102 protein-coding genes (2 of these 102 running past the window's edge) are annotated in these 115,343 nt (G+C 66.5%); 56 read left to right on the top strand and 46 right to left on the bottom strand.

Features of this window, described 5'->3' with window-relative positions; genetic code table 11:
- On the top strand, positions 1 to 522 hold the final stretch of the coding sequence (locus KF887_01365) for a CRTAC1 family protein (protein QYK41822.1). The gene continues 1,038 nt to the left of window position 1, outside the view; 522 of the gene's 1,560 nt are visible here — the last part of the coding sequence; its start codon lies beyond the left edge, outside the window; it ends in the stop codon at positions 520 to 522.
- Positions 523 to 661: 139 nt separating this feature from the next.
- On the opposite strand, the gene ubiG is transcribed toward KF887_01365, so the two are convergent.
- Positions 662 to 1,405, bottom strand: a complete 744-nt coding sequence (ubiG, locus tag KF887_01360) for a bifunctional 2-polyprenyl-6-hydroxyphenol methylase/3-demethylubiquinol 3-O-methyltransferase UbiG (protein QYK41821.1) — start codon at positions 1,403 to 1,405, stop codon at positions 662 to 664.
- A gap of 61 nt (positions 1,406 to 1,466) precedes the next feature.
- Here ubiG and pip point away from each other — a divergent pair, with 61 nt between their 5' ends.
- The 9 genes from pip (at position 1,467) to KF887_01315 (ending at position 10,596) form a co-directional block, all read left to right on the top strand.
- Positions 1,467 to 2,435: a prolyl aminopeptidase gene (gene pip / locus KF887_01355; GenBank protein QYK41820.1), complete on the top strand. Its 969-nt coding sequence runs from the start codon at positions 1,467 to 1,469 to the stop codon at positions 2,433 to 2,435.
- An 88-nt stretch (positions 2,436 to 2,523) separates the two neighbouring features.
- Positions 2,524 to 3,210 (top strand): HAD family hydrolase, encoded by a 687-nt coding sequence (locus tag KF887_01350; GenBank protein QYK41819.1) that lies wholly within the window; start codon positions 2,524 to 2,526, stop codon positions 3,208 to 3,210.
- On the top strand, positions 3,207 to 4,157 hold the full coding sequence (locus tag KF887_01345) for a MarR family transcriptional regulator (GenBank protein QYK41818.1): 951 nt from the start codon (positions 3,207 to 3,209) through the stop codon (positions 4,155 to 4,157). The genes KF887_01350 and KF887_01345 overlap by 4 nt, the downstream gene beginning before the upstream one ends.
- Before the next feature lie 109 nt (positions 4,158 to 4,266).
- Complete coding sequence (locus tag KF887_01340) at positions 4,267 to 5,574, top strand: sugar ABC transporter substrate-binding protein (protein ID QYK41817.1); 1,308 nt, start codon at positions 4,267 to 4,269, stop codon at positions 5,572 to 5,574.
- Between the two features lie 71 nt (positions 5,575 to 5,645).
- On the top strand, positions 5,646 to 6,515 hold the full coding sequence (locus KF887_01335) for a sugar ABC transporter permease (GenBank protein QYK41816.1): 870 nt from the start codon (positions 5,646 to 5,648) through the stop codon (positions 6,513 to 6,515).
- A gap of 3 nt (positions 6,516 to 6,518) precedes the next feature.
- Positions 6,519 to 7,349: a carbohydrate ABC transporter permease gene (locus KF887_01330; protein ID QYK41815.1), complete on the top strand. Its 831-nt coding sequence runs from the start codon at positions 6,519 to 6,521 to the stop codon at positions 7,347 to 7,349.
- A 7-nt stretch (positions 7,350 to 7,356) separates the two neighbouring features.
- Entirely contained in the window at positions 7,357 to 8,352 is a 996-nt protein-coding gene (locus KF887_01325) for an ABC transporter ATP-binding protein (protein ID QYK41814.1), read from the top strand.
- Positions 8,352 to 9,122 carry an L-iditol 2-dehydrogenase gene (locus KF887_01320; protein ID QYK41813.1) on the top strand — a complete coding sequence of 257 codons (771 nt, stop codon included), beginning with the start codon at positions 8,352 to 8,354 and terminating at the stop codon, positions 9,120 to 9,122. The genes KF887_01325 and KF887_01320 overlap by 1 nt, the downstream gene beginning before the upstream one ends.
- 34 nt (positions 9,123 to 9,156) lie before the next feature.
- Positions 9,157 to 10,596: a mannitol dehydrogenase family protein gene (locus KF887_01315; protein ID QYK43384.1), complete on the top strand. Its 1,440-nt coding sequence runs from the start codon at positions 9,157 to 9,159 to the stop codon at positions 10,594 to 10,596.
- Positions 10,597 to 10,613: 17 nt separating this feature from the next.
- On the opposite strand, the gene KF887_01310 is transcribed toward KF887_01315, so the two are convergent.
- Positions 10,614 to 11,717 (bottom strand): substrate-binding domain-containing protein, encoded by a 1,104-nt coding sequence (locus KF887_01310; protein QYK41812.1) that lies wholly within the window; start codon positions 11,715 to 11,717, stop codon positions 10,614 to 10,616.
- Positions 11,718 to 12,013: 296 nt separating this feature from the next.
- Here KF887_01310 and KF887_01305 point away from each other — a divergent pair, with 296 nt between their 5' ends.
- From KF887_01305 to KF887_01275, 7 genes are all read left to right on the top strand, one after another.
- Complete coding sequence (locus KF887_01305; protein ID QYK41811.1) at positions 12,014 to 13,243, top strand: carbohydrate ABC transporter substrate-binding protein; 1,230 nt, start codon at positions 12,014 to 12,016, stop codon at positions 13,241 to 13,243.
- A gap of 135 nt (positions 13,244 to 13,378) precedes the next feature.
- Positions 13,379 to 14,206 (top strand): sugar ABC transporter permease, encoded by an 828-nt coding sequence (locus tag KF887_01300; protein ID QYK43383.1) that lies wholly within the window; start codon positions 13,379 to 13,381, stop codon positions 14,204 to 14,206.
- Complete coding sequence (locus tag KF887_01295) at positions 14,199 to 15,095, top strand: carbohydrate ABC transporter permease (protein QYK41810.1); 897 nt, start codon at positions 14,199 to 14,201, stop codon at positions 15,093 to 15,095. The genes KF887_01300 and KF887_01295 overlap by 8 nt, the downstream gene beginning before the upstream one ends.
- A 63-nt stretch (positions 15,096 to 15,158) precedes the next feature.
- Positions 15,159 to 16,169 (top strand): ABC transporter ATP-binding protein, encoded by a 1,011-nt coding sequence (locus tag KF887_01290; GenBank protein ID QYK43382.1) that lies wholly within the window; start codon positions 15,159 to 15,161, stop codon positions 16,167 to 16,169.
- 75 nt (positions 16,170 to 16,244) lie between these two features.
- A complete protein-coding gene (locus tag KF887_01285; protein QYK41809.1) occupies positions 16,245 to 16,994 on the top strand; it encodes a sugar phosphate isomerase/epimerase in 750 nt (249 codons plus the stop codon).
- Positions 16,995 to 16,996: 2 nt separating this feature from the next.
- A complete protein-coding gene (locus KF887_01280; protein ID QYK41808.1) occupies positions 16,997 to 18,118 on the top strand; it encodes a Gfo/Idh/MocA family oxidoreductase in 1,122 nt (373 codons plus the stop codon).
- Between the two features lie 169 nt (positions 18,119 to 18,287).
- The gene (locus tag KF887_01275; protein ID QYK41807.1) at positions 18,288 to 19,871 is read left to right on the top strand and encodes a glycoside hydrolase family 43 protein; all 1,584 of its coding nucleotides are present in this window, start codon (positions 18,288 to 18,290) and stop codon (positions 19,869 to 19,871) included.
- Positions 19,872 to 19,885: 14 nt separating this feature from the next.
- On the opposite strand, the gene KF887_01270 is transcribed toward KF887_01275, so the two are convergent.
- The 4 genes from KF887_01270 to KF887_01255 all read right to left on the bottom strand — a co-directional run bounded on the left by KF887_01270 (position 19,886) and on the right by KF887_01255 (position 22,696).
- Positions 19,886 to 20,578 (bottom strand): DUF899 family protein, encoded by a 693-nt coding sequence (locus KF887_01270; GenBank protein QYK41806.1) that lies wholly within the window; start codon positions 20,576 to 20,578, stop codon positions 19,886 to 19,888.
- Between the two features lie 158 nt (positions 20,579 to 20,736).
- Entirely contained in the window at positions 20,737 to 21,171 is a 435-nt protein-coding gene (locus tag KF887_01265) for a VOC family protein (GenBank protein QYK41805.1), read from the bottom strand.
- Between the two features lie 318 nt (positions 21,172 to 21,489).
- On the bottom strand, positions 21,490 to 21,681 hold the full coding sequence (locus tag KF887_01260) for a hypothetical protein (GenBank protein QYK41804.1): 192 nt from the start codon (positions 21,679 to 21,681) through the stop codon (positions 21,490 to 21,492).
- Between the two features lie 166 nt (positions 21,682 to 21,847).
- A complete protein-coding gene (locus KF887_01255; protein QYK41803.1) occupies positions 21,848 to 22,696 on the bottom strand; it encodes a universal stress protein in 849 nt (282 codons plus the stop codon).
- A gap of 227 nt (positions 22,697 to 22,923) precedes the next feature.
- Here KF887_01255 and ccoN point away from each other — a divergent pair, with 227 nt between their 5' ends.
- The 8 genes from ccoN (at position 22,924) to ccoS (ending at position 30,841) form a co-directional block, all read left to right on the top strand.
- Positions 22,924 to 24,525 (top strand): cytochrome-c oxidase, cbb3-type subunit I, encoded by a 1,602-nt coding sequence (gene ccoN, locus KF887_01250; protein ID QYK41802.1) that lies wholly within the window; start codon positions 22,924 to 22,926, stop codon positions 24,523 to 24,525.
- A 14-nt stretch (positions 24,526 to 24,539) separates the two neighbouring features.
- Positions 24,540 to 25,283 (top strand): cytochrome-c oxidase, cbb3-type subunit II, encoded by a 744-nt coding sequence (gene ccoO / locus KF887_01245; GenBank protein QYK41801.1) that lies wholly within the window; start codon positions 24,540 to 24,542, stop codon positions 25,281 to 25,283.
- A 9-nt stretch (positions 25,284 to 25,292) separates the two neighbouring features.
- Positions 25,293 to 25,484: a cbb3-type cytochrome c oxidase subunit 3 gene (locus KF887_01240; protein QYK41800.1), complete on the top strand. Its 192-nt coding sequence runs from the start codon at positions 25,293 to 25,295 to the stop codon at positions 25,482 to 25,484.
- Entirely contained in the window at positions 25,481 to 26,371 is an 891-nt protein-coding gene (ccoP, locus tag KF887_01235) for a cytochrome-c oxidase, cbb3-type subunit III (GenBank protein ID QYK41799.1), read from the top strand. The genes KF887_01240 and ccoP overlap by 4 nt, the downstream gene beginning before the upstream one ends.
- Before the next feature lie 215 nt (positions 26,372 to 26,586).
- Positions 26,587 to 28,020 (top strand): cytochrome c oxidase accessory protein CcoG, encoded by a 1,434-nt coding sequence (gene ccoG / locus KF887_01230; GenBank protein ID QYK41798.1) that lies wholly within the window; start codon positions 26,587 to 26,589, stop codon positions 28,018 to 28,020.
- A 1-nt stretch (position 28,021) separates the two neighbouring features.
- A complete protein-coding gene (locus KF887_01225) occupies positions 28,022 to 28,483 on the top strand; it encodes a FixH family protein (protein ID QYK41797.1) in 462 nt (153 codons plus the stop codon).
- A gap of 1 nt (position 28,484) precedes the next feature.
- Complete coding sequence (gene cadA, locus KF887_01220) at positions 28,485 to 30,683, top strand: cadmium-translocating P-type ATPase (protein ID QYK41796.1); 2,199 nt, start codon at positions 28,485 to 28,487, stop codon at positions 30,681 to 30,683.
- Entirely contained in the window at positions 30,683 to 30,841 is a 159-nt protein-coding gene (ccoS, locus tag KF887_01215; GenBank protein ID QYK41795.1) for a cbb3-type cytochrome oxidase assembly protein CcoS, read from the top strand. Before cadA ends, ccoS begins: the two co-directional genes overlap by 1 nt.
- A gap of 3 nt (positions 30,842 to 30,844) precedes the next feature.
- Here the strand turns inward: ccoS and KF887_01210 are convergent, their stop codons facing one another.
- The 9 genes from KF887_01210 to KF887_01170 all read right to left on the bottom strand — a co-directional run bounded on the left by KF887_01210 (position 30,845) and on the right by KF887_01170 (position 41,317).
- Positions 30,845 to 33,181 (bottom strand): aldehyde dehydrogenase family protein, encoded by a 2,337-nt coding sequence (locus KF887_01210; protein ID QYK41794.1) that lies wholly within the window; start codon positions 33,179 to 33,181, stop codon positions 30,845 to 30,847.
- Between the two features lie 81 nt (positions 33,182 to 33,262).
- The gene (gene deoC, locus KF887_01205) at positions 33,263 to 34,258 is read right to left on the bottom strand and encodes a deoxyribose-phosphate aldolase (protein QYK41793.1); all 996 of its coding nucleotides are present in this window, start codon (positions 34,256 to 34,258) and stop codon (positions 33,263 to 33,265) included.
- Positions 34,259 to 34,356: 98 nt separating this feature from the next.
- Entirely contained in the window at positions 34,357 to 34,749 is a 393-nt protein-coding gene (locus KF887_01200) for a Na+/H+ antiporter subunit G (GenBank protein QYK41792.1), read from the bottom strand.
- 10 nt (positions 34,750 to 34,759) lie between these two features.
- A complete protein-coding gene (locus KF887_01195) occupies positions 34,760 to 35,035 on the bottom strand; it encodes a K+/H+ antiporter subunit F (protein QYK41791.1) in 276 nt (91 codons plus the stop codon).
- Complete coding sequence (locus tag KF887_01190) at positions 35,032 to 35,523, bottom strand: Na+/H+ antiporter subunit E (GenBank protein QYK41790.1); 492 nt, start codon at positions 35,521 to 35,523, stop codon at positions 35,032 to 35,034. Before KF887_01190 ends, KF887_01195 begins: the two co-directional genes overlap by 4 nt.
- 1 nt (position 35,524) lies before the next feature.
- The gene (locus KF887_01185) at positions 35,525 to 37,039 is read right to left on the bottom strand and encodes a monovalent cation/H+ antiporter subunit D (GenBank protein ID QYK41789.1); all 1,515 of its coding nucleotides are present in this window, start codon (positions 37,037 to 37,039) and stop codon (positions 35,525 to 35,527) included.
- Positions 37,036 to 37,389 carry a Na+/H+ antiporter subunit C gene (locus tag KF887_01180; protein QYK41788.1) on the bottom strand — a complete coding sequence of 118 codons (354 nt, stop codon included), beginning with the start codon at positions 37,387 to 37,389 and terminating at the stop codon, positions 37,036 to 37,038. Before KF887_01180 ends, KF887_01185 begins: the two co-directional genes overlap by 4 nt.
- 1 nt (position 37,390) lies before the next feature.
- Positions 37,391 to 40,240, bottom strand: coding sequence for a monovalent cation/H+ antiporter subunit A (locus KF887_01175; GenBank protein ID QYK41787.1), 2,850 nt, complete (start codon positions 40,238 to 40,240; stop codon positions 37,391 to 37,393).
- A 156-nt stretch (positions 40,241 to 40,396) separates the two neighbouring features.
- Complete coding sequence (locus tag KF887_01170; GenBank protein ID QYK41786.1) at positions 40,397 to 41,317, bottom strand: DMT family transporter; 921 nt, start codon at positions 41,315 to 41,317, stop codon at positions 40,397 to 40,399.
- Between the two features lie 336 nt (positions 41,318 to 41,653).
- Here KF887_01170 and ade point away from each other — a divergent pair, with 336 nt between their 5' ends.
- Positions 41,654 to 43,357 (top strand): adenine deaminase, encoded by a 1,704-nt coding sequence (gene ade, locus KF887_01165; GenBank protein QYK41785.1) that lies wholly within the window; start codon positions 41,654 to 41,656, stop codon positions 43,355 to 43,357.
- 4 nt (positions 43,358 to 43,361) lie between these two features.
- Here the strand turns inward: ade and KF887_01160 are convergent, their stop codons facing one another.
- On the bottom strand, positions 43,362 to 43,784 hold the full coding sequence (locus KF887_01160) for a GNAT family N-acetyltransferase (GenBank protein ID QYK41784.1): 423 nt from the start codon (positions 43,782 to 43,784) through the stop codon (positions 43,362 to 43,364).
- Positions 43,781 to 44,929, bottom strand: a complete 1,149-nt coding sequence (gene dapE / locus KF887_01155; protein ID QYK41783.1) for a succinyl-diaminopimelate desuccinylase — start codon at positions 44,927 to 44,929, stop codon at positions 43,781 to 43,783. Before dapE ends, KF887_01160 begins: the two co-directional genes overlap by 4 nt.
- A 367-nt stretch (positions 44,930 to 45,296) precedes the next feature.
- On the opposite strand from dapE, the gene KF887_01150 reads away from it, so the two are divergent.
- Both KF887_01150 and KF887_01145 read left to right on the top strand, forming a co-directional pair.
- Positions 45,297 to 46,880: a Hint domain-containing protein gene (locus KF887_01150; protein QYK41782.1), complete on the top strand. Its 1,584-nt coding sequence runs from the start codon at positions 45,297 to 45,299 to the stop codon at positions 46,878 to 46,880.
- Positions 46,881 to 46,883: 3 nt separating this feature from the next.
- On the top strand, positions 46,884 to 47,882 hold the full coding sequence (locus KF887_01145) for a Hint domain-containing protein (protein ID QYK41781.1): 999 nt from the start codon (positions 46,884 to 46,886) through the stop codon (positions 47,880 to 47,882).
- Positions 47,883 to 47,888: 6 nt separating this feature from the next.
- On the opposite strand, the gene KF887_01140 is transcribed toward KF887_01145, so the two are convergent.
- Positions 47,889 to 48,221: a hypothetical protein gene (locus KF887_01140; protein QYK41780.1), complete on the bottom strand. Its 333-nt coding sequence runs from the start codon at positions 48,219 to 48,221 to the stop codon at positions 47,889 to 47,891.
- Between the two features lie 146 nt (positions 48,222 to 48,367).
- On the opposite strand from KF887_01140, the gene mtnA reads away from it, so the two are divergent.
- The 5 genes from mtnA to infB all read left to right on the top strand — a co-directional run bounded on the left by mtnA (position 48,368) and on the right by infB (position 55,031).
- Positions 48,368 to 49,459 carry an S-methyl-5-thioribose-1-phosphate isomerase gene (mtnA, locus tag KF887_01135; GenBank protein ID QYK41779.1) on the top strand — a complete coding sequence of 364 codons (1,092 nt, stop codon included), beginning with the start codon at positions 48,368 to 48,370 and terminating at the stop codon, positions 49,457 to 49,459.
- A 139-nt stretch (positions 49,460 to 49,598) separates the two neighbouring features.
- Positions 49,599 to 50,198, top strand: coding sequence for a ribosome maturation factor RimP (gene rimP, locus KF887_01130; GenBank protein ID QYK41778.1), 600 nt, complete (start codon positions 49,599 to 49,601; stop codon positions 50,196 to 50,198).
- A gap of 15 nt (positions 50,199 to 50,213) precedes the next feature.
- On the top strand, positions 50,214 to 51,821 hold the full coding sequence (gene nusA, locus KF887_01125) for a transcription termination/antitermination protein NusA (protein ID QYK41777.1): 1,608 nt from the start codon (positions 50,214 to 50,216) through the stop codon (positions 51,819 to 51,821).
- Positions 51,822 to 51,846: 25 nt separating this feature from the next.
- Positions 51,847 to 52,494 carry an RNA-binding protein gene (locus KF887_01120; protein QYK41776.1) on the top strand — a complete coding sequence of 216 codons (648 nt, stop codon included), beginning with the start codon at positions 51,847 to 51,849 and terminating at the stop codon, positions 52,492 to 52,494.
- Positions 52,491 to 55,031, top strand: a complete 2,541-nt coding sequence (infB, locus tag KF887_01115) for a translation initiation factor IF-2 (GenBank protein QYK41775.1) — start codon at positions 52,491 to 52,493, stop codon at positions 55,029 to 55,031. Before KF887_01120 ends, infB begins: the two co-directional genes overlap by 4 nt.
- Positions 55,032 to 55,356: 325 nt before the next feature.
- Here the strand turns inward: infB and KF887_01110 are convergent, their stop codons facing one another.
- The 3 genes from KF887_01110 to KF887_01100 are packed head-to-tail and all read right to left on the bottom strand — an operon-like array spanning position 55,357 to position 57,944.
- Entirely contained in the window at positions 55,357 to 55,755 is a 399-nt protein-coding gene (locus KF887_01110) for a (deoxy)nucleoside triphosphate pyrophosphohydrolase (GenBank protein QYK41774.1), read from the bottom strand.
- Between the two features lies 1 nt (position 55,756).
- On the bottom strand, positions 55,757 to 57,082 hold the full coding sequence (gene argJ, locus KF887_01105; GenBank protein ID QYK41773.1) for a bifunctional glutamate N-acetyltransferase/amino-acid acetyltransferase ArgJ: 1,326 nt from the start codon (positions 57,080 to 57,082) through the stop codon (positions 55,757 to 55,759).
- A 22-nt stretch (positions 57,083 to 57,104) separates the two neighbouring features.
- Positions 57,105 to 57,944 carry a peptidylprolyl isomerase gene (locus KF887_01100; GenBank protein ID QYK41772.1) on the bottom strand — a complete coding sequence of 280 codons (840 nt, stop codon included), beginning with the start codon at positions 57,942 to 57,944 and terminating at the stop codon, positions 57,105 to 57,107.
- A 211-nt stretch (positions 57,945 to 58,155) separates the two neighbouring features.
- Between KF887_01100 and secA the strand changes: the two genes are divergently transcribed.
- The 3 genes from secA to KF887_01085 all read left to right on the top strand — a co-directional run bounded on the left by secA (position 58,156) and on the right by KF887_01085 (position 63,821).
- Complete coding sequence (secA, locus tag KF887_01095; protein QYK41771.1) at positions 58,156 to 60,867, top strand: preprotein translocase subunit SecA; 2,712 nt, start codon at positions 58,156 to 58,158, stop codon at positions 60,865 to 60,867.
- 119 nt (positions 60,868 to 60,986) lie between these two features.
- The gene (locus tag KF887_01090; protein QYK41770.1) at positions 60,987 to 62,240 is read left to right on the top strand and encodes a hypothetical protein; all 1,254 of its coding nucleotides are present in this window, start codon (positions 60,987 to 60,989) and stop codon (positions 62,238 to 62,240) included.
- Between the two features lie 33 nt (positions 62,241 to 62,273).
- The gene (locus KF887_01085; protein ID QYK41769.1) at positions 62,274 to 63,821 is read left to right on the top strand and encodes an OmpA family protein; all 1,548 of its coding nucleotides are present in this window, start codon (positions 62,274 to 62,276) and stop codon (positions 63,819 to 63,821) included.
- A 38-nt stretch (positions 63,822 to 63,859) separates the two neighbouring features.
- On the opposite strand, the gene radC is transcribed toward KF887_01085, so the two are convergent.
- From radC to KF887_01065, 4 genes are all read right to left on the bottom strand, one after another.
- Positions 63,860 to 64,636, bottom strand: a complete 777-nt coding sequence (gene radC, locus KF887_01080; GenBank protein ID QYK41768.1) for a DNA repair protein RadC — start codon at positions 64,634 to 64,636, stop codon at positions 63,860 to 63,862.
- Between the two features lie 36 nt (positions 64,637 to 64,672).
- Positions 64,673 to 65,911, bottom strand: a complete 1,239-nt coding sequence (locus KF887_01075) for a bifunctional folylpolyglutamate synthase/dihydrofolate synthase (protein QYK43381.1) — start codon at positions 65,909 to 65,911, stop codon at positions 64,673 to 64,675.
- A gap of 29 nt (positions 65,912 to 65,940) precedes the next feature.
- Positions 65,941 to 66,855 (bottom strand): acetyl-CoA carboxylase, carboxyltransferase subunit beta, encoded by a 915-nt coding sequence (accD, locus tag KF887_01070; protein ID QYK41767.1) that lies wholly within the window; start codon positions 66,853 to 66,855, stop codon positions 65,941 to 65,943.
- Positions 66,856 to 67,059: 204 nt separating this feature from the next.
- Positions 67,060 to 67,803 carry an SDR family oxidoreductase gene (locus KF887_01065; protein ID QYK41766.1) on the bottom strand — a complete coding sequence of 248 codons (744 nt, stop codon included), beginning with the start codon at positions 67,801 to 67,803 and terminating at the stop codon, positions 67,060 to 67,062.
- A gap of 97 nt (positions 67,804 to 67,900) precedes the next feature.
- Between KF887_01065 and KF887_01060 the strand changes: the two genes are divergently transcribed.
- The gene (locus KF887_01060; GenBank protein ID QYK41765.1) at positions 67,901 to 68,803 is read left to right on the top strand and encodes an AraC family transcriptional regulator; all 903 of its coding nucleotides are present in this window, start codon (positions 67,901 to 67,903) and stop codon (positions 68,801 to 68,803) included.
- 48 nt (positions 68,804 to 68,851) lie between these two features.
- On the opposite strand, the gene KF887_01055 is transcribed toward KF887_01060, so the two are convergent.
- The 6 genes from KF887_01055 to KF887_01030 all read right to left on the bottom strand — a co-directional run bounded on the left by KF887_01055 (position 68,852) and on the right by KF887_01030 (position 72,374).
- On the bottom strand, positions 68,852 to 69,142 hold the full coding sequence (locus tag KF887_01055) for a hypothetical protein (protein ID QYK41764.1): 291 nt from the start codon (positions 69,140 to 69,142) through the stop codon (positions 68,852 to 68,854).
- Between the two features lie 118 nt (positions 69,143 to 69,260).
- A complete protein-coding gene (locus KF887_01050; GenBank protein ID QYK41763.1) occupies positions 69,261 to 70,007 on the bottom strand; it encodes an NYN domain-containing protein in 747 nt (248 codons plus the stop codon).
- Between the two features lie 74 nt (positions 70,008 to 70,081).
- Positions 70,082 to 70,522 carry a molybdenum cofactor biosynthesis protein MoaE gene (locus tag KF887_01045; protein ID QYK41762.1) on the bottom strand — a complete coding sequence of 147 codons (441 nt, stop codon included), beginning with the start codon at positions 70,520 to 70,522 and terminating at the stop codon, positions 70,082 to 70,084.
- A 1-nt stretch (position 70,523) separates the two neighbouring features.
- Positions 70,524 to 70,769 carry a molybdopterin converting factor subunit 1 gene (gene moaD / locus KF887_01040; GenBank protein ID QYK43380.1) on the bottom strand — a complete coding sequence of 82 codons (246 nt, stop codon included), beginning with the start codon at positions 70,767 to 70,769 and terminating at the stop codon, positions 70,524 to 70,526.
- 2 nt (positions 70,770 to 70,771) lie between these two features.
- Positions 70,772 to 71,440: a CDP-diacylglycerol--glycerol-3-phosphate 3-phosphatidyltransferase gene (pgsA, locus tag KF887_01035; GenBank protein ID QYK41761.1), complete on the bottom strand. Its 669-nt coding sequence runs from the start codon at positions 71,438 to 71,440 to the stop codon at positions 70,772 to 70,774.
- 292 nt (positions 71,441 to 71,732) lie between these two features.
- Entirely contained in the window at positions 71,733 to 72,374 is a 642-nt protein-coding gene (locus KF887_01030) for a response regulator transcription factor (protein QYK41760.1), read from the bottom strand.
- A gap of 29 nt (positions 72,375 to 72,403) precedes the next feature.
- Here KF887_01030 and KF887_01025 point away from each other — a divergent pair, with 29 nt between their 5' ends.
- The 5 genes from KF887_01025 (at position 72,404) to KF887_01005 (ending at position 84,992) form a co-directional block, all read left to right on the top strand.
- Positions 72,404 to 74,389 (top strand): sensor histidine kinase, encoded by a 1,986-nt coding sequence (locus KF887_01025; GenBank protein QYK41759.1) that lies wholly within the window; start codon positions 72,404 to 72,406, stop codon positions 74,387 to 74,389.
- A gap of 96 nt (positions 74,390 to 74,485) precedes the next feature.
- Positions 74,486 to 79,474 carry a hypothetical protein gene (locus KF887_01020; protein QYK41758.1) on the top strand — a complete coding sequence of 1,663 codons (4,989 nt, stop codon included), beginning with the start codon at positions 74,486 to 74,488 and terminating at the stop codon, positions 79,472 to 79,474.
- Between the two features lie 157 nt (positions 79,475 to 79,631).
- A complete protein-coding gene (locus tag KF887_01015) occupies positions 79,632 to 80,222 on the top strand; it encodes a hypothetical protein (protein QYK41757.1) in 591 nt (196 codons plus the stop codon).
- Entirely contained in the window at positions 80,137 to 81,612 is a 1,476-nt protein-coding gene (locus tag KF887_01010) for a DNA polymerase Y family protein (protein QYK41756.1), read from the top strand. The genes KF887_01015 and KF887_01010 overlap by 86 nt, the downstream gene beginning before the upstream one ends.
- Positions 81,609 to 84,992: an error-prone DNA polymerase gene (locus KF887_01005; GenBank protein ID QYK41755.1), complete on the top strand. Its 3,384-nt coding sequence runs from the start codon at positions 81,609 to 81,611 to the stop codon at positions 84,990 to 84,992. Before KF887_01010 ends, KF887_01005 begins: the two co-directional genes overlap by 4 nt.
- Positions 84,993 to 85,273: 281 nt before the next feature.
- Here KF887_01005 and KF887_01000 read toward each other — a convergent pair whose 3' ends face one another.
- From KF887_01000 to KF887_00990, 3 genes are read right to left on the bottom strand one after another with little or no spacing between them, the layout of a single operon-like run.
- Positions 85,274 to 85,846: a DJ-1/PfpI family protein gene (locus KF887_01000; GenBank protein QYK41754.1), complete on the bottom strand. Its 573-nt coding sequence runs from the start codon at positions 85,844 to 85,846 to the stop codon at positions 85,274 to 85,276.
- Positions 85,847 to 85,849: 3 nt separating this feature from the next.
- On the bottom strand, positions 85,850 to 86,806 hold the full coding sequence (locus KF887_00995) for an SDR family oxidoreductase (protein ID QYK41753.1): 957 nt from the start codon (positions 86,804 to 86,806) through the stop codon (positions 85,850 to 85,852).
- Entirely contained in the window at positions 86,803 to 88,374 is a 1,572-nt protein-coding gene (locus tag KF887_00990; protein ID QYK41752.1) for an acyl CoA:acetate/3-ketoacid CoA transferase, read from the bottom strand. Before KF887_00990 ends, KF887_00995 begins: the two co-directional genes overlap by 4 nt.
- A gap of 138 nt (positions 88,375 to 88,512) precedes the next feature.
- Here KF887_00990 and KF887_00985 point away from each other — a divergent pair, with 138 nt between their 5' ends.
- The 11 genes from KF887_00985 to KF887_00935 all read left to right on the top strand — a co-directional run bounded on the left by KF887_00985 (position 88,513) and on the right by KF887_00935 (position 98,511).
- Complete coding sequence (locus tag KF887_00985; GenBank protein ID QYK41751.1) at positions 88,513 to 88,995, top strand: hypothetical protein; 483 nt, start codon at positions 88,513 to 88,515, stop codon at positions 88,993 to 88,995.
- A 2-nt stretch (positions 88,996 to 88,997) separates the two neighbouring features.
- Positions 88,998 to 89,705, top strand: coding sequence for a hypothetical protein (locus tag KF887_00980; GenBank protein QYK41750.1), 708 nt, complete (start codon positions 88,998 to 89,000; stop codon positions 89,703 to 89,705).
- Positions 89,702 to 90,541: a fumarylacetoacetate hydrolase family protein gene (locus KF887_00975; protein ID QYK41749.1), complete on the top strand. Its 840-nt coding sequence runs from the start codon at positions 89,702 to 89,704 to the stop codon at positions 90,539 to 90,541. The genes KF887_00980 and KF887_00975 overlap by 4 nt, the downstream gene beginning before the upstream one ends.
- 32 nt (positions 90,542 to 90,573) lie before the next feature.
- The gene (locus tag KF887_00970; GenBank protein QYK41748.1) at positions 90,574 to 91,641 is read left to right on the top strand and encodes a substrate-binding domain-containing protein; all 1,068 of its coding nucleotides are present in this window, start codon (positions 90,574 to 90,576) and stop codon (positions 91,639 to 91,641) included.
- A gap of 250 nt (positions 91,642 to 91,891) precedes the next feature.
- Positions 91,892 to 92,908 carry a tripartite tricarboxylate transporter substrate binding protein gene (locus KF887_00965; protein ID QYK41747.1) on the top strand — a complete coding sequence of 339 codons (1,017 nt, stop codon included), beginning with the start codon at positions 91,892 to 91,894 and terminating at the stop codon, positions 92,906 to 92,908.
- Positions 92,909 to 92,983: 75 nt separating this feature from the next.
- Positions 92,984 to 93,472, top strand: coding sequence for a tripartite tricarboxylate transporter TctB family protein (locus KF887_00960; GenBank protein QYK41746.1), 489 nt, complete (start codon positions 92,984 to 92,986; stop codon positions 93,470 to 93,472).
- Positions 93,473 to 93,483: 11 nt separating this feature from the next.
- Positions 93,484 to 95,001 carry a tripartite tricarboxylate transporter permease gene (locus KF887_00955; GenBank protein ID QYK41745.1) on the top strand — a complete coding sequence of 506 codons (1,518 nt, stop codon included), beginning with the start codon at positions 93,484 to 93,486 and terminating at the stop codon, positions 94,999 to 95,001.
- Between the two features lie 8 nt (positions 95,002 to 95,009).
- Positions 95,010 to 95,822: a hypothetical protein gene (locus tag KF887_00950; protein QYK41744.1), complete on the top strand. Its 813-nt coding sequence runs from the start codon at positions 95,010 to 95,012 to the stop codon at positions 95,820 to 95,822.
- A gap of 9 nt (positions 95,823 to 95,831) precedes the next feature.
- A complete protein-coding gene (locus KF887_00945; protein QYK41743.1) occupies positions 95,832 to 97,100 on the top strand; it encodes a four-carbon acid sugar kinase family protein in 1,269 nt (422 codons plus the stop codon).
- The gene (locus KF887_00940; GenBank protein ID QYK41742.1) at positions 97,097 to 97,750 is read left to right on the top strand and encodes an aldolase; all 654 of its coding nucleotides are present in this window, start codon (positions 97,097 to 97,099) and stop codon (positions 97,748 to 97,750) included. The genes KF887_00945 and KF887_00940 overlap by 4 nt, the downstream gene beginning before the upstream one ends.
- Positions 97,750 to 98,511: a TIM barrel protein gene (locus tag KF887_00935; protein ID QYK41741.1), complete on the top strand. Its 762-nt coding sequence runs from the start codon at positions 97,750 to 97,752 to the stop codon at positions 98,509 to 98,511. Before KF887_00940 ends, KF887_00935 begins: the two co-directional genes overlap by 1 nt.
- A 68-nt stretch (positions 98,512 to 98,579) precedes the next feature.
- Here KF887_00935 and KF887_00930 read toward each other — a convergent pair whose 3' ends face one another.
- Genes KF887_00930 through KF887_00920 form a run of 3 tightly spaced genes read right to left on the bottom strand, consistent with a single transcriptional unit; the run spans position 98,580 to position 101,138 of the window.
- On the bottom strand, positions 98,580 to 99,215 hold the full coding sequence (locus tag KF887_00930; GenBank protein QYK41740.1) for a dihydroxyacetone kinase subunit L: 636 nt from the start codon (positions 99,213 to 99,215) through the stop codon (positions 98,580 to 98,582).
- The gene (gene dhaK / locus KF887_00925; protein ID QYK41739.1) at positions 99,194 to 100,192 is read right to left on the bottom strand and encodes a dihydroxyacetone kinase subunit DhaK; all 999 of its coding nucleotides are present in this window, start codon (positions 100,190 to 100,192) and stop codon (positions 99,194 to 99,196) included. Before dhaK ends, KF887_00930 begins: the two co-directional genes overlap by 22 nt.
- Positions 100,193 to 100,214: 22 nt before the next feature.
- A complete protein-coding gene (locus tag KF887_00920; GenBank protein ID QYK41738.1) occupies positions 100,215 to 101,138 on the bottom strand; it encodes a dihydrodipicolinate synthase family protein in 924 nt (307 codons plus the stop codon).
- Between the two features lie 264 nt (positions 101,139 to 101,402).
- Between KF887_00920 and KF887_00915 the strand changes: the two genes are divergently transcribed.
- A complete protein-coding gene (locus KF887_00915; GenBank protein QYK41737.1) occupies positions 101,403 to 102,146 on the top strand; it encodes an IclR family transcriptional regulator in 744 nt (247 codons plus the stop codon).
- Here the strand turns inward: KF887_00915 and KF887_00910 are convergent.
- From KF887_00910 to KF887_00895, 4 genes are all read right to left on the bottom strand, one after another.
- Complete coding sequence (locus KF887_00910; GenBank protein QYK41736.1) at positions 102,143 to 103,750, bottom strand: FGGY-family carbohydrate kinase; 1,608 nt, start codon at positions 103,748 to 103,750, stop codon at positions 102,143 to 102,145. The two genes, KF887_00915 and KF887_00910, sit on opposite strands and share 4 nt — an antisense overlap.
- Positions 103,747 to 105,366, bottom strand: a complete 1,620-nt coding sequence (locus KF887_00905) for a fucose isomerase (protein ID QYK41735.1) — start codon at positions 105,364 to 105,366, stop codon at positions 103,747 to 103,749. The genes KF887_00910 and KF887_00905 overlap by 4 nt, the downstream gene beginning before the upstream one ends.
- A gap of 102 nt (positions 105,367 to 105,468) precedes the next feature.
- Positions 105,469 to 106,362: a dihydrodipicolinate synthase family protein gene (locus KF887_00900; protein ID QYK41734.1), complete on the bottom strand. Its 894-nt coding sequence runs from the start codon at positions 106,360 to 106,362 to the stop codon at positions 105,469 to 105,471.
- Positions 106,363 to 106,415: 53 nt separating this feature from the next.
- Positions 106,416 to 107,972, bottom strand: a complete 1,557-nt coding sequence (locus KF887_00895) for a malonate decarboxylase subunit alpha (GenBank protein ID QYK41733.1) — start codon at positions 107,970 to 107,972, stop codon at positions 106,416 to 106,418.
- Between the two features lie 300 nt (positions 107,973 to 108,272).
- On the opposite strand from KF887_00895, the gene KF887_00890 reads away from it, so the two are divergent.
- Both KF887_00890 and KF887_00885 read left to right on the top strand, forming a co-directional pair.
- Entirely contained in the window at positions 108,273 to 109,208 is a 936-nt protein-coding gene (locus KF887_00890; GenBank protein ID QYK41732.1) for a dihydrodipicolinate synthase family protein, read from the top strand.
- 35 nt (positions 109,209 to 109,243) lie between these two features.
- Positions 109,244 to 110,038, top strand: a complete 795-nt coding sequence (locus KF887_00885; GenBank protein ID QYK41731.1) for an enoyl-CoA hydratase/isomerase family protein — start codon at positions 109,244 to 109,246, stop codon at positions 110,036 to 110,038.
- On the opposite strand, the gene KF887_00880 is transcribed toward KF887_00885, so the two are convergent.
- The 5 genes in view from KF887_00880 to KF887_00860 are tightly spaced (at most 22 nt apart) and all read right to left on the bottom strand, a layout consistent with a single transcriptional unit that may run on beyond the window.
- Complete coding sequence (locus KF887_00880) at positions 110,025 to 110,819, bottom strand: adenine nucleotide alpha hydrolase (GenBank protein QYK41730.1); 795 nt, start codon at positions 110,817 to 110,819, stop codon at positions 110,025 to 110,027. The two genes, KF887_00885 and KF887_00880, sit on opposite strands and share 14 nt — an antisense overlap.
- A complete protein-coding gene (locus tag KF887_00875; GenBank protein QYK41729.1) occupies positions 110,812 to 112,014 on the bottom strand; it encodes a LarC family nickel insertion protein in 1,203 nt (400 codons plus the stop codon). Before KF887_00875 ends, KF887_00880 begins: the two co-directional genes overlap by 8 nt.
- An 18-nt stretch (positions 112,015 to 112,032) precedes the next feature.
- A complete protein-coding gene (locus tag KF887_00870) occupies positions 112,033 to 113,520 on the bottom strand; it encodes an aldehyde dehydrogenase family protein (protein ID QYK41728.1) in 1,488 nt (495 codons plus the stop codon).
- Between the two features lie 22 nt (positions 113,521 to 113,542).
- The gene (locus KF887_00865) at positions 113,543 to 115,285 is read right to left on the bottom strand and encodes a GMC family oxidoreductase N-terminal domain-containing protein (GenBank protein ID QYK43379.1); all 1,743 of its coding nucleotides are present in this window, start codon (positions 115,283 to 115,285) and stop codon (positions 113,543 to 113,545) included.
- Positions 115,278 to 115,343, bottom strand: the final stretch of a protein-coding gene (locus KF887_00860) for a Gfo/Idh/MocA family oxidoreductase (GenBank protein ID QYK41727.1). The gene runs 1,047 nt beyond the window's last position; the window shows 66 of its 1,113 coding nt (coding positions 1,048-1,113); its start codon lies off the right edge, out of view; its stop codon occupies positions 115,278 to 115,280. The genes KF887_00865 and KF887_00860 overlap by 8 nt, the downstream gene beginning before the upstream one ends.

Below are 115,343 nucleotides of genomic sequence, written 5' to 3'. Positions count from 1 at the left end.
GGCAATGTCTCGACCATGCCCGATTTTGCCAATGCCGATCCGAACAACCTGCTGATGCAGGGCGACAACGGCAGCTTCACCGAACGCAGCGCCGAGGCGGGCGTCGCTTCGCTCAGGACCGCGCGGGGTGGCGTGCTTGCGGATTTCGATCTGGATGGTCGGGTCGACATCCTGGCGGTGAACCGCTGGGAACCGCCCGAGATCTGGCGCAACACCACTGACGGTGCGGGCAACTGGCTGCAACTGCGGCTGGCCATGCCCGGCGCCAATCGCGACGGCATCGGCGCCTGGGTCGAGGTGCGGACCGGCGCCCGCACGCAACCGCGCGAGATCTTCGTGGGCGCGGGCCATGTGTCGGGCCATCTGGGCTGGGTGCATTTCGGGCTTGGCGCGGCGACCTCGGCCGAGGTGCGGGTGATCTGGCCCCATGCCGCGCCGGGCGACTGGCAGGCGGTGGCGGCCAACGGCTTCCTCACCCTCTCCCCGGGCGCCGCACCGCAGCCCTGGCAGCCGCCGCGCTGACCGACGGCCCGGGTCGCCCCGGCCGATTCGCGGTTGCGTCGCCGGGCGTTGCACCGCGCGCCCTGTCGGTACGGATGCCATACGCATGCCATACGCGGACCAGACGGATTCCAGACGCCGAAAACCCGTGGCGGGGCCCTCAGTCCTGCGGCCGCCCCTTCACGCTGGCGGTCACGTAATTCACCGAAAGATCCCGGTCCGACAGGCTCCACGACCAGCCCAAGGGATTGAAAACCATGCCTTTCCGGTCAACCGGCGTCAGTCCTGCCTTGCGGATCAGACCATACAGCTCGTCCGGGGTGATGAACTTCTTCCACTCATGCGTCCCCTTCGGCAGCCAGCGCATCACATGCTCGGCCCCGACGATCGCGAACAGATAGGATTTCGGGTTCCGGTTCAGCGTCGAGCAGATCATAAGCCCATGATCTTTCATCAATTCCTGGCACGCGGTCAGGTAGGCCAGAGGGTCGGCCACATGCTCGACCACCTCCATGTTCAGCACCACGTCGAACCGCTCGCCCGCTGCCGCCATGTCCTCGGCGGTGGTGTGGCGATAATCGATCGCCAGCCCCGACTGCTCGGCATGCAACTTCGCCACCGGAATGTTGCGCGCCGCCGCATCCGCCCCCACCACGTCGGCGCCCAGCCGCGCCATCGGTTCCGAAAGCAGTCCCCCGCCGCAGCCGATGTCGAGAATTCTCAATCCCTCAAAGGGCTTGGGCAGCCGAAGATCGCGTCCGAACTCGGCCGCGATCTGGGTCGTGATATAGTCCAGCCGGCAGGGGTTCAGCATGTGCAGCGGCTTGAACTTGCCCTGGGGGTTCCACCATTCGGCGGCCATCGCCTCGAATTTCGCCACTTCGGCGGGGTCGATCGTTGTCATCGCTGTCTCCGGTCTCAAAGCCCCGTGGCAGGGCCGCCACCTTGCGTTATATAGATCGGCGATGGATCACAGATCAGGCCAAAAGCGCGCATCCGAGTTCCTGTACCCGCCGGTCGATCCCTTCGACCAGCGCGTGATCGACATGGGCGATGATCACCGCATCTATGTGGAACAATGCGGCCACCCCCAAGGTGTGCCCGTTCTGGTACTGCACGGGGGTCCGGGCGGCGGCTGTTCGCCGTCGATGCGGCGCTATTTCGATCCCGGGCACTATCGCATCGTGCTGTTCGACCAGCGGGGCTGCGGCCGGTCGCGCCCGCATGCCAGCGTCGAGAACAACACCACCTGGCACCTTGTCCGCGACATCGAGGTGATCCGCAAGGCGCTGGGAATCGACCGTTTCATCGTGTTCGGCGGCAGCTGGGGCGCCACGCTCGCGCTGGTCTATGCCATCACCCATCCCGACCGGGTGCAGCATCTGGTGCTGCGGGGCGTGTTCCTGATGACGCAGGCAGAGCTGCGCTGGTTCTATGGCGGGGGGGCAGGCGCCTTCTTTCCCGACCTCTGGGCGCGCTTCGTGTCGCCGATCCCCGATGCGGAACGTGCCGACCTGATCGCGGCTTATGCAAAGCGCCTGTTCTCGGGCAGCATCATCGAGGAATCGCGCCATGCAAGGCTTTGGGCGAACTGGGAAAACGCGCTTGCCTCGATCCATTTCGACGGCTCGGTCTCGGAAGGGCCCAGCGAATATGCCCGCGCCTTTGCCCGTCTTGAAAACCACTATTTCACCCATGCGGGCTTCCTTGACGGCGATGACTGGATCATGCGCCACCGCAAGGCGATCGAGCATCTGCCCGCCCATATCGTGCAGGGCCGGTATGACATGATCTGCCCGCCCCGCGCGGCGCAGCGCCTGGCCGACGGCTGGCCTCGGGCCCGGCTGAACATCGTGCCGATGGCCGGGCATGCCCTGTCGGAACCGGGCATCAGCGAGGATCTGGTGCGCGTCATGGATGGCCTGCGCGTCTAGGGACGACCCGGTAACGCGCTGGAAACCGGTGACAGACAGGCTGCCGCCACGCTACCAAGGGCCGCGCGCTGCACGGGGAACACCGCATATGGCCGAAACGGCACCTCCGGTCACCCTGGTGATCTTTGACTGCGACGGTGTCCTGATCGACAGCGAGATCATCAGCGCGGGCATGCTGATCCAGGAACTTGCGCGTCTGGGCGTGGCGATCGACCTTGACTATGTGACGCGGCACTTCCTCGGGCGCAGCTATCCCACGGTGATGCAGCAGATCCGCACCGATTTTCATCTCGATCTTCCGCCGTCGTTCGAGGACGCCTATCGCCAGCGGCTGCTTGATGCCTTCCGCACCGATCTGAGGATCATGGACGGTGTCACCGACGTGATCCGGGCGCTTGCGGTGCCCTATTGCGTCGCAACCTCGTCCAGCACCGCACGGGCAGAAATGTCGCTGCATCTGGTGGGCCTTGGCGGTCTTGTCGGGCCGCGCCTGTTTACTGCCGGCCAGGTGGCGCGCGGCAAGCCCGCGCCGGACCTGTTCCTTCACGCCGCCGCCTGCTGCGATGCCGATCCTGCCACCTGCCTGGTGATCGAGGACAGTCTCAACGGCGTCCGGGCCGCGCGAGCGGCCGGCATGCAGGTGTGGCGGTTCACCGGCGGCAGCCATCTTGCGGGCCGCGACCTGGCCGAACCCGATGACGCAAAGGCGGATCGGCGCTTTGCATCCTTCGCGGAATTCTTCACACTCGCGCCGACCCTGCGGAGTGCCGGATGAACGTCTTCGAACCGGAAACCAGCGAGCTCGATCATGCGGCCCGGGCCGGGTGGCTGGCGCATTTCGGCGGGCTGACGCAAGACCAGATCGCGGCCGAGATGGGCGTTTCGCGGCAACGGGCGCAGCGGCTGGTCGCGCGCGCGATGGCCGAGGGGCTGATCCATGTCCGGCTGGAGCATCGCCTGTCATCCTGCCTGCGGCTCGAGGCCGAACTGGCGCGCCGCTTCGCCCTGCTGGAGGTGCGCGTGGCGCCCGGCCTCGGCGCGGGGTCGGACCCCGCGCGGGTCACGGCTGCCGTCGCGGCCGACGTGCTGGAACGCTATCTCGCCCGTCCCGAACCTCTGGTGATAGCCTTCGGCACCGGCCGGTCGCTTTCGGCCATGGCAGATGAGGTGGCGGCCCAGGATGCGTCGCGTCACCGGGTCGTGTCGCTGATCGGGAACATCGCGCCCGACGGTTCGGCCACGTTCTTCGATGTGATCCTGCGCATCGCCGCCCGCCTGCGCACGCCGCACTATCCCATGTCGGTGCCTGTGGTGATGGCCACGCCGCAGGAACGCGCGCTGTTCCACGCGCTGGCGCCGGTTCAGGCGGTGGTGCGGCTGGCGCAGTCGGCCGATGTCAGCTTCGTGGGCGTGGGCCAGATGGGCGATGACGCGCCGCTCTACAAGGATGGTTTCGTCACGCGCGAGGAACTGGCGGCGATGCAGACCGCCGGTGCCGCGGGCGAGATCGCGGGCTCGGTCTATGATTCCGCCGGCCGCTATATCGAGACGCCGCTGACGCATCGCATGGGCGGCGTGCGGATCGAACCCGGGCGCGCGGCGCCGGTGGTCGGCGTGGCTGCGGGGCTGGGAAAGCTGGCGGCGATCCGCGCGGCGCTGGCCGGTCGGCTGCTGAATGGTCTGGTGACCGACGAACCCACCGCGCAGGCGCTGCTCGGCTGATCCCTTCGCACAGAAACCGGGCACGGTGAAATAGCCGTTGACTTGTTGGCCGAGTCGGATGATCATTTGCCCACTAGGTGAGCATATGCTCACACCCAGGGAGGGATACATGACAATGACCGTAAGGGCGCTGCTTGGCGCCTCGGCCGTCTGCGCGCTTGCCGCCGCAGCCGGGGCCGAAACCATCACCGTCGCCACCGTGAACAACGGCGACATGATCCGCATGCAGGGCCTGATGGCCGAGTTCAACGCGGCGCACCCGGACATCACCGTCGACTGGGTGACGCTGGAAGAAAACGTCCTGCGCCAGCGTGTTACCACCGATATCGCCACGCGCGGCGGACAGTTCGACGTGCTGACCATCGGCACCTACGAGGTTCCGATCTGGGGCAACCTCGGCTGGCTCGTGCCGCTCGAATTCGACGCCGCCTATGACGTGGACGACCTGCTGCCCGCGATCCGCGGCGGCCTGACGGTCGACGGCAAGCTCTATGCCGCGCCGTTCTATGGCGAAAGCTCGATGGTCATGTATCGCGCCGATCTGATGGCCGCTGCCGGACTGACCATGCCCGATGCCCCCACCTGGGCCGACATCGCCACCGCGGCCGCCGCCATGACCGACAAGTCCAAGGAACAGTATGGCATCTGCCTGCGCGGCAAGGCCGGCTGGGGCGAGAACATGGCATTCCTGACCGCCATGTCCAACTCGTTCGGTGCCCGCTGGTTCGACGAGAACTGGAAGCCGCAGTTCGACGGCGACGCATGGAAGGCGACGCTTACCACCTATCTGGACCTGATGAACAACTACGGCCCCCCCGGCGCATCGAACAACGGGTTCAACGAGAACCTGGCGCTGTTCCAGCAGGGCAAGTGCGGCATGTGGATCGACGCCACCGTGGCTGCGTCCTTCGTGACGAACCCCAAGGAATCGACCGTCGCCGACAAGGTGGGCTTTGCGCTCGCGCCGGACAACGGACTTGGCAAGCGCGGCAACTGGCTCTGGGCCTGGAGCCTCGCGATCCCCGCCGGGTCGCAGAAGACCGAAGCGGCGCAGACCTTCATCGCCTGGGCGACGTCCAAGGACTATGCCAACCTCGTGGCATCCAAGGAAGGCTGGGCCAACGTGCCCCCGGGTACCCGCAGCTCGCTCTACGCGAACCCCGAGTACCAGAAGGTGCCCTTTGCCAAGATGACGCTGGACTCGATCAACACGGCTGACCCGAATGCGCCGACCGTCGATCCGGTGCCCTATGTCGGCGTGCAGTTCGCAGCGATCCCCGAGTTCCAGGGCATCGCGACCGACGTCGGCCAGCAGTTCTCGGCCGCCCTTGCAGGCTCGACCACCGCCGAGGCGGCCCTTGCCGCCGCGCAGGAGATCGCGGTGCGCGAGATGACGCGCGCAGGCTACATCAAGTAATCCTTCCCGAGCGACTGGGGGTCGGCAACTCCTGCCGACCCTCCCTTTCCCCTCAATCCGGAGGCGCTGCCATGGCAACCCGCCAGAGTCGCACGCTCGCCCGTCTGATGGTCTCGCCCGCCGTCGCACTGCTCCTGCTGTGGATGGTCGTGCCGCTGGGCATGACGCTATACTTCTCGACGATGCGCTACACGCTGCTGTCGGGGAACCGGGGCTGGACCGGATTCGACAACTATCAGTATTTCCTTACAAATCCGGCCTTCATCGCCGCGCTTGGCAATACCATGATCCTGGTGCTGGCCGTGCTGGCCATCACCGTGATCGGCGGCATCCTTCTGGCCCTGCTGCTCGACCAGCCGTTCTTCGGGCAGGGCGTGGTGCGGGTGATGGTGATCGCGCCGTTCTTCGTGATGCCCACCGTCTCGGCGCTGGTCTGGAAGAACATGTTCATGAACCCGAACAACGGCATGTTCGCGCATATCGCGCGCACCTTCGGGATGCAGCCCTATGATTTCTTCGCCGCGGCGCCGCTGGCCTCGATCATCGTCATCGTGGCCTGGCAATGGCTGCCCTTCGCAACGCTGATCCTTCTGACGGCGCTGCAAAGCCTTGACCGTGAGCAGCAGGAGGCGGCCGAGATGGATGGCGCCTCGTGGATCGCGCGGTTCTTCTATCTGACGGTGCCGCATCTGACGCGGGCGATCACGGTGGTGATCCTGATCCAGACGATCTTCCTGCTGTCGATCTTCGCCGAAATCCTTGTCACGACCAACGGCGGTCCCGGTACGGCCAGCACCAACCTGCCCTTCCTGGTCTATGCCCAGTCGCTTCTGAACTTCGACATCGGGGCGGGCGCCGCCGGCGGTGTCGTCGCGGTGATCCTGGCGAACATCGTTGCGATCTTCCTGATGCGGATGATCGGCAAGAACCTGGAGGCGTGACAGATGGCCCGCACCGCATCCCCCCGCCGCCGCCTGATCGTGACTGCCGCCGCCTGGTCGGTCGCCTTCGTGATCTTCCTGCCGATCCTGTGGACCTTCATCCTGTCCTTCAAGTCCGAGGGCGATGCGATCAAGGCGCCGCTGCAGGTGCTGACCTCGCACTGGTCGTTCGAAAGCTACGGCGAGGTCCAGCGGCGGTCGAACTATGCGCTGCATTTCTGGAACTCGGTCGTGCTGTCGGTCGGATCGACGCTGCTGGCCGTGATCATCGCCATCCCTGCGGCCTGGGCCATGGCCTTCGTGCCGGGGCGGCGAACGAAGGACCTGCTGATGTGGATGCTGTCCACCAAGATGATGCCGGCGGTGGGCGTTCTGGTACCGATGTACCTGATCTTCCGCGATCTGGGGCTTCTGGACAGCCGCATCGGCCTGGTGATCGTGCTGACGCTGATCAACCTGCCCATCGTGATCTGGATGCTCTACACCTATTTCAAGGAGATACCGGGCGAGATCCTGGAGGCCGCCCGCATGGACGGTGCGGGGCTGCGGTCCGAGATCCTGTATGTCCTGACACCGATGGCGATCCCTGGCATCGCCTCGACCGTGCTGCTGAACATCATCCTTGCCTGGAACGAGGCGTTCTGGACGCTGCAGCTGACCACCCGCAACGCCGCCCCCCTGACCCAGTTCATCGCCAGTTACTCAAGCCCCGAAGGGCTGTTCTACGCGAAACTCAGCGCGGCCAGCACCATGGCCATCGCCCCCATCCTGATCCTTGGCTGGTTCAGCCAGAAACAATTGGTCCGCGGCCTGACCTTCGGCGCGGTGAAGTGAGGCTATCATGGGCAAGATCACGCTGTCTCAAGTGCGCAAGTCCTTCGGCGAGGTGGATGTCATCCCCGGCATCGACCTGTCCATCGAGGATGGCGAGTTCGTCGTCTTCGTCGGCCCTTCGGGGTGCGGCAAGTCCACCCTTCTGCGGCTGATCGCGGGGCTGGAGGACACGACCTCGGGCACCATCGCCATCGACGGCCGGGATGCCACCGACCTGCCGCCCGCCAAGCGTGGGCTGGCGATGGTGTTCCAGTCCTATGCGCTTTACCCCCATATGACGGTGCGCAAGAACATCGCCTTTCCGCTGAAGATGGCAGGCGTCTCGGACGCCGAGCAGACCCGGAAGGTCGAGGCCGCGGCGAAGGTGCTGAACCTGGCACCCTATCTGGACCGGCGGCCGGGGCAGTTGTCGGGCGGGCAGCGGCAGCGGGTGGCGATCGGCCGGGCGATCGTGCGCGAACCGGCGGCCTTCCTGTTCGACGAACCGCTGTCGAACCTGGATGCCGCCCTTCGCGTGACGATGCGGCAGGAGATCACCGAGCTTCACCAGAGCCTCAAGACCACGATGATCTATGTCACGCACGACCAGGTCGAGGCGATGACCATGGCCGACAAGATCGTGGTGCTGCACGCCGGCCGGATCGAGCAGGTCGGCAGCCCGCTGGAACTGTACCGCAGCCCGAAGAACCTGTTCGTCGCAGGCTTCATCGGCAGCCCCAAGATGAACTTCATTACCGGGCCCGAGGCCGCGAAACACGGGGCTGCCACCATCGGCGTCCGCCCCGAACATCTCGACATCGGTGCCACAGGCACCTGGACAGGCACCGTGGGCCTGTCGGAGCACCTGGGCTCGGACACCTTCGTGAAGGTGATGGTGGACGGGATCGGCGCGATCAACGTGCGTGCCTCGGGCGAGGTGTCGGTCCATCACGGCGATCATGTCGGCCTGACCCCGCAACCCGGCAAGCTGCACCGCTTCGGACCTGACGGAGGTGCGATGTGATGCGTCTGTCAGGCAGACGCGCGCTGATCACCGGTGCCGCACGGGGGATCGGTCTGGCCTTCGCCCGGGCCTATCTGGCCGAGGGCGCCCAGGTCGCGCTTGCCGATGTAAACGAGGACGCCGTGCGGCAGGCGGCCGCGACCCTCGGCCCCGGCGCGCATGCCATAATGATGGACGTCACCGATCACGCCAGCATCGACGCGGGCGTTGGCGACGCGGTGGCCGCGATGGGCGGCCTCGACATCCTGGTCAACAATGCCGCGCTGTTCGATGCCGGACCGACGGTCGAGATCAGCCGCGCCACCTTTGACCGGCTGTTCGCCGTCAATGTCGCGGGCACGCTGTTTACCACACAGGCCGCCGCCAAAGTGATGATCGGTCAGGGGAATGGCGGCAAGATCATCAACATGGCCAGCCAGGCCGGTCGGCGGGGCGAGGCACTGGTCGCCGTCTACTGCGCGACCAAGGCGGCGGTGATCAGCCTGACGCAATCGATGGGGCTGGATCTGATCCGCCACCGGATCAACGTGAACGCCATCGCGCCGGGGGTGGTCGCGGGCGACCACTGGGACCATGTCGACGCCCTGTTCGCCCGGCACGAGGGCCGGGCGCCGGGCGAAAAGAAGCGGCTGGTGGGGGATGCCGTGCCCTTCGGCCGCATGGGCCGCGCGGATGACCTGACCGGCATGGCGGTGTTCCTTGCCACGCCCGAGGCCGACTACATCGTGGCGCAATGCTTCGGTGTCGACGGCGGAAACTGGATGGCCTGAGATGACGAAGATTTCCGACGCGACGCTTTCCGCCATGCCCGATGCGGTCGCGATTCCGGCCTATGACCGTGCCAGCCTGACGCCCGGGATCGTCCATATCGGATGCGGGAACTTTCATCGGGCGCACATGGCCGTCTATCTGGACGACCTGATGAACCGGGGCCTTGCGCGCGACTGGGCCATCCTGGGCGCAGGCGTGCGCGCGGGGGACGCCGCGATGCGCGATCTGCTGGCGGGCCAGGACTGGATGTCGAGCGTGATCGAGATGGCGCCCGGCGTCCGGCAGGCCCGGGTGATCGGGGCCATGACCGGCTTTGTCGCGGTAGAGGACGGCAACGCGGCGCTGATTGCCGCGATGGCCGACCCCGCGATCCGCATCGTATCGCTGACGGTCACCGAAGGCGGGTATTTCACCGATCCGGACACCGGCACCTTCAGCCCGGACCATGCCGATATCCGCCACGATGCAGACCATCCGACCAGCCCGCGCACAGCCTTTGGCGCCATCGTCGCCGCGCTGCGCCTTCGGCGGGACAGTGGTGCACCGCCGTTCACGGTGATGAGCTGCGACAACCTTCCGCACAACGGACAGGTCACGCGGGACGCCGTGACCGGGGTTGCCGGTCTGTCCGATCCGGCGCTGGCCGACTGGATCATGCGGAATGTTGCCTTTCCGAACAGCATGGTCGACCGCATCACGCCCGCTACCGGCCCGCGCGAGCGCGCCATGGCGGCGGCCCTGGGTATCGAGGATGCCGCCCCGGTAACCTGCGAGCCCTTCCGCCAATGGGTGATGGAGGATCACTTTCCCCAGGGTCGGCCACCGCTGGAACAGGCGGGGGTGACGTTTACCGACCGGGTCGATGCCTTCGAGGCGATGAAGATCCGCATCCTGAACGGGGGACATGCGATCCTGGCCTATCCGTCCGGCCTGCTCGGGTTCGAGCATGTCCACGAGGCGATGGCGACGCCCCGCATCCGGGCCTTTCTGGATGCGGTTCTGACCCGCGAGGTGGTGCCTGGCGTCTCGCCGGTCCCGGGTGTGAACCTGTGGGACTACAAGACCCTGATTCTCGACCGGTTCGCCAATCCCGAGGTGGCGGACACCGTGCGCAGGCTTTGCCTCGACGGATCGAACAGGCAGCCGAAGTTCATCGTGCCGTCGCTGCGCGATGCGCTGGCACAGGGGCGTGGCGCCGAGGGACTTGTCCTTCTGTCGGCCTTGTGGTGCCGCTATTGCGCGGGCGTGGACGAGGCAGGCCGGGCAATCGCGCCCAATGACCCCGACTGGGCGGCGCTGACCGAACGCGCCGCCGCCGCACGGCACGACCCCGGCGCCTGGCTGGCGATGTCGAAGGTCTATGGCGACCTCGGTCGCGATCCCCGCTTTGCCGAGGGATTTGCCCGCGCATTGGCCGACATCTGGGCGGACGGAACGGCCGCGGTGCTGGACCGGTACATCTCTGCGTCCTGAGGGGCCGCAGCGGTTGATCAGAAGCTGCTGTCTTCCGCAGTCTCTACCCGTGTCGGGACTTCAAGCCCCTGCGACCCGGGTGGAAACCGGCCATCGGCCGGGGCATCGGTGCCACGGCCACCACGGTCGCGCGCCTCGATCGCCTTGACCAGTGCCCGGGCAACAAAGCCGCCCGCGCGCCCGACATCCTCACGCACGACAAGGATGTCGCGCCGGAACCGGTGCAGGAACCCGATGGCTTCCTTCGCCACCAGGTCAAAGTCACGGCCTGTCACAAGGCCCGCGCGCTCGGCCCCGGCGATGGCGGCCATCGCAGCCACGGTCGAACCGACGAGAAAACCATCGGGCCGGGGCATCCTTTGCATCCGGTCCAGCACGGCCTCTTCGACGGCCTTGCCGGGCATGTCGGAAGTTATGCCCTCGGCGACTTCAAAGGTGACCCCCAGTTCCGCCGCCGCGTCGGAAAACCCCGCGATCATGTGACCGGCAAAGGTCTGTCCTCGCCGGGGCGGAATCAGCATCAACCGCCGGCGACGGCGCTCGACAAGCGCGGCAACGCCGATGCGGGCGTAGGCTTCGTTGTCGAAATCGAAAAAGGGGTGATCGATCCCCATGTCGGTGCGGCCATGCGTGGCGTAGGGAAAGCCGCGTTCCGCCATGTAGCGGATGCGCGGGTCGTCTGGCCGCGTCTGGTTCAGGATGATGCCGTCCGCGCTTTCCGTCTCGACGATGTAGCGGACCGGTTCCATCGGGTCCTGTTCGGGAAAGAACGGCGTGACGATCAGGTGATAGGCGGTCCCCCGCAGTGCCTCCGCAATCGAGTAGATCAGCCGCGAGGTATGGTTCATCACGTCGGGTTCGGCGGAAAGGACAAGGGCGATGACATTGGTCTTGCCGGTGCGCAGGCGCACGCCGGCGCGGTTCGGCCGATAGCCGAGCAGCCGTGCCGCCTCGCGCACGCGCTGCTTGGTGTCGCCCCCGATATCGGGCGCGTCCTTCAGCGCGCGGCTGACGGTGGCGATGGCGAGGCCCGTGGCCGCCGCCAGTGTCTTGAGCGTCGGACGCTCGGGCAGCGAATCGCTTGTCGGGCCGGAACCTGGATTGTCGGTGCGGTCGATCATGTGACGGCGTCCGATCTCGGGGCACCCGGCACCGATTCGGCGCGGCGCCGCGATGCTGCGACCGCGACACGATCATGGCGCCCGGCTTCCAGGAATGGATTGCAGGGAAGTATCTTGGGATGGTTTCCGCAGCGCGGCATCCGGGGATCCAGCAGGTTTGCTCCAGCCCATTCCGGGTGGGTTCTTGCCGCATAGAAACCCCGAGCGACAGTTCTCCACAAGCGAAAAGATGTCTTGATCGAGAAAACTATAACGTTATAGGAATCACTATAACGATTTAGAAACGGGAGGAACGCATGAGAACCCTGAAACTAGCTCCGGCGCTATTCGCGTCGGCGGCCCTGCCGAGCCTTGCCTTCGCCACGGATCTGGAGGTCACCCACTGGTGGACGTCGGGCGGCGAGGCTGCCGCTGTCGCCGAGTTTGCCAAGGCCTTCGACGCCTCGGGCCACAAATGGATCGATGGCGCGATCGCTGGCGGCGGCGGGACTGCGCGACCGATCATGATCAGCCGCATCACCGGCGGCGATCCGATGGGGGCGACCCAGTTCAACCACGGCCAGCAGGCACGTGAACTGGTCGAGGCGGGGCTCATGCTGGATCTTACCGACGTGGCAGAGCGCGACGGCTGGAAAGACTTCATCCATCCCGCCAGCCTGCTGGACAGCTGCACCTTGGACGGTCGGATCTATTGCGTTCCGGTCAACATCCACTCGCCCCAGTGGCTGTGGCTTTCGAACAAGGTTTACGAGGATCTCGGGCTTCCGGTGCCGACCAACTGGACAGAGTTCGTGGCCTCTGCCCCCGCCGTCGATGCCGCCGGCAAGATCCCGCTCGCCCTTGGCAACCAGCCGTGGCAGTCGAACCTGGCCGCGGGTGCCCTGCAGGTTGCCATCGGTGGCATCGACCTGTGGAAGAAGGTCAATGTGGAAAAGGACATGGAGGCCGCTGCCAGCCCCGAGTGGCTGGCGGTGTTCGAGGCAATCGAAGCCGCCCGCGGCATGGCCGCGAAATCCACCGTGCAGGACTGGAACCAGGCGACCAGCCTTGTCATCTCGGGCGAGGCGGCCGGTCAGATCATGGGCGACTGGGCGCAGGGCGAGTTCCAGATCGCCGGGCTCGTGGCGGGCAAGGACTATAGCTGCCTGCCGGGCATGGGCGTACACGAGGTGATTTCGACCGGCGGCGATGCGTTCTACTTTCCGAAGCTGAGCGACCCGGCTAAGGAAGAGGCGCAGAAGGCACTGGCATCCGTGATGGTCTCGGCCGACGCGCAGGTGGCATTCAACCTCAAGAAGGGCTCCTTGCCGATCCGGGGCGACGTGAACCTGGACGCCGCCAATGACTGCATGAAGAAGGGCCTGAAGATCCTGGCGGAAGGCGATATCCTGCCGTCGACAGATCAGGTCTGGACGGCAGATACGCAGAACCAGTTCAACGACCTGATGGTCGAGTTCTGGAAATCGCAGAGCATGTCGGCTGCGGACGCCCACGCGAAGTGGGTCGAGATCGCCCGCAACGACTGACGTGCGCCTCCCCGCGCGTCACCGGGGCGGCCCACGCAGGGCCGCCCCCATCCCACGGAGATCCCCCGCATGGCGAACGACCGCCGCCCCCCTGCGCTGCTGCGAAACCTGAACGGCAAGATCGCGGCGATACCGATGGTCCTGACGGCGTTGGTGGTGTTCGTCGGCGGAACGGTCTGGACCGTCGTGCATTCGTTCACCAATTCGCGCCTGCTGCCGCGGACCGACTTCGTGGGCCTGGACCAGTACAGGCGGTTGTGGACGACCAGTCGCTGGCTGGTGTCGATCGAGAACATCCTGATCTACGGAGCGCTCTCGCTGATCTTCACGCTGGTGATCGGTTTCCTGCTGGCGGTGCTGCTGGACCAGAAGATCCGGTATGAGGATACGTTCCGCACCATCCTTCTCTATCCCTTCGCCCTGTCATTCATCGTGACGGGCCTTGTGTGGCAATGGATCCTGAACCCGCAGTTCGGCATCCAGTCGGTTGTGCGCGGCATGGGGTGGGAGGGGTTCACCTTCGATCCGCTCTACAATGCGGACATCGTGATCTACGGCTTGCTGATCGCGGGGCTCTGGCAGGGCACCGGCTTTGTCATGTGCCTCATGCTCGCCGGCCTGCGCGGGATCGACGATGACATCTGGAAGGCTGCCCGGGTGGACGGGATTCCGAAATGGAAGACCTACCTGTTCATCGTGATCCCGATGATGCGGCCAGTCTTTGTGACCACGCTGGTCATCATCGCGAGCGGTATCGTGAAGCTCTATGATCTTGTCGTCGCACAGACGAGCGGCGGACCGGGGAACGCCTCGGAGGTGCCTGCAAAATACGTCTATGACTACATGTTCCTTGCGCAGAACCTCGGGCAGGGCTTTGCCGCCTCGACCATGATGCTGCTGTCGGTGCTTATCGTGCTGATCCCATGGGCCTATCTGGAGTTCGGGGGCAAGAAGCATGGCTGACCTCGACCCTGATGGCCCTCGTGGTGCCCGCCCAAGGCGGCGCCTGTCGCGCCGCAACATCATTCTCTATGGCACGCTGATCCTTGTATCGGTCTACTATCTTCTGCCGCTCTACGTGATGGTCGTGACCTCGCTGAAGGGCATGCCCGAGATCCGGATGGGCAACATCTTTTCTCCTCCGGTCGAGATCACCTTCGAGCCCTGGGTCAAGGCCTGGGCAACCGCCTGCACCGGGTTGAACTGCGACGGGCTTTCGCGCGGATTCTGGAACTCGGTGCAGATCCTGATCCCGTCGGTGGTGCTGTCGATCGCGGTTGCCTCGGTCAACGGCTACGCGCTTGCCAACTGGCGGTTCAGGGGCGCCGACGTTTTCTTCACCATCCTGATCTTCGGGGCCTTCATCCCCTACCAGGTGATGCTTTACCCCCTGGTCATCCTGCTGCGCGACATGGGGCTCTACGGCAGCCTCTGGGGGCTTGTGCTGGTGCACACAATATTCGGGATGCCGATCCTGACGCTGCTGTTCCGCAACTACTTCTCGTCGCTGCCGGAAGAGCTGTTCAAGGCCGCGCGGGTGGATGGAGCGGGGTTCTGGGGCATCTACTTCCGCATCATGATGCCGATGTCACTGCCGATCTTCGTGGTCGCGATTATCCTGCAAGTCACTGGAATATGGAATGATTTCCTGTTCGGAGTGGTTTACACGCGCCCCAGCCTCTATCCGATGACGGTGCAGTTGAACAACATCGTCAACTCGGTGCAGGGGGTGAAGGAATACAACGTCAACATGGCCGCCACGCTGCTGACCGGCCTGGTGCCCCTGATCATCTACTTTGCATCCGGCAAGCTCTTCGTCCGCGGCATCGCGGCGGGGGCGGTGAAAGGCTGACCCGTGACCGTGACCGTCAAGGACCTGACTCTGAGATTTGGCGCCGTCACGGTGCTGGACAAGATGAACATCGAGATAGCGGATGGCGAGTTCCTGGTTCTGCTCGGTGCCTCGGGCTGCGGGAAATCGACGCTGCTCAATTGCATCGCAGGACTTCTGGAGGCGACCGACGGCCAGATCTTCATCGGCGGCCGCAACGTGACCTGGGAGGAACCTTCGAAGCGCGGGATCGGCATGGTGTTCCAGTCCTATGCGCTCTACCCGCAGATGACGGTCGAGGGGAACCTGTCGTTCGGGCTCAAGAACGCCCGGATGAGCCGTGAGGAAATCGCGAGGCGTGTGGCACGGGCTGCGGAAATCCTGCAGATCGGCCCTCTGCTGCACCGCAAGCCCGGTGCGCTTTCGGGCGGGCAGCGGCAGCGCGTCGCCATCGGGCGGGCCCTGGTGCGCGACGTTGATGTGTTCCTGTTCGACGAGCCCTTGTCGAACCTTGATGCCAAGCTGCGGGCCGACCTTCGGGTGGAACTGAAGCGGCTGCACCAGAAACTGGGCAACACGATGATCTATGTCACCCATGATCAGGTCGAGGCCATGACCCTGGCCGACCGCATCGCCATCATGAAGGGTGGCGTGATCCAGCAGCTTGGGCCGCCCATGGAGATCTACAACAGCCCGGTGAACCGATATGTTGCGGGATTCATCGGCAGCCCCGAGATGAATTTCCTGGAAGGCCGGATCGAAGCCGGTTCCTTCGTGATCGGCGATGTCCGCATCCCGATGGACCGCTATCCCTGGGCCAACGGTGCGCGGGCGGCGGATGCAAGCTTTGGCATCCGTCCCGAACATGTCGAGGTGGGCGATCAAGCGCTCGGCCTGCCATACCAGACCGACGCACGGGTCGAGCTTGTCGAGCCGATGGGATCTGACACGCTGGTCTGGACCCGTGTTGCAGGAACCGACTTTCGCTTCCGGATGGACGGTCAGGCGCGGGTGCGCCACGGCGACGCGATCCGCCTCGGCTTCGATCCTGCCAGCGCCTCGGTGTTCGACCAGCGATCCGGGATCCGGGTCTGATCCGGCAGGATGCCACCGGACGCAACGACAGATACACCCACGCGGCCCCGGTTGGCCGATCCGAAAGGAGAGTGCATGTTTTCCTATCAGCTCTATTCCTCGCGCAACTTCCCGCCGCTGACTGCCACGCTCTCGATGCTGGCCGAGGCCGGATATGCAGCTGTCGAAGGTTATGGCGGGCTGCTTGCCGACAGCGATGCCATCGAGGCGCTGCGCATCGGCCTGGCCGACGCCCGGCTGGCCATGCCGACCGCCCACTTCGGCCTGCCGATGCTGGAGGACGATCCGGCGAGGGTTCTGGCGCTGGTCCGCATTCTGGGGATCGAGCGGATCTACTGCCCCTATCTCGCGGCGCCTGACCGGCCGGCGGATGCCGCAGGGTGGCGGGCGTTCGGCGAACGGCTTGCTGCCGCCGGCGCGCCGTACCGGGCCGCCGGGATCGGGTTCGGCTGGCACAACCACGACTTCGAATTCCGCCCCACCGCCGACGGGATGATTCCGATGGCCGAGATACTGGCGGGTGGTCCGATGCTGGAATGGGAGATCGACGCGGCCTGGGTGATCCGCGGCGGGGCCGATCCCCTGGAATGGATCGCGCGCCATGGCGACCGCATCACCGCCGCCCATGTGAAGGACATTGCACCTGCGGGAGAGAAGGTCGACGAGGACGGCTGGGCCGATCTGGGCGACGGTACGGTCGACTGGTCCGCCCTGATGGCGGAGTTGCGGGCCGCAGGCTGCCGCCACTTCGTCATGGAGCACGACAACCCATCGGATCACCGGCGCTTTGCCATCCGGTCGATCGCTGCCGCGAAAAGGTTCTGACCATGAATGACCTCGGTATCGGGATCATCGGATGCGGCAACATTTCGGCCGCCTACCTGCGGCTGGCACCGCTGTTCCATGGACTTTCTCTCTGTGCAGTGGCCGATGCAAATCCGGCTGCGGCGACCGCGCGGGCCGAAGAGTTCGGGGTGGCGGCGAAGTCGGTGGATCATCTTCTGGCCGATCCGGGCGTCGATGTGGTGATCAACCTGACCGTCCCGGACGCGCACTATTCCATCACACGCCGCGCGGTCGAGGCGGGCAAGCATGTCTACTCGGAAAAACCGCTGGTCCTGTCGATGGCTGACGGGATCGCGCTGCGCGATCTGGCACGCGAGCGGGGCGTGACGGTCGGGTCGGCACCCGACACGTTCCTCGGCGGGGCGCACCAGCAGGCCCGCGCCCTGATCGACGAGGGTCGCATCGGTACGGTCACGGCGGGGGATGCGGCGGTCATGTCGCACGGAATGGAACATTGGCACCCCAATCCCGACTTCTTCTTCCTGCCAGGCGCCGGACCGATGCTGGACGTGGGCCCCTACTACATTGCGAACCTGATCAACCTGCTTGGACCGGTGCGGCGGGTTGGCGCGCTGACATCTTCGGCCAGCCCCACCCGCACCATTCTTTCGGATCCGCGCAGGGGCGAGGTCATCCCGGTCCGGACGCCGACGAACATCCACGCGCTTCTGGAATTCCAAAACGGGGCGACTGTTGTGCTTTCGGCCAGTTGGGACGTCTGGAACCATCGGCGCACGCATATGTCGCTCTATGGCACCGAGGGTACGCTCTACCTGCCCGACCCGAATTTCTTCGGCGGGCAGATAGAGCTTGCAGGGCGCGATGGTTCCGTGACGGTGGTTGCCCCGTGGGACCATCCGCTTGGACGGGCCAACGATCCGCAGGGCCGTGCCAACTATCGCACGGCAGGGCTTGCCGACATGGCGGCGGCCATCGCGGCCGGGCGAGACCCCCGCTGCTCTATCGACCGGGCGCTGCACGGGGTCGAGGTAATGACGGCCTGCCTGACATCGGGCGAGACCGGTGCCTTCGTCACGATGCAGACCACTTGCACCAGACCGGCCGCGATGCCGCCGGCCGATGCGAAGGCGCTGATGAGGTGAAGGTCGGGCATGTGAGCGTGCGGCTGACGTCCGGACCCGGTATCGTGATCGCCGGTCTTGTCGATCCTTCACCTTTCTGGCCCGGACGGGCGCTGCACCTGCGCGGCCGCCGTTCCAGGAATGTCGTCGCGGACAGCGTAGCATACACACTTGTGGACGGAGCGCCCAGATGACCGCCCAGAACCCGATCCTGCGGGGGTTCAACCCCGATCCAAGCTTCTGCCGGGTGGGCGAGGACTACTACATCGCAACCTCGACGTTCGAGTGGTATCCGGGGGTGCAGATCCACCATAGCCGCGATCTGGTGAACTGGCGGCTGGTGTCCCGCCCGTTGCGCCGGGCGGCTCAGCTTGACATGCGCGGAAACCCGGACAGTTGCGGTATCTGGGCACCCTGCCTGTCCTGGGCCGACGGACGGTTCTGGCTGGTCTACACCGATGTGAAACGGCTCGATGGCGCGTTCAAGGACAGCCACAACTACATTGTCACATGCGACGCGGTCGATGGTGACTGGTCCGATCCGGTCTACGTCAATTCCTCGGGTTTCGATCCGTCGCTGTTCCACGATGATGACGGTCGGAAGTGGTTCATCAACATGCGCTGGAACCACCGTGGCAGCGGCACGGGCGGCAACCCCAAACACGACAGCTTCGACGGGATCGAGCTCCAGGAATGGGATCCCGTGCGGGGGCTGATCGGGCCCGTGACGACAATCTATTCCGGCACCGACCTTGGCCTGACCGAAGCGCCGCATCTGTTCCGCCGTGACGGCTGGTACTACCTGACTGTCGCCGAGGGTGGCACCGGGTATGACCACGCGGTGACCATGGCCCGTTCGCGTGACATCCGGGGACCCTACGAAACGCATCCGCAGAAACACCTGATGACGGCCCGCTTCGATCGCGATCACGCGCTGCAGCGTGTCGGTCACGGGCAGTATGTCGAGGGTCATGACGGGCGGCACTGGCACAGCTTTCTGTGCGGTCGTCCGCTCGCGGATGTTCGCGCCTGCCAGATGGGCCGCGAGACGGGCATTGCAGAGGTGGTGTGGCGCGACGGCTGGCTCTGGCTGAAGGATGGTGGGCTGCTGCCGCCGGTCGCGCTGCCACTGGCCGCAGACCGCACCGAAACCCCGCCGATTGTCCACGACTTCTCGGGGCCGGCGCTGCCGCCCGAGTTCCAGTGGCTGCGCTCACCCGTTCCGGATCGGCTGTTCACCATGACAGGGGCATGCCTGCGCATGACGGGGCGCGAGTCCCTTGGCAGCTGGTTCGAACAGTCCCTTGTCGCACGTCGCCAGGAAGAGGCCATCTATGAGGCAGAGGCGACGTTCGATGCCGATCCGCCCGGCTGGCAACAGGCTATCGGTCTGACGACCTACTACAACCGTCACAAGTTTCATGCGGCCCTTCTCACCCGTGAGGAAGGGCGGCGTGTCGTGACGCTCGTTTCCTGCCTCGGCGACTTCGACCGGTTCCGACTTGTCTTTCATGCCAGCGCCCCGGTGCCGGACGGGCCGGTGCGCATCGGGGTTACCGTCGACCGCGCGCGCCAGCAGTTCATCGTGAACGGTGGCCTGGTGGGGCCTGAACTGGACGCGGCGCTCATCTCGGACGAGGGCGGGCGCGGCGAACATGCAAGCTTTACCGGTGCCTTCGTCGGAATGGTGGCACATGACCTGACCGGACAGGGCTGGTCGGGCGACGTGACGCGGTTCACCTATCGCAACCTGCCGGGCCGTTCTGGCGGGTAGCGACCTGCTGTCCGTCACATGTCGGCATCAGCCGCGTATTCGTCGTGCAGCCGCCACCAGAGATAGGGACCTGTCTGGGGCGAGCCTGAGGGACTGTCCTCCCAGTCCTCTTGTCGTCCGAGAGGCGAGATGTCGAGCAGCCCCCAGACCGAACCGAGCATCTCGCACCCGCGTGCGGATGTCTGGTAGGTGGCAAATGCCCGTCCGCCGTCGCGAAGGAACACGTCCCAGGCATGACCCGTCCCGACGCCGCGCATCTGCCGGAACTCGGCTGTCTCGCTGTAGAACGGCATCCGCCAGCCCAGACGGGCACGATAGGTCCGGCACTCGGCCACGGGTGCTGCGGCGGCGAAGGCAAGCGTCGTGTCGCGCGCCCACAAATGTTCCAGGCGTGGAATCTGGTCGCCCATCATGGAGCAGCCAGGACAGGGATGTTCGTCGGCAGGTCGCAGCATGTGGTGATACAGCAAGAGCTGGCTTCGCCCTTCGAACAGGTCGACGAGCGTTCTTGTTCCGGTCTCATCCTGGAAGAGGATGGCGCCGTCGACCTCGACCAGCGGCAACCTGCGACGCTGCGCCGCCAGCGCGTCGCCCGCCCGGGTATGAGCCTTTTCGGCAGCGCGCAGCGCAGCCATTTCGGCGGCGGCCTGTGCGGCATCCACCACGCGCCGGGAGGCGCCCGCAATCATCTGCTGCTCGTCAGTCATATCACCCTCCTCGATCTGCGTCGGCCGAACCGTCGGCCGCCCTGGTCCGGCACGTAGGCCCGATCGCGCCAACAGTTTTCACCGCGGCCATCTGTGCCCCATCCGTCAGTTGCCGTTTGCATGCAGACCGGAGCCGCCGCGAACGCGATCGCGCGATGTCATCCGGCAACCTTGTCCGCACCCGCAGCCGACGGTTCGAGGATCGCCCAGTCAAGGCCGAACGGGTCACGCAGTCGCCCATAGCGATCACCCCAGAACTCAAGCTTGAAGCTCTGCGTGACGGTGCAACCGGCGGCGACCGCGCGATCCCACCAGGCGTCACCATCGTCCACGACCAGCTGGAGCGTGTTGTTGATCCCGGTGCGGGCCGGTGGTTCGTCCGGCCCCATCATCTGGTCCATCAGCATAAGGGCGCCACCATTGATCACCAGCGTCGCATTCATGATCAGGCCGTGATCGTCGCGCGCGATTTCGCCCATCAGAACAGCTCCGAAGGCGGTCTTGTAGAACGCGATGGCATTGTCCGCTTCAGGGATCCCCAGATAGGGAATCACGCCCTTCATGATGGCACTCTCTGTCACAGCATCGGTCATGGTGTCTGCCTTTCTCGCCTATTGGCTATGGTTTGCCTGGTGTCGCGCAGGGTGGTGAAGCCCGGTCCGCCGGCAAGGGTGCCCCCGGTCTCGGGCGCATCGGCCAAGATGTGTCAGGGTCATCAGGTCGCGGCTCGGCGCATTGCGGATCACTCGGTGGTTTGATATCAAAGTAAATATATTCACTTCGTGCGGGCGCGCAACCCAAATTCGTCACCGAGAGATGCGACGCCCCCCCTGATTGTGGGCGCGGTGCACCGCCCGCGCGCTGGCGCATCGGCGCGACCCGACCTTTCGGCCGCCCGGGATAGCGGATGGTCAGTTCTCGGGCCTGGCTACGCTGGTGCGCCAGGCAAGCCCTTCGACATCACAGGTCGGACGTGCCATGGCGATGGACGCCACGACCGCCACTGCCGTGCCCAACCCCTGCAATGGCGCGGGCTGATCGCCAGGCTTGCGGATGACACGCACATCCGCCCGCGACGCTTCGGCGTATCGGGCGACCGACATGATCTGGGGCCGAAACGGGCTCCGCCTCGCACGGCGCTTGCCGAGGTCGTGCGGGCGGGCGGGTGGACCCCGCCAGAGGCGGCGCCGACGATCACACGACAGGGCCGCGTCCGTGACCGCAGAGGTTTGGCCCGACACGCGCGGAGGGAGCCGGAGTCTGGCGTGGCTAGTGAGCCATCAGAACGGGTATCTCGGCGGCCGTCAGCATGTTCCGCGTGGCACCACCCAGGATCGCCTCGCGCAGGCGGGAATGGCCATAGGCGCCCATGACGATCATGTCGGCATCCATGTCGCGCGCATGCCGCGCGATCACGTCCGAAACTTGCGGCATGGTGCGGGCAAGAACCGACACCTCGGCCTTGACACCATGACGCACAAGCATCTGGCACAGCAATCCGCCGGGGTCCGAGCGTTCGGGGCCATGGGAGGGCGGGTCGACCACGGTGATCGAAACCATCTCGGCCGCCCTTAGGAACGGCAGCGCGGCCCTGGTGGCGGCCATTGCCTCGGCGCTCTGGTTCCATGCCAGCACGATGCGCCGCCCTTCCGGCGTCTTGTCGCGCAACGGTTCGGGGAGGATCAGGACGGGTGCATGGCCTTCGAAGAGCGCTGCCTCGACAACCGCTTCGTCCTCGGGGCCTCGTCCCTCGCCATAGGGGCGCGGCAATATGACCAGATCGGCAAATCGCGCGCGCAGGGCAATCAGATCCGCAAGCCCGCCAAGCTGCGCGACAACGCTGTCGGCGGCCCAGCGAAGCCCCGGTGCCTGCGCCTCCGCGGCCTTGCGCAACGCCAGTTCGACCGCCCGGGCGTCCGCCTCGGCCCGTTCAAGCGCGACCTGCAGTAGTATCGGGCCTGCCCCGACGTAGGCATATCCGACCTGTGTCCGGTCAATCCCGAGCGCCAGAAGATCAAGGTGACCGTCATTGGCCCGTGCAACGCCAGCGGCCGCACCGACCAGCGGCTCGGTCCGAGCAGCATCGGCGGCGACGGTCAGGATGGTTCTGTAGGCCATGATGTCCTCCTGTTTTTCTGATCCCCCGTGGGACCTCCACAGGGCCAATATGCCACAGGCCACCTTGTGACGCATTGACCGGGATCAATCCTGCCGCATCTGCGGGTTGATGTGGATCAAGGCAGAGTAGGGACGCATCGGGCGATGACGGCTACAGTCGGGAAAGCTGCGGTCAGGATTCAGAGAATCGAGCCGGCTGCGGTGCGGCAGGAACGAAGGGACGAAGCATGTGGGATTACGTGAAACTGATCGTGCTTGGCCTGATCGCGGTTCTGGCCGCGATCGCGGCCAACTACGCGCGTGATGCCGCCTATCTGGTCAACGCCCTGGTGGTGATGCTGGCGGCTGCCGCCACATTCATCTGGGTGCTGCGTGGGATGGGCGAGCCAAAGGCCGCTGCGCGGGCGGACGAATATATGGACGGGGTGGTGCGCGCCGGCGTCATCGCAACCGCCTTCTGGGGTGTGGTGGGCTTTCTGGTGGGTGTGTGGATCGCCTTCCAGCTTGCCTTTCCGCAACTGAACTTTGGCTGGGCCGAAGGTATCCTGAACTTTGGTCGGCTGCGGCCGCTGCACACTTCCGCCGTGATCTTTGCCTTCGGCGGCAACGCCCTGATCATGAGCACCTTCTACATCGTGCAGCGCACAAGCGCGGTTCGGCTTTGGGGTGGGAACCTGGCCTGGTTCGTGTTCTGGGGCTGGCAGCTGATGATCGTGCTCGCGGCGACGTCCTATGTGCTGGGTGGCACACAGAGCAAGGAATATGCCGAGACCGTGTGGTACATCGACATCTGGATCGCCGTGGTCTGGGTGGCATTCCTTGCCGTGTTCTTCGGCACGCTGATCAAGCGGAAGGAGCCGCACATCTACGTCGCGAACTGGTTCCTGCTGTCCTTCATCGTGACCATCGCGATGCTTCACATCGTGAACAACATGGCGGTGCCCGTGTCGATCTTCGGGTCGCAGTCGGTTCAGGTCTGGTCGGGCGTGCAGGATGCAATGATCCAGTGGTGGTATGGCCACAATGCCGTGGGCTTCTTCCTGACCGCAGGCTTCCTTGGCATGATGTACTACTTCGTGCCGAAACAGGCCGAGCGCCCGGTGTTCAGCTACAAGCTGTCGATCATCCACTTCTGGGCGCTGATCTTCCTGTACATCTGGGCCGGTCCGCACCACCTCCACTATACCGCACTGCCCGACTGGGCCTCGACGCTGGGCATGGTGTTCTCGGTCATCCTGTGGATGCCGTCCTGGGGCGGCATGATCAACGGGCTGATGACGCTGTCCGGCGCCTGGGACAAGCTGCGCACCGATCCGGTGATCCGCATGATGGTGGTGTCGATCGGGTTCTACGGCATGTCGACCTTTGAAGGCCCGATGATGAGCATCAAGGCCGTCAACAGCCTGTCGCACTACACCGACTGGACCATCGGCCACGTGCACTCGGGTGCCCTTGGCTGGAACGGCATGATCACGTTCGGCGCGCTGTACTTCCTGACGCCCCGGCTCTGGAACCGCCCGCAGCTGTACAGCCTTGGACTGGTCAGCTGGCACTTCTGGCTCGCAACCATCGGGATCGTTCTCTACGCCTCGGCGATGTGGGTGACCGGCATCATGGAAGGGCTGATGTGGCGTGAAGTCGATGCGAACGGGTTCTTGGTGAACGCCTTCGCCGATACCGTCGTGGCCAAGTATCCGATGTATGTCGTGCGGGGTATCGGCGGGCTGCTGTACCTCACAGGTGCGATCATCATGTGCTACAATCTGTGGATGACCGTCCGCGCCCAACCCGCAAGGGTTGGTGCCGGCGCGGCCGTTCCTGCCGAGTGAAGGGGGGCGCGGAAATGGCGATCCTGGAAAAACACAAGGCCATCGAGACCCACGCCACGCTCTTGCTCGTGCTGTCGTTCCTGGTGGTGACCATCGGCGGGCTGGTGCAGATCACGCCGCTGTTCTACCTCGAGAACACGATCGAGAAGGTCGAAGGGGTCCGCCCCTACACGCCGCTCGAACTGGCGGGGCGCGACATCTATATCCGCGAGGGCTGCTACGTCTGCCACAGCCAGATGATCCGCCCGATGCGCGACGAGGTCGAGCGCTACGGCCACTACTCGCTGGCGGCCGAGTCGATGTACGACCGGCCCTTCCAGTGGGGCTCGAAGCGGACAGGCCCCGACCTTGCCCGCGTCGGCAACCGCTACTCCGACGACTGGCACCGCGACCACCTGATGGCGCCCAAGTCGGTGGTGCCGGAATCGGTGATGCCTCCCTATGCCTTCCTGATGGATAGGGTCATCGACGGGCGATACATCGGCGACGTGATGTCGACCCACCGGTTGCTGGGAACGCCCTACAGCGACGAGATGATGCAGAATGCCATCGCCGATTTCCGGGCGCAGGCGAACCCTGACCTCGACGATGGCGGGCTTGAGGTGCGCTATGGCGCCGAAGCCTTCTTTGCGCCCGTGAACGTGCGGAACTTCGACGGGCAACCCCAGACGACCGAAATGGACGCGCTGATTGCCTATCTTCAGGTGCTGGGCACGATGGTCGACTTCTCGACCTTCACCCCCGACGCGAACCGGTAGGGGGTTGCCATGGAAACCTACACTTTCCTGCGGCAACTCGCGGACAGCTGGGCGCTTCTTCTGATGTTCACGATGTTCCTGGGTGTCGTGGTCTGGGCTTTCCGACCCGGCAGCCGTGCCAGGCACGACGAGGCGGCAAACCAGATCTTCCGCAACGACGCGCGGCCAGCCCGCAACGATGACAAGGAGGCGCAGAGATGAGCGCACATCCGAAGCCGCCAGCGAAGCCCGGCGAGGTGGAAACCACGGGTCACACCTGGGACGGCATCGAAGAATACAACAACCCGCTGCCACGGTGGTGGCTGTACATCTTCTATGCCACGATCGTCTGGGGTCTGGGCTACACCATCGCATATCCGGCATGGCCGTTGCTGACACAGGCAACGCCAGGCGTGCTTGGTCATTCCACCCGCGCCGATGTCGCCGCCGAGATCCAGCGGTTCAGCGACGCGAACGCCGCGATCCGTGCGCGGGTCGAGGAGGTGGAACTGACCCAGATAGCCGCAGATCCCGAACTGCTGGGATACGCGCAGAACGCAGGCGCCGCCGTGTTCCGCACGTGGTGCGCACAGTGCCACGGTTCGGGCGCGGCAGGTGTTCAGGCCTCGGGTTATCCGAACCTGCTGGATGACGACTGGCTGTGGGGTGGTGATATCGAGAACATCCACACCACCATCTCCTATGGCATCCGCAACACGACGAGCGACAGTGCTCGCTACTCCGAGATGCCCAAGTTCGGCGAACTTCTGGAAAAGGACGAGATCGAGTCGCTCGTTCAGTTCGTGCGCCAGATGTCGGGCCAGGAACATGATGCGGCGCTGGCGGAACCGGGCAACCAGCTGTTCGCGGACAACTGTGCAAGCTGTCATGGCGACGCGGGCGAAGGCAACCGTGACCTGGGTGCACCTCGTCTGAATGACGCGATCTGGCTTTATGGTGGCAGCGAGGCGGAGATCCGGCAGACTGTGACCTACTCGCGTTTCGGTGTGATGCCGAACTGGGATACGAGGCTGACCGAGGCCGACATTCGCTCGGTCGCGGTGTATGTGCATGGTCTGGGTGGCGGCGAGGATACGCCCGCAGAGTGACAACTTGCCTGCGGCCGCACCCGCCGCAGCCTCTGTCCGAAGGAGTGCAGCGTCCGCCGCCCACGGCGGACGTTCGCTTTCCGAAGCATGCTCCGGACATGTGCGCGGAATGTCGCATGGCAAAAGGTGCACCAACGATGCCGGTTTGATGCAGGTCAATGCCATCCGGCCTAGTTCACCCAATCTAGGGTAGATTGAATCCCCGGAGTCCCGCTGTGCCCACCGATAGCCAGTCCGACCAACTCTACGCGAAGCGTGAGCCGATCTTTCCCAGACGGGTGAAGGGCAGCTTTCGCACGTTGAAGTGGTGGCTGATGGGTATCACTCTGGGTATCTACTATCTGACGCCATGGATCCGATGGGATCGCGGGCCGAACCTGCCGGACCAGGCCGTTCTGGTTGACATGGCGCATCGTCGTTTCTTCTTCTTCATGGTCGAGATCTGGCCTCACGAGTTCTATTTCGTGGCCGGCCTTCTGATCATGGCAGGGCTCGGGCTGTTCCTGTTCACGTCGGCGGCGGGGCGGGTCTGGTGCGGTTATGCCTGCCCGCAGACGGTCTGGACCGACCTGTTCATCCTGGTTGAACGCTGGATCGAGGGCGACCGCAATGCCCGGCTGCGGCTTTTCCATCAGAAATGGAATGCCGAGAAGGTCCGGAAATATGGGCTGAAGTGGACCGTCTGGCTGTTGATCGGGCTGGCGACGGGTGGGGCCTGGGTGTTCTATTTCACGGATGCGCCAACGCTGGCTCGGGACCTCGTCACGGGCGCCGCGCATCCGATCGCGTACACCACGATGGGAATCCTGACGCTGACCACCTTCCTGTTCGGTGGCTTCTTCCGCGAACAGGTCTGTATCTATGCATGCCCCTGGCCGCGCATCCAGGCCGCCATGATGGACGAAGATACGATCACCGTTGCCTATCGTGAGTGGCGGGGCGAGCCGCGCGGCAAGCTGAAGAAAGGGCAGGCCGCGCCGGACACAGCCCAGGGCGACTGCATCGACTGCATGGCCTGCGTCAACGTCTGCCCGATGGGGATCGACATACGCAACGGTCAGCAGCTGGCCTGCATCACTTGCGCACTGTGCATCGATGCCTGCAACGACGTCATGGACCGGATCGGCAAGCCACGTGGCCTGATCGACTATCTGGCGCTGACGGACGAGACGGCGGAACGCGCAGGCGCCCAGCCCAAGTCCGTCTGGAAGCATGTCTTTCGCCTGCGCACCGTCATCTACACTGTGCTGTGGGCGGGGGTCGGACTGGGCCTCGTGGTGGCACTGTTCCTGCGCACGGAAATTGACGTGAACGTGACACCGGTCCGCAATCCGACCCATGTCGTGTTGTCCGATGGGTCGGTCCGCAACACCTATGATCTGCGTCTGCGCAACAAGCACGGCGACGACCGGTATTTCCACATCTCGCTGACGTCGGACGAGGTACTGCGAATCGCGCTTGAGGGCACCGATGAGCTCAAGGTTCTGGTCCCCGCGAACGAAACCAAGACACAGCGTGTCTATGTGATCGCCCGGCCGAACGATCCGGCGGCAAGCGCACCGCGTACCACCTTGCGCCTGTGGATCGAGGATCTTGGATCGACGGATCGGGTGCATCATGACACCATCTTCAACGGACGGGGGAACTGAGATGGCTGACACGGGCAAGCTGACGGGGCGCCATGTGGCGGTGATCACGGTCGGGGCATTCGCCGTGATCGTGGGCGTCAACCTTGTCATGGCCTGGAAGGCAGTCAGCACCTTCCCCGGGATCGAGGTCAAGAATTCCTATGTCGCCAGTCAGGGCTGGAACGCCGCGCGGGACGCCCAGATCGCGCTTGGCTGGCGCCTGACACAGGAATACCGCGAGGGGGTACTGACGCTCCGATTCACGGATTCGGGCGGTCTGCCCGCACCGGTTGCCGGGCTCAGTGTACTGGTCGGTCGGGCGACAGAGGCCCGCGACGACGTGATCCCCGCCTTCCAGCGTGAAGGGGGCGCATTCCACGCCGATCTGCCCCTGGCGCCGGGCAAATGGCTGGTTCGGGTCGAGGCGCTGGCCGAAGACGGAACCGCATTCCGTCAGCGCCTGTCGCTGAGTGTGCGGGGCTGACATGACGCTGGCAGAAGACATCGGCGTAGGCGGCGGTCTCAGTGCCTGCCCGGCCTGTGCGGCTTCGCCGCTGGCCGAACGGCAGGCACACGCCTACGCTGCGGCGGGCCGCATGGTTTTCTCTCTGCCGGCCGTGCACTGCGCAGCCTGCATCCAGACGCTGGAACCCGGTCTTGAGGCGCTGCCCGGTATCCGATCGGCCCGCGTGAACCTGAGCATGAAGCGGGTCAGCGTCGACGCCGACGCAGGTGTGACCCCTGCCTCGCTGATCGCGGCGATCGCTGACCTCGGGTACGAGGCGCATGAGCTTGACGCGGGGCTGCTGAGCGCCACCGAGACCGACCGTCAGGGTCGCGATCTGCTGATGCGCATGGGCGTGGCATTCTTCGCCATGATGAACGTCATGCTGCTGTCCGTCGCGGTCTGGTCCGGGGCCGAGGACGCGACCCGCGACATGTTCCACTGGATATCCGCCGCCATCGCGCTGCCGACGGTCGTCTTTGCAGGCCAGCCGTTCTTTCGTTCGGCATGGGCTTCGCTGAAGGTCTGGCGGCTTGGCATGGATGTGCCGATATCGCTCGCAATCATCCTTGCCTCGTCGATCTCGCTCTACGAGACCATCCACTCTGGCCACCACGCCTATTTCGACGCTGCGGTGATGCTGACGTTCTTTCTGCTGGGCGGGCGGTATCTCGATCACCGCACCCGCGCCGTGGCCCGGTCGGCGGCGGAGGAACTCGCGGCGCTTGAGGTGCCGCGCGCCATGATGCTGCGTGACGGGTCGGAGGTTGAGACACCTGTGGCGGAGCTTTCGATAGGCGATCTGATCAGGGTGCGACCCGGCGGCAGGATGCCGGTGGACGGTGTTGTCGAAGGCGGCACGTCCGAGCTGGACCGCTCGCTCCTGACCGGCGAAAGCCTTCCCGCATTTGCCGGGCCCGGCATGGCTGTGGCAGCGGGAGAGGTGAACCTGACCGGACCGCTGGTTGTGCGTGTCGTGGCGGCAGGTCGTGACAGTTCGCTGCATCGCATGGCCGATCTTGTGGCGGTGGCCGAGGCCGCCCGCACGCGATACACCTCGCTTGCCGAACGCGCGGCGCGGGCCTATTCGCCGCTGGTGCATCTGGTCAGCTTCTCGGCATTCGGCGCGTGGCTGTGGCTGACCGGGGGTGATGTGCGCATTGCCGTGAACATCTCGGCAGCCGTCCTGATCATTACCTGCCCCTGTGCCCTTGGGTTGGCAGTGCCCGCCGTGATCACGGCGGCTTCCGGCAAGCTGTTCCGCAAGGGCCTGCTCATCAAGCATGGCACGGCGCTTGAGCGGCTTGCCGAGGTCGATACCGTGGTGTTCGACAAGACCGGAACGCTGACCATGGGCGCGCCCGAACCGCTGGGCCTGTCGGATCTGCCGCAGCAAGAGCTTGCAATCGCCGCCGCGCTGGCCGCGGGGTCATCGCATCCGCTTGCCGTGGCGCTTGCCGCGGCGGCCCGTCGGGCCGGCGTGCCGCCGGTGACCGTGGCGGACCTGCGCGAGGTTCCCGGCCACGGGATCGAGGGGGTATGGGCCGGACGGAGGGTTCGGCTTGGCCGTGCCGAGTGGTGCGGGGGCACCCCCATCGGCGTGACTGCGACCTACCTTTGCCTTGGTGACCGGACACCGCACGCAATCGCGTTTGCGGATCGCCTGCGCCCGGGCGCCGAGGCCGTCGTGGCCGGGTTGCTGAAGCAGGGCATGCGTGTGGTGCTGCTTTCGGGCGATGCATCGGGGCCTGTCGCCGATCTCGCCGAACGACTGGGCATTCGCGAGTGGCACGCGGGCATCCTGCCGGCCGAGAAAGCAGCGTTTGTCGCCGCGTTGCGCGATGCCGGGGCACGGGTGCTGATGGTGGGCGATGGTCTGAACGACACGGGCGCGCTTGCACTCGCCCATGTCTCGATTTCGCCCGCCTCGGCGCTCGACGCGGCACGGACCGCGTCGGACATCGTACTTCTTGGCCGCGATCTGGCGCCGATCTCTGACGCGCTGCGCATCGCGCGCCAATCGGTTCGTCGCATCCGCGAAAACTTTGCGCTCTCGGCAGCCTATAACGTGGTCGCGGTGCCGGTGGCTCTGATCGGGCTGGCGACGCCGCTGCTGGCAGCCCTTGCGATGTCGTTGTCGTCCATCACCGTCTCGCTGAACGCGCTGAGGCTGCGCTGATGGAGATTCTCACGATCCTGATCCCCGTGTCACTCTTCCTGGGCGGAGTGGGGCTCGCCGCGTTCTTCTGGGCCCTGCGCAAGGGCCAGTTCGATGATCCTGACGGCAACGCGCACCGGATCCTGCGGACGGACTACGACGACAAACCCAAACAGTAACACCTATTCACCGTAGGGCACCCACACCGTCTTGACGGCCGTCGCCTGCCGCAATGCAATACGGGGGTCGAGGGCGGCCCAGTCCGTTGACCGACCGTTGTTGACCCAGGTTCGCTTCAGGTTGCCGGCGGCATGCCGTTCGACCGTGCCTGACAGGTCCGTCGACGAAAAGCACCAGACCGCGTCGACATCGAGGTGCCGCGCCAGCGTATCGGCGAGCTCAGAATGCCGTCCCGTGATGATGTTCACAACGCCCGGCGGCACATCCGAGGTTTCAAGGACCTGATAGAGGTCCGTCGCCGCCAGTGGGAACGGTTCCGATGGCACGGCCACCACGGTATTGCCCATCGCGATCGCGGGCGCGACCAGAGCCACCAGTCCCAGCAGCGGCGCATCGTCGGGCGCGACAATGCCGATGACGCCCGCCGGTTCGTTCAGGGCAAGCGCCATGCCGCGCATGGGCACTGCGCGGGCTGCACCATCGAACTTGTCGGCAAGGGCTGCAAATGTGAACAGGTGTTCGATAGCGGCGTCCACCTCGGCCCTTCCCTGTCGTCCCGTCAGATCCGACAGGCGCGCTGCAAACTCGTCGGCCCGGGCAGAGAGGTTCTCGGCGATGTAGTACAGCACCTGCGCACGATTCCAGGCTGTGGCTCTGGCCCAACCCTTGGCCGCCTGTGCGGCCTCGACAGCGTTCCGGATGTCCTTGCGGTTGCCAATGCCTGCGTGACCCAGAAGCCTGCCGCGCGGCGACCAGATCGCACGTGAATGTCCGCCATCAGGCCGGACCTGCTTTCCCCCGACGAACAGCTTTGCGGTGCGATCCATCGTGGGTGTCTGCGGGTCACGCGGTTCGGGTGCGGCGGCCAGGGGCTTCAACGGCTTTGTACTGGCGCCGGGGCGCAGGTACGCGAGCATGCCTTCCCATCCGCCCTCGCGGCCGAAACCCGACTCCTTCACCCCGCCGAACCCGGCAGCGGCATCAAACAGGTTTGTCGCATTGATCCAGACGACGCCCGCCCGAAGTTTGGGCGCCATGTCGAGTGCGAGGTTCACGTTCTCGGTCCAGATGCTGGCGGCAAGGCCATAGCGTGTGTTGTTGGCCATCGCCACCGCCTCTTCCGGAGTGCGGAAGGTCGAGGATACCAGCACCGGGCCGAATATCTCTTCCTGCATCAGCGGATTGGCAGGCGACAGGCCGGAGATCAGCGTTGGCGGATAGTAGCATCCCGTCGGTGGCAGCGTGCCGGTGGCCCGATGGGTCTCACCTTCCGAATTGGCATCGACCATCGCTGCGATGCGCGCCCGCTGTTCGAGGTGAACAACCGCGCCGACGTCGATGCACTTGTCCAGCGGATCGCCGATGCGCAGGCCGTCCATGCGGCGTCTCAGCTTGAGGTGGAAACGTTCCGCGACCCCTTCCTGAACCAGAAGGCGCGAACCCGCGCAGCAGACCTGGCCGCCGTTGAACCAGATCGCGTCCACCAGTCCCTCGACTGCCGAGTCGAGATCGGCGTCATCGAAAACGATGTAGGGCGACTTGCCACCCAGTTCGAGCGTGAGGGCCTTGCCTGTTCCGGCTGTAGCCGCGCGGATCAGGCGCCCGACATCGGTCGAGCCCGTAAAGGCGACCTTGTCCACCGGCGCGTTGACCAGTTCCGCACCCGTCGCGCCGTCACCCGTGACGATGTTCAGCACACCCTTCGGCAACCCGGCCTCTCGGCTCATTTCGGCGAACAGAAGGGCCGTCAGCGGTGTCCACTCAGCAGGCTTCAGGACGACTGTGTTGCCGGCGGCTAATGCGGGCGCGACCTTCCAGGCCAGCATCAGAAGCGGAAAGTTCCAGGGTATCACAGCCGCGCAGACACCATGCGGCGCCATGCCCCGGAAAGCGTCCGGCAGAAGCTGCGCCATGCCTGCGTGGTATCCGAAATGCCGTGCGACAAGCGGCACGTCGATGTCGCGGCTTTCGCGGATGGGCTTGCCGTTGTCCAGCGTTTCCAGAACGGCAAGAAGGCGGCTGTGCTTCTGCACCAGCCGACCCAGGGCGTACAGATATCTTGCACGGGCATGCGGAGCGAGACGCGCCCATTTCGGCTGGGCGCGGCGGGCTGCCGCCACTGCGCGGCCGACATCGTCAACGGTGCCCTGCGTCACCTCGGCAAGGTCGGTTCCCGTCGCAGGGTTCCGGGTGGCGAAGGTGTCGCCCGGTGCCGTGAACGCGCCATCGATCCAGTGGCCGAAACGGCGGCCATGACGGTCCAGCCAGGCCATTGCCTCGGTCGCGCCTTCGGGGGCGGGACCGTAGGCCAGGCTGTCGAAGATGTCGCGGATCGTCATGTCGGCCCCGTCTCGCTGTCATGTCTTGGCTGAGAACTCTTGCGCGGTCCGGCAACCTCCGAAGTCGGCCCGGGTCGGACGCTACCCCATCGCATGGCGGTGCGCTGCCGAATAGGTTCCCGTCAGGTGATGTTCCAGTTGACGTTCGATGTCGCCCAGAAGGCTGGATGCGCCGAAGCGGAACAAGTCGGGCTGGCACCATGGCAGGCCCAGTTCATCACGCATCAGTGAAAGGTAAAGAAGTGCGTCCTTTGCCTTGGCTATGCCGCCTGCAGGTTTGTATCCCACCTTCATGCCGGTCCTGTCCTGATAGTCGCGGATCGCGCGGATCATTGTCAGGCTGACCGGCAACGTGGCATTCACCGCTTCCTTGCCGGTTGATGTCTTGATGAAATCGGCGCCCCCCATCATGCACACCAGGCTGGCGCGGGCCACATTGCGCAGCGTGCCAAGCTCACCTGTTGCCAGGATCGCCTTTACATGCGCGGACCCGCAGGCCTCACGCATTTCACGCATCTCGTCGTAGAGAGCATGCCAGTTCTGTGTCAGCACATGGCGGCGCGAGATCACGATGTCGATCTCTCGGGCGCCCGCCTTCACGCTCTCGCCGATCTCGGCGAGCCGCAGACGATAGGGGGACAACCCGGCCGGAAAACCCGTCGAGACCGCGGCCACCGGGATTGCCGTCCCTTCCAGGGCACGGACAGCGGTCTCGACCATGTCATGATAGACGCAGACGGCGCCGACGGTCAGGCCCGCCAGGCCAAGCCGGTCAAGCATGCCGGGCGATACCGGTTGGCGTGCCTTTGCACACAGCCGACGTACCCGGCCCGGCGTGTCGTCCCCCGACAGCGTCGTCAGGTCGATCAGGCTGATTGCCTTGAGCAACCATGCCGCCTGCCACTCCTTCTTGACCGAGCGGCGGCCGGGCAGCGTTGCAGTGCGGCGCTCGATGGCCGAAGTGTTCGCCTGAACCGTCGCCACCCAGTCGAGATCAAGCTCCATGCCCGGGTTTCGGGCATGATGGTGCGCAGAAACCTGAGGCAGGTGTGTGCGTGAAACGGTTTCGGTCTGCATGGCCTGCCCCTGCGGGGATGGGGATGGCCGTGAAGTTCGCACGGGCTGCGCCATTCGCGCAAGGGCGGCGTAGCAAGATTTTTGACCTTACGGTCAAATCAGCGCGGCGCTTCCTTGCCGTCGTCCACGGCAGACGCCGCCTCGGGGTCGAAGGTGGCCCAGGAACGTCCGGTGCCTGTTGGGGGCAGCTGATCCTCCATCTTCGTGCGATGGATCTGGGCCTTGGCGATCAGGTTCGCGGTGATCGGTGCGGTCAGGAACAGGAACATCGTGATCATCAGCTCGTGCCACGACACCTTGCCCTCGGCCGCCCAGAAATAGGCCATCGAAGCGATCAGCACGCCGCCCACCCCCAGCGTGGTTGCCTTTGTCGGAGCATGCAGGCGCGTCATCGTGTCGGGCAGCTTGATGAGCCCGAATGAGCCCACAAGGCCAAAGACGCCCGCTGCCACCAGCAGCGCCGCGATCGCGTATTCCCAGGCCGGATTCATCTCTGCGCCCTCACTCGATGATGTCGCCGCGCAGGATGAACTTCGCATAGGCCACGGTAGAAACGAAGCCCGTCATGGCGAACAGCATCGCAGCCTCGAAATACACGCCCGACCCGGCAGAGATGCCGTAGAGGATGATCAGCGCGATCACGTTGATCACCATCGTGTCGAGCGCAAGAATGCGGTCCGGCACGCCCGGTGCGCGAAAGATGCGCCACAGGTTCATCAACAGGCCAAGACCGAAGCAGGCAAAGGAAAACGTCAGCGCGGCGCCCATGACCGTCATTCGAAGATCCTCTTCAGCCGTGTCTCATAGCGGTCCTTGATCCCGTCCCGGACCGAGTCCGGATCAGGGGCGTGCAGGCAGTGCACCAGAAGCGCCCGCCCGCAGCCCGACATGTCGGCGGTCACGGTGCCAGGTGTCATGGTAATGGTGCCCGCAAGAACCGTGATGGCCTCGGGGGTGCGCAGGTCCAGCGGGATTGTGACCCATGCCGGCTGCAGGCGGCCGTTCGGCTTGAACAGCACGATCCGCGCGACCACGACGTTCGACACCACGATGTCCCAAAGCACGATCATGACGTAGTCGATGATCGCCGGGATGTTCCGCAGGCGTGGTGCGTTCGGCCAGTAGGGCGAGGTCAGCAGCGGAATCACGATGCCGAGTATGACAGCAAAGACAAGGCTGCCCAGCTTGGTGCCATTCACCAGGAGCATCCAGGTGATAATCAGCAGGACCGTCAGATAGGGATGCGGGAACAGGCGTTTCAGCATATCAACCCCCCTCTGCCGCGCGTGCCAAGACCGCTTCGATGTAGGCCGCGCGATCATACAGTTCGGCTGCCGTGGCGTTCAGGAAAATGTCAATCTGTCCGGCAAGCACGGTCATCAGAACGAGGCACGCCAGCAGCGCGAAGATGCAGGTGACGGCCAGGCCCTCCGTCGGGTGGTCGACATGATCGGCCGGGCTCGCATGGGCCTTCCAGAACACCGTCGAACCGGTCCGACCGAAACCCATGATGGTGATGAGCGAGGTGACCAGGATCACAGACCAGATCACGACCATCCCGCTTGCCCGCGTGGCGTCCATCACCAGAAGCTTGCCCAGGAAGCCTGACAGTGGCGGCATCCCCGCCATCGCGATCGCGGCGGCAAAGAACAGTGCCGCCAAGAGCCCGTTCTGCGGAATCGGGGGCAGCGCGGTGACTGACTGGTCCGTGCCGCGGCGCGAGATCACCATGTCCACAATCAGGAACAGCGCCGCGCCTGCCAGGGTGGAATGGATCAGGTAATACAGCGCCGCCGCCGTGCCCTGAGGTGTAAAGGTGGCCACCGCGATGAACAGCGTGCCCATCGAGGCGACAGCGGCAAACGCAGCCTGCCGGGCAAGGCCCGTGGCACCGATCACACCGATCGCGCCAATGGCAAGGGTGATCAGGGCGGCGGGCATCAGCAGGTCGGCGAACAGCGTGCCGGTTGCAGGTGTGTCGGGCGGGAACGCCAGCGTGTACATGCGGATGATCGCATAGGCGCCGACCTTGGTCATGATGGCGAAAAGCGCGGCCACCGGCCCCGGCGCGTTGGCATAGGTGCCAGGCAGCCAGAACTGCAGCGGGACAAGTGCGCCCTTGATGGCGAAAACGAGGATCAGAAGGATCGCCGCAACGCGCAGCAGCGCCGTGTCGCCTTCGGGCAGGGCCGCCACCTTGACGGCAATGTCGGCCATGTTCAGCGTACCGGTCACCGCATAGACCGAACCGAGAGCGAACAGGAACAGCGTCGAGCCAACCAGATTGTAGCCGATATACTGCACCCCCGCCCGCAAGCGGTCACGCCCGCCGCCATGGATCATCAGCCCGTAGCTGGCGATGAGCAGCACCTCGAAGAACACGAACAGGTTGAAGGCGTCACCAGTCAGGAAGGCGCCGCAGATCCCCATCAGCTGAAACTGCCACAGCGAGTGGAAATGCCGCCCCCGCGCGTCCCATCCGGTGCCGATGGCATAAAGCTGCACGATCAGCGCCAGGACAGCCGTCAGGGCAACCATCACCGCCGACAGGCGGTCCAGCACCAGGACGATGCCGAAGGGGGCAGGCCAGTCGCCCAGGAAATAGACCATCGGGGGATTGTGCGATGCCATCCACAGCAGCCCGCCGGAGATCAGCACGAGCGCCACGGTTGCCGCTACCGAGAACACACGTTGCAGCAACAGGTCATGCCGCATCGCCAGCACGATCAGCGGTGCCACCATTGCGGGCAGTACCACGGGCGCAATGATCCAGTGGTTCATTTGCCGGCCTCCGGTCCATCGGTGCCGGTTTCGTCCATATCCACCCGGTCGTCGCCCTTTTCGAGGAAAGCCCCGAGCGCCATCATCACGATCACGGCAGTCATCCCGAACGAGATCACGATGGCCGTCAGGACCAGTGCCTGCGGCAGCGGGTCGGTGTATCCCGGTGCTGCATAGTCGATGACAGGGGGCAAGTTGATCGCAAGCCTGCCGGTTATGAACAGGAACACGTTGACCGCATAGGTCAGCATGGCCAGCCCGACGATCACCGGAAAGGTGCGTTTGCGGAGGATCAGATAGACACCCGACGCGGTCATGATGCCGATGGCGGAGGCGATCAGTGCTTCCATGTCAGACCTCTGCCTTCCGCCCCGCCGAGGGGTCGATCTCGAAGGGCTTCACGTTCACCGTTTCGCCCGCGCGTATGGCCAGGCGCGAAAGCGAGGCAAGAGCCAGCATCACCGCCCCGACGACGCAGAGGAACACGCCGGTGTCAAAGATCATCGCCGTTGCAAGCTCGAACTCTTCCAGCGGCGGCAGGTTCACGTAGCCGAATGCCGAGGTGAGGAAGGGTGTGCCGGAGAACCACGCGCCGATCCCGCATGCCCCGGCCGTCAGCACCCCGGCACCGATCACCGCATGATAGTCGATGCGCTGGCGCGCCTGTGTCCAGGCAAAGCCGCTCGCCATGTACTGCATGACAAGCGCGATCGAAACGACAAGCCCGGCGATGAACCCGCCGCCCGGCTGGTTATGGCCGCGCAGGAAGATGTAGACGCCAACCATCAGCGCGATCGGCAGCATCAGTCGTGTGGCAACCACCATCATCAGCGGGTGGCGGTCGCCCGCGCGCCTTTGGTCCGGCACCCAGGCCAGCAGCCGGTCGTTCGCCGGCCCCGGGCGCAGCAGCGTCTCTGTCAGCGCGAATATCCCGAGTGCCGCGATCCCCAGCACGATGATCTCGCCAAAGGTGTCGTAGCCGCGGAAGTCGACAAGGATCACGTTCACCACGTTGGTGCCGCCACCGCCAGGCTTGGAGTTCGCCAGATGGTAGTCCGAGATTGTCGGGAAGGCGAAGTCGCGCGTCATCAGCGCATAGGCAAGTGCCGCCACCGCCACGCCCGCGACGGTCGCGATGCCGCCGTCACGCAGGCGTCGTGCCTGCGAGCTTTCGACCGGTGTGTGCTTGGGCAGGAAGTTCAGCGCCAGCAGCAGCAGGACGATGGTCGCGACCTCGACCGTTATCTGCGTCAGCGCCAGGTCGGGGGCGGAGAAATAGGCAAAGCCCACCGATACCATGAGGCCCACGACACCGACGAGAACCAGTGTAAGCAGCCGGTTGCGATGGAATGCGAACAGTGCCAGCGACGTGCCCGTCAGAAGGGCCCAGCCTACCGCGGTCACCGCTGGCACCGGTGTCATCGTCCGCGTGCCGGGCAGGTGCGGCGCTCCGAGAAAGGCAAATGCACCCGCCGCCACGATTGCGATCGTGGCGATGGCCAGATACTTGGTCAGCCGCCCGTCATGCAGTGCATCCGTCGTCTGGCGCGACAGGGTTGCAAGCGGCTCGACGACGGCATCGAAGATGGCCTTGGCCTCGGGCCGCGGGGTGCGGTTCCACAGGTCGGCAAGCGGCCGGTGCAGTCCAAGGATCATCAGGCCCGCCCCGACAGCAAAGATCGACAGGAACAGGGCCGGCACGAGCCCGTGCCAGTGATAGATCTTCACAGCGATGTCCTCGCCAGTCACGGCTCCGGCGACGACCTTCACAAGGTCGCCGGTCATGGTCATCGGGAAAAGGCCAATCAGAACCACCAGAACCGCAAGCAGCGCGGGCGCCGCCCACATTCCGAAGCCCGGATCATGCGGGTGGTGGGGATAGTCATCGCGTTGCGGCCCGAGGAACACATGCGCAATCAGTCGGAAGCTGTAGGCGACCGAGAACATTGCACCGACGGTAGCGAGTGCAGGCAACAGCCAGGGCGAGTTCCACCAAAGCGTGTGGACGGTTTCCTCGAGCATCATTTCCTTGGACAGGAAGCCGTTGAGCGGCGGGATACCTGCCATTGAAAGTGCCGCGATGCAGACGATCGTGAAGGTGATGGGCATCAGGCCGCGCAGGCCGCCGAGGCGCCTGATGTCTCGGGTATGTGCCTCGTGGTCGACGATGCCCGCGGACATGAAGAGCGCGGCCTTGAATGTTGCATGGTTGATGATGTGGAACACGGCAACCACCGCCGCCTCGGGCGTGCCCAGACCCAGCAGCATGGTGATCAGTCCAAGATGGCTGACCGTCGAGAATGCGAGCAGCGCCTTCAGGTCGTCCTTGAAGATGGCGATCTTGGCACCCAGCACCATGGTGATCAGCCCGGCCGTCGAAACGATCAGGAACCATGCCTCGGTCCCCGCCAGAACCGGCCACATCCGCGCCATCAGGAACAGGCCGGCTTTCACCATCGTGGCCGAATGCAGGTAGGCCGACACGGGTGTGGGCGCGGCCATGGCGTGCGGCAGCCAGAAATGGAACGGGAACTGTGCCGATTTGGTGAAGCACCCCAGCAGGATCAGGATGAGCGCGGGCAGATACCATTCCGACGCCTGAATAAGCTCCTTCTGCGTCAGGATCACCGACAGGTCGTAAGACCCTGCGATGTTTCCCAGGATCAGCATGCCGGCAATCATCGCAAGTCCGCCCGACCCCGTCACGGTAAGTGCCATGCGCGCGCCCTGTCGACCTTCGGGCAGGTGCTTCCAGTAGCCGATCAACAGGAACGACGACAGCGAGGTCAGTTCCCAGAAGATCAGCAGCAAAAGGATGTTGTCGGACAGGACGATGCCGACCATCGCGCCCTGGAACAGCATGAGATAGGTGTAGAACTGCCCCATCGGGTCGGATTTCGACAGGTAGAAGCGGGCATAGAGGATGATCAGAAGGCCAATCCCCAGGATCAGCCCCGCGAACAGCAGGCCAAGCCCATCGAGAAAGAAGTTGGCGTTCAGACCCAGCCCGGGCAGCCATTCTGCCCGCCACTGGATCACCTCGCCGCGAAATATCGCCGGTGCATTCAGACCCAGCAGGATCAATGCGAGCGTCGTGGCCGATCCGGCAGCGATTGCGCAGGCGTTGCGCCCGGCGCGGATCATGAGGCCGGGCAGAAGCGCCCCGATGAAGGGCAGTGCCGCGATCAGGGCAAGGGACATCGGCAAACCGCTCTCTCGCTATCCGTCAGATAAAGTCAGGCGGCCCGTCATTATGCGGGCCGCCATGCGCCCTTTACCTGTAAGACGGGCAGCGGTCTGTCAAGGCAAGGTCGGGTCGATTGCGTCCGAAAGGCGCAGGCAGCGGGGGCAGGCGGCCTATTGCGGCGTCATCGCCTTGCGTTGCCGCGCGCGTTCCAGGCCCAGCCGCCGTTCGCGCCAGATGATCAGAACACCTGCGAGGATCACGAGCGCTGCGCCACCGAGCATCGTGCGTGTCGGTACCTCGCCGAAGGCCCAGTAGCCGATGGCGAGCGCGAAGATCATCGAGGCGTAGTCGAAGGGTGCCACGACCGAGGCATCGGCGTACCGGTATGCCGATGTCAGCATGATCTGACCGACGCCACCCATCAGCCCGCAAGTCACCAGGATTGCCGCCTCGGCCGGGGTCGGCCAGACCCAGCCGAAAGGCAGTGTCACCAGGGCCAGACCCGATGCCGTCAGCGAGAACCAGAAGACGATGGCCGATGTCGCCTCGGTCTGCACCAGCTTTCGGATGAAAACCTGTGCAAGCGCCGCAAAGACGGCGCCGCCCAGAACCAGCAGGGCCCCGAAGGCCTCGGTGGCGCGCACGGTTTCGCCCGAGATCAGCGTCAGGCGAGGTGCAAGCACGATCAACACCCCGATCATGCCAAGGATCACCATCGAGATGCGGAAGGTGCGCACGTCCTCGCCCAGGAACATGGCGGCGAATACGACCGTCAGCAGGGGCGCGGCATAGCCCAGTGCCGTGACCTCGGGAAGCGGCAGGAAGGCAAGGCCCGCAAAGCCCAGCCCCATCGCCATCGTACCAACCAGACCGCGCCAGAAATGCGCCAGCGGGTTCACGACGCGGAACCCTGTGGCAAGCTCTCCATGCCACGCGAGCCATGCCACGATCACCGGAATGGCAAAGAAGGAGCGGAAGAACACCGTCTCGCCGGGGGGCACACGGGCGGAAACGGATTTGATCAACGCCGCCATCACGATGAACACGACGACGGCGCCGAGCTTGAGCAGGATGCCACGCAGGGGACGCATAGGCGCTGTGTTCCATATCGCCGCGCCAAGTGCAATTTAAGCTCCGGCCTTCCATGAAGAAATCGCGGCAGAACAGATGTCACTCCGGCAAAGCCCCTGATCCTGCGGGCTTTCCCGGCATGTCTTGTGGTGGAGGCAACGGCATGGCGAGGTCTTCCATCACCCGACCCGGGTCGGGATGTGCCGCGCCGGCGTTCTGGTGCGGACATGTGCAGCGGCACTGGTGGAATCCTCGACCTGCTGGCGAGCAATTTCACTCCTTGAAAGGATCGGATGGGGCTGGCATCGGCGGGCTTTTCCGTCAGGATGCCCGTGTCAACCGCCAGGGGTTCCATCATGACGCTTGCCGCCCCCGTTTCCGAACGCATCGCTCAGGGCCGTGGCGAAACCCCCGCCGATCTGGTGCTGAAGGGCGGCCGGATGTTCGATCTGATCACGGGCGAACTGGTCGAAACCGACGTGGCAATCTGCGGTGACATGATCGTCGGCACCTTCGGCACCTACCGGGGCAGGCGCGAGATCAGTGTAGCGGGCCGCGTCCTGGTACCCGGGTTCATCGACACGCACCTTCACATCGAATCCTCGCTGGTCACACCCTTCGAGTTTGATCGATGCGTCCTGCCGCGCGGCATCACCACCGCGATCTGCGATCCGCACGAGATCGCCAATGTCTGTGGCCTCGCCGGGATTGACTATTTCCTGCGTGCCAGTTCCCGAACGCTCATGGACATCCGGGTGCAGCTGTCCTCATGCGTGCCCTCCACCCATATGGAAACTGCGGGTGCCCGCCTGGAGGCGGCCGATCTTGTGCCATTGATGGACCATCCGCGCGTCATCGGGCTTGCGGAGTTCATGAACTTTCCCGGCGTCCTGATGCGCGACCCCGGCTGCATGGCAAAGCTCGAGGCATTCCATGGCCGCCATGTCGATGGCCATGCGCCGCTGCTGAGCGGGGTCGATCTGAATGGCTATATCGCCGCGGGCATCCGCACCGAGCATGAGGCGACGACCGCGGACGAGGCGATGGAGAAGCTGCGCAAGGGCATGCGCGTGCTGATCCGCGAGGGGTCGGTTTCAAAGGACCTGGCGGCGCTCTGGCCGCTGCTCACCGAGCGGCTGTCGCCCTATCTGTGCCTGTGCACGGATGATCGCAATCCGCTCGACATCGCCGAACATGGTCACCTCGATCACATGATCCGCTGGGCCATCGCACAGGGCGCACCGCCTCTGGCGGTCTATCGCGCGGCCAGCCTGTCGGCGGCCGAGGCCTTTGGCCTCAAGGATCGCGGCCTGATCGCACCCGGAAAGCGCGCGGACATCGCGGTGATCGACAGCCTGGCCGGCTGCCACGCCTCGTTGGTGCTTGCGGGCGGTATTGTTGCGGATGATGCCGCGTTTGCCTTGCGCGAACTGGTCGAGCCGGTCGCCCGCCATTCCGTCAAGGCGCCGCGGGTAACGGCCGGCAGCTTTCGCACGGGGGGCAACCTGCCGGAAACGCCGGTCATCGGCATCGTGCCGGGCAAGATCATCACGCAGCACCTGACCGAGACCATCGACCCGGAGAACGGCGACAAGCGCCCCGATCCCTCCCGCGATCTGATGAAGATCGCGGTCATCGAGCGCCACGGGGTCAACGGCCGCATCGCCACCGGGTTTGTCCGGGGTTTCGGGATGCAGCGGGGGGCCATCGCCTCGACCGTCTGCCATGATCACCACAACATCGCGGTCGTCGGTGCCGACGCCGCCGACATGGCACTGGCCGCAAACCGCCTGGGCCAGATCGAGGGGGGGTTCGTCGTTGCGGCCGGGGGTATGGTCCTTGCGGAACTGGCTTTGCCGGTCGCCGGGCTGATGAGCCTCGATCCGTTCGAGACGGTGCGCGACCGGCTGGTTGCCCTGCGTGCTGCCGCGCGGTCGCTGGGCGTGGTGCTGGATGAACCGTTCCTGCAACTGGCCTTCCTGTGCCTGCCTGTCATCCCGCACCTCAAGATCACCGATCACGGATTGGTCGATGTCGACCGGTTCGAGGTGATCGGCTGACCCGTCAGAGCGCCAGAACCATGTCGATGTGCGGGATGCCCGCATCGAGGTATTCTGCGCCACTGGCGGCGAAACCCAGCCGTTCGTAGAACCCGACGGCGTGGGTCTGCGCCCCCAGTTTCACTCGGGTCGTCCCCGGCCGAGCACGCGCCGCGGTCACCGCCGTCCGGATCAGGGCAGCGCCCAGCCCCGTTCCGCGCATCGGGGCCAGCACGCAGACCCGGCCCACCTTCGCCGTGTCGCCCTGCCACAGGATGCGCGCCGTGCCGACCGCCTGCCCGCCGACGGTGGCCAGCAGATGCGTCGCGTCATCGTCATGGGCATCGATCTCGTCGGCCTCGCTGACGCCCTGTTCCTCGATGAACACCACCCGCCGCAGCGCACGGCATGCGGCGATGTCGCAGGTTTCGGCAATCGAGGCGTTCATGCGAAATAGTCCCGCATTATGCGGCCATAGACCCGCTTGAGCGCATGGATCTGCGCCACCTCTACCCGTTCGTCCACCTGGTGCATGCTCTGCCCGACCAGTCCGAACTCGACCACCGGGCAATGATCCTTGACGAACCGGGCGTCCGATGTGCCGCCCGTTGTGGACGGTTCCGGCGTGACGCCGGTTTCGGCCTGTACGGCCCGTGCCACAAGGGCCGACAATTCGCCAGGCGGGGTCAGAAAGCTTTCGCCCGATACCGAAACGGCCACATCAAGTGCCACGCCCGTTTCGGCCGCAACCACCTGCGCCCGGGCCCGCAGCCAGTCCGACAGGCTCGAGCCAGAGTGCATGTCGTTGAAGCGGATGTTGACCGTGGCGCCGCAGGTCGCCGGAATCACATTCGAGGCAGGGTTTCCGGTGTCGATGGTGGTGACGGCAAGCGTCGACATGTCGAAATGCGGCGTGCCGGTGTCCAGAACTTCTGCCTTGAGGCCGGCAAGAAAGCCCACCATCGCCTCGGCCGCGTTCTTCGCGCGATGCGGATAGGCCGAGTGTCCCTGTATCCCCCGCGCCACGACGCGGGCGGTCAGAGACCCGCGCCGACCGATCTTCATCATCTCGCCAAAGACGTTCGGGCAGGTCGGCTCACCGACCAGGCAATGTGTCATCGTCTCGCCGTTCTCCGCCATCCAGTCCAGCAGGGCGCGGGTGCCGTGCTTTCCCTCGCCTTCCTCGTCGCCCGTGATCGTCAGGATCACCGCGCCGTCGGGTGGCGTTTCCCGCACGAAATCCACCGCAGCCGCGACGAACGCGGCGACGCCCGATTTCATGTCGCAGGCCCCGCGGCCATACATCCAGCCCTCGAAAACCTCTGCACCGAACGGATCATGCGTCCATGCGGCGGCATCGCCGACCGGAACGACATCGGTATGACCATTGAATCCGAATGTGCGGTTCGCGCCCCGCCGCCCCCAGCGGGCAAACAGGTTCGGCACGCCCCCCCGATCCACCCGCGTGCAGAGGAAACCCCCGTTCGAGAGGATGCGCTCCAGCAACTGCAATGCGCCACCCTCTTCCGGGGTGACCGACGGGCACCGGATCAGGTCGGCAGTCAGCGCGGCGGGATCGAGTGGTGGGGACATCGTCGGCTCCGTCTGGGGACTGGGCAGCGATACAGGCGGTCGCCTGTTGCGGCAAGCCGCGCGCCCGCATGATTGCGAGTATCGGGCCGTCCGCCTGGTGACCGGCTGGCAGGACGGTGTTGCCGGTAGGCAACCGGCGCGAACCCTGGTCGCAACTATGGCGGGATTGCGGATGACTTGCGGCGCTTCGTGGATATAGTCGTGCATACAATAACGTCCGTGAGGCCGGACAGACGAGGGGCCAAAGCGCCCCCGCTTCGAGCAGGAAGCATGCGACCCGTCACTTGCGCCATGTCGTTTTGCGGCAGCGTGCAGGACAGTGCGGGCGTCGTCGGTTGCGTCGTCGCGGACCCGGGGGCGGGCAGGCATGGCGACAGGCGCAGAGCTGAGCTACACGACCAACGTCACGGCGATGACGATGGCACAAACGATCTTCGGCGCAGGCGTAACGGTCACCGGCGCGTCGTTGAACGTGTCCAACAGCAATACCTCGGCCGGGCTCTATGCGAACGGCCAGTTGTCGCCCGGGGTGGTGCCGTCGAACAGCGGGGTCATCCTGTCAACGGGCCGGATCACCGACTTCACGCAGTCGAGCGGCGATCCGAACCGCAGCACGCAAACCTCGACCGATACGTCGGGCACCTCGGACAACAATTCGCTGTTCAACGCCATCGCCGGCGCGCGCACCTATGACGGGGTCTGGCTGAATGCCGACTTCATTCCGCAGGGCGAATACATGACGATCCGCTTCGTCTTTGCCTCCGAGGAGTACCCCGAATACGTCAACAGCCAGTACAATGATGTCGTCGGTGTCTGGGTGAACGGCAGCCATGTGCCCGTCGAGGTGGGGAACGGCACCATCGCCGTGAACAACATCAACGGCAACACCCAGGAGAACCTGTTCATCTCGAACATGAACGACGCCTACAACACCGAGATGGATGGTTTCACCCTGACCATGACCCTGACAATGAAGGTCAATCCGGGCGTCGTGAACTCCATCCGGATCGGCATCGCCGACACTTCCGATGCGCAGTACGATTCAAACCTGCTCATCGCGGCCGACAGTGTGCAGACCCGCCTCGTGGCCCGCACCGACACCGTGCAATACTATGCCACGGGTCAGGGGACCGTGGATGTCCTGGCAAATGATATCAAGCAGCCAGGCAGCACGCTGACACTCACCCATATCAACGGCGTGGTGGTTCAGGTCGGTTCGGTCGTCACCCTGCCGTCCGGACAGCAGATACAGGTGGGTGCGAACGGCCAGCTGACGCTGATCGGGGACGGCCAGATCGAATCCAAGACCTTCACGTACCAGGTGAAGGACAATCTGGGGAACATCGACGTCGGCCTAGTCACGCTGACGCAGATTCCGTGCTTTGTCGCGGGAACGCAGATTCGGACCCCTGCCGGTGATCGTCCGGTCGAGACGCTGTTGCCCGGCGATCTGGTCTGCACCCTGGACAATGGGGATCAACCGCTTCGCTGGATCGGCTGCCGCACCGTCGATGGCTCGGGCGATCTGGCGCCGGTGCTGATCCGCCCGGGCACCTTTGGGACACACGGTCGCCTGATGGTCTCGCCTCAGCATCGGATCCTGGTGCGCGACCCGCTGGCGGAACTGCTGTTCGGGGAAACAGACGTGCTGGTCGCGGCGAAGGATCTGGTGGACGGGCGGGCCGTGCGCCGGGTGCCCTCAGCCGAGGTCACCTATGTCCACATGCTGTTCGACAGGCACGAGGTGGTGTTCTCGGACGGGTTGGCGACCGAAAGCTTCCTGCCGGGGCCGCAGGTCGAGACCCTGGTCGAAGCCCAGGCGATGGCCGAGATTGCTGCGGTCTTTCCCGAACTGGACCCCGCCCGCGGCACGGGCTTTCCGGTTGCCGCGCGCAGGGCGCTGCGGTCGCACGAGGTGCGCGCCCTGTTCGCGGCAGCGCGGGCGGCCTGAGACATGGCTGGCGGATGGATCGCCCTTTCCGGCGCGGCGGGTGCGACGATCCCTGCGGCTGACCAGGGTCTGACCTTCGCGATGGAGCTTGACCTGCCGCTGCGCGGGCCGGCGGTGGCGCTCGACTGGCGAACCCCGTCGGCTGACGCCGCGCTTTCGGTTCTGGCTGATCCCGACACGGGAATTTCCATGCTCTTGCGGCAAGGTGGGCGGACCCTGCGCGCGAGGCTGCCCGGAACCGAGGGGCTTGCGCTTACGGGAACAGGGCAGATCGTGATGACCTGCGCACCTGACTGCGGCGGCTGGATGCTTCGTCTGGTGCCACCGGAGCCCGGTGCAACCCGCGCGGCGCGGGGGCGCGGCGGTATCGCGACCGATCCGGCCAGCATCGCCGTTCTTGGTGCCGCCGCACTGGCCAGCGGGACGGGCGGCGGGATCGTCAGGCATCCGGCTGTCCTGTGGTTCGGCTTTGCGGACGGAATGGCCGTTCCCGCGCCGATCCCCTGGATCGGTCCCGCCACGCCGGTTGCCACGCCCGCAGGACCCCGCGCCGCCGCGCGGCTGCGCGCGGGAGATGTGGTCAGCACGCTTGCCGGTCCGCGACCGCTGCTGCGGACCGAAAGGATCGACACACCGGCAGCCGGAACGCGCGCGCCTGTCCGCCTGCGGGCGCCCTGGTTCGGGCGCAGCGCCGATCTGCTCGTTTCGGCAGTCCAGCCGGTCCGGTTGGCCGGCGTAGGCGTGGAATACCTGTTCGGCTGCGAGGCTGTGATGGCCAGGGCCGGTCATCTTGCCGGTCGCGAGGCCGCGCTGTCGGATCCGCGATCGGCACCGGTGACAGGCGTTTCTCTGACGCTCGCACCTGACGCGTCGCCGGGTGCAGATGTCATCCTGGCGGACGGATGCGCCCTGCCGGTCGGGTCAGCGGAGTGTCTGGCCGCCATTGATGCCGTGCCGCTGCGGCTGCATCTGGGGCCCGGCGTGCGCGCGCGCGCGGCGTGAACCGGGTCAGTCGGAGAATGGCGTCATCTGCGCCACGATGACGGCATTCTCGGCCAGTGCGCGGTCCATGAGGCCGCGTTCCGCAGGTTCGATTTCGTCGCCGGACTCCAGCCGTTCGTCCAGCGTTCCCCGACCTTCGACTTCCAGCACGGCAAGATCGGCCTGTTTCAGGATCGCCACCGTTTCGCGCACCGCCTCGGCCTCGTCCGTGCCGCTGGCGTAGACCAGAAGACCGGCTCCGGTCGACCCCTCCGGCAGACCGTCGCCCGGCTTTCGGCCGACCTCGACGATCAGGGTATAGACCTGTTGGCTGCGGGGGGGGCGGGGTTTCTCGGACATCTGGTTCTTTCGCGCTGCTGCCCGGGCGGTCGCGTGTCTGCGTCCGTCTGTCAAGAGGCTCGCGGCGGCACCGTGGCAGGACAAGGCTGTTGCACGGGGTGCCGGGTTCCGGTTCTCTGCGGACGGACAGGCATCAGGAGCCGCAGATGAAGGTAAACGGCAAGCCCTACCGGTCGATCTGGCTGGCGCCCGACGGGCGCACGGTAAGGATCATCGACCAGACACGCCTGCCGCATGAATTCTTCGTGGCTGACCTGACCACGGTGAAGCATGCGGCGGTGGCGATCCGCGACATGTGGGTGCGGGGCGCGCCGCTGATCGGGGCGACGGCTGCCTTTGGCATGGCGCTTGCCATGTCGGCCGACGCCTCCGATGCAGCCGTCGCCGAAGCCCGCGCCGTGCTGATGGCGACGCGCCCGACCGCGGTCAATCTGCGCTGGGCGCTGGAAGACATGGCTGATGTCCTGATGCCCCTGCGCCCTGCTGACCGCGTGGCGGCGGCCTATGCCCGGGCGGCTGCGATCTGCGACGAGGATGTCGAGATCAACCGGCGGATCGGCGTGCATGGGCTGGCGCTGATCGAGGCGGTCTCTGCCCGGAAGGACGGGCCCGTGAACATCCTGACGCATTGCAATGCGGGCTGGCTGGCCACGGTTGACTGGGGCACGGCGACCTCGCCCATCTACCAGGCGGCAGGGCGGGGCATCGACCTGCATGTCTGGGTCGACGAGACGCGGCCGCGCAACCAGGGGGCGCACCTGACCGCCTGGGAAATGGCAGGTCACGGCATTCCGCATCACCTGGTCGTCGACAATGCGGGCGGGCATCTGATGCAGCGCGGCCAGGTCGATCTGGTCATCGTGGGCACCGACCGGACCACGGCGCGCGGGGATGTGTGCAACAAGATCGGCACATACCTCAAGGCACTGGCGGCGCACGACTGCGGCGTCCCGTTCTACGTGGCGCTGCCGTCGCCGACGATCGACTGGCGGCTGCAGGACGGCCTGTCGGACATCCCGATCGAGGAACGTGCGGGCGACGAGGTGTCCTGGGTCCCGGGGCGTGATGCGGCCGGCAAGGTCGGGAAGGTCCGCATCAGCCCGGATGCCACGCCCGCCGCCAACCCGGCCTTTGACGTGACACCCGCACGCCTTGTGACCGGGTTGATCACCGAGCGCGGCATAGCGCCTGCCACCGCCGAGGGGCTGGCGGCGATGTTTCCCGACCGGCCCGCCTGATCCGGCCTTGCGCAGGCGGCCAGTCGTCCGTATATGCACCTCAACAGCGGTTCCGGCCTCCACCCCCGGCGCCACCGACCGATCCGACGGGCCGCTGCGGCCCGTTTTTCGTTTTGAAGGTTCCGTCCGAAAGCTCCGCATGACAGACCTCGTTGCCAAGACCGCCATAGATCGCCGCCTCGCCGAGATCGTCGGCCCTGCCATTGAAGGCATGGGTTTCGAACTGGTGCGCATTCGTCTGATGGGCGGCAAGACGCGGACGCTGCAGATCATGGCGGACCGGCCCGATGGCGGTATCGACGTCGAGGATTGCGCGCAGATTTCCACGGCGGTTTCGGCTATTCTCGATGTCGAGGATCCGGTGGAGGACGCCTATATCCTCGAGGTGTCGAGCCCTGGCATCGACCGGCCCCTGACGCGGTTGAAGGATTTCACTGCCTGGGCCGGGTGGGAGGCGAGGATCGAGACCTCGGAACTGATCGACGGTCGGCGGCGATTCAAGGGCACGCTTGCCGGGACGGATGGCGAAGAGGTGCTGATCGAGATCGAGGAAGGCGGGGAAACCCTGACCATCGGTCTGCGATTCGACTGGCTTTCGGATGCCAAGCTGATCCTGACGGACGAGCTCATCGCCGAAATGCTGCGGCAGAAGAAGGCGGCGGAACCCGATCCGGCCGCTTTCGACGCCATCGAGACCGAGACGGGCGACGACGATGCGCCGCCCGAGACCAGACACTGACGCCGGGAGGGCACCATGGCCATCACATCCGCCAACCAGCTGGAACTGCTGCAGACCGCCGAGGCGGTCGCGCGGGAGAAGATGATCGACACCGAACTGGTGATCCAGGCGCTCGAGGACACGATGGCCCGTGCCGCGAAAAGCCGGTACGGCGCCGACATGGACATCCGGGTCAAGATCGACCGCAAGACCGGCCGCGCCCAGTTTACCCGCGTGCGCACCGTGGTCGAGGACGACGTGCTGGAAAACCACCACGCCCAGATGACGGTGAAGCAGGCGAAATCCTACCTTGCCGACCCGCAGATCGGCGACGAGATCGTCGACGAGGTGCCCCCTGTCGACCTCGGCCGGATCGCCGCGCAATCGGGCAAGCAGGTTCTGCTTCAGCGCGTCCGCGAGGCCGAGCGCGACCGCCAGTTCGAGGAATTCAAGGATCGCAAGGGCAGTATCATCAACGGGACGGTCAAGCGCGAGGAATACGGCAACGTCATCGTCGACATCGGCCGGGGCGAGGGCATCCTGCGGCGCAACGAGAAGATCGGGCGCGAAGCCTATCGCATCGGCGACCGCATCCGCTGCTACATCAAGGATGTCCGGCGCGAGGCGCGCGGCCCGCAGGTCTTCCTGTCGCGCACCGACCCGCAGTTCATGGCCGAACTGTTCAAGATGGAGGTGCCCGAAATCTATGACGGCATCATCGAGATCAAGGCCGTTGCCCGCGACCCCGGCAGCCGTGCCAAGATCGCCGTGATCAGCTATGACAATTCCATCGACCCGGTGGGGGCCTGCGTCGGGATGCGCGGCAGCCGCGTGCAGGCCGTTGTGAACGAGCTCCAGGGCGAAAAGATCGACATCATTCCGTGGAATGCCGATATCGCGACCTTCCTTGTCAACGCCCTGCAACCCGCCGAGGTGGCGAAGGTCGTGTTCGACGAGGATGCCTCGAAGATCGAGGTGGTGGTGCCGGATGAACAGCTTTCGCTGGCCATCGGGCGGCGCGGGCAGAACGTGCGCCTTGCATCGCAGCTGACCGGTCTGGACATCGACATCCTGACCGAGGCGGACGAGTCCGCCCGCCGGCAGGCCGAGTTTACCGAACGCACCAAGCTGTTCATGGACACGCTGGATGTGGACGAGATGATGGCGCAGCTTCTGGTGGCCGAAGGGTTCACCAATCTGGAAGAAGTCGCCTATGTCGAGCTTGACGAGCTTCTGTCGATCGACGGCTTCGACGAGGGCACGGCGTCGGAGCTTCAAACCCGGGCGCAGGAATACCTCGAGGCGCAGAGCCGCAAGGCGCTCGAGGCCGCGCGGAACCTTGGTGTTGACGACAGCCTGATCAATTTCGAGGGCCTGACGCCGCAGATGCTCGAGGCACTGGCGAAGGATGGCATCAAGACCCTGGAAGACTTTGCGACCTGCGCCGACTGGGAACTGGCCGGCGGCTGGACCACCGAGAACGGTGTCCGCAAGAAGGACGAGGGCGTGCTGGAGAAGTTCGACATGTCGCTTGAGGAAGCGCAGCATCTGGTGATGACGGCGCGCGTCATGCTGGGCTGGGTCGATCCCACGCTGGCCGAAGGGGGCGACGGCGGCACCGAAGAAGAGGAGGCCGGGGCCTGACAAAGGCCCCGGACCCGAGGCTGCGATGACCCGCGGCGGGCGCGACAATGACCGTGACGACCCCGAGCGGCGCTGCATCGTCTCGGGTGAACGGGCACCGAAGGCGGGGCTTGTGCGGTTTGTCGTGACGCCCGAGGGGCAGGTGGTGCCCGATGTTCTGGCCCGGCTGCCGGGGCGCGGGATCTATGTGTCGGCGGACCGGGTGCTGATCGACCGCGCCGTGGCGAAGGGCCTGTTTGCCCGTGCGGCCCGGCGGCCGCTGACTGCGCCGGACGGCATGGCGGACCTGATCGAGACGCAGCTGGTGCGGCGGGTGACCGACCTTGTCAGCATGGCGCGCAAGGCGGGTGACGCGGTGACGGGCTACGAGAAGGTGAAGGACTGGCTTGTGAAGGGCACCGCGAAGGTGTTGATCCAGGCCAGCGACGGGTCGGAGCGGGGCAAGTCCGCGCTGCGCCCGCCTGAAGGGAATGGCGCGTTCATCGGCTGTCTTACGGCCGGGGAAATGGGTTTGTCCTTCGGTCGCGAACGTGCCATACACGGCGCGCTTGCGGCTGGCGGACTCACCACGCGTATTGTAGAGGAAGCGGCGCGGCTTGCCGGAATGCGCGGTGTTGCGCAGGGAAGCCCGGTCGGCGGCGGGTCCGCCGGGAAGGATACGAAGACCACATGAGCGATACGGACGGCAAGAAACCCCTCGGACTTGGCGGCGGCAGCGGCGCCCCGCGTCCCGGTCAGGTGAAGCAGAGCTTCAGCCATGGCCGGACGAAAAGCGTCGTGGTCGAGACCAAGCGCAAGCGCGTGGTGGTGCCGACGACGAAGCCCGGCACCCTTGCGTCAGGCGGTGGTGCGATCACTGCGGCGCCCCATCTGGGCGATCCGACCAAGCGGCCCGCGGGCATTTCGGATGCCGAGATGGAGCGCCGTCTGGCCGCGTTGCGCGCTGCCAAGGCCCGCGAGGCCGAAGATGCCGCCCGTCGGGCCGAGGAAGAACGCGCACGCGAGGAAGAGCGTGCCCGCAAGCGCGAAGAGCTTGAGGCCAAGGAGCGCGAAGAGCGTGCCCGCGAAGCCGCCATCCGCCAGAAGGCCGAGGAAGAGGCCACCGCCAAGGCCGAGGCGGAAGCCCGCGCACGCCGTGCCGAGGAATCCAAGAAGGCTGCGGCCGCACCCGCGCCTGCGGCCGCAGCCGAAGAACCCGCACCGCGCGGCCCGGCCAGCGCCAAGCCCGGCCTGCCGCCCGCCCGGTCCAAGACCGACCGCGACCGCGATGCGGAACGTGATCGCGGCGCCAAGGCCAAGGCCGACGAAGGCCGCCGCACGGGCAAGCTGACGCTGTCCTCGGCGCTTGACGGCGAGGGCGGGCGCACGCGCAGCCTGGCCGCAATGAAGCGGAAGCAGGAAAAGGCCCGTCAGAAGGCGATGGGCTTTGGCCAGAAGTCGGAAAAGCAGGTGCGCGATGTGCAGCTGCCTGAAACCATCGTCGTCAGCGAACTGGCCAATCGGATGGCGGAACGCGCCGCCGACGTGGTCAAGGCGCTGATGAAGATGGGCATGATGGTCACCATGAACCAGGCCATCGACGCCGACACCGCGGAACTTGTGATCGAGGAATTCGGCCATCGCGCGATCCGCGTGACCGATGCCGATGTCGAACAGGCGATCGACACGGTCGAGGACCGGCAGGACGATCTGCGCTCGCGTCCGCCGATCGTCACGATCATGGGCCACGTGGACCACGGCAAGACCTCGCTGCTGGATGCGATCCGCAAGACCAACGTGGTGTCGGGCGAGGCTGGCGGTATCACGCAGCACATCGGTGCCTATCAGGTGAAGACCGAGAACGGCGCCGTTCTGACCTTCCTCGACACGCCGGGCCACGCCGCCTTTACCAGCATGCGCGCACGCGGCGCGCAGGTGACGGATATCGTGGTGCTTGTGGTGGCCGCGGACGACGCGGTGATGCCGCAGACGGTCGAGGCGATCAATCACGCCAAGGCCGCCAAGGTTCCGATGATCGTGGCGATCAACAAGATCGACAAGCCTTCCGCCCAGCCCGACAAGGTGCGTACCGATCTTCTGCAGCACGAGGTCGTGGTCGAGAAGATGTCGGGCGAGGTTCAGGACGTCGAGGTTTCGGCGCTGACCGGCAAGGGGCTGGACAACCTGCTCGAGGCCATCGCACTGCAGGCCGAGATCCTCGAACTCAAGGCCAACCCTGACCGTCAGGCACAGGGCGCGGTGATCGAGGCCAAGCTCGATGTGGGCCGCGGCCCCGTGGCGACGGTTCTGGTGCAGCACGGCACATTGCGCCGCGGTGACATTTTCGTCGTGGGCGAACAGTGGGGCAAGGTCCGGGCGCTTCTGAACGACAAGGGAGAGCGGGTGGACGAGGCCGGGCCTTCGGTGCCGGTCGAGGTGCTGGGTCTTTCGGGCACGCCCGAGGCTGGCGATACGCTGAACGTCGTCGAGACCGAGGCGCAGGCGCGCGAGATCGCGACCTATCGCGAGAAGGCCGCGCGCGACCGTCGTGCGGCGGCTGGCGCCGCCACCACGCTGGAACAGCTGATGGCCAAGGCCAAGGCCGACCAGTCGGTCGCGGAACTGCCCGTTCTGGTCAAGGCCGACGTGCAGGGTTCTGCCGAAGCGATCGTCCAGGCCCTTGAGAAGGTGGGCAATGACGAGGTTCGGGTGCGCGTCCTGCATTCCGGCGTCGGTGCAATCACCGACAGCGACGTGGGTCTTGCCGAGGCTTCGCGCGCGCCGATCATCGGCTTCAACGTCCGTGCCAATGCCAGCGCCCGCCAGTCGGCACAGCAGAAGGGCGTCGAGATCCGGTACTATTCGATCATCTACGACCTGGTGGACGACATCAAGAAAGCCGCCTCTGGCCTGCTCAAGGCCGAAGTGCGCGAAACGTTCATCGGCTACGCAAAGATACTCGAGGTGTTCAAGATCACCGGCGTTGGCAACGTCGCCGGCTGTCTGGTGACCGAGGGCATCGCACGCCGGTCGGCGGGCGTGCGTCTGCTGCGCGACAACGTGGTGATCCACGAAGGCACGCTGAAGACGCTGAAGCGGTTCAAGGACGAAGTCAAAGAGGTCCAGTCCGGCCAGGAATGCGGCATGGCCTTCGAGCGCTACGAGGATGTCCGCCCAGGCGACGTCATCGAGATCTTCGAACGCGAAGAGGTCCAGCGCAAGCTGGCGTGACATGGATCAGGCAATGGCCCGCGCGTCCGAAAGGCGCGGGCCATCGCTTCCGGATCAGGCCGTCACGGATGACGGCGCGGACTTCGTTTGCGCCGAAACCGCAAGGCCGACGAAGACGCGGTCCCCGACCTTTATCACAAGGCGGCCGTCGGGCTTCTGCCCGACGACAAGACCCTGCACCGATACACAGCTTCCCAACGTGATAGTGCGCAGCATTCAGACAATCCCCCAATCGCCTGCCGTTGCAAGGCTATCTCAATAACGTCGTAAATCCATTAGAATTCTGTTGAGAACGGCACAGATTTTCGGCAGCCGGCGAACGCGGTCACAGCCAGTCGCGCAGGATGGGGATAAGCGGAAGGTCCGCAGGCGGCATGGGATAGTCCCGCAGCCGCTCCGGGCGCACCCATGCGAGGGTCTGCGCCTCGCGCGCCGTCACGGTTCCGCCCCAGCGGCGGCAGGCGAACAGCGGCATCAGCAGGTGAAACGATTCGTAGCGGTGGCTGGCGAAGGTCAGCGGCGCGAGGCAGCTTTCCCAGGTCTCGATTCCCAGTTCCTCGTGCAGTTCCCGGATCAGCGCGGCCTCGGGCGATTCGCCCGGTTCGACCTTGCCGCCGGGAAACTCCCACAAGCCTGCCAGCGACTTGCCCTCTGGTCGCTGCGCCAGCAGAACGCGTCCGTCGGGGTCGATCAGGGCGACTGCCGATACCAGGACCAGCTTCACGTCAGGACCGGTAATCCGCGTTGATGTCGATGTAGCGGTGCGTCAGGTCGCAGGTCCAGACCGTGCGCGCCTCTGTGCCCAGCCCGAGATCGACGCCGATCACAAGCTCGGCCTGCTTCATGTAGGCCGCGCCATCCTCTTCGCGATAGCCGGGGTCCCGCCAACCGTCGCGCGCGACCACCAGATCGCCGAAGCGGATGGTCAGGCGGTCCCGATCTGCGGCGGCACCGGATTTGCCAACCGCCATGACGATCCGGCCCCAGTTCGGGTCCTCGCCCGCAACCGCCGTCTTCACCAGCGGCGAATTGGCAATTGCCATCGCCACCCGATTCGCATCCTCGGCGGTCGCCGCGCCGGTGACCCGCACCTCGATCAGTTTCGTGGCGCCCTCGCCGTCGCGCACCACCTGAAGCGCCAGATCGGCCATGACCGCCCGCAATCCCCGTTCGAAGGCGGCCAGCGGCCCGCGCCCCTTGACCACGGGCCCCTTGCCTGTCGCGCAGAGCAGCAGCGCGTCCGAGGTCGAGGTGTCGCTGTCCACCGTGATGGCGTTGAACGTGTCATCCACGTTGCGCGCCAGCAGTTTCTGCAGGGTTGCTGCCGGAATTCCGGCATCGGTGAAGATATAGACCAGCATCGTCGCCATGTCGGGCGCGATCATCCCCGAACCCTTGGCGATGCCTGCAATATGCACCGGGCCCGCTGCGGTCTCGACCGTGGCGGCTGCGCCCTTGGGAAACGTGTCGGTGGTCATGATCGCCTGCGCTGCAAAGGCGATGCCATCCTCCGACAGGGCGGCGGCAAGGTCCGGCAACCGCGCGCTGATGCGGTCGTGGGGCAGCGGTTCGCCGATGACGCCTGTCGACGAGGTGAAGACGCGGCTTTCGGGCACGCCAGTGGCAGCCGCCGCCGCAGCACAGACAGCCGCCACGGCCTCATCCCCGACCTTCCCTGTGAAGGCGTTGGAATTCCCCGAATTCACCACGATGGCGGCGCCCGCGCCATCCGGGATCTTCATCGCAAGCTTTGCCTGGCAATCGCGCACACAGCCCGCCCGGGTGGTGGACCGGGTGAACACCCCGGCGATCTGGGTTCCGGGGGCCAGATGCACCAGCATCACGTCACGCCGGTTCTGATACCTCACCCCGGCCTCGACCGCCGCGAAGGACGCCCCCGCGATGCGCGGAAGATTCGGGAACGTCGCCGGGGCAAGCGGGGATACGGGCTTGGCGGCCTTTGGTACGGCCACCGCCACCGCGCCCTCGGCCGCGCGCTTGAGCTTCTTCTTCAGCGATTTGGCCTTTGCCTTCCAGTCGGTCTTGCCCATTCCCGCCTCCCGCGTGCCTGGATCACTTGTCCAGAAGCGTTAGGTCGCGCAGCAGGGCGGGGTCAATCCCCTCTCCGGCCCGGGTGACATCGGCGGCCTGGGTCAGCGCGTCGATATGGGCCTCGACGGCGCCGCGCTCGATCTCGGCCGCCAGTTCGTCGCGCATGTCGTCCAGCGAGGGCGCGCTGGCGATGCGCGTCTCGGCCAGCCGGATGACGTGCCACCCGAACTGAGACTGCACCGGGTCCGACACGGCACCGGGTGTCAGCGCCACGACAGCATCCTCGAAGGGCTTCACCATCTGGCCAAGCCCGAACCACCCCAGATCGCCACCGCGCGGCCCCGACCCCGGATCGGTGGAATTGGCGCGCGCAAGCTCGGCAAAGTCGGCCCCGCCGTCGATCTGCGATTTCAGCTCTGCGGCCTTTTCCTGGGTGTCCACCAGGATATGGGCGGCATTGTATTCGGTCTGCGGTGCCGCATCCTTGAAGCGCGCGTCATAGGCCGCCTGCAGCGCCGCATCGGTCACCGCGCCGCCGATCACCGCCCGCAGCGCCACGCCCGACAGATAGCCGCGACGGTCGTTCTCCATCGACAGGCGGTCCCGCAGGCCGATCTGGTCTTCGACTGACTGTTCCAGCACCGATTGCTGTATCAGCTGGTCAAGGATCCCCTTGAACAGCACATCGTCCGGCAGCGCCTGATACTGCTGCGGCAGCGCCTCGCGCAGGACGATCATGTGGCCCAGCGTGATGGTCCGTCCGTTGACCGTCGCGACGACCGTGTCCGACGTCTGCGCCGCGACGGACCCGCCCGCGCCCATGGCCACGGCCATGACCGCCCCCAGAATCGCCCGTTTCATGCCTGTTCTCCTTGCCGGAGGGGCCCATTGCCCCGCCCACGTTGACTTGGGCGGCCCCGCCCCTTACATCGCGCACGTCGCATGTGGGACAGGGCGCAGGCCGCACCTTCCCGGCTTTTCTAGGGAAGGCGGTGAAGGCGGACAAGTCCGCCCCTCACACGATGATGTCAGGGTGGCCTGGCATGAACGGGACAGTCCCAGAGGAGATGTGATGCTGGGTCTCGGAACACTCGCGCGCAAGGTTTTCGGCACGCCGAACGACCGCAAGGTAAAGTCGGTGCGCCCCCTGGTGGCGAAGATCAATGCGCTGGAACCCGAGTTTCAGGCGCTTACGGACGACGGCATCAAGAAGAAGACCGAGGAACTGGCGATGCGGGCCCAGAAGGGCGAAAGCCTGGACGCCCTGCTGCCAGAGGCTTTCGCCAACTGCCGTGAGGCTGCGCGCCGTGCGCTGGGGCTGCGCGCATTCGACGTTCAGCTGAAGGGTGGCATCTTCCTTCACCAGGGCAACATCGCCGAGATGAAGACGGGCGAGGGCAAGACCCTTGTGGCCACCTTCCCTGCCTATCTGAACGCGCTGGCGGGCAAGGGTGTGCACGTCGTCACGGTCAACGACTATCTGGCGAAGCGCGACGCGGAATGGATGGGCAAGGTCTATGGCGCGCTCGGCCTGACCACGGGCGTGGTCTATCCCTACCAGCCGGACGGAGAGAAGAAGGCCGCCTACCGCGCCGACATCACCTATGCCACGAACAACGAACTGGGCTTCGACTACCTGCGCGACAACATGAAGTCGTCCATCGACGAGATGAACCAGCGGGGCCATTTCTTTGCGATCGTCGACGAGGTCGATTCGATCCTGGTCGATGAGGCGCGGACGCCGCTGATCATCTCGGGCCCCAGCCAGGACCGCAGCGAGCTGTACAAGCAGGTCGACGTGTTGATTCCGGAACTGACGGCCGATCACTTCAAGCTGGACGAAAAGACCCGCAACGTGACCTTCACCGAGGAAGGCAACGAATTCATCGAGCAGCGCCTGTCGCAGGCCGGCATCCTGCCCGAGGGCCAGACGCTCTATGACCCCGAATCCACCACCATTGTCCACCATGTCACGCAGGGCCTGCGTGCGCACAAGCTGTTCCACAAGGACCAGCAGTACATTGTCCGCAACGGCGAGGTGATGCTGATCGATGAATTCACCGGCCGCATGATGCGCGGGCGGCGGCTTTCGGACGGGCTGCACCAGGCCATCGAGGCCAAGGAAGGCGTGGCGATCCAGCCCGAGAACGTGACGCTGGCCAGCGTGACCTTCCAGAACTACTTCCGTCTCTACAACAAGCTGGCGGGGATGACCGGCACGGCCGCGACCGAGGCCGAGGAGTTCATGGAGATCTACCGCCTCGGCGTGGTCGAGGTGCCGACGAACAGGCCGGTCGCGCGCAAGGATGAGCACGATCAGGTCTACCGCACCGCGCGCGAGAAATACGATGGCATCGTGGCCGCGATCCGCGAAGCCAATGAAAAGGGTCAGCCGATCCTTGTCGGCACCACCAGCATCGAAAAGTCGGAATTCCTGTCGGACCTGCTGAAGAAGGCGGGCGTGCCGCACAACGTGCTGAACGCGCGGCAACATGAGCAGGAGGCGCAGATCGTCGCCGATGCGGGCAAGTTCGGTGCTGTCACCATCGCCACCAACATGGCCGGTCGCGGCACCGACATCCAGCTTGGCGGCAACGTCGAGATGAAGGTGATGCAGGCGATCGCCGCCGACCCGGAACTGCACCCCGATGAGGTGCGTTCGCGGATCGAGGCCGAGCATGCCGATGAAAAGGCCAGGGTGCTGGCCGCCGGGGGCCTGTTCGTGCTGGGCACCGAACGTCACGAATCGCGCCGCATCGACAACCAGCTGCGCGGCCGCTCGGGCCGCCAGGGCGACCCCGGGCGGTCGGCGTTCTTCTTGTCGCTGGAAGACGACCTGATGCGCATCTTCGGATCGGAACGCCTGGACAAGGTGCTGTCGTCGCTGGGGATGAAGGAAGGCGAGGCCATCGTCCACCCCTGGGTGAACAAGAGCCTTGAGAAGGCGCAGGCGAAGGTCGAGGCGCGCAACTTCGACATCCGCAAGCAGCTTCTGAAATTCGACGACGTGATGAACGACCAACGCAAGGTGATCTTTGGCCAGCGGCTGGAGATCATGGAATCGGACGACTTGTCCGATGTGGTCGAAGACATGCGCCACCAGGTCGTCGACGATCTGGTCGATCTGCACCTTCCGCCGAAATCCTACGCGGACCAGTGGGATACCGAAGGTCTGGCACAGGCGCTTCAGGACCGGATGCGGATTGACCTGCCGGTCGTGGCCTGGGCCGCCGAAGAGGGCGTGGACCAGGACGCCATGCGCGAACGGATCGTCGAGGCGGTGGATGCGATGATGGCCGAGAAGGCCGCCGCCTTCGGCCCCGAGGTGATGCGGTCGATCGAAAAGCAGGTTCTGCTGCAGATCATCGACACCAAGTGGCGTGAACACCTTCTGCGGCTGGAGCACCTGCGCTCGGTCGTGGGCTTCCGCGGCTATGCGCAGCGCGACCCCTTGTCGGAGTACAAGACCGAGGGTTTCGCGCTGTTCGAATCGATGCTGAATGCGCTGCGCAACGATGTCACGCAGATCCTTTCCGAGCTGCGCCCGCAGACGGAGGAGGAAAAGCGCGCCATGCTGGAGCAGTACATGGCGCAGCAGCGGGCGGCTGCCGTCGCTGCCGTCAAGGCCGCCGCCCCGGTTCTGGAAACCGCCGGCGCCCTCGCCGGGGAACCCGCCCCGGGTTTCGACGAGACCGACCCGGCGACCTGGGGCAATCCCGGCCGCAACGACCCCTGCCCCTGCGGATCGGGACAGAAGTTCAAGCACTGTCACGGCCGTCTCTGACCGGAACGCGGCGCGCCCCATGCGCGCCGCAGTTGCCGGGGACATTCCCCGATTTCGCCACGTCGCCGCCGCCTTTCACCGGTAGCCCGGAAGAAGGGGCAATGCCCATGGAGGCATGAATGAAGCGCGTGGACATCAAGGGACTGATGGCGGTGGCGGGCGGTCGGATGATCGCCCTGCGCGACAAGCTGCGCGCCGCGCCGGGGGACGCAGCGGCAGCTCCCAAGGCAAACCCGCTGGCCGGTCTGCGACACCGTGCGGCCGCGTTGCGAGCCCGCCTGGCGCCCAAGCCCCCCGCAGGCCCGTCCGAGGCGGGCACCGGGCTGATGGCGCGACTGCCTGCCCGCCTGCCCCGCCTGGCCATGCCGTCGCTTGCCACGCTTGGATCAAAGGGAATGCTGCGTTCGGGTGCGCTGGCGCTTGTGACGCTGGGCATCGCGCTGACCGCCGGGCAGTTCGTTCAGTCCGACGACGGGCGCACGCTGCGGGATGACAGGACGGCGGCCCTGCCCGAGGCCAAGCCGCGTGCCATCCAGCCGCTTGCCGCCACGGCCGAGATCCTGCCCTCGGCGCCCCGGCCTGCCCTGGCGCAGCCCGTGGCCACCGCGCCGGTCGAGCCTGCGCCGGTCGAGATTGCCGAAGCCGCGCCCGCCGACGACCTGCCCGTGCCCCATCCGGCGCCGCAGGATGTCACGGTGTCCGCGCCGGTCTGCGACACCAGCCTTGTCGGAATTCCCGGACCCGGCGCCACCATCGACATCGTCCTGCTTGCGCCTTGCGCGCCCGATGCGGCCGTGGTGCTGCGTCATGCCGGGCTGGCCATCTCGGCCCGCACCTCGGCCAGCGGATCGCTGTTCGTGGCGGTGCCCGCGCTTGAACCCGAGGGCCGGGTGACGCTGCGCCTGCCCGATGGCGCCGAACTTTCGACCGCTGTCCCGACCGACCTGGCAGGCCTGCGCCGCATCGCGCTGCAATGGCAGGCGCCCGACCGGTTCCAGCTGCATGCACTGGAAGGCACGGCCGACTATGGCGAGGCCGGTCACGTCTGGGCCGGGTCGCCGACGCCGGGCACGCCAGAGGGCGGCTGGCTGGTGCAGCTTGGTGATGCCACGGTCGCCCAGCCGCTGCTGGCAGAGGTCTACACCTTCCCGGCGGAGGTCTCTCGCCCGGCCCGCGTGACGGTAGAGGGCGAGGTGACCGCCGAAACCTGTGCCCGCGACATGTTGGCCGAAACGCTGGCCGTCGGGCCGCTGGGCGTGAACGCGGCCGAGGTTACGCTGGCGATGCCCGCCTGCGATGCACTGGGCGACTTTCTGGTGTTGAACATTCCGGAACCCCGGACGACACTCGCCTCTGCTGCCGCATCCGACTGACGGCGGCCTGAGACAGGGTCGGACCGGGGGAAGATGACGGCAGCGGTTCGGCGTGCCTGCGTGATGGTGTGGATGGCGGTCTGGGCGACGGCAGCCGTGGCGCAGGACGCGACGCTGACCGCCCGGGACGGCGGCCTGTCGATTTCCGGCAACCTTCTGGCCTTTGATGGCGAGGTGTTTCGCATCGACACCGCCTACGGCATGCTGACTGTCGATGCCGAGGGGGTCATCTGCACCGGTCCCGCCTGCCCCGACCTGACCGCGCCCCTGGCCGTGCTGCGGGTGACGGGCGCCGCCGATCCCGGGCAGGCGCTGATGCGTCGGCTTTGGTCGGCCTTTGCGCAGGCGCGGGGGCTGGCGATCGACGAGGCGGCGACGGCAGGGTTCCTGGCCATCCTGTCCGATCCGGCGACCGGCCAGCCGCTGGCCGAGATCGCGTTCGAACCCGCCACGCCGGCAGAGGCCCGGGCTGCCCTGGTCGATGGGCGGGCGCAGATGGCTGTGGCCACGCTGGTTCCGCCGGGGGTGAACGCGCGGGCGGTCGGGACCGATGCGCTGGTACCTCTTGTGTCGCCCGACAATCATCTGCCCCGCACGGCCAGCCCCGATCTGGCGCGGGCGCTGGCGGGGGGTGTGCCGAACTGGTCCGACCTCGGCGGCCCGGACCGCCCCCTGGTCCTCCACGCCCTGCCGGACGAGGATGCGCTGCAGGCGGCGGTTGCGGCACGGCTGGGTGCGGCAGTGCCTGCGACCGCCATCCACCCCGATGCCGCAGGGCTGGCGATGGCCGTGGCGCGCGACCCCTGGGCGTTGGCCCTGTCGGTCAGGCGAGACTCGGGGCAGGCCCGCATCCTGCCGCTGACCGACAGTTGCGGCTTTCCGCTGCCTGCGACCGACCTGTCGCTGAAGGCGGGGGACTACCCGCTGGCTGTGACCTGGCACCTGCTGACCCCGCGCCGCCGCCTGCCGTTGATCCTGCGGGAATTCCTGGAGTTCCTGGCGACCGACGCGGCGCAGGCGGCGGTCGGCCGGACAGGGCTGGTGGATCGCCGGCCGGTGCGGGCGCCGCTGACGGCAGATGGACAGCGTCTGCTGGGTGCCATCCGCAACGCCGGGCCGGAGGTTCCGCTGGCCGAGTTGCAGCGGCTGGCGGCGGCAATGGAAGGGGGGGAGCGGCTGTCGTTCACCTTCCGCTTTGCCGATGGATCATCACAGCTCGATCCGCAGTCGGAAACCAACCTGTCCGACCTGGCACAACTGATCGCGGCGCGCGCCTTCGATGGCTATACACTTGCCTTTGCGGGATTCTCCGACGGTTCCGGGGCGGCGGCGACCAATCTTGCGCTGTCGATGGACCGGGCCCGCGCGGTGCGGGCGACGCTGGCGCGGATCGCGCCCGACCTGGCCGAGAGTGACCTGCCGGGAACCGAGGCCTATGGCGAGGCCCTGCCGATGGCCTGCGACAGCACGGCGGCGGGGCGGCAGGTGAACCGGCGGGTGGAGCTCTGGTTGCGTCCGGTGCCGGGCTGGGACGGCCCGCCCGCCACCGGAGCCGGACCGATGGCTGTGGCGGAGCCCTGACCCATGCCGCTATCTGGTAGTTAACGCGCTGTTAACCACTATAGGTATCCAGCCGAGCGAAAGCTCAGCTCGCGCCCCTTCCCGATGATCAGGTGGTCGTGCAGGACGAGCCCCAAGACCGCAGCGGCGTCATTGATCTGGGCGGTCATGGCGATGTCGGATTGCGAGGGCGTGGGATCGCCCGAGGGGTGGTTGTGCACAAGGATCAATGCGCTCGCGTTCAGTTCCAGCGCGCGCTTCACCACCTCGCGCGGGTAGACGGGAACGTGGTCGACCGTGCCCCTGGCCTGTTCCTCATCCGCGATCAGGACGTTCTTGCGATCCAGGTACAGCACGCGGAACTGTTCGGTTTCACGATGCGCCATGGCGGTGTGGCAATAGTCCAGCAGCGCGTCCCAGGACGACAGGACCGGCCGCCCCATCACCCGCGACCGCATCATGCGCTGCGCCGCCGCCTCGACGATCTTCAGATCCTGCACCACCGCCTCGCCCACCCCGTCGACACCCAGCAGACGGGCCGTCGGGGCCGTGATCACGCGGTTCAGGTCACCGAACGTGTCCAGCAGGCGGCGCGCCAGCGGTTTGACATCCTGACGGGGGATCGTTCGGAACAGCAGCAGTTCCAGCAGTTCGTAATCCGGCATCGCCGCCGCGCCACCGTCGCTGAACCGCGTGCGCAGGCGTCTGCGATGGTCCTTGATGTAGGACGGCAGACGTTCGGGCACCGCGGATGGCATCGCCTCATCGGCGTCGCCCGGGGGCGGGAACAGCGGAAGCGAGGATTCTGCAAAGGCCCGTGTCATGCCGGGCAGCATCCGCCAGGACGGTGAATCAACGGTTAATGCGCCCTGTCAGCCGTTCTCGCGCAGCACGGCACCGGCCAGATACAGCGATCCGCAGATCAGCACGCGCGCCGCCGGATGGGCGCGGGCGATGTCGGCAAGCGCCGTCGCCACGTCCGCGGCCTCGGTTGCGGCGATCCCCGCGGTTCGCGCGGCGTCGGCCGTGACGGCGGCGGGCAGCGTGTTCTTCTCGTCGGGAATGGATACAGCGGACAGCCCCGCCAGATGCGGGCCCAGGGGGCGCAGGTAGCCGCCCACATCCTTGGTATTCAGCATGCCGCAGATCGCGAAGGTGGGGCGCGGCGGCATTTCGGCCAGCGTCGCCGCCAGCGCCTCGCCCCCCGCCGGGTTGTGCCCGCCGTCAAGCCACAGTTCCACCCCCGGCGCCATCGCCACCAGCGGGCCGCGCCGCAGCCGCTGCATCCGCGCGGGCCACTCGGCACGGGTGACGGCGGCTTCGCAGGCGGATTCCGGCAGGCCCAGATGGCGCAGCGCCATCAGTGCGGCCCCGGCGTTGTCGATCTGGTGCGGGCCGGGCAGGTTGGGCAGCGGCAGGTCCAGCAGGCCCGTGTCGTCCTGGAACACCAGCCGACCGCGCTCGCGGAACGCCTGCCAGTGCTGCCCGTGGGTCATCAGCGGCACGCCCAGCCGTTCGGCGCGGGTCTCGATCGCGGCCAGGCCCTCGGCTGTCTGGGGGCCGACCACGCAGGGCACGCCGCGTTTCAGGATGCCCGCCTTCTCGGCGGCGATCAGGCCGACCGTGTCGCCCAGATACTGCTGATGGTCCAGACTGACCGGTGTGATCACGCCAAGCCTCGGGCGGTCCACGACATTCGTGGCATCCAGCCGGCCGCCGAGCCCGACCTCGAGCAGCAGCCAGTCAGCCGGAACGCGGGAAAACGCCAGGAAGGCGGCGGCGGTGGTGATCTCGAAGAAGGTGATCGGCTCGGGGCCGTTCGCGGCCATGCATTCGTCCAGCAGCGCGGTCAGGTGATCCTCGGCAATCAGATCGCCCGCCAGTCGGATGCGTTCGTGGAACCGCGCCAGATGCGGCGAGGTATAGGCATGGACCCGCGCGCCGGTGGATTCCAGCCCCGCGCGGATCATCGCCTGGGTCGAGCCCTTGCCGTTGGTGCCCGCCACATGGATGACCGGCGGCAGCGCGCGTTCGGGGTGCCCGAGCGCGGCCAGGATGCGGTGCATGCGGTCAAGCGTCAGGTCGATGACCTTCGGGTGGAAGGTCATCATCCTTTGCAGGATCAGGTCGGATGCGGAGGTCACGCCTTGGCAGGCTCCGCCTCGGTTGCGGTTTCAGGCGCCGGCAGGTCGCCGCGAACGGCGGGCGGCAGGCGCAGCAGAAGGCGCAGGATCGTCGCCAGTTCGTCGCGCAGCGCGCGGCGGTGCGTCACCCGGTCCAGCATGCCGTGGTCGAGGAGGTATTCGGCGCGCTGGAAACCCTCGGGCAGCTTTTCGCGGATCGTCTGTTCGATCACCCGTGGCCCGGCAAAGCAGATCAGCGCGCCGGGTTCGGCGATCTGGACGTCGCCCAGCATCGCATAGCTGGCGGTGACACCACCGGTGGTGGGATGGGTCAGCACCACCACGAAGGGCAGCCCCGCCTCTTTCAGCATCTGCACGGCGACGGTCGAGCGCGGCATCTGCATCAGGCTGAGGATGCCCTCCTGCATGCGGGCGCCTCCGGCGGCGGCGAACAGGATCATCGGACGCTTGTGTTTCACGGCCGTCTCGGCGGCGGCGAGGATGGCGTTGCCCACATACATGCCCATCGAGCCCGCCATGAAGGCGAAGTCCTGGCCGACGGCAACGACGGGGGTGCGCAGGATCTCGCCCTCGGCCACCAGCATCGCGTCCTTTTCGCCGGTGGCCTTCTGGGCGGCCTTGAGGCGGTCGGGGTATTTCTTCTGGTCCTTGAACAGCAGCGGGTCAACCAGCGGCTCGGGCACCTTGACCTCGGTGAAAATACCCTGATCGAACAGGGCCTTGAACCTGTCGCGGGGGGTGATCGCCATGTGGTGGTCGCAGTTGGTGCAGACGTTCAGGTTGTCGGCAAGCTCGCGGTGAAACAGCATCGTCCCGCATTCGGGGCACTTGGTCCACAGGTTCTCGGGCACCTCGCGGCGGGAAAACAGCGAGTTGATCTTGGGGCGGACGTAGTTGGTGATCCAGTTCATCACGAGCCTCCCGGAGGGTCCGGCCCGACATAGGCCGGGGGGGGCCGGAATGCAATCGTGGCGGAGCCGGTATCCGTACCGCCCGCGTCCCGCAGGCGTATGGCATCCGTCCCGACATCTGTACCGACATCTGCGGCGGACGGCCCGTTCACGAACGGGTTGCGAATCGGGCTGCCGCCGCCGTTGCGGCCGCAGCCCGGCGCGTCAGGCGGCCTGAGACAGCGCCACCGCATCGGCCCCGGCCGGATAGTGCAGGCGGTCCGTGCCATCGGTGGCCGCACGCCAGACCGCATCGGCCACGTCGCTTTCCCGGGTCAGCAGCGGCGGGTTGGCGAAGGCGGCAAAGACCGGCCCCGCGAAATCGGCATAGGCCTGCGGGATCAGGTCGGCCACGTCGATGTCGGTGTTCTGCGAAAAGCGCGTGGTGGGCGCGTAGCCCGGTTCGACCAGCTTTGCCCGGACGCCGAAGGATGCCAGTTCATGCGCCAGCGATCCGGTTAAGCCCTGTATGGCCTGCTTGCTGGCGGTATAGGCAGCCGCCAGCGGCATCGGTGCCAGCGTCACGCTGGAGGTGACGTTCACGATCACGCCGGACCGGCGCGCGCGCATCTGCGGGATCACCGCCTGCACCATTGCCATGGTGCCGAAGGTGTTGGTGTCGAACACCTTGCGGACATGTGCCATCGGCGTGGCCTCGAAGGCGCCCACAACACCGATTCCGGCGTTGTTCACCAGCACGTCGATGGGCCCCGCCGCCTGAACGGCGGAGGCGATGCTGTCGGTGTCGGTGACGTCAAGCGCCACGACGCGCAGCCGGTCGGACGGGGGCAGCACATCGCTGCGCGGGCGGCGCATGGTGGCGATGACGGTCCAGCCCTGCGCGTGGAAGTGGCGGGCGGTTTCCAGCCCGTAGCCGGACGAGCAGCCGGTGATGAGGACGGTGGTCATGTCGGTCTCCTTCAAATGGGTTGACGCGACCGATGTAACCGGCATGATCAGGACTATCATCAATCAGAAGTCCAAGTTTGTTTACTGAAAGTCCGGAATGCCCGATCCGCTGACCGAGGTGATCCAGCTCTTGCGCCCGCGAGCCGTGGTGTCGAAGGGCATCAGCGGCGCCGGCGGCTGGGCGGTGCGCTATGCCGCGTTCGGCCATCCCGGGTTCTGCGCCGTGACCGAGGGCCGGTGCCGGCTTGCCGTCGAGGGCGAGGCACCGGTCATCCTGGAGGAGGGCGATTTCGTGCTGCTGCCCGCGACCCCGGCCTTCACCATGTCGGGGTTCGAACCCGCGCCGGTGCTGCGCATCGACCCCGGCACGGCGCCGCCGCCCGACCGGGACGTCCGCCACGGTCGGCAGGACGGGCCGCCCGACGTGCGGCAGTTCGGGGGATGGTTCCTGTTCGGGTCACCCGATGCCGCGCTGATCGTCGCGCTGCTGCCCCGCATGATCCACGTTCGCGGTGTGCCGCGCCTTGCGCAACTTGTGGGGCTGCTGGGTGAGGAGGCGGCGCGCGACGACATCGGGCGCGACCTGATCCTGGAGCGGCTGGTGGAGATTCTGCTGGTCGAGGCGCTGCGGGCCGCCCCGGCACAGGCGGCGCAGCCCGGCCTGCTGCGCGGTCTGGCCGATCCCCGGATCGCGGCGGCGCTGCGCGGGATGCATGGCGATGTCGACCGGCCCTGGACCGTTCACGAACTCGCCCGCGCCGCGGGCATGTCGCGGTCGGCGTTCTTTGACCGCTTTGTCCGGATGGTCGGCACAAGGCCGATGGAATACCTGTTGGCCTGGCGCATGGCGGTGGCCAAGACGCTGCTGCGTGGCGGGGGGATGACGCTGGACGAGGTGGCCGGGCGGATCGGCTATGGGTCGGCCAGCACGTTCAGCACGGCGTTCAGCCGCCATGTCGGCGAGCCGCCGGGCCGGTTCGCGCGGGCCGCACAGGGGTAGCCCGTGCAACCGGCGATCCCGGTCCGGTTGCGCGGGGGTGCCAAACTCCTAGCGGTTTCCGTCGATCCACTTCGACATCAGGCTGCGGTCACGGAAGCATTCGTCCGGCACGGCCCGCCGCTTGATGCGGGCCAGCCGTTCGGCAAAGGCCACCTGTTTCGCACTTGGCCGCGGGTCGGCCGCGGGCTGCATCCTGGCCTGCCGCTCGATCCAGGCGCTCAGCGACCGGCGGTCCTGCTGCGCCTGCGGTGGCAGGATCGTCTGGTTCCGAAGTGCCAGCGCGCGGGCAAAGGCAATCTGGCGTGACGTGGCGGGCAGGGCGGATGTGGTGCTGTCCATCGGGGAACTCCCTTGCTGGATGGCACCCAGATATAGAACATAAAGAGAACATATTCAACCCGCATCCGCTGGCCGCGGGGTCGCGACGCCACGGCTGCATCGGGCGGCAGGTGCGGTGTCAGGCCACGTCGCGGGCCAGGAGCTGTCCGCCCGGCCCCGGCTTCACCTCGAACCGGCTGATCTTGCGCACCAGATCGGACAGTTTCGGCGTGCCATAGGTGCGGGTGTCAAAGTCGGGGTTGGCCTGGGTGATGAACTGGCCGATCTGCCCCAGCGAGTACCATTCGCCATCCGGGTCGATCGCGCGCATCGCGGCGATGATCAGCGGAATCGCCTTGGCGGGTGGTTCCTTCACCCCCGGACGCACCGTCTCGGGCACCGGTTCGGCCGGCCGGACGATCTCGGCACGGTCATCGCGGGCCTGCAGGTTCTCGACATAGATGAAGCGCTTGCAGGCCATGCGGAAGGCCTCGGGCGTCTTCTTCTCGCCGATGCCGTAGACGTCGAGGCCCTGTTCGCGGATCCGGGCGGCCAGACGGGTGAAATCGCTGTCGGAACTGACCAGGACGAAGCCGTCGAACAGGCCCGAATGCAGGAAATCCATCGCGGCGATGACAAGGCCGATGTCGCTGGCGTTCTTGCCCTTGGTGTTGCTGAACTGCTGGTCGGCCACCATGCCCAGCGCCGCCACCTTGCGCGCCCAGGCGCCCAGCCGCTGCGCCGACCAGTCGCCATAGATCCGGCGCACTGACGCCTCGCCCAGCGCGGCGATCTCCTCGAAGATCGCCTCGGCATAGGTGGCGGGCACGTTGTCGGCGTCGATCAGGACACACAGGCGGGGCGCGCGTGTTGTGGGGTCGGGCATCGGGGCCTCCGGTTTTTTCCCTTGTCGCGCATCGGGCGCGCGAAGGAAAGGGCGCGAAGGCCAGGCCGGGCGCGTCACCAGCGCCGCAGCGCGGCCTCGTCGGCATCCTTCGCCGCCACCCAGTCGGCGCCGTCCGCGCCGATCTCCTTCTTCCAGAACGGCGCGCGGGACTTCAGGTAGTCCATCAGGAACTCCGCCGCCGCAAAGGCATCGGACCGGTGCGGCGCGGCGGTGGCGACCATCATGATCGCCTCGCCCGGTGCCAGCCGCCCGTGCCGGTGGATCACCAGCAGGTCGTCCAGCCCGAACCGCGCCGCCGCCGTCTCGGCATGGGCGCGGATGGCGCGTTCGGTCATCCCGGGATAATGTTCGATCTCCATCGCCCGCAATGTGCCGCCGTTGTCGCGCACAAGGCCCGTGAAGGTGACGACCGCGCCCGCGCCCGCCGCGCCCCGCGCAAAGGCCGCGGCCTCGGCGCCCAGGTCGAACGGCGCGGCCTGCACGGCGATGCGCATGTCAGCCCCCTGTCATCGGCGGAAAGAACGCCACCTCGCGCACACCCGCCAGGCCTGAGTCGAAATCCGCGAGTTCCTGGTCCAGCGCCACCCGCAGGCTTGCCAGGTCGGCGAAGGCCAGCGCATAGCGTTCCTCGCGCGCGGCCAGTTCCGCGACGAGATCGCGGACCGTCGCGGCGCCGGTATCGACCGTCTCGCGCGGCAGGCCCACGCGCTCGCGCACCCAGGCGAAATAGAGAACGGTCAGCGTCATTTCTCGTCGTCCCGCAGATGCGGCCGCGCCTTCTGGAAATACTCCCACCCGGTCACTGCCGTCAGGGCGGCGGCCACCCAGATCAGCGCCAGCCCGACGTCGGTCGCGACCGACGAACAGCCCCGCATCCCGCAGGACCGGATCGGATCGGCCAGCCCCGCCGTGACCGCATCGGCATATTGCTCGGCCGTCATGCCCCGCCGCGCGATCCCCTCGACATGCTCCAGCCCGGTGCCCAGGAACAGGATGGCGATGGCGATCATCTGCGCCGTGGTCTTCCACTTGGCGAGTTTCGTGACCTTCAGAAGCCCCGCCTTGGCCCCCAGGAACTCGCGCAGGCCGCCCACGAACACCTCGCGGAACAGGATCACCGTGACCGGCAGGATCAGCCAGGGGTTCATGCCGGAATAGCCGGTGATGATGACCAGCGCGATGACCACCATGGCCTTGTCGGCGATCGGGTCCAGCATCGCGCCGAACTTGGATTCCTGCTTCCACAGGCGGGCGAGGTAGCCATCGAAGTAGTCCGTGATCGCCGCGCCGACGAACAGCGCGAGCGCGAACCAGTCGGCCCAGGGGCGATGGAAATACAGGAACATCACCGCCACCCCCGGCGCAGCCAGCAGGCGCATCGTGGTGAGGATGTTGGGGATCGTCCATGTCATGCGGCAGGGATAGCCCATGGTGAGGGATCGGGGAAGGGGTGGCAGGCAGCGGGGTGGTGGCCCGGCATTGCCGCGCAGAAGAATCCGGACGCGGCCACCGTTGCCTGCTGAGCGGCCGGATTTCGGCGCGCGTGCCGGACCACATCACCCCCTGGCCCGGGGGCGGATGACATCGGGTCTGGCCGCCCGGTTCGCGTGCCTGCATCCCTGATGGCCGGGGCGGTCAATGGGTTCCCGGTGCCGGGACGTCGGTTCGGCGCGGTGCGGCGGGTGGGCCGGCCCGGTCGCCGTTTCAGGGCACGCGGGGGTCGCGCGGGTCGAGCTCGACAAGACCGGCGCGGATCGCGGCCACGAGCAGCGTGGCGGTGGAGCGGACGCCCAGCTTGGTCATCAGGCTGGAGCGGTGATTGTCGACCGTCTTGGGGCTGATCCCCAGGGCCTCGGCGATGCCGGGGTTCGACAGGCCACGGGCAATCGCGTGCAATACCTCGATCTCGCGGGCGGAGAGGCGCGGCACCTCGCCGGACCGGCCAAGCAGTTCCCGGGTCTCGGGTGCGATCCAGCGCCCCCCGCGGGCCACGGCGGCGACGGCCGCGCAAAGGTCGTCGGACGATGCCGATTTCAGGACCAGGCCCGAGATCCCGGCGAGGTCCAGCTGGCGCAGCAGCGATGCCTGCGTCGTGCCCGTCAGCACGATGTAGCGCGTCGCGGGCGACCAGCGCCGCGCTTCGGCGAACACCTCGGCGCCGCCGACACCCGGCATCGACAGATCAAGGATCGCGATGTCGGGCTGATGACGCTTGATCTGGGCGATCGCCTCGATCCCGTTTCCGGCATGGCCGACGATCCGGTAGCCAGGGCGCTGCTGCAGGAGCCCGGCCAGAGCCTCGCGGAACAGAACATGATCATCGCACAGCACAAAACTGATGGTCAAACAGACCTCCGGAGGGCAATCATCAAGCGATGCGGACGTTCCTGGCAATAGTTGTCGCGATAACATTAGCATGGCTGGCGCCACGGTCCAGCGACGCGGCCGAGGTGCTGGCGCTGAACGGTGCCGTGCCGTTCGAGTCGGTCACGCCGCATCTGTCGGTCATGTTCGATGCCGACCACAGCCTGACCCCCGAGCAGGCGCAGGCGATGGCAGACTGGGCGCCGGTGGCCGGGGTGCAGCCCGATTTCGGCTACAGGGACGAGGCCGTCTGGCTGCGCCTGCGGCTGCGCAACGGGTCCGCCGATCAGGCGGAGTGGGTGCTGCATTTCCACGAGAACTTCAAGCAGAGCTTCGATACCTGGCTGATCCGCGAGGATGGCCGGACGGAGCATCTTCTGGCGCTGTCGACGTCCACTCCGTTCACCGCCCGGCCGATGCTGTTTCCCCAGATGGCGACGCGGATGCACCTGGAACCCGGCGAGCAGGCGACCGTCCTCGTGCGATTCTGGTCAGAGGGTTCGTCGCTCCTGCCGATGTCGATCAAGACGCGTGCCGGGTTCCTGGAGACGACCGCCGTGGTCTATGCCCGCAACTTCGTGTTCTACGGCTTCATGGCGGCCTTCATCGCGGCGGCGCTGATCGGTTCGGCGGTGTTCCGGTCGGTGATCGCGCTGGCCTTTGCGGCCTATGCGGGATCGGCGCTTCTGTTCGTCATGCATGCCGACGGCACGGCGTTCCAGTACCTCTACCCGAACCAGCCCGGCTTCAATTCCATCGCCTCGGTGGTCTGGGGGGGCGGATTCGTCTTTCTGTCGGCGCTTTATGCCCGGATCTTCCTGGGCACGCGGCGCGACTTTCCCCGCACCGATGCGGTGCTGCTGGCGGTGATGGCGGTCTGCGCGGGCCTTGGTCTTGCGATGTTCTTCGCGGACCGGCAGGCGATCAAGCAGGCCTTCGTCGTGGTGGCGCTGGTGGGTGTGCTGACCTGCCTGGTTGCCGGGCTGGTCGTGGCGCGCCGGCACTTCCGCCGGGTGCGGTTCTTCGTGCTGGCCTGGACCGGTGCCGTCGTGTCATCGACACTCATGAACCTGATCCACAATGTCGGCATCGACATGTCGCAGGACGCGCAGACCAATTCGATGCGTGTGGTGATGGTGATCGACGCGGGCCTGATGGGGCTGGCGATCCTTGACCGTTATACCCAGATGCGCGACCGCAGCCAGGCGGTCCTGCGCGAAAACCTGGCGGCGGCCGAACGCACGCTGCTTCTGGGACGGCGGCTGGCCGAGCTGGAGCGTCAGACACTGGCGCTGGAGGCGGCGGCGGCGCGCAAGCGCGACCAGTTCGCCAACGTGATCCACGACCTGCGACAACCCCTGCACGGCCTGCGCCTGCGCGTGAAGGCCGAGGCCGAGCCGCCGGGCGGTGCCCCCACCGGCACCGCCGAGCGGCAGGCCGAAACCGACCGCGCCTTTGACTACATGGAATCGCTGATCCAGACCGCGGCCCATACCCTTGATGCGCTGTCCGACGCCCCCGCACCGCGCCCGGCCGACGACGACCTGTCGCTTGGTGCGATCCTCGCGGCGGTGACGGACATGTTCGCGGCCGATGCGGCCGAGCGCGGGCTTGACCTGCGGCACGTTCCGACCTCGGTCACCACGGCGGCCGACCCCCTGTCGGTGCTGCGCATCCTGTGCAATCTCGTGTCGAACGCGATCAAGTACACGCCCACGGGCCGTGTCCTGATCGGCTGCCGCCGCCGCGGCGGAATGGTGTCGGTCGAGGTGCATGACACCGGGCCGGGCCTGTCGGCCGAAGAGTTCCGGCAGGCGACCGCGCCGGAAGCGCGCGTGGCACGCACCGCCGCCAATCAGCCGGGCGAGGGGCGGGGCCTGGCCATCGCCGATGCCGAGGCCCGGGCGCAGGGCGGGCGGATGATCCGCCTGCCCCGACGGGGGGCGGGGCTGTCGGTTGCCGTCCTTCTGCCGCCGGGCACCCACAGGAAGGGGTGATCACCCCATACCGCCGCGCCGATGGCTGACCTAGCGTCATGCCCGTGGTCGCGCCCCGCCCCGGGCGGACCCTGGCTTTTGGTGCAGAGGTTCGGCATGACAACGCAACTGGTCATCTATGACGCAACGCTGACTGCCGCGACGGCCACGACCGAGGCGACGCTGTTCCGTCTGGACGTGATTGCCGATGCGCTGGATGTCGCGAAGGATGCGCTGTCCTATCTTGAGCAGATCAAGGACGACGCAGGCCAGTTGCGCCAGACGGCCGCCGGGATCGAGACGCTTCTGAAGCTGGTCGGCAAGGTCACTGCGCTGAAGTTCCTGACGAATCCCCTGGCCCAGTTGGTCGGCCAGATCGAAGCCCGTGCCGCCGCCGTCGAGACGAAAGCCACGCAGCTGGATCGGGACTGGAACGATCTCAAGCAGTTGCAGACTCAGATCGACACCCAGAGCAACATCGTCTCGGCGCAGCAATTGGCGCTGAAGGCGGTCCTGGCCGACATGGTCTCGGTGAGGAGCAGCCTGCGCGACGCGATGGAAGCCAGCCTGATGCCCCAGCTGCCCGCCTATGCGCTGGCGGCCGTGGACAATGCGAATCTCACGCTACAGCCGGCGGACCTGCCGTCGGTTCAGGCCGCGCTTGACGCGATCGCCGCGGCCGACGACGCGGTCGAGGCGGCCTTCGCGCCGGTCCTGGGCCCGGCGCGGTCGATTGCCTCGATCATGGGCACGGTCAATGCGCTGGTATCGAATCTGGCCGTGCTGCGCGGTCCGATGGCGGTGGTGGACAAGGCGCTTGCCCCGATTTCATGGGCGCTCGAAGCCTCGGACTTCGTGTTCAACATCGTGGTGAACCCGGTGCTGAACCCGATACTGGATGCGCTGGGCTTCCAGAAGCTGGTGAAGGATGTGCTCAAGCGGCTGGGTCTGCCCGACCTTGCGGTCTTCGACAATTTCGAGTCGATGCTGATGGACCTGGAGGACGCGCTGGCCCTTGACGGAGGCCCGCTGCGCGATCTGTGGGATGCGATTGATGCCCTGGTGGACCCGATCCTGAACCCGAACGGGTTCGTGACGCTGTTGCAGGCCACGGGATCGGATGACGGCGAACTGATTCTCGGCGACGACCTGCCGCCGGGTTCGGACCCGAACCCGGGTACGACGCTGAGCGCCCGCGCGGGCGACGACCTCGTGGCCGGGGGTCTGGGCAATGACCTGCTGTTCGGGGGTCACGGTGACGACGTCCTTGTCGGCGGGCAGGGTGACGACACGATGGACGGTGGTCCCGGCCAGGACGTGGCCGTGCTGTTCGGGAACTTCGCCGACTTCGCATTCACCTTCGACGAGGCCACCGCCACCCTGACGACCCGGCATGTTCGGGTAGGCCCTGGCCAACAGGCGCAAGGCACCGATGTGATCCTGAACGTGACCGACGTGGTCTTCAACGATCAGCGGGTTGCCCTGGGCGACTTCGGCAACATCCGGCAATCGGGCAGCGTGGCCGGCGGGCCGCATGTGACGCTGACCGGCGACCAGGACGGGCCGCAGCGTGATTTCCTGCTGGGCGGACCCGGCCGCGACCTGTTCTACGGGCGGGATCTGGACGACTACCTGAGCGGAGGGGAATCGGAGGATTCCCTGTTCGGCGGCCGGGGCGACGACTGGATACGCGGTGGCCCCGGCATCGACTTCATCGACGGCGGCCCGGGGATCGACACGGCGGTCTACGAACTGGGCGACGGCGCGCCGCCAGGCTTCAACCATGTCGACCTGCGGAACGACCCCACGCGCCGACCCTTCGTGCCGAACGAGGCGGTTCAGAACATCGAGAACCTGACCGGAGGGGCCGCGCGGGACTATTTCTGGGGCAGCGATATCAGCAACCGGCTGGAAGGGCGCGGCGGCGATGATGTGCTGGTGGGGTTTGCCGGGCGCGACACGCTGCTGGGCGGCGAGGGCAACGACACGCTTGTGGGTGGCGACGGCCATGACGTCATGGACGGCGGTGCGGGCACCGATGTCTTTGTCGGCGGTCGCGGCAATGACACGCTCGTCGGGGCCGGGCACCTGTACTATGGCACGACAGCGGAAAGCCCGCTGGACCTTTTGCAACTGGGCTTTCTTTCGTCGGAGCTGGCCACGCTTCTGCCCGCGCGGGTGACCGTGAACCTGCCCGCGGGTTCGGTTCGCAAGTTCGACGCCACGGGCCGTTCGGTGGGCACCGACACGCTGTCACCCGACCTGACCCGGATCACCGGCACCGGCGGCAACGACGTGTTCTTCGGCGGGGCTGGCACCGAATGGTTCCATGGCGGTGAGGGCGACGACCGGTTCTCGTCGCAGGATTCCCAGCCCGGCGCGCCTTCCGCCGACCGGTTCTGGGGGGGCGCGGGCAACGACCATTTCAACCCCGGCACCGGCGAGGCGACGATCTGGGGTGGCAGCGGCAACGACACGCTGATCGCTGACGACATCAGCTTCGTCCATGCCGAGGGCGGCAGCGGCCACGACGTGCTGGACTTCTCGCGGCTTGGCTACGAGGTCTTCTACAGTTCCGGCAACACCAGCTATGCCGGGGTGGTCGGCCGCCGTCTGGAGGTTGACGCCGAGGATCTGGGAATTGTCTGGCAGTTCTCGGCATTCGGTTTCGAGGAGATCATCGGAAGCCGGCACAACGATCGGTTGACGGCCGGCACCACGACCTCGCACATCCTGTCGGGCAATGCGGGGGCCGATACGCTTCAGGCGCGCAGCAGCACCCCGGGGCTTTACGGCGACACGCTCTATGGCGGGGCGGGCGACGACGAGCTTCACACCTCGCGCGGGAACGATGTGATCTACGGCGGCACCGGAGACGACCTCGTGCTGTCGATCTTCCAGACCGGGGGCGATGACACGCTCTACGGCGGGGACGGCAACGACCGCTTCGTCATCTGGTCTTCCGGGCGCTCTCTGATCTTCGGCGGCGACGGCTTTGACGAACTGGACCTGACCAACTGGACCGGATTCTACGACTATGCCTTCGGCACCGTTCTGGAAGGCCCGGCGACCCGTCCCTTCATCCTTGACAGCATCGAGTCGATCCGCGGCTCTGCCGCGGGTGAGATTCTGGCCGCGCTGGGGACGATCCGCCAGCTGATCGGTGGCGGCGGCAACGATGCGCTGGTCGGTTCGGCCTTCGACGACATCCTCTATGGCAACGCGGGCAACGACACCCTGAACGGCCACGGGGGCAACGACATCCTGTATGGCGGCACCGGCTTCAACCAGTTCATCGGCGGTGCGGGCACGGATGTCGTGTCCTTCACACCCGAGATGGAAGGCGACCGCTGGGACGGCAGCCGTTTCTGGGAGCCGATCCGCATCGAGGGAACCGTCGACATCGACCTGATGCGGCGCGAGGGCACCTTTGCCACCGACTATCTGGCGCCCGGCCAAGTCTACCGCAACCTGTTCACCGGGATCGAGAACATCATCGGCGCCTCGGGCAACGACCGGATCGGCGGCGATCATGTCGACAACGTGATATCGGGGGGCGCGGGGGCTGACCTGCTGCGTGGCCGCGGCGGCAATGACACGCTTCTGGGCGGGGACGGGAATGACACGCTGGAGGGTGACAGCGACTGGCCTGCGGATCTGGTGCTGGGCTATGTCAACCAGGCCGTTCTGTCGCCGACCGAACATTTCTGGCTGTCGGGGCTTGCGAGGATCGGCGGGCCGACCGGCCTGACGCTTGAAATGGTGGTCCAGCACGATCTGGGGCGCATCGCCAGCGGGAACGTGGCGCTTGTGTCCTATGCGGTGCCCGCGCAGTTCAACGAACTGGTGCTGGAGGCATTGCCGGGCGCCAATCTGCGGCTGATCTATCGCGGCACCTTCGTGACAACCGGCGTCGCCACCTCGCGTGTGCTGGACGGCGAGATGCACCGCGTCTCGCTCACGGTGGATCACGCGGCGGCGCAGGTGCGGCTCTACCTTGACGGGGTTCTGGCCGACACGATGACCAACGCGGCCTTCGCCACCGCGGCGCGAGGCGGGGGCTTCCTGTCCTTCGGACAGGAACAGGACGCGGTCGGCGGCGGCTTCGATGCCGGCCAGGCATTTGCGGGCGGGTACGGGGACCTGCGCCTGTTCGACCGCGTGCGCACTGCCGCAGAGATTGCCGCGCACTGGCAGACTCAGCTTGCGGCGCCAGCGCTGGAGCCCGGCCTGCTTGCGAACTGGCAGGGCAGTCTGGCCGACGGGAGGTTCAACGACGTCGCGGGCGGCCTTGCCCCGCTGACCAGCACCGTAGGTTCCGCATCCAATGCGTTCCGCATGGTCGGCGCGGCGGGCGATGACCTCATGGCGGGCGAGGCGGGCGATGACCTGCTGTCTGGCGGGGGTGGCGATGACACGCTGGAGGGTGGCGACGGCAACGACACGCTGATCGGCGGGCAGGGCAATGACGAACTGTTCGGTGGCGCCGGTTTCGACCGGGCCCTGTTTCAGGGCGCTGCCGACACGACCGTGGATCTGCGCATCACTGCCGCGCAGGACACCGGCCACGGGCTTGACCTTCTGCGGGGGATCGAGGCCGTCACCACCGGCGACGGCAACGACCGGGTGACCGGATCGGGAATCGCGAACGAGATCCGCACCGGCGCCGGCAACGATGCGGCCTATGGCGGGAACGGGGACGATACCCTGTTCGGCGAGGGCGGAGATGACCTGTTGCGCGGCGGCAATGGCGCGGACATGCTGCTGGGCGGCGCAGGCGACGACACCCTGAGGGGTGATGGCGGCGCCGACACGCTGGTCGGCGAGGGCGGCAACGACGAGTTGCGCGGCGGGCCAGACGCCGACTGGTTCGTGTTCCTGCCCGACATGGGCCACGACCGGGTGGTCGATTTCGAGCCGGGGGTCGACTCGATCGTCCTGTCGCGCGCGCTGTGGTCGAGCACGCTGACGGCCGAGCAGGTGATGACCGCCTTCGCCCGGATCGAGGACGGCAATGTGGTGTTCGAGTTTGGCCCCGACGCGGTGCTGACCCTTTCCGGCATCACCAGTCTGGAGGGGCTGGCCCAGGATCTGATCCTGACCTGAGTGCGGGGCAGTGGCCAGCCGCCGGCATGGGACCAGACGCGCCGCGCGGTTTCGGGGGCGTTGCCTGGCCGTGAGTCGCGGGGCGGGATGGCAGTGGAACGGAAGGCGACCAGACCGGATGGTTACATCCCTGGCGCTTGTACTATAGTTTCGAGTCATGTCCGCGCCCTCGAACTCCCCTCCCCGCTTGCGTCCCGCCCGCGTTCATGAGGTCTGCGGGCCGGGTGCGACCGGCTTTGCCTCGATTGTCTGCGCGCAGAGCGCGGGGCCTCTGTTCTGGCTGCGCGAGGGTTGGCAGGCCGGGGGGCTCGACCCCAGGGGCCTTGCGGATTTCTGCGATCCCGCGCGCATCCTGATCGTGCGGACAAGGGATCAGACGGATACGCTCGCCGTCGCCGAAGAGGCGCTCAGGGACGGGGTGGTCAAGCTGGTGGTGATCGAGATCACCCGCCCGCTTGACCTGCGCGAGGGGCGGCGGCTGCAACTGGCGGCAAAGGCCGGGCAATCGACGGGCCTTTGCCTGATCCCGGAGGGTGCGGGCAGTCCGGCCAGCGAGACGCGCTGGCATTGCGAGCCCGTCCTCGATGTCCGGGAACGACCGGACTCGACTCTGATGCGCTGGGAAATTACAAAGAACAAATCGGGAACAACTGGGGCTTGGCATGTTCGTTGGGACACGGCGGCGCATCGTCTCGGTGTGGTTGCCCCGGCTGTCCAGCGACCGGGTTCTGCGGTTGCGCCCGGTTGAAGGCCCCTTCGCGGTCACGCTTCGGCTGAACAACATCGAGCAGATCCATTGCCTGAACCATGATGCCGAGGTGGCGGGGCTGCGTCGCGGCATGTCCCTTTCGGAAGCCCGGGCCTTCTGCCCGGTGCTGCGGGTCGCGCCGGCCGATCCCGCCTGCGATGCCCGCATGCTGGGCATCCTGCGCCGATGGGCGACCCGATATTGCCCCTGGGTGGGACTGGAGGAGACGCATGGGCTGACCCTCGACATCACCGGCGCGGCGCATCTCTGGGGCGATGAGCGGGCCATGCTCGATGACATGCAGTGGCGGCTGGAACGGGCGGGCCTGGCGGTGCGAATCGGGCTGGCCGACACGCGCGGTGCAGCCTGGGCACTGGCCCATCACGGCGGAGGAATCGCGCGCCCGGGCGAAAGCCTTGCCGCGCTGGAGGCGCTGCCCGTCGCTGGCCTGCGGCTGGATCAGGAGACGAACATCGCCCTGCAGCGGCTGGGCCTGCGGACCATCGGGGCATTGGCCAGGGCATCCCGTGCCCCTCTTGCACGACGCTTCGGTCCAGGGCTGCTGACCCGCCTCGATCAGGCGACAGGGGTGCAGCCCGAGGCGATCACCCCGCTTGGCGATCCACCCCCCTATGCGGTGCGCCTGACCCTGCCCGAACCGATCGGGCTGGTGCCGGACGTGATGGCGGGAACGGCGCGGCTGCTTGATGCGCTTTGCAGCAGGTTCAGGGTGCAGGAAACCGGGGCGCGGGCCCTGCGCCTGACCCTGCGCCGGATCGATCAGCAAAGTCTGCAGGTCGATCTGCGGCTTGCCGCTGCCATGCGCGATCCTGCCCGCATCCTGCCGCTTTTCGCCCGCGCGGTGGAAGGGCTGGATTCGGGTTTCGGCATCGACCAGTTGCGGCTGGAGGCCATACAGGTCGAACCCCTGCCCATCCAGCAGGTCGGCCCGGCGTCGGAGGCCCCGGACCGACTGGACAATCTGATCACCCGGATCGGCACGCGGATCGGGCTGGACAACATCCTGCGCTTCGTGCCGGCGGACAGCCATATTCCCGAACGCAGTTTCGTCATGGCACCCGCGGCCGGGACGAAGGCCTGCGAGGGCTGGCGCGCGCCCCGTCCGCGCCCCCTGCGGCTGTTCGCACCCGAACCCATCGCCACCCATGGTGCGGCCCCCCCTGCAAGGTTTCGCTGGCGGCGGATGCGGCTGACGACCGCCCGCGCCACGGGGCCGGAACGCATCGCTCCGGAATGGTGGGTGGGTGAGGACAGCCGGCATTCAGGGCTGCGCGACTACTGGCGGGTCGAGACCCATCAGGGACGGCGGCTGTGGCTGTTCCACACGCCGCAGAATCCCGGCTGGTTCGTGCATGGGGAATTTGCATGAGGGGTTCTGTCTTTTCCCCGCCGGAGGACAACGTTCCTCGGGCGCGATATGCCGAACTTTGCGTCACCACGAACTTCACCTTCCTGACCGGCGCCTCGCACCCCGAAGAACTGGTCCTGCGCGCCGCCGAACTTGGGCTGGAGGCGATCGCCATCACCGACCGCAATTCTCTGGCAGGGGTGGTCAGGGCATGGTCCGCCCTGAAGTCGCTCAGGAAAGAGGCCGAGCGCAGCCTGCGCATCCGCTCGACCCGCCGGATCGATGCCAGTTCACGGCAGGAAATCGGGCCGCCGCAGGATCTTGTCCGACCGGTCCTGCCGGGACTGCCCAGGCTGATCGTGGGCGCGCGGCTGGTGCTGCGCGACTGCACGGTCGAATGGCTGGCCCTGCCCACGGACCGCGCCGCCTGGCACCGGCTTGCGCGCTTGCTGACATTGGGCAAGGGCCGGGCCGGAAAGGGAGAGTGCCATCTGACATCGGCCGATCTGGCCACCCCCGGTTCCGATGGCGGCTGCCGGGGCATGATCCTGATCGCGCTGCCCCCCCGAAACCTGACACCGGCAGATCTCGTGCAGGCGCTTGATCCGGTCCGAAAGATGGCGCGCCGCTATCCCGGCCATGTCTTTCTGGGCGCCGCGCCGCGCTATGACGGGTCGGACCAGGCGTGGTTCGACGCCTGCGCCGATCTTGCGCTGCAGGCGTCGAGCCCGATGGTGGCGGTGGGCGATGTGCTGATGCATCGCGCCGCGCGCCGCCCGCTGGCCGATGTGCTGACCTGCATGCGCGAACATATCACCATCGACCAGATCGGCACCCGCGCCCTGATGAATGCAGAGCGTCGGCTGAAGGGCGCCCCGGACATGGAACGGCTTTACCATCGCCACCCAGCCGCGATCCGCCGCACGCTGGAAATCGCGGCGCGCTGCGGCTTCGACCTGTCCGAACTCAGCTACGAATACCCCGACGAGATCGCGGATGGCGAACTGCCGCCGGTCCGGCTGGAGAGGCTGGCGCGCGAAGGGCTGGCGCGGCGCTGTCCGGGGGGCATCCCCGAGCGGTATCAGGGATTGCTGGCAAAGGAACTGAACGTCGTCGGCGAACTGGGCTATGCCGCATATTTCCTGACCGTCCATGACATCGTGTCCGAGGCCCGCAAGCGCGGTATCCTGTGCCAGGGCCGGGGATCGGCGGCGAATTCCATCATCTGCTGGGCTCTCGGCATCACCGATGTCTCGCCTGACATGATCGGCATGGTGTTCGAGCGGTTCCTCTCGCGCTACCGTGGAGAGCCGCCCGATATCGACGTGGATTTCGAGCACGAGCGACGCGAGGAGGTGATCCAGTGGATCTATGAGAAATACACCCGCCAGCGCGCGGGACTGTGCTCTACCGTCATCCACTTCCGCTCGCGTGCCGCGATCCGCGAGGTGGGCAAGGTCATGGGTCTGAGCGCGGATGTGACCGCGAGCCTTTCCGGGCAGATCTGGGGCCTGTCGAACGGCGGGGCGGATCCCGCGCGAATCCGTGAGGTTGGTCTCGATCCCGAGGATCACCGCATTTCCTGGACCATCGCGCTTATTGGCGAGATCATCGGCTTTCCTCGCCATCTGTCCCAGCATGTCGGCGGCTTCGTCATCACCAAAGGCAGGTTGGACGAACTGTGCCCGATCGAGAATGCCGCGATGGAGGGGCGCACCTGCATCGAATGGGACAAGGACGATATCGACGCACTGGCCATCCTGAAGGTCGATATACTCAGCCTTGGGATGCTGACCTGCATTCGCAAGGCCTTCGACCTGCTGGAGGAGCACGAGGGCATTCGCCACACGCTCGCCTCTGTCCCGCAGGGGGACGTGGCGACCTATGACATGCTCTGCCGCGCCGATGCGGTCGGCGTGTTCCAGGTCGAAAGCCGGGCGCAGATGAATTTCCTGCCGCGGATGAAGCCGCGCGAATTCTACGATCTGGTGATCGAGGTCGCCATCGTCCGTCCCGGACCAATCCAGGGCGGCATGGTCAAGCCCTACATCAAGCGGCGGCAGGGGCTGGAAAAACCGGAACCCTTCGGCCCGGCGCTGGAGGAGGTGACGCGCAGGACGCTTGGTGTGCCGCTGTTCCAGGAACAGGCCCTGCAGATCGCCATGGTCGGGGCGGGCTACACCGCCGAGGAGGCCGACCAGTTGCGCCGCTCGCTGGCCTCGTTCCGGCGGATGGGCACCATCGGCCAGCACAAGCAGAAGTTCATCGGCGGCATGTTGGCCAATGGCTACAGTCCCGAGGTCGCCGAGCGATGCTTCAGCCAGATCGAAGGGTTCGCCGACTACGGCTTTCCCGAAAGCCATGCGGCCGCCTTTGCGATGCTGACCTATGTGTCCTCATGGCTGAAATGCCACCATCCGGCGATCTTTGCCTGCGCGCTGCTGAATTCGCAGCCGATGGGCTTCTATGCCCCCGCCCAGATCGTGCGCGACGCCCGCGAGCATGGGGTCGAGATCCGCCCCGCCTGCGTGAACCACAGCACCTGGAACAACCGTCTGGAACGGCGCCCGGGCGGAACCCTTGCCCTGCGGCTGGGGTTCCGCCAGATCAAGGGCTTCCGCGAGACGGATGCCGAATTGATCGCCGCCGCGCGCGGCAACGGCTACCCGGACCCCGAAAGCCTTTGGCTGCGGGCAGGCGTCATGCCTTCGGTTCTGGAGCGCCTGGCCGAGGCCGACGCCTTTGCCGGGATGGGTCTGACACGGCGCGACGCCCTCTGGGCGGTCAGGGCGATCCGCGCACCTGCGCCGCTGCCGCTGTTCTCGAACCCGCTGGATGGCGAAGGGCTGCGCGAACCCGCCGTGACGCTGCCTGCCATGCACCTGGGCGAGGAGGTGGTCGAGGATTACGTCTCCATGCGCCTGACGCTGCGCGCCCATCCGATGGAACTGCTGCGCCCTTCCATCACCGGTCTCACGCCCCATTCCGAGCTGTGCCGGACCCCGCTGCGCCATATCTCGGTCTGTGGCCTCGTCATCACCCGCCAGCGCCCCGGAACGGCCTCGGGCGTGGTCTTCCTGACGCTGGAGGACGAAACGGGGGTGTCGAACGTCGTCGTCTGGCCGAAGACCTACGCGCGTTTCCGCCGGATCGTGATGGGCGGGCGGCTGTTGCGCGTGACAGGACGGCTGGAGCGCGAGGGGATCGTCACGCATCTGATCGCCGAGAGGATCGAGGACCTTTCGGACCGCCTGGCCGATCTTGGCCATCCGCTGGAAAGGGCCGTGGGTGTCACCCAGCCGGAAGCCGACGATGCCCCCCGCCCCGCGCGGTATGCCGTCCGCACGCATTACCGGCAAGAACAGGCAAGACGGCTGTTTCCCAGCCGGGACTTCCACTGAGAAGCGCTGACGTCAGGCGCATGGCAGCATTTTTCCTGCCCGCGGCAAACCGGCATGACACCCCACACGCGCGGTCGCGCACATGGCTGTCCGACGGCCGTCTTGGCCACCCACCCGAACCGTCGGCGTTCGTGCGCCGGTACCTGAACGTGACCCGCGCCCCGTCTTCCCTGCGGGGTCTGGGAAAGGCCTTGGGCCAGTTAATTGTCGTGGGCGGCCAGCATTTCCAGCCTGCTACTCGTGGCAAATCCGGACGCCGGATGCCGGAGCGCAAGGGTCGGTCACGATCCCGGCCCCTGCGCCCGGTCGAGCAGCGCCATCCAGGCGCCCATGTAATGCCCGTGGTCGTGAAAGGTGCGGCCTGACACCAGGTTGCCGTCAACCACGCAAGGCGCGTCGACATAGATTCCGCCGCAGACCTCAAGATCGAACCGGCACTTGGCCACCGTCGCCATGCGCCGCCCGGAAACGCAGCCCGCACGGGCGGGAATCTCGACCCCGTGGCAGACGCTGGCCACGGGCTTGTTCTCGGCAAAGAAATGCCGGGTGATGCGGATCAGGTCTTCGTCGTCGCGGATGTATTCCGGCGCGCGCCCGCCGGAAAAGAAAATGCCAAGGTAGCCGGCCGGGTCCACCTCGGCAAAGCTGACATCGGCCGTGATCTGATACCCTTCCCATTCACGGGTGATGGTCCAGCCGGGGCGCACTTCATGCAGGACCATCTGGAAGGCGCGTTTCTCGGGGCCCGCGACCACGGGGGTAAAGCCCCCCTCGATCAGCCGGTAATAGGGGTAAAGCGTATCCACCGTTTCGCTGGCATCGCCCACGATGATCAGAACCTTGCCGCCCGCCATCATCTATCCCCCTGTCATCGCGGCCGCGTGCTGCTGCACCACGGCATCAAAATCCGTGTCCCGCCCGAACCCCAGAGCCAGGGCGCGGGTCACGTCGAAATCGCCGGGCCAACTGCAGACGATGGCCTGTATGCGGGCATCCGGTTCGTGGCGCACCCTTGCGCGCGCCTGCGGTCCGCCGATGCGGCCCAGACTGTCCAGCATCTCGGCGACTGTGACCGACAGGCCCGGAAGGTTGACGGCGCCCCCGATACCGCGTGGCAGCGTGGCGGCGTGGACAAGGTTGCCCACCACCGTATCCGGCGACGAGAGCCAGAGTCGCGTGTCCGTCGGCACCGGGCAGATCGCCTCTGCCCCCGCCATGGGTTCGCGGATGATGCCGCTGGCAAAGGAACTGGCCGCGGCGTTCGGTGTGCCCGGCCGCACCACCACCGTGGGCAGGCGCAACGCCACGCCGTTCACGAAGCCCTTGCGCGCATAGTCGGCGACAAGGAGTTCCCCGATCGCCTTCTGCGCACCGTAGGAGGACGCGGGCAACAGCGCCTGACCATCGGTGACAGTGGCGGGCAGGGCGCCGCCGAAGACGGCCAGCGAACTGGCAAAGATGAACCTGGGCGGCGCGGGCAGGGTGCGCGCGGCTTCCAGCAGCTGCCGTGTGCCGTCCAAGTTGATGCGCATGCCAAGATTGAAATCCGCTTCGGCCTGTCCGCTGACGACGGCGGCCAGATGCCAGATTGCGGTCACGTCACCCGTGACATGCGCTGCCAAGAATGCGGGGTCCGACACATCGCCGGTTTGCGATTCCACCCGCGGATCGGCCAAGGCGCAGGCGCCAAGATCCAGTGACACGATCCGGTCAAAGCCGGGCAGCCCCGCGCGCCCCGAATCCCGCGCGGCAAGCAGCGCGGAAATCAGCCGCGCGCCCAGAAACCCCGCCCCGCCGGTGACGATGATCTTCATGCTCCGACCCCCCCGGCAAAGACCGGATCGTTCTGCAGCCCCATGGGTTCGGGGCGGAAGATGCGGGCGTCCATCATGCGCAGGTTGTCGGATACCTTTGGCCGGAAGGACATTCGGGCCAGCACGTCGCGGTCAAGGTCAACGCCGGGCGCGATCTCGATCAGTTCGAACGCGCCATCCGCGATGCGGAACACCGCGCGTTCGGTGACGAACACCGCCTGCCGCCCCTGTTGCCGCGCAAAGGGGCCCGAGTAGGAAATCTGCTCGATTGTCTGCACGAATTTCGCGTGCTGGCCTTCGCGCAGGATGCGCAGTTTGCCATCCTCGCAGGTCACGTCCAGCCCGCCTGCGGTGAAGGTGCCCGAGAACACGACCTTTTTCGCGTTCTGGCTGATGTTCACGAAGCCGCCGATACCGACGATCTTTCTGCCAAAGCGGCTGATGTTGACGTTTCCCTGCGCGTCCACCTCGACAAAGGACAGGAAGGCACAGTCGATGCCGCCACCGTCGTAGAAATCGAACTGATAGGGCTGGTCCACCGCGGCGGCGTAGTTCTGCGCGGCACCGGAATCGGGGCCTGTCAGGGGCGCACCGCCGATAAAGCCCTGTTCGTTGGTCAGCACGATCCGGTCAAGGATGCGTTCCTCTGCCGCCACGGCCGATATTCCAGTGGACATGCCCGCCCCCAGATTGCAGATGTCGCCGGGTTTCAGTTCCATCGCCGACCGGCGCACCACGATCTTGCGGGGGGTGAAGGGCAGAGGGCGAAAGGCATCCAGCGGCACCCGCAATTCGCCCGCATAGGCGGGGTTGTAATGCGTGGCGTAGGTCTGGCGCTGGTCGGGATCGACCACGACGTAGTCCACGAGGATTCCGGGAATCTTCACAGCCTTGCCCGGCAGGGTGCCGCGCCTGGCCATCCGTTTGACCTGCACGATCACGATGCCGCCGCAGCGCCGCGCGGCCTGTGCGGTGGACAGCATCTCGCCAAGGATCGCCTCTTCCTCCATCGTGATGTTGCCATCCTCATCCGCGGTCGTGCCGCGCAGGATGGCCACATCGATGGGAAAGGGCTTGAACCGCAGCCACTCCTCGCCATCGATGGAGATGAGTTCCACCAGATCCTCCCGCGCCGAGGGGCTTTGCCGGCCGCCCGACTGGCGCGGATCGACGAAGGTGTGCAGACCCGTCTTGGTGATGACGCCGGGCCGCCCGCTGGCGATCTCGCGCATCATCTGCGACAGCACGCCCTGCGGCAGCGTCCAGGCCTCGATCCTGTCCTCAAGCGCCATGTCGATGAACACGGGCGAATCGATCAGTGCCGAGGTGATGACGCGCCGCACCATTCCCGGGCGGGCAAAGTTGGCGGCCCCTTTCGATATGCGGTCGCCGATGCCGACGACATGAATCAGGCAGAGGTCGCGCGGGACGGCTTCGGCCTCGAACCGCTCGCCAAGGGCTGCGATCACCGCTTCGGGCACCGCATGCCCACCGCCCGAACCGCTCACGATGACGCTTGCCCGATCCCGCACGAGTTGCGCGGCATCGGACGCCGAGACGACTTTCATGCTTCAGGCCTCCCGTGCCCGGGCACCGCCGCCTATTGACGCAGTGCCTGACGAACTGTAAACGGTTACAAGTGATCCGAGGGGCCGCATCTTGTCAAGGCCCTGATCCCTTGGAGTGGTTTGCAGATGCCAGGGAGCATGGAAGTGGGCAAGTCTGGCCTGGACATGGTGAACGTCGGCGACACTTTTAAGTTCGCCAAGACGGTTGGCGAGTTTGACGTGTCGATGTTTGCGGGGTTGACGGGCGATTTCAGCGATACGCATATCAATGACCAGTACATGAAGGAGCGCTCGAACCTCGGCGGCCGCATAGCGCACGGCGCATTGCTTGTCGGTTACATGTCAACTGCATCTACCCTCAGCATCGCGCACATCATCCATCTGGACGGGCTGACGGACTTCCCCGTCGGCAGCGGATTCGACCGCATCCGGTTCCTTAAGCCTGTCCTGCTGGGCGACACCGTGACGACCCACTACACGGTGGAGTCGGTGGACAAGGGCGCGGGCAAGAGCACGGCCGACATCCGTGTTGTCAACCAGCACGACGAGATCGTGGCGGTCGGCAAGCATATCATGCGCTGGGCCAGAAAACTGCAGGCCACCAGCCTGCCAAACAGCTGACCATGGCGTTGCAGGGCAAGGGCGCTGTCGCGATCTGGAACGGCATCGCCAACGATGCGGATGCGGAGTTCATCGAATGGCATGTCCGGGAGCACATACCCGAACGTGTCGGCATTCCCGGGTTCGTCAGCGGACGGCGCTATTCCGCGGTTGACGGGCAGCCGGCCTACTTCAACTACTACGAGGTGGAATCGCCGGATGTGCTGCGGTCGGCTGCCTATCTTGCGCGGCTGAACGATCCCTCGCCCTGGACACAGAAAGTGGTGGCGCAGTTCACCGACGTGTCGCGCACCCTGTGCCGCGTCGCCGCCAGCAGCGGCATGGGCATTGGTGTGTTTGCCGAGGTCCTTCGCTTTCCCGTTGTGGCCGACGTCGATGCGGCCGAGGCGTTCGTTTCCGGCCTTGTGGGCGATGCCGCGATCTGCGCCGCGCATCTGTTCCTGCGCGATGAAGGGCCGCCGCAGGTCACCTCGGAAACCAGACTTCGCCGGACGCCCGATGTGACATGGGCCGGAATACTGATTGCCGAGGCTGTCACCGAACCGGCCGCCGCCGCTGTCCGGGCCGGTATGCTGTCCGATACGGCGCTGCGCAAGGCGGGGCTTGGGTTGCCCGCGGGTCGCGGCTTATACCGGCTTGACTACATGATCCGTCATGAGGACGTCGTCGCGCGGCCGCCCCGCAACACACAGAAGGAAATCCAAGCATGAAGTTTGTGCGCTATGGCGAGGCAGGCCAGGAAAAACCCGGAATGCTGGACGCGAACGGCGGCATCCGCGACCTGTCGGGCCTGATTGCGGATATCACCGGTCAGGCGTTCGAGGATGGCTCGATCGCTCGGCTGGCCTCGGTCGATCCGGCCAGCCTGCCGCTGGTGCCGGGCAATCCGCGCCTTGGGCCCTGCGTGGGCAACGTGGCGTCGTTCCACGCGATCGGCCTGAACTATGAGGATCACGCACGCGAGTCGAACGCGCCGATCCCCGAGCAGCCGATCCTCTTCAGCAAGGCGCGATCCTGCATCGTTGGGCCGAACGATGATGTGGTGCTGCCCGAAGGGTCGATGAAAAGCGACTGGGAGGTCGAGATCGCGTTCCTGATCGGCAAACGCGCCTGGCGCGTCAGCCGCGAAGAGGCGGCATCGCATATCGCAGGGTACTTCGTGTGCAACGACGTGTCGGAGCGCGCCTATCAGCTGGAGCAGGGCGGTGGACAATGGGCCAAGGGCAAGGGTTGCCCCACCTTTGGCCCTATCGGGCCCTGGCTGGTGACGCCGGACGAGATCGCGGACGTGCAGAACCTGACGTTGTGGTTGGAGCTGAACGGCCAGCGCATCCAGAACAGCACCACGCGCAACATGATCTTTCCCTGCGACGAGATCGTTTCGCACCTGAGCCAGTTCCTGATCCTCGAAGCAGGCGATATCATCACCACCGGCACGCCGCCCGGTGTGGGACTGGGGATGAAGCCGCCGAAATACCTGAAGAGGGGCGACGTGATGCGCCTGTCGGTCGAAGGGCTGGGCGTGCAGGAACAGCGGGTCGTGTGACCGTCGCCACAGGGTAGGGGGAACGGGCGACCGTGGCCAAGCCGGAGATGCAGAGCCCGCCGATGCGTGCCGCCGAGAATGGCGTGTCGAAACCCGTGGGCCTGCGGCAGGTGGCCAGCATCGCAGGCGTGTCCACCGCCACCGTGTCGCGCGCCATCAATGCACCCGACACGGTGTCGCCCGAACTGCGCGCCCGTATCGACATGGTGATCCGCGATCTCGGCTGGGTGCCCAGCGGCGCGGCCCGGGCGCTGGCCACGCGGCGCACGTTCACCGTGGGCGCGGTGTTCCCGTCGCTGGCGCAGGGCCTGTTTGCCCGCGCCATCGACGGGCTGCAGGACGAACTGAACACGCGCAACTACACGCTTCTGCTGGCGCATTCGCGATACTCGTTCGACGAGGAGCGTCGGCAACTGCTGAAGCTGATCGAACGGGGCGTTGACGGGATCGTGCTGGTCGGGCGCGAACGGCCCGCCGATATCGAGGCGCTGCTGCGCAAGCAGAAGGTGCCCTTCGTCTATACCTTCGTCTTCGACCCCGCAGCCAGCGTGCCCTGTATCGGACCCGACAGCTATAGCGCGCTGTACAAGATGACCGAGTACCTGATCGGACTGGGGCACCGGCGGTTCGGCATGATCGCACAGTCACGCGAAGGCAATGACCGCGCCAAGGCCCGGTGGGATGGCGTGCAGGCCGCATTGGCCGAACACGGCATCGCGATTCCGCGTGCCCACGCGCTGGAAGGCCACTGGAGCATTTCCGAAGGCCGCGCCCTGTTCCGCAAGCTGACAGAACGCAAGCCTCTGCCCACGGTGCTGATCGGCGGCAACCCGTTCCTCGCCGTAGGCGCCTTGCTGGAGGCGCAGGCGCAGGGCATCCGCGTGCCCGAGGACATGTCGATCGTCGCCTATGACGACATCGAGATCATGGAGGAACTGCCCGTTCCCATCACCACCGTGCGCGGCCCCAGCGACGAGGTCGGTCGCCACGCCGCGCGTGTGATCCTGCGGATGATAGAAGGTGCCAGTGACGTGGCGAGCGTGGAACTGCCCTCGCGCTTCATTGTCCGGGCGTCGTCTGGTCCCCCGCCGCAGGGTTAGCGCCCTTTCGCATCCCATGTAACCGCTAAGTCTGCCACGGATGTCAGGCGGTATCATCGCTTGCCGATCGCATCGGAGATCATGCGTCCTGCACTGTCAAACAAGGAATTCTCCACATGGAACCGGCGGAATCTGTTGACAGGGGGGGGTCGTGGCGCTTTTATGTATCCGGTTACATCAGCGATGTGACAGGGAGGTCGGCACGTCCTTGCGGAGTGCGCGAAGGAACCGTTCGGAGGAGAGCTCAATGATGAATTTGACGCGACGCGTGGCGGTCGCTGCGCTTGCCATGTTTGCGGCGGGCGTTTCGGCGCCGGCCCTTGCGCAGGACTGGAAGCCCGAGCAGCCCATCCGCATCATCGTGCCCTGGGCGGCCGGTGGTGCGACTGACTCGATCATCCGCTTCATGGCGGGCGAGTTGCAAAAGGAGATGGGGGCAAACTTTGTCGTCGTGAACCAGACTGGCGCCACGGGCACCGTTGGCACGAAGGGCGCGCTGGATGCGCCCCGCGACGGATATACCTGGACTTCGGGCGGGGTGCAGGATCTGGGCACCTACGGGGTGCAGCAGTTGCTGGATACGAAGATCGAGGACTGGCATCTGTATCTGATCGTGCGCAATGCGCCGGTGCTGACGGTGGGCAACGATACGCCCTTCCAGACGGTGCAGGACGTCGTGGCCTACATGAAGGAGAATCCCGGCAAGCTGACCATCGGCACCTCGGGCATTCCGTCGACCGCGCATTCGGCGATGCAGGCATTTGCCCAGCATGTTGGCGGCGATTTCCGGGCGGTGACCTATGACGGTGATGCACCGACAATGGTGGCCGTGGTCTCGGGCGAGGTGCAGGCAACCACGCAATCTGGCCCCGGTCAGGCCGAGATGATCAAGGGCAAGCGCGTGCGCCCGCTGGCCGTTCTGGCCGATGCGCCGCTGGTGATGGAAGGCTATGGCGCCATCCCGCCGATCACTGATACCTTCCCGGATTTCAACGCCCCGGGCTTGGTGATCCAGGTAGGCATCTTCGTTCCCAAGGGTGTGCCGGATGAGGTCGTGGCCACGCTTGACAAGATCTGGAACGAAAAGATCGCCAATTCAGACGCGGTCAAGGCCTTTGCGGCGGGTCGCGGTTCGATCTTCTCGCCCGCCACTGGCGACAAGGCGATGGAAATGGCGAAGGCGGCCGTTGCCGAAAGCGCCTGGCGCATGTTCGACAGCGGCGTCGCCAAGGTCTCGCCGGATACGCTGGGCATCCCGCGCCCCTGACCGGCGCCCACCCGACAACCGCAGGCGGCGGGCGATGCGTCCGCCGCCTGTGCTTACCGCGAAAGGACCGCCGCCATGCAGAACCCGCGCGAACGCACTGTCGACCGGCTGAGCGGGATCGGCTGGATGATATTCGGCGCGGTCATCGTGGCCCATGCCCTGACGATGGAGACGCGGGACTACCTGGGCGCCACGTTCCAGACCGGCCCTGGCCTTGTGCCTGCAATGATCGGCGGGGCGATTGCCGTTCTGGGCCTGGTGATGACGCTGCGCAGCATGGGTGGCGAGGTCATCGCCTATTTCGATGCAGAGGGTTCGGGCGGCCGCCGCGTGCTGATCGCCCTCGGGCTGATGATGATCTATGGCCTTGGTTTGATCGGGCGGGTTCACTTCGGTGTGGCGACCTTCCTGTTCGTCACGACCTTCGTGTTCGTGTTCAACCTGCCCGTGGGCGGGCAGCGCGCGCTGGCCATCCTGGGTGTCAAGGCCGCGATCGCGGGTGTGCTGGTCGCCGTTGCTGTCAGCTTCGTGTTCCAGACCGTCTTTCTCGTGCGCCTGCCGTAGGATCCGCCGTCATGCTCGACAACCTTGCGATGCTGGGCGACGCCTTCGGGCGGCTGCTGGACCTTCAATCGCTGATGCTGGCCGCGGCAGCCTGTCTGGGCGGCCTGATCATCGGGGCGCTGCCGGGGCTTACCGCCACGATGGGCCTTGCACTGCTGACCACGATGACCATCCAGCTCGAACCGACAGACGCCATCCTCGTGCTGATCTGCACCTATGTGCTGGCGATCTATGGCGGGTCGCGCAGCGCCATCCTGCTGAACATACCCGGCACGCCCTCCAGTGCTGCCACTGCGCTGGATGGCTTTGCGCTGGCACAAAAGGGGTTGGCCGGGCAGGCAATGGGCATCGCCACGATCGGGTCGGCTGTCGGCACGATGGTCGGGCTGATCCTGCTGACATTGATCACCCCGCCCCTGGGCGAATTCGCGCTGTCCTTCGGGGCGTATGAGTTCTTCTGGCTGGCCATCTTTGGCGTCGTGATCTCGGGCAACCTGTCTGGCAATGATCCGGTCAAGGGCTGGATCGCGGGCGCCCTGGGCCTGCTGGTTGCCATGGTGGGGCGCGAGGCGTTCCACGGTTACGAACGCTACACCTTCGGCTTTGTCGAAATGACGGGCGGCATCGCGCTGCTGCCTGCGATGGTCGGCGCCTTCGGGTTTGCCGAGGTGCTCTATGTCATGCGGCGACGGGGCGAGGGGGTGGTGACCGACGCTTCGGACCGCATCGTCCCGCGCTGGCGCGAAATCTTCCGCTATCGCTGGACGGCGCTGCGGTCGGGTGTGATCGGCACCTTCATCGGTCTCCTGCCGGGGGTGGGCGAGGATGTGGGTGCCTGGTCGTCCTATGCGCTGGCCAAGCGGCTCTCGAAGAACCCCGAACAGTACGGCAAGGGGTCGGTCGAGGGGCTGATGGCCGCCGAAACCGGCAACAATGCCGCCGTTCCCGGTGCGATCATCCCGGTGCTGACGCTGGCCATTCCGGGCTCCGGCGTGGCGGCGGTGCTGATGGCAGCCATGATCATCCACGGCGCGCAACCCGGACCGATGATGATGGTGACAACGCCGCAGATGATCTACGATGTGATCGCGATGCTGTTCATCGCCACGATCGGGATCGTGGTGTTCGGCCTTGGCCTGACGCGCACCATGGTGATGATCCTGCGGGTGAAGAACAGTTATCTGATGCCCATCGTGGCGGTGCTGTGCTTTGTCGGTCCCTACGCGATCCAGTCACGGATCTTCGACATCTGGGTGGTCGTGTTCTTTGGCGTCGTGGGATACGGACTGCGGCTTCTGAACTATCCGATGGCGCCGCTGGTTCTGGGCATCGTGTTGGGCGAACTGCTGGACCGCAACCTGCGCCGTGCGATGACGCTGGCGGATGGCGACTATTCCGCGTTCTTCACGCGGCCGATCTCGGCGGTGCTGGTGACGATCATCACGCTGGTGATCCTGTCGCAGGTGCCGTGGGTGAAGCGCAGGCTGGGCCTGCGCGCTCGGCGGCGCATCGGCACGGGGGGCGAATGATGGGGCCGGTGACGGGGGCCACCAGGGTCTGCCTCATGGTCGGCCGGCCGGTCGACAAGGCCCGCACGCCCGCGCTGTTCAACGACTGGGCAGCGCGCGCTGGGCATGATGTGGTCATGGTGGGCGCAGCGGTGGACGAGGCCGGTTTGCCTGCGCTGCTGTCCGTGATGCGGCACTGGCAGGGTTGCGTCGGCGCGGTCGTCACCTATCCGCACAAGCAGGCGGCCTATCCCCTGCTCGATCATGCCGACGGGGCGGCGGCCTTCAACGCGGCCTGCAACGTGATCCGCCGCGAGACCGATGGCCGGCTGACCGGCACCATGACCGATGGCATCGGCTGTGTTTCCGCCATGGCGGGCCATGGTGCGCGCCTCAGGGGGGGCGAACTGCTGCTGATCGGCGCAGGCGGTGCCGGGTCGGCCATCGCGCATGAGGCGGCACGGCGCGGCATCGCGCGGATCGCGGTGCTGGACCTGGACGCGGCACGGCGCGACGTGCTGGTCGCGCGGCTGTCGGCGGCGTTTCCCGCGCTTCGGGTGGCGACCGACGTGCCCGCCGACCTGCGCCCGGACGTCGCCTGCAACGCCACCCCACTGGGCATGAACGGCGAAACGGTGCTGCCATTCGATGTGACCCTGCTGCCCCCCGATTGCCTTGTGGTGGATGTGGTGCCCACGCCTGCGATGACCCCTTGGCTGGTCGCAGCACAGGCACGGGGTTTGCGCGTGCAGACCGGGCCGGAAATGGTGGCCGCGCAGTTCGGCCACGTGGCAGGGCACCTGCTGGGCCTTGACCCCGGCAGCATTGCTGAGGCGCGGTAGGGGGACGCGATGCTTCTGGGGTGCATTGGCGACGATTTCACCGGGTCATCAGACCTCGCCAACACCCTGTCAAAGGGCGGGATGCGCACGGTCCAGTTCAACGGCGTGCCGGCCATGGATGCGGGGCCGTGGGTTGAGGCAGGGGTGGTCGCGCTGAAGACCCGCACGGCACCTGCGGCGGTCGCGGTGGAGCAGTCGTTGGCCGCGCTGAAATGGCTGCGGGGGCAGGGCTGCCGACAGATCCTGTTCAAGTATTGCTCGACCTTTGATTCCACGCCGGAGGGCAACATCGGCCCGGTGCTGGATGCGCTGAGCGACTCGCTGGGGGCGCCCCATGCGATCGTCTGCCCGGCATTTCCGGCCACGGGGCGGTCCATCTATCAGGGCCATCTGTTCGTCGGGGACAGGCTGCTGAGCGAGTCCGGCATGCAGAACCATCCCCTGACACCGATGACCGACCCCGACCTGCGGCGCTGGTTGTCGCGGCAGACAGCGCGGGGTGTGGGCCATGTGCCCCATTCCACCGTGATGGCGGGCCCGGCGGCCATCGCCACGGCCATGCAGGCAGCGGTCGCACAGGGCGCGCGCTATCTGGTCGCGGATGCGATCCACGACGCCGACCTTGTGGCCATCGGCGCCGCTGCTGCGGATGACGTGCTGATCAGCGGCGGGTCGGGCATTGCCCTTGGCTTGCCCGCGAATTTCCGCCGCGCGGGGCTGATGGGGCAGGCGGGCATGGAATGGCAGGGAAGTGCAGGGCCCATGGCCGCGCTGTGCGGGTCATGCTCGGTCGCAAGCCGCCGCCAGATCGCCGAACACCGTGCGCGCCATCCTGCGCGCGAGGTGACGGCGGATGACATCATTGCGGGCACCGCCGATCCGGCTTCCGTGGCCGCGTGGGTGATGGCAGCGCAGGGCGCGGAAGGTCCGCCGCTCGTCTGGTCCTCGGCCGACCCCGAGACAGTCGCCGAAGCACAGGCGCGCCATGGCCGCGACCGCATCGCCCACCAGGTCGAGGCGTTCTTTGCAGCCCTTGCCCGCGAACTTGCGGCACGGGGTGTGAAACGGCTGGTCGTGGCCGGTGGCGAAACCTCGGGCGCGGTAGTGTCGGCACTGGGCATCCCGGCCTTCACCATCGGGCCCGAGATCGACCCCGGTGTGCCTGCCCTGCGGGTGCCTGAAACCGGAATGACGCTGGCTCTGAAGTCGGGCAACTTCGGCGCACCCGATTTCTTTGCAAAGGCCGCCCGCGTTCTGGCTGTAGACACCTCCCCATGACCGAACGATCCCGCCTGCGCGAAAGCATCTGCCGCATCGCCGCGTCGATGTTCGCACGAGGTCTGACAGCCGGAAGCAGCGGCAACATCTCGGCCCGTCTGCCGGACGGAGGATTGCTGGTCACGCCCACAGGGGTATCCTTCGGCGATCTGGACCCCGGGCGTCTGTCGCTCTTCGACGCAAGCGGGCAGTTCGTGTCGGGGGATGCACCGACAAAGGAGATGCCCCTGCATTCGGCCCTTTACGACACGCGTGGGGCAAGGGCGGGGGCCGTTGTGCATTTGCACTCCACCCATTCCGTGGCGGTGTCGGTGATGCCCGACATCGACCCGGACTGCGTGTTCCCGCCCCTGACTGCCTATTCGGTCATGCGTCTGGGGCGGGTCAAGCTCCTGCCCTATTTCATGCCGGGGGACCCGGCGATGGGCGATGCGGTGCGCGGCCTTGCCGGCAAACGCTCGGCCGTCCTGCTGGCGCACCACGGCCCCGTCGTGGCCGCCCGCGATCTGGAGGCGGCGGCCCATGCCATGGAAGAGCTTGAGGAAACCGCGAAACTGATGCTGCTGACACAGGGGCTGCGGCCCCGGGTCCTGTCGCCGGACCAGGTGCGCGGGATTGTCGATCACTTCAACATCGAATGGGATGGGTGATGCGCCTTTCCGCCAACCTCGGGTTCCTGTTCCGCGACCGGTCCCTGCCAGATGCGATCCGCGCCGCTCATGCAGCGGGATTTTCGGCAGTCGAGACGCACTGGCCCTATGATACCGACCCGCAGTCGGTGGCCGCGGCGCTGCGCGACACGGGCCTGCCGCTGCTCGGCATCAATACCGCGCGCGGCAACGTTCAGGCAGGTGACTTCGGCCTGTCCGCCCTGCAGGGGCGCGAGAACGAGGCCCGCGGCGCGATCGATCAGGCGGTGGCATGGGCCGTGGCGTCGCGTGCGCAGAACATCCACGTGATGGCGGGCAAGGCGGCGGGCGAGGCGGCCTTTGCCACCTATGTCGAAAACCTTCACTATGCAGTCGCGCAGGCCGCTCCTCATGGCATCGGTATCCTGATCGAACCCCTCAACCCGCGCGATGCGCCGGGCTACTTCCTGTCCGACCTGCCCGGCGCGCTGCGCGCGGTTGAGGCAACCGATGGCGCGGTACGGGTGATGTTTGATTGCTACCACATGCAGATCGTGCACGGCGATCTTCTGCACCGCGTCCGCGATGCGCTGCCCGCCATCGGCCACATCCAGTTCGCCGCCGTCCCCGACCGGGCCGAACCTGACCATGGCGAGGTGGACTATGCCTGGCTTCTGCCCGCGATTGCGGGGCTTGGCTATGACGGTGCCTTTGGCGCGGAATACACGCCCCTATCCGGATCGTTCGACTGGATGCCGCGCTTCCGGTCCAGTCCGGTTTGACGGGCACAGGCCGGCTCGCAACCGCAGGTAGTTCTTCTCGGAACCGATGCCCCGGATCGGTCGCTCGCTCAGGTCGCCGCTGCCAGTCCGTTCACCATCTCGCGCAGGGCGATCATCCCCGGATCGTCCATGCCCACGGTGCGGTCACCGAAGATGCGGGCGCGGCCCACCTTGCAGGGCTGGTCGCGGAAGGCATCCAGTGCGGTGCCGATGCCCGACAGGGCCGCCGTGGCCATCGCGCCGGGTTCGGTGGTCCCCTCGGCGGCCTCGGCGGCGGATTGAAGCGCATCCAGCACCGTCTTGTCGCCAAGGTTGGCCTTGCTGCGTGCCGACATCGCCTCGCGCCCCGCGATCAGGATCGGGGGCAGGGCGGCCCAGTCCAGCGCGGTCTGCCCGCGCGTGGCCTTGGCCGCCGTCATCAGGCTGGTGGCCAGCAAGGTGCCGAAGCTGCTGCTGGACACCTTGGCCACCCCCTGCGCCATCACCATGAAGGCCTGCCCCAGATCGGGGGGCAGGTCGGGCGCGATGCGGTTCAGTTCGCGGAAGGCCTTGATCAGCGTGATGCCAAGATCGCCGTCGCCCACCTGTCCGTCCAGTTCGGTCAGCATCGCGTGGGTGTCGTCCAGGTGTGCCAGCACGGCGGCAATGCCCGCCTGCAGCGAAGCCGTCGTCATTGCCATGGTCACACCTTCCAGAAGGCGCATTCCGCGGGGGCGGCCAGATAGCCCGCAAGTTCATCATCCAGCGGCAGCAACGAGACCGAGGCGCCCGCCATTTCCATCGAGGTCGCATAGCGCCCCACGATGCGATGGGCGGGCGTGATCCCCGCGGCCTCCAGCCGGTCCGCGATCCGGTTGTACAGAATGAACAACTCCTCGACCGGGGTAGCGCCCAGGCTGTTGACCAGCACCGCCACGCGCGCTCCGCGCGCAAGCGACAGATCGGCCAGGATCGGGTCCAGCATCGCGTCCGCGATCTGGTCGGCTGTCTGCAGCTTGCCGCGCATGACGCCCGGTTCACCGTGGATGCCCATGCCGATCTCCATCTCGTCACCGGCCAGGGTGAAGGTGGGCCTGCCCGCCTGCGGCACGATGCAGGGCGACAGCGCGACGCCCATGCTGCGGCAGCCATCGGCCGCCCTCTGGGCAACCTGCGTGACACCGGCCAGATCCAGCCCCGCCTCGGCCGCCGCCCCCGCGATCTTGAAGGCCAGCACCATGCCCGCCACACCGCGCCGCTTTTCGCGCTCGACCAAGGGGGCGCTCGCCACGTCATCCGCCAGAAGAACGGTGGTGCAGGTGATCCCGTCCATCTCGGCCAGATCGCCCGCCATGTCGAAGTTCATGACGTCGCCGCCATAGTTGCCATACAGGCGCAGCACTCCTGCGCCTGCATCCGCGGCGCGGATCGCTGTGGCCATCTCGTCGGCCGAGGGCGAGGCAAAGACATCGCCGCTGGCCACTGCGTCCAGAAAGCCCGGGCCGACATAGCCCGTGAAAACCGGAAGGTGCCCCGACCCGCCGCCCGACACGATGCCCACCTTGCCGGGCCGGGGGCTGCCCGCGCGCGCGATCACGCGCGTGGTGCCATCCACAAGGCGGTAGTACTGCGGATAGGCTCGGCACAGCCCCGCAAGGGTCTGGTCGGCATAGGTGAAAGGGTCGTTCAGGATCTTTTTCACAGGGCACCCTCCGCCAGTCCGATCAGGCTGCTTTCGACAGGTCCATCGCATTGGCGCGTTTCAGCGCGGCGGCGATGCGGTCAAGCTGTTCATCCGGCACGCGGTTGAAGGGCGCGCGGCAGGGGCCCACGTTGCGGCCCTGCATGTTGATGCAGGCCTTGACGCCCGCGGGCCAGTTGTACCGGCTGATCTGGCTGCACACGTCGGTGATGGCAAAGTGCAACTGCTGCGCATGGGCCACGTCGCCCGACTGCACCGCGTTCCACAGCGCGATGCAATGCGCAGGCAGCAGGGCCGCCGCGCCGGACACCGACCCCGTCGCCCCGATGGCAAGGCCGGGATAGAGCAGCCAGTCGTGCGCCCACGTCACCGAGATCTTTTCGCCGATCGTGTCCAGGAGGGCGGTCAGCGTTTCCAGGCTGCCGCCGATGGATTCCTTGGTGGCGATCAGGCCGGTTTCCTGCTGGTTCGCAGCCATGCGCTGCATCAGGGGCACGGTCACGGGGGCGAAGGTCAGCACATTGTAGACCATCGTGGGCAGCCCCGATTCCTTGTGGATCGTGGCGTAGAAGTCATAGATCCCGTCGTCCGAGCAGATCTGGTAGATCGGCGGCGTCACCATCACCGCCTGTGCGCCCGCGTCGCGCGCCACCTTGGCCTTCTTCACCGCCTCGCGGGTCGAGGTGGTGATGATCCCCGCCATCACCGGCACGCGGCCCGCCGCCGTGTCCTGCGCTGTCTTGACCAGATGGCCAAGGTCTTGTGCGTCCAGTGCGTGTCCCTCGCCCGTCGACCCTCCGACGCAGACGCCGGTCACCCCATGCGCGATGTTGAACTCGATTTCCCGGCGCAGCGCGGGCAGGTCAAGCTCTTCGTCCTTGGTGAAGGGCGAGACGACCGGCGGGAATATTCCAACGACGTCTTCCTTGGTCAAAAGCCTGGCCATGTCATCTCCTGCAGGTGTTTTCGGGCAGGAACAGTGCTGTCCCGATGTCGATCAATACCTGTCATATGTTCGCATAGTGGTCAACTGGATCGAAATGACAATATAGGAATCCCCATTTTGGACATCGGCAATGCATATCGGCGCGATTTTCGGGGGCATGCGCGGCTCCGGCCTTGCAAGTCCGCAATGGAAGTGACTCTTTGTCGTCGTGCGGGTCCAGACGGTGCAGCGATGAGTGCGGACAACCTGAAGAGTCTGGTCAAGATGATGGCGATCCTTGACTGCTTTTCGACCGTGGAGCGCAAGCTTTCCGCCGCCGAGATCGCGATGCGCACCGGCATACCACGCGGCACGGTGCATCGGATCATGCGAACCATGCGCGATCTGGGACTCGTCGATCAGGAACGCGACCGCGACCAGTACCGGCTGGGGATGAAGCTGTTCGAACTGGGCACCACGGTTCTTGCCAACATGGACCTGCACCGCGAGGCGAATGCGTCCGTCGAGGCGCTGACGCGCGCCAGCGGCGAGACCGTGCATCTGTCGGTGTTCGACGGCAAAAGCTCGACCGTCATCAACCGGACCGACCCTGACGGCACCCGCGTGAACACGCTGTTCGTGCTGGAATCCTCACCCGCCCATGCGACCGCATCCGGCAAGGTGGCTCTGGCGCACCAGCCCCCTGCGGCGATCGAGCGCTTCATTGCGCGGGGTCTGCCGCGCCTTGCGCCGAACACCATCACCGATCCGGCAGGACTGCGTGACGACCTGACCCGCATCCGCGAACGCGGCTACGCAATCGACAACGAAGAACTGGCACCCAACACGAAATGTGTCGCTGCGCCCATCCGCAACGCCACCGGCAGCGTCTTTGCCGCGATCAGCGTCAGCGGGCAGGCGCGACGCTTCACGCCCGACCGCATCGCGGCCTATGCCGATCTGGTGCGCCATCATGCGCAGACCATTTCCCTGCAGCTGGGCTATCGGCCCGAAACGGTGCGACCCTAGCCTGCTTCGGCGCGCAAGTGCCGTTCCAGTCCCTTGAGCAGGCCATGCGCGCGCCGCTGTCGGCTGTGGAAGTCCATGGTCAGCGGGTCGGGCGCGATTTCGGCGCCGCGGCTGACCATCGCCGACGCTGCGTCCTCAAGGCTTGTCCGATGCCCCGAGGCCACCGCCCCCAGCATCGCGGCCCCCAGCAGCACGGGTTCGGGTGAGGCGGACAGAGCGACACGGCAGCGCGTCGCGTCCGACAGGATGCGGCGCAGCAGGGCACTGCGCGCGGCCCCGCCGGACAGAACGATGGTGTCGATGGCCTGCCCGTGGCCGCGCAGCCGTTCGACAATATCGACCGTGCCCTGACACAGACCCCGCAGCGTCGCCACGAACAGGTCCACAAGGCTCTCGATGCCGGTCTCCAGCCGCAGGCCCGCGATGACGGCGGTGGCATGGGGATCGGCCTCTGGCGACCTGTTGCCCAGAAATTCGGGCAGGACATGCAGGCCCGGCGCGATCTGCGCCGCCGCTTCAACCGATCCGGCGCGTGCCACCGCCAAAGCCTCCAGGTACTCGGGCAGGGACCGTTCCGCGGCAGCCTGCGACGCCGGGGCGCTCGCTGGGTGCATCGCCAGCACGTGATCCAGCGCCGCGCCATACGCGGATTGCCCGCCTTCATTCAGCCACCAGCCGGGCAGCATGGCCCCGCTGTAGGGTCCCCAGACCCCGGGTACGAAACTGGCCTCGCGCGTTACCGTCATCGTGCAGGCCGAGGTGCCCGCGATCAATGCCATCTCACGCGAAGGATCGGCCCCGCCCGCCCCGATGGACCCCACACCGCCGCTGTGCGCGTCGATCAGGGCGGCCCCGACGGCCGTGCCGGGCCGCAGCCCAAGGTCCCGTGCGGCGGCTTCGGTCAGGCCGGACCCCCGCGCGCTGCCGATGTCGGCCACCCGCTCGCCAATGCGGGCGAACCCCTCATCCGCCAGGGTGCCCAGCCCGATGGCGCGGAAATAGGCGTCATCCCAGCGGTTCTCGTGGCCAAGATAGGTCCACTTGCAGACCACCGTGCAGGCTGACCGCGCGGCATCGCCCGTCGCCCGCCATGTCAGGTAATCGGGCAGGTCCAGAAACAGCCCCGCCTGCGCGAAGGTCTGCGGTCGGTGCCGGGCCAGCCAGAGGAGTTTCGGCGTCTGCATCTCGGGCGAGATGGTGCCGCCCACATAGCGCAGCACATCGTGGCCGCCCGCGTTGATCTCGGCCGCTTCGGATGTCGCGCGGTGGTCCATCCAGACAATGACGTTGCGGTCCGGATCCTCGGACGGGCCGACGGCCATCGGCAATCCCTCCCGGTCCACCACCACCATCGAACAGGTGGCGTCAAATCCGATCCCGGCTACCTGCTCGGGCTCCGTCCCCGCTGCCGCCACCGCGCCCGCGACCGATGCACGGACGGCGGCCCAGATGTCGGCCGACGATTGCTCGACAATGCCGCCCGCGTCCCTCCAGATGCGGATGGGATGGGCGGTGTGGCCCAGCAGGGTGCCCGCCGCATCGAACACGCCGGCCCGCACGCTACCCGTGCCCACGTCTACCCCGATGAACAGGGGCGCGGTCATTGCAGCGGTGTCCCGTCGGCGCGCGTACCGCACAGCGATACGGTCAGTCCCAGATCATGCGCCAGCATCGCCTTGGACAGCATCGCGGCATCGGCGGCGGCGGCATCGGTGGCATAGACGACCTGGATGTGGTTCGCCTTGTGCCGCGCCATCATCTGGTCGCGCGTCACGCCATGCAGAACCCCGTGCATCAGCGGCCATTCCGCATTGGTCAGCGACCAGCGGCGATTCGTTTCGGCCTGCGGCAAGGAAACCGCGCTGCCGCGGCCAAGGTCCATGTGCAGCCGCCCCTCCATCACGAAGATGCGCGACCAGACGGTCTCACCCGGGCGGGCCACGCCGCGCAGGGTGCCGCCGCCCTTGCGAAAGAACATCGCGGGCTGGCGCAACGAATCCGATCCCTTGTAGCCCCCCGCATGATGCGCGGGCGGGGCGGCGCCCGAGATTTCCAGAACCCATACATACTCGGCCACCGTGCCCGTCGGGTCCTCGTCCCCCCAGCGCAGGTCGTGAAGCGTCGTTTCCACGGGCTGCCCCATGGCGCGGTGGATGCGGTTGGTGAACAGTGCGTCGAGCCCTGCGCATTCGTCCACTTCGTTGAAATGCGGGATCGCCTGACCGTCGCGGATCGGGCGGCCGTCCGATCCGGCAACGGGCGGGCGGTCGTCGTTGTTCAGCAGCCCCTCCACCAGGTCCGAGGCGGGCAGCAGGTCCTTCAGCCCCTGCTGGTACTGGATGCCGATGGTTTCGCAGCCGAACTGTTCCGCCATGCGCACGGCCGCCACATACATCCGGCACTGGTCCAGCACCTGCGGCAGCGTCAGTTCCGTTGCCTCGTCGGTGCCCAGATGAAAGGTCATGCCCCGCGCCAACAGCCAGTCGTACGCCGCCCGCGCCTCGGTCATGGGAACCTCGGTCGTGGCGTGATAGAGCGACGACTGCGACAGCCGCTCCTTGAACACGCCGAGCGGGAACAGAAGCTCATCGGGAATGATGGCGTTGTACATGCCCATGCAGCCTTCGTCGAAGATGCCCATGATCGACCGGTTGCGGCGCAGGTCTGCGGCGATGCCCTTCGCAGTTGCCGCCAGGTCGGCGGGAACGCGCGCGGGGTCGAACGGTGCGACATGGCGCGCATCATGGGTGACGGTCCCGGTATCCAGCCATTCCTTCAGGCGGGTCAGGAACCAGTCATCGGTGAAATCCGCGCTCCACAGGGTGGAATAGCGCACCCCGGCCTTGGTCAACGATCCGTTCAGGTTCAAGAGCCCCACCAGCCCCGGCCAGGTGCCCGACCAGTTCGCCACCGTCAGGATCGGGCCGCGATGGCCGATCAGCCCGCCCAGGATGTTCTGCGAATACTGCCAGACCGCCTCGGCCACGATCAGGGGGGCGCCGGGGTCGATGTCGCGGAACGCAGCGATCCCTTCGGCCTGCGTGGCGATGAAGCCATGGCCAAGATCGGGCTTTACCGGGTGCCCGCGACGCACGGTTGCGCCAAAGCGGGCGAGCGCGCGGGCCAGTCCGGCCTCCATCTCTTGCTGGGCGGGCCAGCATTTGACATTGGCGCTTTCCCGCAGGTCGCCGCTGGCCACCACCACGATGTCACGAAGCATCGGTCGTTCCCTCCCCCAGATTCTCGGTCCCGCGCGGGCCGCCTTTTGCCGATCCTGCAACGTGGACGGCCCCAAGGCCAGCGGCCTGCCGCCGTTCGGGTGTCAGCCGCCTGCCGCCACGAAGGCATCCGCTGCCATGGCCAGATCGGGCGCCGTGGCCAGATCGACGGGCGTCAACGGCGGGCGCACGGCGGCCATTCGCGCATCCCCGCGTGCCCGCGCCGTCAGCGCCTTGACGGTGGGCACCACGGGGTGCCGCCCGATGCAGGCGTAAAGATGGCACATCGCATGAAACAGCGGGGTTTCGCTGGCCCCTGCCGCCACCACCGCCGCCATCTGGCGCGGCGCAATGTTGCCAAGGCCTGAAATCGCGCCCGCTCCGCCCGCGGCGATGGCGCGGGGCAGGTAGATCTCGTTGCCCACGAAGATGTCCAGATCCGGAAAGGCTGACAGGCTGGCCTCGACATGGTCCCACGCGGGCACGCTGTCCTTCAGCCCCCTGATGACGGGGCCGTACTGCGCGACCAGGCGTCTGATCACATCCTGCGCGATGGCCACCGACACCAGCCCCGGAATGTCATACAGCATCAACCGCAACCGCGCGTCATCCGCGCCGTCGATGGCGGCGGCAATGAACCGGTAAAGCCCTTCGTCCGACACGCCCTTGAAGAAGAACGGCGGCAACAGAAGCTGCCGCACGCAGCCCGAAGCCAGGGCATGGCGCGACAGGGCCACCACGTCGGGCAGGGCGGCTGCGCCGGTGCCCAGCATGATCCGGTCGGGGGCGATGCCGCCGGCCAGCAAAGCCTCCAGCCCTGCCTTCCGTTCGGCGACCGAGAAGGACTGCGCCTCGCCCAATGTGCCGAACAGCACCACCCCCGCCGCCCCCTGCAAGAGGACCTCCTGCGCCAGACTGACCAGCGCACCCATGTCGAGGGTGCCCTCAAGGGTCAGGGGGGTGATCAGCGGAACGTGCAGAACGGGCGTTTTCGTCATGGTGGCCTCTGCGTTGGGGGGCACGGCGGCGCCGGTCGTTCGGTGCCCGGGGATCATTCCGGCTGCATCTGCCCAGCCGGGGTGGCGGCCACCATCAGGTCGGTCGAAACCGTGGCCAGGTCCGGTGCGACACCGATCGGAAAGGCAATCTGGTCAATCACGTCGCGCTGCAGATCGACGCCAGGCACGATCTCGGTCAGCACAAGGCCGCCGGGTGTGACCGCAAAGATGCCCCGGTCGGTGACGATGGTGGCACGCTTGCCGTTGGCGATGCCCAGCCGCGCGTTGAAGGTGATCTGTTCGACATTCTGCACGAAGCGCCGGATGCCGCCTTCGCGGATGATGCGCAGCCCCGAGGGGCCGTGCGTTTCCTCCAGCCCGCCAGTCGTCAGCGTGCCGCAGAACATCAGGTCGCGCACGCCATGCACGATGTTGATGAACCCGCCACAGCCCGGCAGCATGCCCGAGAACCGGCTGACGTTGATGTTGCCCGTCGCGTCGACCTCGCCAAACGACAGGATCGACACGTCAGGGCCACCGCCCTCGTAGAACTGGAACACCTCGTTCTGGTCGAGGATGATCTCGGGGTTGCGCGACACGCCGCCGACCTGCGGCCAGCCGCCGACCGGGCCCTGTTCGACGGTGAAATACAGATCGTCGCGCCCCATCGCACGGGCCAGTTCGGGTACCTCGTACATGGGCAGGCCCGCGCCAAGGTTGACCATGGCGCCTTGCGGCAAACGGTTGACGGCGAGGCGCGCGATGACATCGCGCGGCAGGTTGCGGCCTGATGGCGGTGGCAGGTCATGCCTGGCGGCACCGGTCAGGATCGGGTCCTGCTCGTCCTCCCAGGCATCAGGCTGAACAACGACCGCATCCACAAGCCGACCGGGAATCCGGCCCATGCGCGGGTGGATCTGGCCGACCGGGGTGATCCTGTTGACCTCGGCAATCACCTTGCCGCCCGACTGGAATGCGGCCATGGCAAGCTCGATCGTGCCATGATCGAAGGCTTCGCGATCATAGTAGAGATTGCCGCGTTCGTCTGCCGCGCTGGCCTTGATCAGGGCCACGTCGATGGGAAGGCGGGGGTAGTAGATCATTTCCTCGCCTTCCAGCGTGGTGATCCGGCAGATGTCCTGCGTCGCGGCGGCGTTCACCTTGCCGCCGCCCCGCCGGGGATCGACGAAGGTTCCGATCCCCACGGGCGTGGCAAATCCACGCCGTCCGGCGGCGGTGGCGCGCAGCAACTGGATCAGGCTGCCCATCGGCAGGTTGTAGGCGGCGGCCCCGTTCGTGTTGATGATGACGTTCAGCGCGTTCGATGAAGCACGGCTGAAGCTGGAGGTGATGACCCGGGCCATCAGCCCTTCGCGTGCCAGCAGGTTAAGGCCGCTTGCCGCTCCGCCCTTTCCGCCACGGCTGCGCTCGATCATCGCGATCGTCACCACGGTCAGGGCGCGCGGTGTCCCATGGCGGGCAAAGCGTTCGGCCACCGCCGCGATCAGCGACTCCGGCACAACGCGGTAGCCGCCTCCCGATACCGCAAGCGTCGCCCCGTCCGGCACAAGTCCTGCCGCGTCCTGCCTGCTGATCACCCGCACTGCCATCCTCCAGACCCCGCATTGATGCAGGACAGGGTATTTGAAAGCGCTATCACGAACAAGTAGGGACACGCGGTCGTTGTGAGGCACGCAGCCGAGCCGTGCCGCGCGCATTCCCGTGGCGAACGCATTTAAATCAAGGTCTCAATCCGATGGCGACATGGGCCGGACTGGTTCGTCCGATCCGGTGCGGTCAGCGATCTGCCGCATCTCAGGATGTAAAGGCTTACATTTTTCTTTTCTTCTCGCGCCGGTTATGGCAGGACCAGACAGAATGCCAGCCTGGCCACGACCTGCGGGGAGCTCATGACCAACCCTTTCCAGTCCGGGATCATTCCGGCGCCGATCATGCCCTTCACCGAAAGCGCGGCCGTCGACTGGCGCACGATGGAACGCTACGTCGGCCAGATGGCCGGGTCGGGAATCAGCGCGCTGGCGATGAACATGGCTGCGGCCGAGGCGACGGCGCTGGACCATTCCGAACAGCTCGAGGCGCTCCGCCGCACGAAGACGGTTCTGGCCGGGTCGGTGCCTCTGGTGTCGGGGCTGATCGCGGGCCATACGGCGGGGGCGGTCGATCATGCCCGCCGCCTGGTCGATGCGGGGGCCGAGGCGCTGGTGGTCTTTCCGCCGCTGCCCACCTTCCTGTCCAGACCGCTGCCCGCGCAGATTGTGGCCGACTACCACGCGGCGGTGATGCAGGCCGTGGATGTGCCGATCATCGCCTTCCAGACGGCCAACGCCAGCTACCCGGTGGGCACGATCCGCGCGCTTGCTGCTCTTGGCCGTGTGGTCGCAATCAAGGACGCGGCCTTCGACATCGACCGCACCTGGGAGATCGTCGAGGAAGCGGGCGAAACCGAAGGCCGCATCGCCGTGCTGACCGGAAACGACACCTTCGTGCTCGAGGCGCTCTTGATGGGATGCCAGGGCGCGCTGATCGGTCTGGCGGGGGCCTTCACCGCGGAGATCGTGAAGATGCAAAGGCTTGCATCGGCCGGCAAGGCGACCGAGGCCTATGCGATCTGGAACGTGCTTGCACCGATCGCGCGGGTCTGCTGGTCGAACCCGCTGCGCGATTACCGGCCGCGCATGAAATACCTGCTGATGAAGCAGGGGATCATCCCCACCGACGTGACGCGCGCGCCACAGACACGGATTTCCGACCATGACCGCGCAAGGATCGACGCCCTGTTCGACCGTCACGGGCTGGATCAGCCCCGCTATCGCCCGCAGGGCTGATCCACCCCTTGCGCCGCAACCAAGGTTCTGACGCCATGCACCCGAAAGAACATCACGCCGACAAGGTCATCCTGGAACACCCCGCGCCGCATGTGGCGCTGATCCGGTTCAACCGGCCCGAAAAGAAGAACGCGCTGCACAGTTCGATGGTGATCGAACTGGGCCGCCTGATGCAGGAGCTTGAGGCAGACGACAGCATCCGCTGCGTCGTGCTGACCGGCACCGAGGCATGCTTTGCCGCCGGGGCCGACATCAGGGAGATGGTGACCTTCGGGCCGCCCGCCACCTCGAACAACCCCCGTCGCGTGGCCGCCTGGCGCGCGATCGAGGCGTTCCCGAAACCGCTGATCGCCGCGGTGAACGGCATCGCCTTCGGCGCGGGCAACGAACTGGCGATGGTCTGCGATTTCATAATCGCGGGCGAGAACGCCGAATTCGGCCAGCCCGAGGTCAAGATCGGCGGCATGGCAGGTGATGGCGGCACCCAGCGCCTGCCACGCAAGATCGGCGGCAATGTCGCCTCCTGGATGCTGTTCACCGGTATCCCCATCGGGGTGGAGCGGGCCTATCAGTTGGGGCTGGTGGTGGAAATCTGCCCGGTGGCACAGACCGTTTCGCGTGCCGTGGAAATCGCCGGGGTCATCGCGGAACGCGCGCCCGTGGCCGTGCGCAACACCAAGGCCTGCATCCGCACCGCCGTGGGCGCCACGCTGGAGAATGGAATCGCCTTCGAACGTGACGCGATCTGGCGCAACAGCATGACCGAGGACCGGCAGGAAGGCATGACCGCCTTCACCGAAAAGCGCCCGCCGGTGTTCAAGGGGCGCTGATACCCCCCGGCTGAACAAAGGCCGCGCCCCGGCGATAGGGTCTGATCCCGGCAAAGACGCGGCCTGTCGTCGCACAGGCCCCTGCCGCATGGTCGCGCAGGCGGGGCAGGGCGGGGTCCGTCACGTCGTCCACCTCGATCACCACACCCGCGTGCAGGATGCGGCAGCGCAGGGTGGCCAGATGCGGGGCGATGCGGCGCAACGCCGCCTCTACCCCTTCGACAAAGCCCATGTCGGCGGGGGTGATGGCAATGCCGGTTTCCACCCGGCTGGCAAGACAGGGTTGCGCGGGCAGGTCAGACAGGTCGGCCAGGCCCAGTCGCGCGGCGATGGCCCGCAGGGTGGCCTTGTCGATCCCCGCCTCGATCAGCGGATGCACCACGCGGCGTTCCTGCGCGGCCATCAGACCGGGGCGATAATCGCCCAGATCATCCAGATTGGCGCCCGAGGCGATGCGCCGGTCGGTCAGACCCCCGATGCGGTCATACAGGTTCGACTTGCAGAAATAGCAGCGGTTGACCGGGTTGGTCAGATAGCGGGGGTCGGCGAATTCGCCCGCATCCGCCAGCGTCAGCCGCCAGCCCGCGCGGGCCGCATGGTCACGAACCCGGCCCGTGGCCTCGGCGGGCACCGCCGGAGAAACGGCATGGACCATCACGGCATCGATGCATGTGTGCGCCACATGCGCCAGCGTCATGCTGTCCACCCCGCCCGACACCGCAATCGCCAGCCGCCCGTGGCCGGTCAGCACAGATTGCAGCCGGAGCAGGGCGTCATTCATCCTTGTCGTCCGCAGTTTCGGCGGCACGCGCGGTGGCGCGCCTGTTTGCAAGACCGGGCATGGGGGCCAGATCATCCGCCTCGGCCTTCGTGGTGCGGGTGCCGCCCGGGCGGGTGGCGTGCTTGACGCGCAGACCAGCGGCGGTTGCCTGTTCGCGGGCCAGGGTCAGCCGCGCCTCGGATCGGACGCGCAGGCCAAGGGTGGAGGTCTCCGAAAATATCAGCGTGGCCAGGCCCTCGCGCGATCCGGGGGTCGCAAGGATCTCGAAACGGGTGAACGGGCGCCCCTTCTTCCCCTGCAGGGTCTGCGAGGTCAGGTCAATCACGCCCGCGCCCGCGCGCAGGTGGTGGGTGGCATGGCCGATCTCCTCGCCTGTCATGTCGTCGATATCGAAGGTGACGATCTCGACCATGTCGCGCGCGGTATCCGGGGCCGGGGCAAACACCGACACGCGCAGGACGTTCGGCAGGTCTGCCAGATCGCGCGTCCCTGCCCCCGTGCCACTGGCGACCAGCGCACCGAGGGCACCGGGTCCGCCCGGCTGGCACAGGTGGCGCAGGATGGCGGCCCCCGTGGGGGTGACCCGTTCCCCCGTCGTCCCGTCATCGCGCCACGCGAATCCCGGCAGGATGGCCAGCGTGGCGGGGGCGGGCACAGGCAGCATTCCATGTGCTGCGCGCACCAGGCCGCCCCCGCGCGGCAGGTCAGACACCGTCCAGCGCACGGGCGACAGGGCGGCGGCGATGCTGCCCGCCGCCACCACATCCATCAGCGAATCCCAGTCGCCAACCTCATGGAAATGCACGTCATCCACGGCGACGCCATGGATATGCGCCTCGGCCCGGGCCAGGATCGTCAGGATCGCCAGCGCGTGATCGGCGGTGCCGGGCGACAGCGGCGCCCCCGCGATCAGGGCGCACAGGTCGCTGTACCGTGCGCCGTGGTGGTGGTGTTCGTCGTGGTGATGGTGCTGGCCCGCCGCACCCGGCTCCAGCCCGAACCGCAGGCACCGCATCCCGGCCGAAAATCCGGGCGTCAGCCGGGCGGTCCCCGTGCCCTGTGGCAGCACCGCCGCCACATCGGCCATGACCTGCGCGGTCAGGTCGGGAAATGCGTCCAGCAGGGCGGCCACGAACATGTCGCCCGCCACGCCCCCCACCGCATCCAGGTGGATGATCATTGTGCCCGGCCCCATCGGCAAATCCCCCCCGCGTCAGACCGGCTTCAGCTGAACCTGAATGGTCTTGAGTTCGGTGAACTCGTCAATGGCGTTGCGCCCCCTTTCGCTGCCCAGGCCACTGTCGCGATGGCCGACGATCGGCAGTTCCGGCACGCCCGCCAGATAGGTGTTCACCTCGATGCTGCCCGCGTCCAGCCGCCGGGCGATCTGCAGCGCCTTGTGGATGTCGGTGGTCCAGACGCCTGCGGCCAGACCATAGCGCGTGCCGTTCGCGATCCCGATGGCCTCGGAAACGTCGTCGAACGTCATCACCGACAGAACGGGGCCAAAGATCTCGTCCTGCGCGATGCTCATGTCCGGGCGCACGCCGGTAAAGATGGCGGGGGCGACGAAATGGCCGGGCAGGGCCGGGGCGGCCTCCATCGACCAGCACGCCGCCCCATCCGCCTGCCCCTGCGCGACATAGCCCGTCACGCGGGACTTCTGCTGTGCGCTGACCAAGGGCCCCATGGTCGTGTCGGGGTCAAGCGGGTCGCCCACGCGCAGGCGTTCCACATGCGTCTGCACCGCCGCGCAGAACGCCTCTGCGATGCCGCGTTCCACCACCAGTCGCGTGCCGCCCACGCAGGCCTGCCCTGCGTTGCGCGTGGCCCCCAGCGCCACCTTCTCTGCCGCAAGGTCCAGATCCGCATCGGCACAGACGATCTGCGCGCTCTTGCCCCCCAGTTCCAGCGACACCTTCTTCAGCCGCTCGCCCGCCCGCGCCGCGATCAGGCGCCCCACGGCGGTCGACCCGGTAAAGGATACCATGTCCACCTCGGGCGCGGTCACCAGCCCCTCGCCCAGATCCGCCCCGGTGCCTGCGATGATGTTGACCACGCCTGCGGGGATTCCCGCCTCCAGCAGCAGTTCCCCCAACCGCAGGGCAGAACCCGAGGTCAGCTCGCTCGGCTTGACCACCGCCGAGCAGCCGACGGCAAGCGCGAAGGGCAGTTTCTGGCTGTTGATCATCAGGGGATAGTTCCAGGGCGTGATCATGCTGACCACACCCGCCGGATAGCGCATCACGAACCCGAGCGCGTCGTTGCCGAAGCTGTCATAGGCATCGCCATAGCTGTGGCGCGCCATGGTTGCCGCATATTCCCAATGCGCGATGGTGCCATTGATCTCGCGGTCCACCAGGCCGATGGGCTTGCCGACCTCCAGGCATTCGATCTCGCGCAGTTCCACCCGGTGCCTGTCGATCAGCCCCGCCACGCGCAGCAGGATGCGCGCGCGGTCGGCAGAGGCGATCCCGGCCCAGACGCCCGCATCGAACGACCGCCGCGCGGCGGACAGCGCATCGCGCAGGTCCTGCGCGGTGGCCTTGGGGTACAGGCTGACAGGGGTCAGGTGGGCGGGATTTTCGCGGCCGATCACCTCGCGGTCCCGCGCGGGGATCAGGCGGCCGTCGATCAGCGCCGCGTATTCGCGGGGGCGCGCGGGCAGTTTCAGGTGCCCCGGTCCGGTGGAATGCTGCATGTCCGCTCCTCTCAAGCCGGGTCTATGCCTGCCGTTCGGCAAGGATCAGGTCGGAAATCCGTTCCGCCACCATGATGGTGGGCAGGTTGGTGTTGCCGCTGGGAATGGTCGGAAAGACCGAGGCATCGACGACCCTCAACCCCTCGACCCCGTGGACGCGGCCATCGGGGGCGGTCACCGCCAGGGGGTCATCCTCGGCTCCCATCCGGCAGGAACATGACGCATGCCAGACCCCCACGGCAGCCCGGCGGATGAACGCCTCCAGTGCGCCATCGTCCTGCATCAGCACCTCGATGGGATCGCCTTCGACGATCAGGTGGCGGAACAGCAGGTGGCGCAGCGCGGCGGGGCCGTCAAGCATCCGCGCCAGCAGCCCGGTCAGCACCTTGTTGCGCAGGCTCAGCGCGCCCACCTGCCGGACCTTGTCGCTATAGCTGGCCGGAAAGGTGTCGCTGACCACGTCCTGCATCCCGGGGCCAAGGACAATCGCCGCCAGCCGCCGATAGGCCGCCATCATCCGGTCCAGATCGCGCCGGTCGGACAACAGCTGAAAGTCGATCACCGGCTGGCTGCGCCAGTCGGCATCGCGCAGCCGCACGGTGCCCGCCTCCGAATAGGTCTTGTTCACCCAGATGTTGACCGTGGCCAGCTGGCTGCCCACGTCGTGCCAGGCCGACTTCGACGCGATCGAGGCTGCCATGTCGCCCCGCGGCGTGCCGGGCAGGCCCGAGGAAAACCGCAACCCCAGCATCAGGTGCCGCCGCGTGCGCCCGTTGATGCGCGCCTTCGGCTTGATGAAGCTGGCCACCGCCACGGACGGGTGATCCATCAGCCGCCGACCCACCCCCGGCCTGTCGGCCAGCACCACGATGCCAAGATCCCGCAGGTCCTGCGCCGGGCCGATCCCTGCGCGCAACAGATGCGCGGGCGACTGCAGCGCCCCGCAGGACAGGATGACCTCGGCCCCCTTGTGGACGCGCTCGGCGCCATCCGCGCCGACGGCCGCCACGCCCATGCAGCGCCGCCCGTCGAACAGCAGGCGTGTCACCTGCGTGCCGGTCAGGATGGTCAGGTTCGGCCGCGCCCTCACCCGGTATCCCAGATAGCCGATGGCCGTGGATACCCGGCGGTCATAGAGGTTCGAGATCGCCACCGGATAGAAGCCATCGACGAATTCGCCGTTCTGGTCGGGCACATGGGCGAACCCCGCCCGCCCGAAAGCACGTGCCATGGCAAGGGCGTGTTCGGGCCACAGATCCTCGCCGATCCGCGATATGGCGATGGGCCCGTCCTGACCATGCAGGGGGCCGTCAAAATCGACGTCCCGTTCCAGTTTCCGGAAATAGGGCAGGACGTTTTCCCAGGTCCAGCCGGTGGCGCCGCGGGCGTGCCATTCGTCATAGTCATGCGGGGCGCCCCGGTTGGCAAGCTGCCCGTTGATCGACGACCCTCCGCCAAGCACCCGTGCCTGTTCGTATGTCCGCAGCGGGGGGCGATGGTCCGGCCGATTGGCCGGGATGACCTCCGTGCTGGCCTTCAGGTCGTTCCACAGGAACCGCGCATTCAGGTAGGCAAGCCCCGCAAAACTGTCGAGGATCGGTGGCGGCACGCGGCCCGGGGGCGTGTCCTGCCCGGCCTCGATCACCAGAACGCGGATACGGGGGTTCGCGCTCAGCCGGTTGGCCAGCACGCATCCGGCGGTGCCGCCGCCCACGATGATGACATCCTGCGCGGGTTCGGTGCCGGAATGTGCCGCGTCATGCATGGTCGGGGGCCCAGCCATCATATCCGACATGATCCGACCGGATCGGCAGCGATACCGT

It is taken from the genome of Paracoccaceae bacterium (assembly GCA_019454225.1).
Lineage (GTDB): Bacteria > Pseudomonadota > Alphaproteobacteria > Rhodobacterales > Rhodobacteraceae.
Note: the sequence above shows the minus strand (reverse complement) of the source record. Positions and strands in the feature narration are given on the sequence as shown.

Bases quoted from the DNA above. Each gene is read 5' to 3' on its own strand.
- ubiG (QYK41821.1), bottom strand. From the start codon at position 1,405: ATGACAACGATCGACCCCGCCGAAGTGGCGAAATTCGAGGCGATGGCC.
- pip (QYK41820.1), top strand. From the start codon at position 1,467: ATGGATCACAGATCAGGCCAAAAGCGCGCATCCGAGTTCCTGTACCCG.
- KF887_01350 (QYK41819.1), top strand. From the start codon at position 2,524: ATGGCCGAAACGGCACCTCCGGTCACCCTGGTGATCTTTGACTGCGAC.
- KF887_01345 (QYK41818.1), top strand. From the start codon at position 3,207: ATGAACGTCTTCGAACCGGAAACCAGCGAGCTCGATCATGCGGCCCGG.
- KF887_01340 (QYK41817.1), top strand. From the start codon at position 4,267: ATGACAATGACCGTAAGGGCGCTGCTTGGCGCCTCGGCCGTCTGCGCG.
- KF887_01335 (QYK41816.1), top strand. From the start codon at position 5,646: ATGGCAACCCGCCAGAGTCGCACGCTCGCCCGTCTGATGGTCTCGCCC.
- KF887_01330 (QYK41815.1), top strand. From the start codon at position 6,519: ATGGCCCGCACCGCATCCCCCCGCCGCCGCCTGATCGTGACTGCCGCC.
- KF887_01325 (QYK41814.1), top strand. From the start codon at position 7,357: ATGGGCAAGATCACGCTGTCTCAAGTGCGCAAGTCCTTCGGCGAGGTG.
- KF887_01320 (QYK41813.1), top strand. From the start codon at position 8,352: ATGCGTCTGTCAGGCAGACGCGCGCTGATCACCGGTGCCGCACGGGGG.
- KF887_01315 (QYK43384.1), top strand. From the start codon at position 9,157: ATGCCCGATGCGGTCGCGATTCCGGCCTATGACCGTGCCAGCCTGACG.
- KF887_01310 (QYK41812.1), bottom strand. From the start codon at position 11,717: ATGATCGACCGCACCGACAATCCAGGTTCCGGCCCGACAAGCGATTCG.
- KF887_01305 (QYK41811.1), top strand. From the start codon at position 12,014: ATGAGAACCCTGAAACTAGCTCCGGCGCTATTCGCGTCGGCGGCCCTG.
- KF887_01300 (QYK43383.1), top strand. From the start codon at position 13,379: ATGGTCCTGACGGCGTTGGTGGTGTTCGTCGGCGGAACGGTCTGGACC.
- KF887_01295 (QYK41810.1), top strand. From the start codon at position 14,199: ATGGCTGACCTCGACCCTGATGGCCCTCGTGGTGCCCGCCCAAGGCGG.
- KF887_01290 (QYK43382.1), top strand. From the start codon at position 15,159: ATGAACATCGAGATAGCGGATGGCGAGTTCCTGGTTCTGCTCGGTGCC.
- KF887_01285 (QYK41809.1), top strand. From the start codon at position 16,245: ATGTTTTCCTATCAGCTCTATTCCTCGCGCAACTTCCCGCCGCTGACT.
- KF887_01280 (QYK41808.1), top strand. From the start codon at position 16,997: ATGAATGACCTCGGTATCGGGATCATCGGATGCGGCAACATTTCGGCC.
- KF887_01275 (QYK41807.1), top strand. From the start codon at position 18,288: ATGACCGCCCAGAACCCGATCCTGCGGGGGTTCAACCCCGATCCAAGC.
- KF887_01270 (QYK41806.1), bottom strand. From the start codon at position 20,578: ATGACTGACGAGCAGCAGATGATTGCGGGCGCCTCCCGGCGCGTGGTG.
- KF887_01265 (QYK41805.1), bottom strand. From the start codon at position 21,171: ATGACCGATGCTGTGACAGAGAGTGCCATCATGAAGGGCGTGATTCCC.
- KF887_01260 (QYK41804.1), bottom strand. From the start codon at position 21,681: ATGTCGGTCGCCCGATACGCCGAAGCGTCGCGGGCGGATGTGCGTGTC.
- KF887_01255 (QYK41803.1), bottom strand. From the start codon at position 22,696: ATGGCCTACAGAACCATCCTGACCGTCGCCGCCGATGCTGCTCGGACC.
- ccoN (QYK41802.1), top strand. From the start codon at position 22,924: ATGTGGGATTACGTGAAACTGATCGTGCTTGGCCTGATCGCGGTTCTG.
- ccoO (QYK41801.1), top strand. From the start codon at position 24,540: ATGGCGATCCTGGAAAAACACAAGGCCATCGAGACCCACGCCACGCTC.
- KF887_01240 (QYK41800.1), top strand. From the start codon at position 25,293: ATGGAAACCTACACTTTCCTGCGGCAACTCGCGGACAGCTGGGCGCTT.
- ccoP (QYK41799.1), top strand. From the start codon at position 25,481: ATGAGCGCACATCCGAAGCCGCCAGCGAAGCCCGGCGAGGTGGAAACC.
- KF887_01225 (QYK41797.1), top strand. From the start codon at position 28,022: ATGGCTGACACGGGCAAGCTGACGGGGCGCCATGTGGCGGTGATCACG.
- cadA (QYK41796.1), top strand. From the start codon at position 28,485: ATGACGCTGGCAGAAGACATCGGCGTAGGCGGCGGTCTCAGTGCCTGC.
- ccoS (QYK41795.1), top strand. From the start codon at position 30,683: ATGGAGATTCTCACGATCCTGATCCCCGTGTCACTCTTCCTGGGCGGA.
- KF887_01210 (QYK41794.1), bottom strand. From the start codon at position 33,181: ATGACGATCCGCGACATCTTCGACAGCCTGGCCTACGGTCCCGCCCCC.
- deoC (QYK41793.1), bottom strand. From the start codon at position 34,258: ATGCAGACCGAAACCGTTTCACGCACACACCTGCCTCAGGTTTCTGCG.
- KF887_01200 (QYK41792.1), bottom strand. From the start codon at position 34,749: ATGAATCCGGCCTGGGAATACGCGATCGCGGCGCTGCTGGTGGCAGCG.
- KF887_01195 (QYK41791.1), bottom strand. From the start codon at position 35,035: ATGACGGTCATGGGCGCCGCGCTGACGTTTTCCTTTGCCTGCTTCGGT.
- KF887_01190 (QYK41790.1), bottom strand. From the start codon at position 35,523: ATGCTGAAACGCCTGTTCCCGCATCCCTATCTGACGGTCCTGCTGATT.
- KF887_01185 (QYK41789.1), bottom strand. From the start codon at position 37,039: ATGAACCACTGGATCATTGCGCCCGTGGTACTGCCCGCAATGGTGGCA.
- KF887_01180 (QYK41788.1), bottom strand. From the start codon at position 37,389: ATGGAAGCACTGATCGCCTCCGCCATCGGCATCATGACCGCGTCGGGT.
- KF887_01175 (QYK41787.1), bottom strand. From the start codon at position 40,240: ATGTCCCTTGCCCTGATCGCGGCACTGCCCTTCATCGGGGCGCTTCTG.
- KF887_01170 (QYK41786.1), bottom strand. From the start codon at position 41,317: ATGCGTCCCCTGCGTGGCATCCTGCTCAAGCTCGGCGCCGTCGTCGTG.
- ade (QYK41785.1), top strand. From the start codon at position 41,654: ATGACGCTTGCCGCCCCCGTTTCCGAACGCATCGCTCAGGGCCGTGGC.
- KF887_01160 (QYK41784.1), bottom strand. From the start codon at position 43,784: ATGAACGCCTCGATTGCCGAAACCTGCGACATCGCCGCATGCCGTGCG.
- dapE (QYK41783.1), bottom strand. From the start codon at position 44,929: ATGTCCCCACCACTCGATCCCGCCGCGCTGACTGCCGACCTGATCCGG.
- KF887_01150 (QYK41782.1), top strand. From the start codon at position 45,297: ATGGCGACAGGCGCAGAGCTGAGCTACACGACCAACGTCACGGCGATG.
- KF887_01145 (QYK41781.1), top strand. From the start codon at position 46,884: ATGGCTGGCGGATGGATCGCCCTTTCCGGCGCGGCGGGTGCGACGATC.
- KF887_01140 (QYK41780.1), bottom strand. From the start codon at position 48,221: ATGTCCGAGAAACCCCGCCCCCCCCGCAGCCAACAGGTCTATACCCTG.
- mtnA (QYK41779.1), top strand. From the start codon at position 48,368: ATGAAGGTAAACGGCAAGCCCTACCGGTCGATCTGGCTGGCGCCCGAC.
- rimP (QYK41778.1), top strand. From the start codon at position 49,599: ATGACAGACCTCGTTGCCAAGACCGCCATAGATCGCCGCCTCGCCGAG.
- nusA (QYK41777.1), top strand. From the start codon at position 50,214: ATGGCCATCACATCCGCCAACCAGCTGGAACTGCTGCAGACCGCCGAG.
- KF887_01120 (QYK41776.1), top strand. From the start codon at position 51,847: ATGACCCGCGGCGGGCGCGACAATGACCGTGACGACCCCGAGCGGCGC.
- infB (QYK41775.1), top strand. From the start codon at position 52,491: ATGAGCGATACGGACGGCAAGAAACCCCTCGGACTTGGCGGCGGCAGC.
- argJ (QYK41773.1), bottom strand. From the start codon at position 57,082: ATGGGCAAGACCGACTGGAAGGCAAAGGCCAAATCGCTGAAGAAGAAG.
- KF887_01100 (QYK41772.1), bottom strand. From the start codon at position 57,944: ATGAAACGGGCGATTCTGGGGGCGGTCATGGCCGTGGCCATGGGCGCG.
- secA (QYK41771.1), top strand. From the start codon at position 58,156: ATGCTGGGTCTCGGAACACTCGCGCGCAAGGTTTTCGGCACGCCGAAC.
- KF887_01090 (QYK41770.1), top strand. From the start codon at position 60,987: ATGAAGCGCGTGGACATCAAGGGACTGATGGCGGTGGCGGGCGGTCGG.
- KF887_01085 (QYK41769.1), top strand. From the start codon at position 62,274: ATGACGGCAGCGGTTCGGCGTGCCTGCGTGATGGTGTGGATGGCGGTC.
- radC (QYK41768.1), bottom strand. From the start codon at position 64,636: ATGCTGCCCGGCATGACACGGGCCTTTGCAGAATCCTCGCTTCCGCTG.
- KF887_01075 (QYK43381.1), bottom strand. From the start codon at position 65,911: ATGATGACCTTCCACCCGAAGGTCATCGACCTGACGCTTGACCGCATG.
- accD (QYK41767.1), bottom strand. From the start codon at position 66,855: ATGAACTGGATCACCAACTACGTCCGCCCCAAGATCAACTCGCTGTTT.
- KF887_01065 (QYK41766.1), bottom strand. From the start codon at position 67,803: ATGACCACCGTCCTCATCACCGGCTGCTCGTCCGGCTACGGGCTGGAA.
- KF887_01060 (QYK41765.1), top strand. From the start codon at position 67,901: ATGCCCGATCCGCTGACCGAGGTGATCCAGCTCTTGCGCCCGCGAGCC.
- KF887_01055 (QYK41764.1), bottom strand. From the start codon at position 69,142: ATGGACAGCACCACATCCGCCCTGCCCGCCACGTCACGCCAGATTGCC.
- KF887_01050 (QYK41763.1), bottom strand. From the start codon at position 70,007: ATGCCCGACCCCACAACACGCGCGCCCCGCCTGTGTGTCCTGATCGAC.
- KF887_01045 (QYK41762.1), bottom strand. From the start codon at position 70,522: ATGCGCATCGCCGTGCAGGCCGCGCCGTTCGACCTGGGCGCCGAGGCC.
- pgsA (QYK41761.1), bottom strand. From the start codon at position 71,440: ATGACATGGACGATCCCCAACATCCTCACCACGATGCGCCTGCTGGCT.
- KF887_01025 (QYK41759.1), top strand. From the start codon at position 72,404: ATGCGGACGTTCCTGGCAATAGTTGTCGCGATAACATTAGCATGGCTG.
- KF887_01020 (QYK41758.1), top strand. From the start codon at position 74,486: ATGACAACGCAACTGGTCATCTATGACGCAACGCTGACTGCCGCGACG.
- KF887_01015 (QYK41757.1), top strand. From the start codon at position 79,632: ATGTCCGCGCCCTCGAACTCCCCTCCCCGCTTGCGTCCCGCCCGCGTT.
- KF887_01010 (QYK41756.1), top strand. From the start codon at position 80,137: ATGTTCGTTGGGACACGGCGGCGCATCGTCTCGGTGTGGTTGCCCCGG.
- KF887_01005 (QYK41755.1), top strand. From the start codon at position 81,609: ATGAGGGGTTCTGTCTTTTCCCCGCCGGAGGACAACGTTCCTCGGGCG.
- KF887_01000 (QYK41754.1), bottom strand. From the start codon at position 85,846: ATGGCGGGCGGCAAGGTTCTGATCATCGTGGGCGATGCCAGCGAAACG.
- KF887_00995 (QYK41753.1), bottom strand. From the start codon at position 86,806: ATGAAGATCATCGTCACCGGCGGGGCGGGGTTTCTGGGCGCGCGGCTG.
- KF887_00990 (QYK41752.1), bottom strand. From the start codon at position 88,374: ATGAAAGTCGTCTCGGCGTCCGATGCCGCGCAACTCGTGCGGGATCGG.
- KF887_00985 (QYK41751.1), top strand. From the start codon at position 88,513: ATGGAAGTGGGCAAGTCTGGCCTGGACATGGTGAACGTCGGCGACACT.
- KF887_00980 (QYK41750.1), top strand. From the start codon at position 88,998: ATGGCGTTGCAGGGCAAGGGCGCTGTCGCGATCTGGAACGGCATCGCC.
- KF887_00975 (QYK41749.1), top strand. From the start codon at position 89,702: ATGAAGTTTGTGCGCTATGGCGAGGCAGGCCAGGAAAAACCCGGAATG.
- KF887_00965 (QYK41747.1), top strand. From the start codon at position 91,892: ATGAATTTGACGCGACGCGTGGCGGTCGCTGCGCTTGCCATGTTTGCG.
- KF887_00960 (QYK41746.1), top strand. From the start codon at position 92,984: ATGCAGAACCCGCGCGAACGCACTGTCGACCGGCTGAGCGGGATCGGC.
- KF887_00955 (QYK41745.1), top strand. From the start codon at position 93,484: ATGCTCGACAACCTTGCGATGCTGGGCGACGCCTTCGGGCGGCTGCTG.
- KF887_00945 (QYK41743.1), top strand. From the start codon at position 95,832: ATGCTTCTGGGGTGCATTGGCGACGATTTCACCGGGTCATCAGACCTC.
- KF887_00940 (QYK41742.1), top strand. From the start codon at position 97,097: ATGACCGAACGATCCCGCCTGCGCGAAAGCATCTGCCGCATCGCCGCG.
- KF887_00935 (QYK41741.1), top strand. From the start codon at position 97,750: ATGCGCCTTTCCGCCAACCTCGGGTTCCTGTTCCGCGACCGGTCCCTG.
- KF887_00930 (QYK41740.1), bottom strand. From the start codon at position 99,215: ATGCGCCTTCTGGAAGGTGTGACCATGGCAATGACGACGGCTTCGCTG.
- KF887_00920 (QYK41738.1), bottom strand. From the start codon at position 101,138: ATGGCCAGGCTTTTGACCAAGGAAGACGTCGTTGGAATATTCCCGCCG.
- KF887_00915 (QYK41737.1), top strand. From the start codon at position 101,403: ATGATGGCGATCCTTGACTGCTTTTCGACCGTGGAGCGCAAGCTTTCC.
- KF887_00910 (QYK41736.1), bottom strand. From the start codon at position 103,750: ATGACCGCGCCCCTGTTCATCGGGGTAGACGTGGGCACGGGTAGCGTG.
- KF887_00905 (QYK41735.1), bottom strand. From the start codon at position 105,366: ATGCTTCGTGACATCGTGGTGGTGGCCAGCGGCGACCTGCGGGAAAGC.
- KF887_00900 (QYK41734.1), bottom strand. From the start codon at position 106,362: ATGACGAAAACGCCCGTTCTGCACGTTCCGCTGATCACCCCCCTGACC.
- KF887_00895 (QYK41733.1), bottom strand. From the start codon at position 107,972: ATGGCAGTGCGGGTGATCAGCAGGCAGGACGCGGCAGGACTTGTGCCG.
- KF887_00890 (QYK41732.1), top strand. From the start codon at position 108,273: ATGACCAACCCTTTCCAGTCCGGGATCATTCCGGCGCCGATCATGCCC.
- KF887_00885 (QYK41731.1), top strand. From the start codon at position 109,244: ATGCACCCGAAAGAACATCACGCCGACAAGGTCATCCTGGAACACCCC.
- KF887_00880 (QYK41730.1), bottom strand. From the start codon at position 110,819: ATGAATGACGCCCTGCTCCGGCTGCAATCTGTGCTGACCGGCCACGGG.
- KF887_00875 (QYK41729.1), bottom strand. From the start codon at position 112,014: ATGGGGCCGGGCACAATGATCATCCACCTGGATGCGGTGGGGGGCGTG.
- KF887_00870 (QYK41728.1), bottom strand. From the start codon at position 113,520: ATGCAGCATTCCACCGGACCGGGGCACCTGAAACTGCCCGCGCGCCCC.
- KF887_00865 (QYK43379.1), bottom strand. From the start codon at position 115,285: ATGCATGACGCGGCACATTCCGGCACCGAACCCGCGCAGGATGTCATC.